The organism is Lipingzhangella rawalii (assembly GCF_031628175.1).
Taxonomy (GTDB): Bacteria; Actinomycetota; Actinomycetes; order Streptosporangiales; family Streptosporangiaceae; genus Lipingzhangella_A; species Lipingzhangella_A rawalii.
Genome location: NZ_JAVLVT010000006.1, coordinates 206333 through 297870, shown reverse-complemented (window position 1 = coordinate 297870; position 91538 = coordinate 206333). Strand labels below are relative to the sequence as shown.

The window sequence follows — 91538 nt, the reverse complement described above, 5'->3', positions numbered from 1 at the left end:
GGGGGGAGCACCCCCACCACGGCCCCGGGTGGGTGCGTTCCCTCGGGCCTCCCACACACGGACCGGCACGCATCGACGCAGCCAGCAGCCCACATGCGGCATCCGGGGAGAGTGCCCGGTTCCCAGCCCGCGCCCACCGGAGCGACCCGACCAGCACCGCAGCCCGCAGACCTCCCGAAAGGCACGGCCTAACCGGATGGCGCGGTCTGGGCCGCTGGAAGGTCCCCGGTCGAGTCGTGCACCGTGAACACCGTGTCCAGCCCGGTCACGGACAGGATCTTCAGCACGGCCGGGGTGGGCCCTGCGAGTTCGAGGTCCCCGTCCTGCTCTCGCGCCTGCCGCATGACCGAGAGCAGCACGTTCATCCCCGTGGAGTCGCAGAACCCCACCCGGGAAAGGTCAATGACGAGCCGCCGCGCCCCGGCATCGAGTGCGGATTTCAGCTCGTTATGCAGGTGCGGCGCTGTATAGAGGTCAATCTCTCCGTGGATAGCGACGATTTCGCAATCCAAGTGAGATTGATTCGATATCTTCAACTCCACAGTCGCGACTGTAGCGGTAACTGGAGACTGGTGCCACCAACGTGACTGGTGTTTCGCGAAACTGTGTGAATCGTGCGGAACGGCGGGAGCGCGGCAAGCTGGTCACGGCGGGGACGCATCCGACTCCGCGTCCCGCTCCGCGATGGGAAGCCGCACCTGGAGGCAGGCCCCGTGCGAGCGGTTCGCCTCCGCCGTTGCGTCTCCCCCTTGGGCCTGGGCGAGCTGGCGGGTGATATACAGCCCCAGGCCGACCCCGCCGAACCGTCGGCGGTCACCCGTCTCCCCCTGCACGAAGCGTTCGAAGATGCGTTCGTGATCCTCGGGAGCGATCCCAATCCCCTCGTCCTGGACCGTGATCAGAATTCCGTCCCAGTCCTGCCCCGCCGCGCCCTTCTCGGGAACGGCACGCACCAGAACCTCTCCTCCCTCGGGGGAGTACTTGAACGCGTTTTCCAGGAGCTGGCCCACCAGCGCCTCGGTGGCGGTGGGATCGCCGTGGGCCGCGGGGAGTGGAGTCGGGATCTCCACGTTGACCCGGTGCAGCTCGGACAGGGGAGCGAAGGCGGTCGTCACCGAGCGCAGGACCCGCTCCAGGTCGAAGGGTTGCAGCACCAGATCGGACTCCGCGGACTCGGCATGCGAACCGAGGAGAAGATTCTCCACGAGCCGGGCCAGGGTGCCCGCACGGCTGGCGATCGCCTGAACCGCCTCCAGACGGTTGGCATCCTCCAGGCGTGCCCACCGCTCGACCAGGGTGTTGGCGTATCCGCGCATGACCGTGATGGGGGTACGGAGCTCGTGGCTGGTGGTGGCCAGAAACAGGTCCTTCTGCTCTTCCAGGGTCTTGGACTGGCTGACATCGCGGAAGTCGACAACGAGTTCCTCCGACTCGGCGATCCGGTCGCTGAGGATCTCCAGCCAGCGGCCGTTGGGCAGCTGGTGGGTGAGGGGACGTCCCCGCTCGCTCGGGAGGGGGAACGGAAGCCGGCGCCCCACCACCCGGTCCGCGGGTTCGCCCGTGAGCGTGGTCGCGGCCCGGTTCCACTTGCGGACGTGGCCGTGCCGGTTCAGCACCGCGATCCCGTCGGCGCTGGCGTCGAGGACCACCCGTTCGTGAGCCTGCTGGCGCTCGATCTCCTGGTAGGTCAGGGCGTTGGTCAGGGCCACACCGGCATGGCCGGCCAGCAACTCCAGCAGCTCCAGCTCGACGTGACCTACCTTCTTCCCGCTATACAGGGCGTACAGGGCCCCGTACGGTTCGCCCTTCACATAGGACACCCCGAGGGCGATCGTGTGCAGGCCCGGAAGGTTCGCCCAGATCAGGTCGTCCAGCGAGCGGGTTTCGTCGGTGGCCAGCATGACGCTCTTGCCGCTGCGCAGCAGCTCGCCGAACAGGCTGGTCTCCAGGGGTGCCGCATAGTCCCGCAGATGCTCGGGCAGGTGGGTCATACTGACCAGCCGCAGTCGCCCGTCCTCGATCATCGCGAACCCGCCGGCGTCCGCCTCCGTGAGCGAGGTCAGGCTCGTGGCGATCCGGTCCAGGATCGACGGCAGGTCGAGGTCGGTGTTGATATCCACCACCACCTCGTTGACCCGCCGGATCATCCGGGCCCGCTTCGCCCAGTGTTCCCGCATCTCCTGTTCGGACGTCGACTCCTGGAGCGGATGGAGCACGTGCACCCACCCGGTCACCGTTCCGTCGGTGGCACACAGGCAGCTGGCGTCCACGCGGACGTCGACGGGCTCCCCGTCCGCCCGGAGGCGGCGACTCAGCACCGAATGTGCGCCTCCCGCTCGTGCCCGCTCCAGCATCGCGTGGTGTTCGGCCTGAAGCTCCTCCGGAACGAACGGGACCTGCTGGCCGAGCACCTCCTCCGCCGTCCAGCCGAACACCTCCTCGGCCGCCCGATTCCAGGACACCACCCGCAGCTCGAGATCGAGCGAGACGATCGGCGTGCTGGCACTGGCGAGCACAGCCGAGGGGTCCGGCGTGGGGGCGTCGAAGCTCACGCCGTCATCGTGCCATCCCGCAGCCGTTCCATGGCAGGCGATCGCTGAGGATGTCCGGGTTTCCGTCACGAATGATTCGCAATTGGGGTGTCCCAAACCACAACAGCGGTCGCGATCGATTGCCGGTCGCCCCGGCGCGGTGTCTCGGATCCGTTGCGGCGGCCGTGTCATCCTGCCAACACGGACGACCGGGAGCCGGTGGCTCTGCCCCGGACCGGCCACGGACGTCACTGAAGGGACGAACGATCGTGACGGGAAGGCAGGACAACGGGACCTCGGACGCCCCCGGCCCGGCATGCTCGACCGACGATTCCGGAGATCTGTTCGCACTGCTGCGGGCGACCACACCCCACCGGGTGCAACTCACCGGGGGCGAAACCGCAGCCCAGGACACCAGCACCGGCCTGAGCGGCGATCTGCGCGACCCGCTGCCCCACGACGCTGTGGTGGGGTCGGTTGAGACACCGGTCGGATTCCTCACCCTGGGGCTGACCGCCCGCGGCGTCGCGGCCTGCTCCTTCGAGGCGGAGGACCAGGTGGCCGCGCGGCTCGGCCGTTCCCTGCCGAACGTGGGGCGGGCGGAGGCCCGACTGGACCCCGTGCGTTCGGAACTGGCTGCCTACTTCGAGGGACGGCTGCGTTCGTTCACCGTGCCGCTGGATCTCCGGCTAGCCAGCGACTTCGGCAAGGTCGTGCTGCGGTCGCTGCTCGACGTTGGCTACGGGGAGACCACCACCGAGCGGGAACTGGCGCAGCGTTCGGGCCAGGCCAATGCCCGACGCGCGGTCGTGAACACGGTGCGGACCAATCCCCTGTGTGTGCTGCTTCCCTGCCACCGTGTCGTTCCCGACGACTATCCGCAGCGCCTGGGCGGCTATGCAGGTGGGGGCGAGGCGAAACAGTACCTGTTGAACCTGGAGGAGACCCGGATTCGACGGCGCAGCGGGGCCGGAGCGGTCCGGTCCGGCCCCGGATGATCCACGGATCCACTGATCCATGGATCCACGCTGCCGCGCACTGGCCGGATCAGGCCACGCGCGGCTCGCCATCCACACTGGTCATGGCGAGTCCGGCGGAGGCCCACTGCTGCATACCGCCCCGGACGTTGCTGGCTTGCCATCCGCCCTCGTTGAGGGCCTGCGTCGCCTGCGCCGAGCGCCCTCCCGAGCGGCAGATGACGTAGACGTGGCGGTCGGTCGGGATCTCACCCGCGTGTGCGGCGAGCTGGCCCAGCGGAACGTGGGTCGCCTGCGGGGCGTGACCGGCCTGCCACTCCTCGGGCTCCCGGACGTCGAGCAGATACGCGTCTGCCGGGACCTGTGTGGGATCGACTTCCGGGATATTCGGCTCGGACATCGAGCTGAACGCCTCCTTTGCGCTACGCTCCAGGCAATAGCTCCGACGATTGGGCAACGCATGGCTGCCAGTCAGAACCAGGGTACGCACATCCTCCCACCAGTACCGGCAGCAACGCGGCTCGCGGCGGCGGTTGCGGCGCCGGCCTTGGCCGTGGGGCTCCTACTGTCCGGATGCCAGGGATCCGATGCCGGAACGGACCCCGAGTCCACCGAGAACGGGGACGATGACGCCGCGGACGCGGACAGCGGCGACACCGGAGATGACGCAGACGATGACGCCGCGGAGAACGGAGCCGCCGACGACACCGGAGAGGCTGCCGAGACCGAACTCTCCATCGAGGTCGCCGTCAACGAGGACGCGGACGACCTGCCGGCCGGCGAGGACGAGCCCGAAACCGGACAGTGGTCGCTGACCTGCGCGCCGGAGGGTGGGGATCACCCGGACCCCGAGGCCGCCTGTGCCGAACTGTCCGACATCGATCCCGGGGTTTTCGAGCCCGTTTCCGAGGATCAGATGTGCACCCACATCTACGGTGGCCCGCACGTCGCGACCGTGACCGGTCACGTGGAGGGTACGGAGGTCGATGCGACCTTCTCTCGTGCCGACGGCTGCGAGATTGACCGCTGGGACTCGATGGGCGCGGTGCTGCAACCGTGAGTCGACGGTCCCGGGTCCGCTCCGGGCCCGGGACCGGGACCGCTCAGGTGGTCAGCCGGCGGAAGCGGTATATGGCGAGCGGGGCACACACGGCCACGAGGGCGAGCGGAGCTGCCACGGCCAGAAACAGCGGATGCTGGGCGGCCCAGGACTCCCCGCCGACCGTTGGGTTCCCGAACAGTTCGCGGACGGCCTCGACGACCGCCGAGATCGGGCTCCACTCCGCGATGGGAACCAGCCAGTCCGGCATGGATTGGGGAGCGAGGAACGTGGTGGACAGCACGCTGAGTGGGAAGGCCAGCGGGTAGACGACCAGCCCCACGGCGTCGGGGCCAGGGGCGAGCAGGCCGAGCAGGATGCCCACCCAGATCATCGCGAATCGGAACAGCAGCAGGAGGCCGATCGCCGCCGCTGGGGCGGCGATTCCCCCCTCCCAACGCCAGCCCAGCATCAGTCCGCCCAGCAGGAGGACGGCGAGTTCCACCGCGCCCCGGACCAGGTCGGTGCAGGCCCGCCCGGAGAGGATCGCTGCGGCCGACATCGGCATGGACCGGAACCGGTCCATCACCTCCCTACTGACGTCCCGTGCGATTCCGGTCGCGGTGCCGGCGACGCCGTACATCATCACCATCACGAGGATTCCCGGGAGCAGGAACTCCATATAGGTGGTGGCCGTGGGGGGCGCCATGACCTCACCGAAGACGGTCCCGAACAGCAACAGCAGCATGACCGGAATGACCAGCGCCAGGATCGGTTCCTCGGGGGCCCGGGGAATGTGGATCAGGCTGCGGCGCGCGATGGTTCGGGTGTCGGCGAGAAAGGTCCGGACGGTGCCCCGCTCGGCGGTTTCCGGTCGTGGTGTGGTGGGTGTGCTCATCGAGTGGCCTCCAGCGGGGATGTGGGAGCGGCGGGGGAGGAGCCGGACGAGATCGCCGGTGGTTGTGTGTCGGCGCCGGTGAGGGCCAGGAACACGTCGTCCAGGGTGGGGCGGCGCACGGAGAGGTCCGCCGCTTCGATGCCGGCCGTGTCCAGTTCTCGCACGAGGGCGGTGAGCTGGGACACCCGATCGGTGCAGGTGACGCTGATCCGCAGGGCATCGGAGTCGACCCGGGGCCGGGTACCGCACACACGTTCGGCGATCTCGGTGGTTGCGGAGAGTTCGGCGGCGTTGTGGATGGCCACGTCGATCCAGTCGTGTCCGATCCTGCCTTTGAGCTCACTGGGTGGACCCTCGGCGATGACCCGGCCAGCCCCGAGTACCGCGATCCGGTCGGCCAGCTGGTCGGCCTCCTCCAGGTACTGGGTGGTGAGGATGACGGTGGTGCCCCGGGACACCAGTTCGCGTACCGAGGACCAGATCCCCGTTCGGCTTCGTGGATCCAGGCCCGTGGTCGGCTCGTCGAGAAACAGCACGTCGGGCTCGGGGATCAGGCTGGTGGCCAGGTCGAGACGGCGCCGCATCCCGCCGGAGTAGCCGCGGGCCGGGCGGTCCGCCGCGGAGGTCAGGTCGAAGTGGTCGATCAGTTCACGGGCCCGGCCGCGGGCCGAGCGGATCCCGAGCCCGTAGAGCCGCCCGAACATCTCCAGATTCTCGCGGGCGGTCAACAGCTCGTCCACGGCCGCGTACTGTCCGGCCAGTCCGATCCGTCGCCGGACCATCCCGGGGGCGCGGGTCACGTCGTGGCCGGCGACCCTGGCCCGACCCGCGTCGGGTCGGGCCAGGGTGGTCAGGAGGCGAATCATGGTGGTCTTCCCCGCACCGTTCGGTCCGAGCAGCCCGACGACGGTTCCCGTCGGCACGTCCAGGTCGACCCCGTCCAGCGCGGTGACCTGGCCATAGCGCTTACACAGACCTTCGGCTGTCACATGTGCTGCGGACATACATCCCCTCATCCTTATCTGTGTTCGCCATAAACTGTTTATGAAGTATACATATTGGTGTATGCGATACACAATTGATGGGATTGCGGAGTTGAGGAGCTGTCCGAGCCGGAGGTTCGGGGCAGATGTGGATCTAGGCTGGGACGCGGTCAAGGGAGGGGATGGCGCGATGGCGACGGAAAACACGAGCAGGCGCCCCGGTGGCGGCACCGGCGACCCCGGCGGCGGTGGTTCCGGCGCAGTCGTGAACCAGATGCGCAGCCTGGAGCTGCTGTGGGGGGAGTCGCCACGTCCCCGACGCGGCCCCAAACCACGTCTGAGTATCGACCGGATCGCCGACACCGCCATCACGATCGCCGACACCGAGGGCCTGGACGCCCTGTCCATGCAGCGCATCGCCGGGGAACTCGGCTACACGACCATGTCGCTGTACCGCTACGTCCCCGGAAAGGCCCAACTGCTGGACGTGATGATCGACCGGGCGGTGGGTCAGCCCCCCACCCCGGAGGCGCCGGACGGCACGTCCCTGCCGTGGCGTGCCCAGGTGGAGGCCATCGCCTGGGCGGTCTGGCGCGTCTTCATGCGCCATCCCTGGTTCCTGTCCATGCAGTTCGCGGGGCCACCCATCGGCCCCAACCATCTCGCCTGGATGGAGGCGGGAACCAGCGCCTTCACGCGAGGCGGACTCTCCGACGTCGAGGCTTTCTGTGCCTTCGCCTTTGTGCAGGGCTCGATCCGGGACTGGGCCCGTGCCGAGACCGAGAGCGCCGCCGGGGCTCCGGCCACGGAGGGTGGTTCCCCCACCGCGCCGCAGGAGCAGCCGGAATCCGCCTACGCGACCGCACTGCGGACCTATGCGGTTCCCGACCGCTACCCCACCCTCAGCCGCATCGTCGCGGCGGGCATGTTCGACCCGCCACAGCGCTCCGGGGCAGCAGACGCACACTCCGAGGAGGATCGGGGCGCATTCGCCGGGGTGGAGAGTGAGTCGTTCCGCTTCGGCATCGTCTTCCCGCTGCGCCGCTTCCTCGACGGGATCGAGAGTTACGTTGCGGGGCAGGGCTGAACCGGCCCTGCGACACGAATCGGCCCGGGCACCCTGTGCCCGGGCCGAATTCTGCTGGTGGGCGAGGAGGGAGTTGAACCCTCACGTCCTTTCGGACACACGGACCTGAACCGTGCGCGTCTACCATTCCGCCACCCGCCCGAGTGACATGTCACATGCTGACGCCCGGGCCTTGCTGGCCCGGCTGCCCGCTCTGCGACATGACCAAGGCTAGCACGAGTTCGTGGGGGGTCGTGCATACGCGGTGCGAGGTCGCCCGCGGCCGGTACCGGCCGTTTTCCCGGAACGAGACCCTCCGGCAGAAACCACAACGAAGCTACGATCGTCCCAGTGAATTAGGGTCGCAACGTCCGGTCCCGTAACCTCCGTCGCGGATCTCCGTGGTTGAGGGGGCTGGAGCTGCTCGTCCCCATGCCGGGGGCGGGCGCGCTTAAGCTTGAGAGAAGGATCTGTCCACCAACTCACTCACACGGGAGTGGCAGTCAAGGGAGGTACCTCGTGGGAGTGCTGCAGAACTTCGAACGCAGGCTGGAGAGCCTGGTCGAAGGAGCCTTTGCGGCGGTCAGCAAGGCCGAGGTGCAGCCGGTCGAGCTGGCCAGCGGGGTGCAGCGCGAGATGGACGAACGCGCTGCCATCGTCGCTCAGGGACGCACGCTGGTACCCAACGACTTCGTCGTGGAGCTTGCCGGGTCTGACCACGAGCGCCTCGCGGTCTACTCCGACAGCCTGGGCGACGAACTGTCGAAGCTGGCTCGGGAGTACGCCAGTGAACAGGGATACTCCTTCGTCGGTCCGGTCAAGGTCCGGATGGATCTCGCGGAGGACCTCAAGACCGGTCGGTTCCGCATCCGTTCGGGCGTGATCCGCGGAACGACCGTCGAAGCCAATGAGATCCGCCAGCCTCCGAGTGACTATCCGCGCGCCTCCGAGTCCCAGTTCCGGGGGCAGCCCCGGCTGCTCGTCACCTCCCAGGGGCGCTCCGGGGATCCGTTCCCGATCGAGAACCAGGTCACGCTGCTGGGCCGGAGCACGGACTGCGACCTGCGGCTGGTCGACAACGGAGTCTCCCGGCACCATGCCGAGATCCGGATGGAGGAGGGGGACGAGTTCTTCCTCGTGGATCTCGGTTCCACCAATGGCTCCTATGTGAATGACCAGAAGGTGCGGCGTGCACACCTGGTGGACGGGTCGCGGCTGGCTCTCGGCGATACCCGGATGACCTTCCGGCGGGACTAGGGCTGTCGCGAACCGACCAGGGCCAACAGAGATCAACCACGATGGCGTCCCCGACAGGGGAGGCCGTCACGACACAGGAAAGACCGTGGGGATGGAGGGAGCGCCGTCCCGAGAGGCTTGACCGATCGGGCAGAATAACCACGTCCAGTGGGTCTGTCCGACGTCACGTGCCATACCGAGGGCCGGTGGCCGTCACAGACATCCAGCCGGAGCACGACAGGGGTGGACGAGCACTTCAATGAACGATCTGACCCTCATGGTGATCAAGCTCGCGTTTCTCGCGGTGCTGTGGCTGTTTGTGATCATGGCCGTTGGTGTGATCCGTACGGACATGTTCGGGCCCGCGAAGAGCAGTAAGAAGTCGAAGCGCCCCGAGCGTCCCCGGCGCGAGTCCAAGCCGAAACCGAAGCCTCGGGGGGGACGCAACGAACCGAGCCACCTCGTCGTGACCAAGGGGCCCCTCACCGGAACAAAGCTGAACCTCGGTCCCCACCCCATTCTCATCGGGAGAGGCCAGGACTCGACGCTCGTCGTCAATGACGACTACGCTTCCGGCAGGCACGCCCGTATCTACTCGGACAACGGTCGTTGGCTCGTCGAAGATCTGGGGTCGCGGAACGGGACCTACCTTGGTCAACAGAAGGTGACGCAGGCGGTCCCCGTATCCGTTGGCCAGCCAATTCGCATCGGCAAGACCGTACTGGAACTGCGCAAATGACAATCGCTCTCCGATACGCGGCGTACTCCGACGTAGGATGCCTCCGCGAAGGTAACGAGGACTCGGCCTACGCCGGCCCCCACCTGCTTGCGGTCGCCGACGGGATGGGCGGCCACGCTGGCGGGGAGATCGCCAGCGCCATCGCGCTCAACGCTCTGGAGCCTCTCGACGGGGATATTCCTGCCTCGCAGATGGCCGAGTCCCTGGAGGAGGCCGTCGACTCGGCCAACACCACGATCGCCCGGCACGTCCAGGATGATCCCAAGCTCGAGAACATGGGCACCACCCTGACGGCGATGCTGTTGTCAGGGTCCCGGCTCGTGCTGATCCACGTCGGTGACTCCCGGGCTTACCTGCTGCGCGGCAGCGAGTTCACCCAGCTCACTCACGACCACACCCTCGTGCAAACCCTCGTTGACGAAGGAAAGATCACGGAGGAGGAGGTCGCCACGCACCCCCAACGCTCGCTGCTGCTGCGGGCGTTGAACGGCCAGGGCGAGGTCGACCCGGACATCCGGGTGTATGAGGTCGAACTGGGCGACCGCTATCTGCTGTGTTCGGACGGTCTGTCCGGAGTGGTCAGCGAGGACACCATTCGCGAGACCCTGGGCAGTGAGACCTCGCCCGAGACCGCGGCCCGGCGTCTGATCGACCTCGCCAACCGGGGCGGGGGTCCGGACAACATCACTGCGGTGATCGCCGACGTTATCGAGACGGACACCGATATCGCCGGTCCCACCACCGAGCGGATGTGGGTGGGGGCCGCGGATCAGCGGCGGGAACCGCTGATGACGCCGGATACTCCGGCAGGGCGCGCCCAGGAGATGATGGGCAAACCCCAGGAACCCCGGGAGGAACCGGCGCGGGACACCGCAGAGATGGACCCGGTGGAGGACGTAACCCCCGCGGAGCCCCCGGAACCCGCCGCCTCCGAACCGGGGACCCGGCGGTGGTGGCCGATGGTGGTGACCTTCCTCGTCGTCGTCACCGTGGTCGCGGTCGCTGGGTTCATCCTGGTCGGCCGCTTCCTCGACAGTCAGTACTTCGTTGGCCCAGACGAGGGAACCGGAGACAACGTCGCCCTCTATCAGGGACTCAACACCGACGTTCTGGGGTTCGATCTCTGGGAGCAGGTCGACGACACGGGCATCGCCCTGGACAGCCTGCCGCAGAACGAACAGGACCAGGTCCGCAACATCCAGGAGTTCGACAGCGAGGACGCCGCCGAGGAGATGATCGACCGGCTGCGTGCGGCAGCGGACGACGCCGAAGCTGACACAGACGCTGACGCGGTTGCGGACGACCCGGACGACCAGGATGCCGAGGCGAACGCCGAGACCGGCGCCGCCACCGCGGAGAACGGGTCCGACCCGGCAGCGGACACCGACACCCCGGACCAGCCCGATGAGTAAGGACAACGCGCCCGCGACGCTTCCCCCGGTCAAGCGTAGGAACGCCGAACTGGTCATGCTCGGGGTCGCGCTGGCGGTGACGGTGTCGGCGTTCGGGGCCTCCGGACTGGCGCTGGACGGCAGCCTTCCCGTGGGCATGTTCGGCTACGGCATCGGCTTCATCGCGATCACTATCGGCACCCACGTGGCGCTACGCTTCATCGCCCCGTACGCCGATCCGTTGATCCTGCCGTTGGCAGTGTTCCTCACCGGTCTGGGACTCGCCATGGTGTGGCGTCTCAACCAGGGCGACGGGGACCACGCCGGTGCCGGGATGCAGCTGATCTGGGCCGCCGTGGGCATGCTGCTGTGCCTGGGCGTTCTGTTCTTCCTCAAGGAGCCGCGGGTCCTGCAACGCTACCCGTACCTGTTCGCCCTGGCCGCGATCGTGCTGATGATGCTGCCGATCCTGCCGGTGATCGGTATCGAGCGGTTCGGAGCCCGACGCTGGATCGGCTTCGGTGGCTTCACTCTGCAACCTTCGGAATTCGCGAAGATCGCCCTGGTGCTGTTCCTGTCGGCGTATCTGGTGTTGAAACGGGACGTCCTGTCCCTGGCCAGCCGCCAGATCAAGGTGTTCGGTTTCCGGGTTTTCGATGTTCCGCGTCTGCGGGACATGGCACCGATGGTCGTCGCCTGGATGCTGGCGATCATGCTGCTGGTGGTCAGTACGGACCTGGGCACCTCGCTGCTGATGTTCGGCACCTTCCTCGCGATGATCTACGTGGCCACGCAACGTTCCTCCTGGGTGATCATCGGGGTGTCCATGTTCCTCGGTGGGGCCACCATCGCCTATTTCCTGTTCAGCCACGTGCAGCTGCGGGTCATGATCTGGCTGAACACCTTCGACCCGGAGATCGCGGACAACGAGGGGTGGCAGCTGGTCCAGGGCCTGTACGCGATGGCCGAGGGGGGACTGCTCGGGACTGGGCTCGGGGCCGGGCGGCCCGACCAGAACTTCGCCGCCGATAGTGACCTGATTCTCGTGTCCTTCGGTGAGGAGCTGGGACTGGCGGGGTTGATGGTGATCGTGATGGCGATCTTCCTGCTGGTGGAACGGGGCCTGCGGGTCGCCCTGGCGTCCCGGGAGATGTTCGTCAAGCTCCTGGCCACGGGGTTGTCTTTCATTTTCGCGTTCCAGGTCTTCGTGGTGCTGGGGGGCGTGACCCGGCTGATTCCGCTGACGGGTATGACGACACCGCTAATGTCGGCGGGAGGAAGCTCGATCATGGCGAGCTGGATCATGATCGGGCTGCTGCTGCGACTCAGTGACAACGCACGTAAACCCGCGCCGCAGGCGATCCAGGACGAGGGAGCCACGCAGGTGATCTCGCGATGAACATACCGATCCGACGCTTGACGGTCTTCCTCATGGTGCTGTTCGCAGCACTGCTGCTCCAGGTGAACTGGCTTCAGGCCATAACGGCGGAGTCCCTGCGCGAGGCGGACGGCAATCCACGGGTGAACGAACGCAAGTTCGACGACCAGCGGGGCCCGATCATCGTTGCTGACGAGCAGATCGCCTACTCCGAGGAGACCGGGGAGGACGCACTCTACGACTACCAGCGGGTCTACGAGGACTCGGAGTACTTCGCCCACGTCACCGGCTTCTTCTCCTTCTACAACGAGACGGGAATCGAACGTGCGGAGAATTCCCTGCTGGACGGTTCGGACAGTCGGCTCGCGGTGCGTAACTTCATGGACATGATCTCGGGGGAGGAGAGCCAGGGCGCCAGCGCGCACCTCACCCTCCACCCCGATGCGCAGCGGGCGGCCGTGGACGGGCTCCGGCAGTTCGGCGACACCGGGGCCGCGGTCGCTCTCGACCCGAGCACCGGCGAGATCCTGACCGCCGCGTCGATTCCCACCTTCGACGCCAACCCGATCTCCAGCCTGGACACCGAGGTGTCGGGGCAGGCCATGGAGGAGTTGGACGCGCGCCTGGAGGAGGACAATCCGCTGCTCAACCGGGCGTTCAACGAGCGCTACCCACCGGGCTCCACCTTCAAGATCGTCACCGCGGCGGCCGCCCTGGAGAACGGCGCCAGCCCGGACAGCGAGATGGCCGCACCCGACTCCATGGAGCTCGGGGGGACCCTGCGCAACGCCGGCGGGATGTCCTGTAACGGGGGGAATCCCGACACCCTGGCGAACTCCATCAAGATCTCCTGTAACACCTCGTTCGCGAACTGGGCGATGGAACTCGGTGCGGAGCAGATGTACGAGCAGGCCAGCGCCTTCGGGTTCAACCAGGGGCCGTTGGAGGTTCCGCTGGATGTCACCGAGAGCCTGGCTCCGAACGAGAGCGACGACGAGTTCGTTCTCGCGCGATCCGGGATCGGCCAGGGTAATCTCGAGGCGACCCCACTCCAGATGGCCATGGTCGCCTCCGGGATCGCCAACAACGGGGACGTCATGCGGCCCTACCTGGTCGACAGTGTGCAGGCACCGGACCTGTCCGAGATCACCTCGACCGACCCTGAGGTGTACATGCCCGGCGCCGTCAGCTCCAGCACCGCCAGCGACCTCACCGAAATGATGAAGCTGGTCACCGAGGAGGGGGGTACCGGTACGAACGCAGCCATCAGTGGGATCGACGTCGCGGGTAAGACGGGCACCGCCCAGGCCGGTGGTGACCGTGCCAACCACAGCTGGTACATCGGCTTCGCCCCGGCCGACGACCCCGAGGTCGCGGTTGCCACTGTGATCGAACACGGTGGCGGCGGTGGTGGTGCCTCGGCCGCCCCGGTCGCTCGGGACATCATGGAGGCGGTGCTCCAGGAGTGAGTGAGCAGTGAGTGAGGACGGCGTGCCGCACCCGGATGACGACACGCAGGAGGGCCCGGACCGCAGCGGGACCCTGCTGAACGGCCGATACCAGCTCGACGAGCGGATCGGTGTCGGCGGCATGGGCGAGGTGTGGCGCGCCACCGATACCCTGCTGAGCCGCCCAGTCGCTGTCAAGGTGCTGCACGCCGCGCAGATGGCGGAACCCATTTCCCGGGAACGGTTCCGCACCGAGGCGCGGATCTCCGCCGGGCTGTCCCATCCCGGTATTGCCCAGGTCTACGACTACGGGGAGCAGAACGACACCGCCTTCCTGGTGATGGAGTTGGTGTGTGGGGAGCCCCTGTCCGCCATCATCCGGCGGGATGGCGGCCTGGAGCCCGGTGCCGCCCTGGGGCTGCTGGCGCAGGCCGCGCACGCCCTCGGGGCGGCACACGCCCGGGGCGTGGTGCACCGCGACATCAAACCCGGCAACCTGTTGGTGACCGAGGACGGCACAGTCAAGCTGACCGACTTCGGGATCGCGCGTGGCGACGAGTCGGTGACACTCACCCAGACGGGGATGGTCATGGGGACCGCCCAGTACATTTCCCCGGAACAGGCCTCAGGGCAGTCGGCCACGCACTCCTCGGACGTGTACTCCCTCGGTGTGGTGGCCTACGAGTGCCTCGCCGGTACTCCGCCGTTCACCGCGGACGCGCCACTCGCGCTCGCACTGGCCCATGTCCGCGACGAGCCGCCGCCGCTCCCGGAGCACATCGCGCAACCGGTGCAGGACCTCGTTCTCGGCATGCTCGCCAAATCCGCGGCGGACCGTCCCTCCTCCGCGGTTGACGTTGCCCAGACCGCCCAACAGCTGCGTGACACCGGGACCGTGCCATCGCGCCCGGACGCGGCCACGAGCGTGTTGACGGCGCCCGCACAGACCGCGGTCATGTCGGGTGCGGCGGTTGGGGCGGGTGCCACTCGGGGTGGTCAGGGCGACGCCGCGACGCAGCCCGGAGAATCACTCGGTCCGGCCTCTTCTGACGGTGCCGGTGACTCGGCTACCCTGGCCCCGGGCTCCCGGAGGATTCCCCGAGCGGCGGTTATCGGCTCGATCGTTGCCGTTCTGGTCCTCGCGGCCGGTGCCCTGTTCCTTGGCCAGTGGCTCAGTGGCGGTGAGGAGCCGAGTCGCCCGGCCGGAAACGAGCAGCAGGCAGAGCGTACCGCGCCCACGGACGAGGAGGAACCGACCGAGGAGCCCGAGCCCGAGGAACCGGTGGTGGAGCAGGCCCCGGACCAGGGTGACCCTGCCCCCGAGCCGGAGGAGGCCCCGAACACCGAGCACGAGGAGCCCACCGAGCCCACACCGGAACAGACGCCGGACGAAACCGGACCCGACGAGCCCGACGAGCCGGACGAGCCTACCGGCGAACCCGACGAGGACACGACGGAACCCGATGACCAGCAGGAGGATGCGGACTCCGGTGAGGAAGCCGGAGAGTGAGGATCTCCGCAGATCCGGGGTTCGCCAGCCGTTGGCACCGTACGTGTGGGCCGAAGCCTGCCAGGGAGTGTTGTGTGCGTGCGATCGGACCAATGAGTGACGTGCAGCCCGGCCGGGCCCGCACCGCACTGAGGCTCCGGCGGGGCCAGAGCACCGTCGCAGCGGTTCGCGGGCTGGAGAGTCCGACTGTCCGCGTGCGTCGCAGCGAGCGTCGTCCCAGGGATGTACGGCCGACCTGCAACACGACATCACGATCCAGCTCCGAGAGACACAGGGGATAGTTCAGGACATGTCTCAGCCACGGCTACTCGGTGGCCGCTACGAACTCGACGGAACGGTCGGGCGTGGAGGTATGGCCGAGGTTCATCGCGCGCGGGATCTGCGGCTGGATCGTATGGTCGCCATCAAGACGCTGCGCTCGGACCTGGCCCAGGACGAGACCTTCCAGGCGCGGTTTCGCCGCGAGGCGCAGTCCGCGGCCTCGCTGAACCACCCCTCGATCATCGCGGTGTACGACACCGGCGAGGACGAGATCGACGGCGCGAACATCCCCTACATCGTGATGGAGTACGTCGACGGACGTACGCTCCAGGAGCTGCTCAACGACGGTCGGCGGCTCCTGCCCGAGCGCACCGCCGAGATCGCCGAGGGCGTTCTGCGTGCCCTGGACTACAGTCACCGCCACAGCATCGTGCACCGGGATATCAAGCCTGCCAATGTCATGCTGACACGCCAGGCCGAGGTCAAGGTGATGGACTTCGGTATCGCGCGGTCCACGGATGACTCTCAGGCGACCATGACCCAGACGTCACAGGTCATCGGTACCGCTCAGTACCTCTCCCCGGAGCAGGCCCGGGGTGAGCGTGTGGACGCGCGTAGCGACCTCTATGCCACGGGCTGTGTCCTCTACGAACTCCTCACCGGGAGGCCGCCGTTCACGGGGGACACACCGGTGTCGATCGCCTACCAGCACGTGCGGGAGGATCCGGTTCCCCCGCGCCAGCTGGACCCGGAGGTGCCGCAGTGGCTGGAGGAGATCACACTGCGGGCCATGGCCAAGGATCCGGAGGATCGCTACCAGAGCGCCGAGCAGATGCGGGCCGACATTCAGCGGGGGATGTCGGGGATGCAGACCGAGGCCAGCACCGCGGTTATGGCGGCGGCCGGGGGAACCACGGCGCTGCCGCCGGTGCAGGACGACGACGGCGATTTCGATGAGCGTGACGAGCGCCGTGGCGGAGGTGCTGGCAAGGCTCTGCTGTGGGTGCTGTTGGCCCTGTCGGTGATCGGTGCCCTGGTCTTCCTGGGCTGGTTGCTGACGCGGGACGGTGTCGAGGAGATCGATGTTCCCGATGTGAGCGGTATGCCCGTCGCCGAGGCGGAAGCGGAGTTGGAGGACGTCGGGTTCACCAATGTCGCGGATGAGCCTCAGGAACAGCCCAGTGCGGAGGTTGCCGAGGGCAACGTCATCGAGACCGACCCCGCGGCCGGTACGGCCCAGACGGCCGAGACCGAGATCCTGCTGGTGGTCTCCACCGGCGAGGAGGAGGACGACCAGGTCGACGTGCCGGACGTTTCCGGTCAGGACCAGGACAGTGCGATGCAGACCCTGCAAGACGCCGGGCTCCAGATCGGGTCGACGAGCACGGAGGAGACCGAGGATCAGGACCCGAACACGGTACTGCGTACGAGTCCCGCCGCCGGCTCCACGGTGCAGGAGGGCACGGCGGTGAATCTGGTTCTGGCCACGGAGCCGGAAGCCGAGGAGGTTGAGGTTCCGGACCTGATCGGGCTGGAGCAGGGCGAGGCCGAACAGGAGCTCTCCGAGCTGGAGCTGGAGGCCCAGGCCCAGCCGCAGCCGGATCCGGATGCGGAACCGGGAACCGTCATCAACCAGAACCCGGGTGCGGGCAGCACGGTCGAGGAGGGCACCACCGTGCAGATTGTCGTGGCCGACGACCCCGGAAACAACGGAGACGGCAACGGCAACGGCAACGGCAACGGGAACAACGGCAATAACGGCAACGGCAATAACGGCAACGGCGAGAACGGAGACGACGGGGAGGGCGAGCACGAGGACGCTTGGCTCGGGGACGACGACTGGTTCGAGGAGTGGGCCCGCAACGGGTAGGGGCCGGTCGCCCGTGTCATCCCCTCCACCGCGAGGGGCACGGGTTGCCACGTCTGACCTAGACTGTGACGTGCCAGCCAGGCGTCGTCCACCGTCTTGGAGTACTGACCGTGCCGAAGTCCCGCAGCGACCGTAAGAAGAAGGCTGTCTACACTCCTCCGGTACAGGAGGAGGCGCCACGGGTGAGCCCTCCCTGGTTCGTGCCCGTGATGCTGGCTCCAGGTGCCCTCGGAATCCTGTGGATCGTGGTCTTCTACATCACCGGCGGGCAGATTCCCGTGCTGGACCAGCTGGGCAACTGGAACCTCCTGGTCGGCTTCGGCGGCATCATCGCTACCGTGTTGATGTCGACGCGCTGGCACTAGTCTCCGCAATGCCCTCGTCCCCGCGTGGCGGCGCGAGGAGCCTCCACACGGGGGTGTGGTGCGTTGGGCGCCGATGCGGCCGCTGGCGTCGTGCCTGGCGGCGCTCCCGTTCCCCCGCAGGGTGGCCAGCGGGTCTGTCGGGGCGTGCTGGGGTGGGCTGCCCGGCGTGGATGGGTGTTCGCCGGGAGGCTGGAAGGAAGTGTCCGCACGACACCAGCGCGGCCGAAACGACCGGCCCCGATCCCTGCATCCGCCAGGCTGGGACCTACCTCAGCCCAACTCCACAACGCGGGGCTTAGCTGACGATGAGCCAGGTTTGTGCCACGGCCAGCGCCACCAGCAGCACAGCCCATCCGGCGGCCACGGCACTGTGGAAGAGGGCCTGCCGGCGCTGGTGTCGGGGTCCGGTGTGCTGTCGGGTGCGCGGGAGGTAGCCGTAGGCCAGCGCGATCACGGCGCCGCTCGCCAGTCCTCCGATGTGGCCGGTCCAGGAGATGTTGGGCACGGTGAAGGTCAGCACGAGGTTCAGCCCCAGTAGAACCAGGACGAACCGGGTGTCCAGCCCGAGGCGGTGCCCCAGGACGAAGATGGCACCGAACAGCCCGAACAGTGCGGTGGAGGCGCCGACGGTGAGCTGCTGGGGTTCCAGCAGGTAGGTCAGTACCGAGCCACCCAGGGCGCTGAGCAGCCACAGGGCGAGAAAGCGGGGATGCCCCAGCCAGCGCTCCAACTGGGGGCCGAGGAAGTACAGGGCGAAACCGTTGACCAGGAGGTGCAGCACGCCGCCGTGCAGCAGCTCCGAGGTGAGCAGGCGGTAGTACTCGCCGTGGGCGACGCCGAATTCACCCACGACACCGAGCATGCCGAACTGTGGGACCAGCCAGCTGCTCGTGGCTCCCCAACCGTTCGAGGCCGTCCCGAGCTGGGCGAGGAAACCCAGGCCGATGAGGGTGAGCAGGGTCCAGGTGACGTACGGGGCCCGTACCTGCTTTCCACCGAATACCGTACGGGCCTGCCGAACGGTACGATTCCCCTCCGCCACACACTCCACACAGTGGAATCCGACCGCGGCTTCCCGCATGCAGTCCGGGCAGATCACCCGGTTGCATCGGGCGCAGCGGACGTAGGCCTCCCGTTGGGGATGCCGGAAGCAGGTCGGAACCTCCGCGGCGGACGGTTCCTCCGGGGTGGGGGGAGGGGAATCGCTCATCGTCGTAACGCCTCAGTCGCGCTCGATAGTGACGGACTGGATGACCACGTCCTCCAGCGGGCGGTCGGCCTGGTTCGTCGGGACCGCCTCGATGGCGTCGACGACGTCGTGTCCCTCGGTCACCTCACCGAAGATGGTGTGCCGGTCGTTGAGGTGGGCCGGCTTCGAGACGGTGATGAAGAACTGGGATCCGTTGGTGCCCGGGCCGGCGTTCGCCATGGCGAGCAGGTAGGGACGGTCGAACCGCAGGCTCGGGTCGAACTCGTCGGCGAACTCGTATCCGGGGCCGCCCCGGCCGTTGCCCAGCGGGTCTCCACCCTGGAGCATGAACCCGGAGATTACCCGGTGGAAGATCGTGCCGTCGTACAGCTTGGCCGTGGTGGTCTCCCCGGTTCGGGGGTCCCGCCACTCCCGGGTTCCCTCCGCGAGTTCGACGAAGTTCGCCACGGTCTGTGGGGCCTGCTGTGGAAAGAGCGCAAGGACGATCTCGCCCTTGGACGTGGCGAGCCGAGCGCGCAGCTGGCCGGTGGACGCGTCAGACAACGTAGGAAGACCTTTCCTGGTCATGGATTCTCAGTATCTGCGGTGTCCACGTTACCGCCGGTGCTGGACCCAGCCGGTGCTGGCCGCCTGCGGCCGCATGTCCGGTGTCGGCCGGATCCGCCTCGCGTGTCACGACATGGGGTGTTCCCGCCGCGGGAATAGTCTGAGGCCAGTTGTTCTGGATGGTGGCCACACCGTCCGGGGTGGCGGCGACGGTCCCGGGGCCCGCCAGCCGCACCATCCCGCCCGCTGGGGCGCGGTTCTTTTCGGTCGGCCCGCGATCGGGTGAGCCCCGAAGGCATAACCGGCGGGTTGATTGGAAAGGTAAAGCAGCACTGCCGTGTCCCGTTGTGATGGAGCAGCCCGAACCAATCGGAGAACCAAGGAGGTCGACGTGTCAGTCACGTTGAAGCGCCGCAGCGCCGAACCCGAGTTCGAGGCGGCGCTTGCTCGGCTGCAAGAACTCGCTCGGGAACAGGCCGAACGTCTGGGGCCCTACGCCGAGGTGGCGCGGGACAACGCGGCCCGCCGGTTCCGGCAGGCGCGGGGATGGACCGCGCCTCGTCTGGAGAACGCCGCGGAGCGTGTGGAGGACACCGTTGCTCCGCGCGTGGCTAACCTGCTCGTCCAGGCTGCGCAGAAAGTGGAGCCGGAGCCCCCGAAACGCCTCTTCCTGCGTGGCCGGCGTGCGGGAGGCCGCCGGGTGCCCAGGACCCTGATCGTTGTCGGGGTGGCCGCGGCCGGCGCCGCGGCGGTGTACGGAGTGGTGCGCATGCGTCAGTCGGCCCAGGAGGCCGAGTGGCAGGAGAGCCTGCGCCAGGCCCGCGAACAGGTCCGAGACACGGTGACCGCCAAGGCCAGGGAGGCACGCGAGACCCTGCGTGGGCAGGACTCCGAGGGCGCCGAACAGTCCACGGACGGCTCCCCGGGTGCGGCGAAGGACCACAACGGGCGGATCCCGAACTAGCCGCCGATCGAGGCGCGGGCACGATGGGTCGGCGCCACGAAGCCGGACCGCCACCGGTTCACCGGGTTTCGTGGCGCCGACCCATCGCCGTGTGCTCCGATGCGGCTGTTCCCGGTGTTACCCGCACCCCTCGAACTGGGGGACGCTGGTGACCAGGTCGAGGTCGGTCGCGCCGAACCACTCCTGCAACAGCTCGGCGGCGGTGCCGTCCTGGTACATCTGGGTGATCGCCTTGTTCACCGCCTCACAACCGGCGATGTCGTCCCGGTCGATGCCGACACCGTAGCGTTCGTCCGTGAACGGAGCGTTCACGAACCGAAACGCCTCGGGGTTTTCCTCCAGAAAACCGGCGAGAATGAGGTCGTCGGTGGACACGGCCTGCACCTGGCCCTCGGCGAGGGCGGTGTTGATGCAGTCTCCGAAGTTGTCCTCCTCCACGAGCTCGGCGTCGATCCCGCGTTCCTCGACGATGCGGGTGCCCGAGTGTGAGCCCTGGGCCTGGCAGATGCGGGTGCCCTCCAGGTCCGTGACGTCCTCCACCTCGGTGTTCTCGGCATTCACCAGGATGTCCTGATGGGCGACGTAGTAGGGGCCGGCGAAGCCGACATCCGCCTTGCGTTCCTGGGTGATGGAGTAGGTGGCGAACACGAGGTCCACGTCACCGTTGCGGATGGCGTCCTCCCGGTCGGCGGAGTCCAGCCCCACCCAGGTGATGTCGTCGGGATCGACGCCGAGCCGGTCGGCGACGTAGGTGGCGACGTCGACTTCGAAGCCCTCGAAGCTGCCACCGGTTTCCAGGCCCAGCTGGGGCTGATCGTACTTCACACCGATGGTGAGACTGTTCGCTCCCGCGACGGAGCCCGTCTCCGCGACAGCGGTGCAACCCGTGGCCGCGAGCAGCGTCATGGCCAGGGGTAGTGCGAGCGTGCGCGTGCGCATCCGGGACTCCTCTCAGCGGTACTCGGCCATACGGGACCGGGCTGCGGCGACAACCAGCCCGGCCAGCAGGAGTGTCACTGCGGGACTGGCCACGGTCCACGCGGTCAGACCGCTCTCCCCGCGGGCGATCGCGTCGTCGAACGCCTGCTGGTGCAGCTCGGTGAGCCCCTCGGCAAGGGCCGTGTCGAACTGGTTGAACGCGTAGGTGCCCTCTCCACCCCCGCTGGAGACCAGGAACTGGATGGCGCCGTGGGTATTGCCCCGCTCGGCCATGGCGCGCATGGTTTCGTCGCTGGACTGGAGCGCGGTGTAGTTCTGGAGCACGGTCAGGATCGCCGTGTCGTGCCCCTCCAGCTCGCTCGCGCCGACCTCGTCGCCCAGGAGCCCGCGCAGCTCCTGATCGACGTCCTCCTCCTCGAGGTTGGCCACACCCTCGGCAAGCGATTCGCGGTACTCCTCGAGGGTGCCCGCCGCCGAGCCGTCCTCACCGCCGATCGGAACGTCCACGATGGCCTGGGAGTTCTCCAGGAACCGCTGTTCGTAGCTGGTGGCCTGGTCGGGATTGAGGAGATACCTGCTCTGGTCGGCATGATTGACCGTGGCCATTGCGCGGGCGCGGGCCAGGGCCAGGACGGAGTCGAAGCCATCCTCCTTCGCACTCTGTAGGTGCCGCGCTTCGGACAGCAGGAATCCGCTGATGCCCACAGTCATGATGGCGGTGCCGACGGTCGCGGCCACCAGGAACGGCGAGAGCCGACGTCGGAACCGTCGACGGAGGAAGATCTGGAGCCGGATGAGGGCGGCGACCGCGACGATCCCCGCCACGGCGGCCACGATCGCGGACACCAGAACCCAGGTGTGCTTCTCCTCATAGGTGGTGCGGACGAGGGAGCCCCGGTCCAGGGCGAGGTTGTAGGCCTTGGGCAGCAGCTCCAGCCGCATCAGGTCCGCGGCCTCGTCGTAGGTTTCTCGAACCTCCTCGGGAAGCTCACCCGGCGGGTGGTCGGCCTGCTCGCTGAGCAGGATCGCCTCGGCACGCAACTGGTCATAGGTCGCGAGCCCGTCCAGAAGCTCCTGGACGGTGCGTTGCTCGGTCGGATCGTCCGCACTCAGCTGCGAGGCTTCGAGGAGCGCTTCGTTAGCCTCCGTGCGTCGCTGGTCGTAGGTCTCCAGAGCCGCTTCCCGGCCGTCACCGAGCTCGTGCTGGTCCCCGATCACCAGGATGTTGGCCACCTGGGCGTCCATGTCACTGAGGGCGTAGTAGAGGTTGGCGGTCTCCACAACCTGGGGGCCGGCGCCGTGTCCGATGGTGTGGACACCGTCCCGCGCCTGGGTCAGCCCAACGATGCTGGTCGCACATAGGCCGAGAAGCGCGAGAATGGCGGTACCGGACAGAATCTGGAGCCGCCGAACCGTGGACCTGGAGCGGAGCGGGTACCGTAGCCGCTCCCGCAGCAGGCGACGGGAGCGCGCACTCACCGCCCCGCTCCCGTCGGGGCTACCCCGGTCACTGCGGGGGCCTGTGTCGTCGGCGCTCGATTCTCGGCTGAGGACGGTGCTCAACGCTTACCCTCTCTGCATGGTGATCACGGTCCAGGCCCCGAGGTAGATCCGGTCCCCATCGGCGAGCGGGACCTCGGTGTCGGGGTCGATGGGCCCGTCCATGCCGTTGACCATGGTTCCGTTGGTGGACCCTTCGTCGCGCAGTGCCCACGAGCCGTCGGGTCGGGGCACCAGGACCGCGTGTCGGGCGGAGACCGCCGGATCTCCGGGGGGCGCCCCCAGATCGATCTCGGGTTCGATGCCGCGTGCCCGGCTGCGGCGCCCGATACGAACTTTGCTGCCGGCCAGGGGGATCCGGCGCTGGGGGAAGTACTCGGGGAAGGTCAGCTCGTTCGCGTCGATCACCTCCTGGTCAACCATCGCCTGGTAGTAGGCCGGGTCGGCCCACACGATGGCGGTCCAGGTGACCGGGGAGGGCGCCGCGTCCTGCGGGGGGGAATCCGCCTGGGTGCCGGCCGACGACGGGGGTGCTGGAGCTGCGGTGTGCGGGTGGGCAGCTGGCTGCGCCGCCGGTGGCGGAGGTCCGGTCGCGGGAGGACCGGACACGTGCGGGTCGGCGCCCGGGGTCGGACCGGCGAACGGCTGTTGCGGTGGACGGTCGGGCGCCTGGATATCGGTACCGCACTCCTCACAGAACCGGTCCAGGACCGGTGCTCCACAGCCCGGGTTGGGACACGGGACCCCAACGGGCGCGCCCTGCGGCGGGGGCAGGGGGACGCTCGGGCCGGAGGGAGCGGGGGTCATCCGGATCCCGCAGGCGTCGCAGTAGCCGTCGGTGACCGAGGAGTGCGGGCAGCTCATAGGTGGGTTCCCTCTCAGGCACTGGTGCCGCGGGCGGGGCCGATCCGTGCGGTGCGGACCGACGCGGTGTCGAGCATCATCTCCTCCTGCTCCGACACCTGCTGTTTGAGGCGCACGGTGCCGCTCGCCGCGTCGACCACGTCGACCACGCCCCCGAGCCGGGTCGTCATGTCCTCGTGTCCGGAGCTGTGCGCCAGCTCCACCGCACGTCCCAGACGATGGGTGGCCGTCTCCAGATCTCCGGCCTTGCGGGCGCGGAGCCCTTCCTGGATCGCGTTACTGAGCTCCTCCTGCCCGGTGTAGTGGGCCACACTGGGGTGGATCCGGGTCGAACGCTCCTCGTCCTCGGTCCATTCCGCAAGAATGTTGCCGCTGGCCAGGACCTGTTCCTCGGCGCCGGCGACGACCAGGCGCACCCAGCCGGCCCGCATCTCCCGGCCGGGCGTTCCCGGCGGGACCGAGATGCAGATGTGGTAGTCGCGGCTTTCATCACCCCAGGAGCCCGTTGGATAGTCGCCGGCCTGGGGCGCCGATGCCGGCTCGCTCCGGCGCTCGGTGAGGTCCTCGACGGTCGGCGCGACCTGCTTGACGTACTGCACGCTGGCGGTCTGCGGTGTCCACAGACGCAGCGCCACGTCGGCGACGGCCTTACCCATGGCCTTGCTCGTCAGTTTCCGGAAGTCCTCTTCCATGTCCTGCGGGTCGGCGATCATCTCGACCTCACCGAGCAGCGCCGAGGAGATCTTGCGCAGCTCCTCCACATTCCAGCCCACGCCCACCCCGCGGCAGTCACACACGAACAGTCCCGAGCACCGCTCCAGGGCCTGGTTCAGGACGCTGGCGGGTTCGTTGTTCTGACCGTCGGTGAGCAGAATCGCGTGTTTGATCGCGTCCGGGACCGGCTGGAACAGGGTGGCCGCCAGGTTCAGCCACTCCCCCATGGCCGTGCCGCCGTAGGCGTCCAGCTGCCCGACGGCGTCCTTGGCCTCCTGGCGGGTGGCCGCGGTGACGGTGGCGAGCTCGGTGGTGCGGGGGTAGACCATGGTGGCCCGGTCGGTGCCGGCGACGATCGCGAACTTGACCCCGTCCCGCAGGGTGTCGATCGCCGACCGTGCGGCGCGCCGCGCAGCCACGATCTCGTTCCCCATCATCGACCCGGAGGTGTCGACAATGATGACCTCAGCGGCCTCGGCTGCCGTGCCCGCCGTCAGGCTCGACCCCTTGCTGGAGGTGACACTGACGATCGCGTGTACTTCGGTCCCGTCGAGGGGGAGGTACTGGTTCTGGTCGACGTTGATGCTGAAACTGGGGGTGTCGGTCATCGTGTGGGATCTCCCTGGAGGGTCGGCCGAAGCGGGATGGGAATGACGACCACACTGATGTTGTCACGCCCACCCGCCTCGTTGGCGATGCGTGTGTAGGCCCGGGCGGCCGAGAGCGGGTCGTCCGCCGCATCCGGAACGGCAGCCGCCAACTGTTCGGCCTCCGGAAGGTAGTTCCACAGCCCGTCGCTGCACAGGACCAGCGCCCCGGGGGCGCGGGCCGTCACCGTGGTGACGTGGCCGTTGATCTCCTCGGCGTCCGCGCCGAGCCACCCCACCAGCGCCCCGGAACTGGGTGCCGCATGGGCCTCTTCCTCGCTGAGCGCGCCCTGGGCGACCATGTACTCGGCCCAGGTGTCGTCACGGGTCAGCACGGTGGACGGGGTGCTGGGATCCGCGGAGACCCAGTAGGCCCTGCTGTCGCCCACCCAGCCCACGGTGATCGCGTGTGCGGTGGGGTCGGTGCCGTTGTCTGCGGCCACGACCGCGGAGACGTAGGTGCATGCGGGGGCCTGGTTGGGGGAGTCGGCGATCTCGGCGGCGGCGCGTGCCGCCGCCGAGAGGGCCGCGCTCGTGGCGCGGTGCCCGTCGGCGTCGCTGGGGAACTCGGCCAGCAGTGTTTCCGTTCCGGCGGTTGCGGCGGCCTGGGCCGCGACCTCGGATTTCGGGGAGGACGAGACTCCGTCGCAGACCACAGCGGCAACGAGGGGCCGGTCCGGAGCCGACCGCACCGACAGCGAGTCCTGGTTGGTGCGGTAGCGGCGGCCGATATCGCAGACACCCGCGGCATAACGGCTGGCGATCTCGATGTGGTCGCCCTCCTTGGGCTGGGCCAGACCGCAGGCGACGCAGTAGCCGTCCACCACGACCTCGGAGCACCAGGCGCACTGCACCTCGGGCGCGACCTCGCCGTCCAGCCGATGCCCACATCCCTCGCAGAACGCGTCCCCGGTATGGGTGGGCTCGCTACAGCCCGGACACAGTTCGGTGGCGTTCGTACTGCTCATGTCACACCCACGTCCGAGGTCGAATGTCGTTGGCCGCGTCGACCAGCAGATGCCGGTCGGACTCCGTGTTGGTGTACCGGGCGAGCTCTCGGTAGGTCCATTCCAGATGGGTGCGTAGCCCGCGTTCGGTGAGCGGAGCGCCGGCCAGCGTTGCAGTACGGTCCGGCTTCCCCGTGGCCTGGACCCAGTCCAGGGCGGCGTGCAGCACCCGCGCGGCGAGTTGCCCCCCGGCCTGACCCCCGAGGTTCAGATAGTCGAGTTTCTCCCCCGCGGCCAGGAGCATCTGCTTGGTGACGCTGGCGTCCCCGCGGGTTCCCACCAGCGCGGAGATCGCGGCCTGCTGTGCCGCGATGTGCAGACTGGACAGCTCGGGGACGGTGTTGAGCACGCCCACGGCGCCGATCCGGTCCCCCTGGGCGAGCAGGCACCGGGCGAGCCCGAAGGCCGCACTGACGTAGGAGCGGTCCGTGTTCCACACCAGCCAGTAGTACCGGCTGGCCCGGCCGAGCTCGCCCGCGCCCTCGCAGGCCGTGGCGAGCGCCAGCTTCGGCGCCACCTCCCCGGGCAGGAAGCTGTACATGGCGTCGAAACGGTTGCGGGCATCGGCGTACTCCCCCATCCGTAGGGGGACCAGAGCGCGGTACCAGCTGACCCGCCAGTCGTGTGGTTCGTGGACCGCGGCCTCGTCCAGGCATTCCACGGCCTCCTGGCCGCGGCCGAGCTGGATCAGCGCCCGCGCCAGCATCAGGCGTGTCTCCGGAGTGTGCTGGTGGGCGGAGCGTAGGGAGACGACCAGCTGTTCGGTTCCCAGGCCGGCGAGGCCGGTGAGCATGCGTGCGGCCGGATCCTCGGCGTCGGCCAGGGGAACCGGCAGGGCCGCCGCGAACGCCTCGGCGCTGGGCGTGTGCAGAATCTCGTCGGGGTTGTCCAGGATGCCACCGGTTCCGGCGGAGAAGTGTTCGGCACTGAACAGGGTGGAGCTGCTCGGCCGGGGTTCGCCGTCGCCGAGGGCGAGGATCTCCCGGAGTACACCGGTAACCTGTTCGGCCATCTCGTCGGCGGCGTGGAATCGCTGCTGGGGATCGCGCGCGGTGGCCCGGCGCAGCAGCCGGTCGTAGGACTCGTAGCGAACCAGGAGGGGCACGGTTTCCCGCGGGGGAATCTCGTGCTGGTAGCGCCGGGTCCAGCTGAAGTTGAAGCTCAGCACGGCCATGGACCGGCCCACCGTGTACAGGTCCGCGCTGATCGTGGGGCCGGTGTTCGTCAGCTCCTCTTCGGGGACCCGGTAGCCGGGGGTCGCATACACCGCGCTCGTCTGGTCGTCGAGGTGGCGTACCCCGCCGAGATCGATCAGCTTGACCTGTTCCTCGCTCTGGATGACGTTGTCGGGTTTGAAGTCACAGAACAACAGGTCCCTGCTGTGCAGATAGCCCAGGGCGCGCAGCACTTCCAGCGAGTAGGCCAGGACCTGTTCCACCGGAAGTGTCTCGTCCCCGGTGCCGCTCTCGCGGCGCTCCACCAGCAACTGCTTGAGGGAGCGGCCGCCCACGTACTCCATGACGATGTAGGCGATCGGGATGCCGCTGGCGGGGTCGGGATGTTCGGCGACACTCCAGATCTTGACGATGTTGGGGTGGTCCACCTCGGCCAGGAACGCCCGCTCCGCCGCAGCCGCCTGGTGTGCCTCCGCGTCGCCCGTGTTCAACAGGCCCTTGAGGACAACCCACCGGTCGCTGACCTTGCGGTCCTTGGCCAGGTAGATCCAGCCCAGACCGCCGTGGGCCAGGCAGCCGAGGACCTCGTACTGGTCGTTGACGAGTTCGCCGGGTTGGAGCTTCGGGGTGAACGAGTAGGGGGTTCCGCACTTGCTACAGAAGCCCTCCGTGCGTCCCGGCCGTCCGTTGCGGGACTGGCCGACCGCGGCACCGCAGCTTCCGCAGCTGCGGTTCTTCTCCGGAACGACCGGGTCCTGCATGATCGCTTCGGAGGGGTCCTTGTAGGGGACCGGCGGCACGTAGACCAGCCCGGCCCCCAGCGCGCCGCGCGCCGAGGACCCGGTGCGGGTGGACACACGTCCGGAGGGACTGGCCCCGGACATGGCGGACCCGGCGGACATGCCCCAGGAGGGGCGGGAGAGGGCCGCGGACCGGGAGGGCCGGGAGAGGGCCGCGGATCGGGAGGGTCGAGAAGGCCGAGAAGGCCGGGAGGGCCGGGAGGGTTGGGAGCGGCCGGAAGCGGAGCCTGGTGTGTGGGGCGCCGAGGGTGACTCTGGCGGGGAGGGGGTGCTTGGCGGCATTCCGCACACGACGCAGAAGCCGTCCTGGACGGCACCGGAGCAGCCGGGTTCGGTGCACGACACCGCGGATCCCCCCGTGGTCGCGGCCCCGGATCCGGCCGCGGGCGGAGCCGCTGCGGGGGCAGGTGTGGGGGTCGGTGTGGGAGGCGGTGTCTGTGGTGCTGCGGCCGGTGCCATACCGCAGGTCATACAGAAGCCGTCCTGGACAGTGCCGGAGCAGCCCGGCTCGGTGCATACGCTCATCCGCTCGTTCCACCGTTCTCGTATCCCTGGATTGCCCGCTGGTAGCGCGCGAGGATCACCGTGGCCGTCCGAAGGTCGCTCGGTGCGGTCCACAGCAGGTTCCGGGCCTGCCGGTACATGTGGGTCAGTTCCGGGTCCTCCGCCTGGCCCAGGCGGCTGGCTTTCATCCGGTAGGCGTCGAGTCGTCCCCGCAATTCGGCGCGGCGTTCCAGGAGCCCCCGGATGGATTCGTCGAGTTGCGTCAGGCGCGCACGTTCGGTTCGGGCCGCGGATTCCAGCTCGCTGATCCGGCGGGCCAGGCGCTGCCATGACCCGGCGGACCGCAGCTCCTCCACCTCCGCCAGGCCCGCCCGCAGGTGTGGGGCCGGGTCGGGAACATCCTGGGGTGGCGGGTCATACACGCGGGCCTGCACGTGGGCGCGGAGTTCCTGTGTGCGGCTCGTTGCCGTGGCTACCTCGTCGATGGCGGCGCGCAGCTCTGCGATGCGGTGCTCGTGGTTGTCGCGGAGGTGTTCCACGTGGGCGAGCTCGTCGCGCAGTGCGGTGATGTCGGCGAGGGCCCGGTCCAGGCGGGAGGTGTCGACCGCCTCGCCGCTGCTTGTCGTTGCCAGGGCCAGCGGGTCGCCGCGAACGAGTTCCTCGACCGCGGCGACTTCGTCCCCGATCCGTTCGTGTTCGGGATGACGGATTTCGAGGGGGATGATGGCCGCGTCCAGTTCCGCCTTGGCCTGGGTGAGCTCGTGCAGTCGGGGTAGCAGGATCTTCCAGGCGGCGTCGGCGGCGGCCACCATGGCGGCTGCGGCGTCGTAGGCGGCGGTCATCGCCGAGACCGCCTCGGCGAGGGTGAACGTGTCGGTTCCGGAGTCCAGCAGGGAACCTTCGGCCAGGTTCTGCTCGCGGGGCAGCACGATCGATGGACCGGACAGCAGCCGGGTCAGCTCCTCCAGATCGGCTGCGCTCGGACGGCTGCGCGCTGCCCGGAGCTGCTCGGCATCGTTGATGACGCCCTCGTAGGCGTAGTACATCCGCCACAACTGGGAGATGTGGTCCTGGGCTGTGGCCCAGCGCTGTTGGGTCACGCCACTCAGCTCAGCACCCTGGAGGAACTGGTGCCCGACATTGTTCTCGAGCTCCACCAGGTTCAGCGAGATCCGTTCTCGCTCCTCCTGCACCCTGGCGAGTGTGCGGTCCACCTCGTCCCGGCTCATTGGTGACCCGCTCGTTTCCCGGGAACTGCTCATCACCGAACGCATCACCCTACGTCTCGTGGTCGTGACCCGACGTGGACCAGCGAAACGCTCAATCTGGCCTCGGCTCGAGTGTTTCCGGTCGCGGCACCTCCCACAAGGGGCGGACTGATCTTCGGCCGGGTCCGGCCATGGGGGAGGGGGCGGGTCCGTGCATCACATCATGGTAATTGGCGTGCGTTTTCGGAGAAACGGGGGATTGGGTGCGCAGAGCCGGCAGGACCGGCAGGGCAGGCTGGGGCCATCCGGCCCGGCGGCACACCCCAGCACACCCCGCTCCCCCGCACCGCCACCCCCACCGCTGGCTGCCGCGCGGGGAACAGTCCCGGCCGCGACGGCGCGCCCCCATAACCAAGCACCGCCACCCAGGACATCCGCGGGCGGGGGCCACGCCCCGCCGTAACCACGCTCCGCTGGCCGTCGTGCGGGGGAGCGCCCCCAGGGCGCGACGCCGCCGGCGGCCGACACGGCGCGTGCGGGTAACCGGCCACCGTCACCACAGTCTCCCCGGGGGTGCTTCTATGGGTTTGTCAAGCCGCGAGAGCGGTGGGCGGTTGGTAGAAGGTGCCGTCGCGCAGCATCGCGAACAGCACGTCGCAGCGTCTGCGTGCCAGGCAGAGTAGGGCCTGGTTATGGCGGGTGGTTGTTGGTGAGGGGGGCGGCGGCGGTCTCGATTGAGAGGCGTCGTTCGCGGCACCGGGAGGGACCGACATGCCGTGCTACGCACACAACCCGGTGCTCCGTATCCACAGAACCAACGAAAAGCTCAGTAGATGCCGCATCCCCGCAGCCCCAGTCGCTGTATTCTGCGAACCGGTGGATTCGGACGGGTCGCCCGCGTAGGAACGGCCCGTGGAGTACACCCAGGGCTGGAACGGCTCGACACACTGGCGAAGGGACTCATCACATGCTGCTGCCCGAGTTGACGGTACAGGCTACCGGAGAACTGAGCCCTGACCAGCTGCAGTGGCTCCGCGACACGCTCCAGCTCACCGAAGGAAGCCGCACCGAGCCCTACGGGCCCAAGAGCAGCATCGCGCACCGCACCTTCCACGATCCCAGTGGGACTCGGCTCGTCCTTGACCTGGCCCGCATCGACGAGTCGAACTGGGTCCTGACCCTGCTGTTTGAGCAGGGCAGCGATCGCCCCTCCAGCGCCCTCGTCGAACAGCACCGCAGCCAGCTCCGGGACCTCGTGGCCCAGCTCGGTCTGGAACTGGTCCAAGTGATCCCGCCGGCCACCGCCGAGGAGGTTGCCGACCCCCCGCCCAGCACCTCCGAGGAGCCCACCCGGGTGACCTCATGGGAGCTGCCCTTCACCGAGCTGGACCAGATGTGGCGGGGTGGGGGGGTGGGGGCCGAGAGTGCCCTGCCGGGCCGGATGGATGATCCTGCGCACGACGGCCAGCGGGATCGGGGGCGGGGCCGACGTCGCCAGACCAGGCCCAACCTCGCTCCCACCCCAAGAAGCAGAGCCCAGTTGTATGAGGCCAGAGCCGCAGGGTGTGTCCCGGGCAGCCCGGCCCGGGACACACGCTGCGGCTCCTCAGGCCCCACCGTCCACGGGACGAGCCAGCACCAGCGCGAAGTCCCCGTCCGGGTCGGTCCACCAGCCGGTGACCGAGAAACCGGAACCGGCCAGCTCCGTGCGAATCCCCTCCGGGCGGAACTTCGCCGAGATTTCCGTGCACAGCTCCTCCCCGGCAGCGAAGTCCACGCTCATGTCCACGGCCGGGATCGTCACATGCTGGGGCCGGTGGGCGCGCAGCCGAATGTCCACCCACTCGGCCACCGGGTTCCACCGCGCCACGTGGGTGAACTCCTCCGGCACGAAGTTCGCCTCCAGCTCACGGTTCACCACCCGCAGAACATTACGGTTGAACTCCGCGGTGACGCCGTCCGGATCGTCGTAGGCCCGCACGAGCCGTTCGGGGGACTTCACCAGGTCCAGTCCCAACAGCACCTGGTCGGTGGGCCCCATGACGCCCCGGAGTCGACTCAGGAAGGCGTGCCGCTGTTGCGGAGTCTGGTTCCCCAGGGTGGAGCCGAGCAGCGCCAATAGTCGCGCTTCGGAGGCAGGGGTGGGATGGGGGGTGTGGTCGAAGTCGGCGACGACAGCGCGGACGTCCAGATCCGGATAGTCCTCGGCGATCCCGGCTGCGGCCCGCTCCAGAAAGGGCCCGCTGACATCCAGCGGTGTGTATCGACGCAGGCTGCCCGAGCCTGAGAGTGCGTCCAGCAGCATGCGGGTCTTCACGGCCGCACCAGCACCGAGTTCCACGAGCTCCACCGCCTGAGCCGCGCGGGCGATCTCGGTGACATGGTGCCGCAGCAGCTCCCGCTCCACGCGAGAGAGGTAGTAGTCGTCGAGTTCGGTAATGCGTTCGAACAGGGCACTGCCCCGGTCGTCGTAGAACCATTTGGGAGGCAGCTGCTTGGGTTCGGACCGCAGCCCAAGCTGGACATCCGAGCGCAGCGCCTTGTCCAGGTCGTCCGGCGTAACGCGATACTCGACACGGAGCATGTGGGGCCTTTCGCAGAGCTGGGCCGTTCAGGCCAAGTCGTGGATGGTGATGTCGTATGCGGGGTGGGGCATGTCGGTGGCCGGACGTGCGGGGGGAGAGCCGACCGGGCCAACGGCCGCATCCGCCGGATCGTCGGGGGCGCGGGAACGGACCGTAACCAGGCTGCCGTCCGGGACTGAGGTCCAGCGGGTGTCGTCGTCCAGGGGCTCGGAGGCGAGCAGGACCCAGGTCGGCGCGTGTTGGAGGAACAGGGAGTCCCCCGCCGCCGTGGCCGCCAGCTGTCGCCCGTCAGTGGCCAGGAGGTTGTACCGGCCCGAGGTGATCGCACGGCACTGGTCGACCACCGCGGCCAGGGCCTCCGGCAGGGATGTTCCGTCCCGCCACAATCGCAGCGCCCGGCCGAACAGGGCCGCAGAGTCCACGGGAGCGCGCGCGTCCATGGCATCGACGGGAATGGGACGGTTCAGCGTGTCGTCGACCGCCGCGTAGTCGGAGACGGCACCGTTGTGGCTGAACAGCAACCGCTGCGCGCGGAACGGCTGCGCGCAGGACTCGTCACTGCCGAATCCTGGGGTGGCATCCCGAACCGCGGCGAGCACGCACCCCGAGCGCAGCGTGGTCGCCACCTCGGCGAAAGACGTGTCCGCCCACATCGGCATGGCGCGCCGGTACCGCAGCGGCTCGGCGCCAGCCTCCGGGTACCAGCCGACCCCGAAACCGTCCGCGTTGACGGTGCCGTGCCGCTGGTACCGGGGCGCGAAGGACTGCTGGTACAAGCTGTGCCCGGACGCGTACAGCAGTTCGTGCAGGGATGCCGGTGGCCCCAGATAGACGAGATGCCGACACATCAGTCCAGCTCCGCGTCCCGAGCGCACCGGAACCCGGCGAAGATCTGCCGGCGCACCGGGTAGTCCCAGTTCCGGAAGGTTGCCCGCGCGGCTGTGGGGTGGGTAGCCCAGGAGCCACCACGCAGCACCTTGTACTCGGAGCCGAAGAACACCTCGGAGTACTCGCGGTACGGGTAGGCGGTGAACCCCGGATATCCGGTAAAGTCGCTCGCGGTCCACTCCCACACGTCCCCCAACAGTTGCAACGCCCCGCAGGGGGCCGCGCCGGCGACGCTGGGTGCGGCCGGCCGCGGCGCCAGGTGTCGCTGCCCGAGGTTGGCTCGGGTCTCGTCGGGAGGGGTCGATCCCCAGGGGTGGTAGCGGCTGGAACCGGTGACCGGGTCGTGGCGCGCCGCCTTCTCCCACTCGGCCTCCGTGGGCAGTCGCTTTCCGGCCCAGGTGGCGTAGGCTTCGGCCTCGTACCAGCTGACGTGCTGCACCGGTTCGTCCGGGGGCACCGGCTCCATCCGGCCGAACCGGCGGCGCCACCAGTGTCCGGCGTCCCTGGTCCAGAACGCGGGCGCATCCACCCCCCGACGCAGGCGCCACTGCCAGCCCGCGCTGCTCCACCACCGCTGGTCCGCGTAGCCGCCGTCGGCGAGGAAGTCCTGGAAGGCGGCGTTGGTCACCGGCACGGTGTCCAGCCAGAACGCCGGCAGGTCCACGGTGTGGGCCGGGCGTTCGTTGTCGTAGGCGGCCGGGTCGCCGCTGGTGCCCATGGTGAACGGGCCCGCGGGCACGAAGACTTCCGCGGGTAGCTCCCGCGGGCGCTCGGGCTCCGCGATGCGGTAGGCCGGCGCGGACTCGGTGAGGACAGGGGCGCCCTCGCGCAGTTGCAGTGTCGCGAGCATGGTCTCGTCGTGCTGGTGCTCGTGTTGAACCACCATGTGGAAAACCAGCCCGCCGGCGAGCAGGGGCGTACCGTCCAACCGCAGGGTGTCCAGGCTGTCCAGGACCCGCCTGCGCACGTGGTCGTTGTAGGTTCGCGCCTCCGTCGGCGACAACAGGGGAAGTTCGGTGCGTTCGGATCGCGGGTTCTCGAAGGCATCGTAGAGGTGGTCGATGTCGGGGCGGAGGGCCTCCTGGCCGGCGGCGGCACGCAGCAGCCACTGCTCCTCGTAATTACCGACGTGCGCCAGGTCCCACACCAGAGGCGACATCAGCGGAGAGTGCTGTGTGGTCAGCTCGCGTTCGTCGAGCAACTCGACGGTGAGGGCGTTGCTGCGCTCGCGGGCCGCGGTGAGCTCGGCTGCAAACCGGTCCTTCAACTGGGCTGCGGGCTGGGACATGGGGTTCCTCGCTGTCCTGACAGTGCTCGCTGTTGGAGATGTTCGTCGGCCGGGCAGCGCCCCGGGTCCACGAACCGTTCGGTGTAGGCATCGACCAGGGACGCGAGGGTTGCCGCGCCCGCCCGGTGCAGGGCCGCCCGCGTGGCCTCGAAACAGGCGCGGGCACAGGCGGCGATGTGCGGGTCGTGCAGCGCGTCTCGGCAGGCGCGCAGCCACAGGTGGTCGCTTCGGCCGGTCCGGGCGAGCCGTTCGGTGGCGGCCCGGGCGGTATCCGCGGCGATCGGGTCGTCCACAAGTGCACTGACCACGGCAAGTGGCACGGGCCACCAGGCTCGCGGTGGCGCGTCGATCACGCGCAGCTCGAACCAGCCGCGCGGCCGGACCGGAGGAAAAAGGGTGCTCAGATGAAAGGAGAGGTCCTCCTGAGTCGGGTGCCGGTGACGGTCGCTGCTGAGCCAGTCCCGAAACCGCAACCCCGGATTGACCTGCCAGGGGCGGTGGGTTTCCCGGATGGCCAGCAACCGCGCGTCCAGCGCGTAGCGCGCCCACGCGGCACGTGGATCCGGCCCGGCGACCGGCCGGGTTCGGGTCGCATCGATGGTGGCCCACACCAGCTGGCGGGCCGAACGCCACCCGGTGGGCTGTCCGCGCCACACCGCGGAATTGGCGAAGGCCGCGATGAGTACCGGGGTGAGCTGGTGCAGGAGCGACCAGCGGCGCCGCAGATCGGCGGGGTTGGCACCGATGTCCACACACACCTGCATGGAGGCGGTGGCGCACATCATGGTTCGCCCCGCGGCGCCGTCCCGGTCGAAGTACCGTTCCATGGCCCGGTAGCGGGGGCGGGACAGCTGACGTGCGGGCAGGCGCGCGGGGTGGAGTCCACCCCCGTGGAGACGCAGGCCGGCCTCGCCAAGGTGGGCCTCGACGGCGGCCAGATCGGCGCTGAGGGCGGCGTGGGTGGCGGAGGCATCCGGGTGGGGCAGCGAGCTGAGCTCCAGCTGTCCTCCGGGTTCGTAGGTGAGGGTACTGCCGGCGGGCGGGGGGTCGACTCCGGTGAGGGCGCGAGCTAATCGATGCAGGGGGACGGGCTCGGCGGGCTGGTGGCGGTCGACAACGTGCCATTCCAGCTCGCAGCCGACCCGACCGGGGGGTCCGGTCTTGAAGCAGATTCCGGTGACGTACTCGTGCACGTCGTCCTCGGTGAGCCGAACCATCGTCCCTCCCCGGCCATACGGCACCACTCCAGTCAGCACCCACAGGCACGGTTCCCGGAGAGATACGTGTCCCAAACCCCACCGTGCACAGGAGGCCGCCGTGTTGCCGGGATGCCTCCACCGGGGACCCGCTCGCCGTCGCGCGGCGCCGCCGACGGCCGAGACGGCGCCTACGGTCAACCGGGCACCAGGGCCACGCGCCCCTCGAGGAGCCCGCCCCGGCCCCGGGCCTGGCCCACCCTCCTGCCACATCCCCCGACCGTGGGCATGGGCACTGGGAGGGCTCGCGCCTCACACCACGGCCGACCCGGCCGGACGTGCGGCGCTCCACGGTCCGGCACGACCTGCCCCGACGCGGGACCACAGCCACAATCGCCGACCTCCAACGACCACCACGGCAACCGATGCCGAGGTGACTCGCCGGGCGGGCGCGTGGGCGGGCGCGCCCGTACGGGCTCACCTGTCCCCTGGTGGCGCCTCCGCCTCGGACGCACCGCCGCCGGTTCCGGCCGCGGCCGCACGTTCGGCCTCCTCGGCCCGCTGTGCCCACGCGTCTGCCTCGTCCGGGTTTCCGGTCTGCTGGTGATACCAGGCCAGTCCACGCATCGCGACCGAGCTTCCGTGCTCGGCGGCCCGCCGCCACCACGCCTCACCTTCGGGGGTAGGACCATCCTGGGTGAGTAGTGTTCCGAGATTCGCCATGGAGCCGACCTCGCCGTGCTCGGCGGCGGCCAGCCACCATCCCGCTGCCTCGTCTGTGCGCCCGTGACGCGCACACAGGGCACCGAGGTAGGCCATAGCGGCCACGTCGCCGACGTCAGCGGCCTTGCGGTAGTACTGTTCCGCCTCACCGAGCCGCCCGGTCTGTTCGTACAGCAGAGCGAGACAGGTCATGCCATAGCCGTACCCGGCGGCGGCAGCCCGCTGGAGGTGGGCCTCCGCCTCGGCGACGTAGCCCTGCATGGCGAACGTGGTACCGAGCTCGGTGAGCGCCGCCGGGTCACCGTTGGCCGCCGACTGGGCCAGCGCGTCTCCGGGATCCTCGGCCGCCGGTTCCTCGTCGTGGTGCAGCTGGGGCTTATTGCCGACCTCCGTGTTGTCCACCTGGAGGGCGAAGTTCCACCAACTTTCGGCCTCGTGTTCCCTACCGGTATCGGCCAGAACCGCTCCCAGGCTGGTCATGGCCTCGACATCGCCGGATTCGGCGGCCTTGCGGAACAGGGCTTCCGCCTCGTCCATGCGGCCCGTGCGGTGGCACAGGGTCCCCAGACGCCGGGTGGCCGAGACGTGTCCCTCGGCCACGGCGCGCACCCAGCACTCCTCGGCCTCCGCCTCCCGGCCCGTGCGCTCACACAGCAGGCCGAGGTTGTAGCGGGCGGGGGTGTGCCCGCTCTCGGCAGCCGCGCGCCACCAGGGCTCGGCCTCCGCCTCCCGACCCGTGCGGGCGTACAGGTAGGCCAGACTGTGCATCGCCAGTACGTGCCCGGCAGTGGCGGCGCGGTACCAGGCCTCGGCGGCGTCGGCGATGCGCTCGTTGTGGAAGTCGCCCATGCCCACCAGGAAGTCCTCATCCAGCCGGCGAGGGTCCTGCTCGGCGAGGGTGGCCGGGTTGCCGGTGAGGCGTTGCGCCCGCTGCCGAACCTCCTCGGGGGTGGCGGAGGTCCGCATCGCGTGACTGAGTTCGTCGAGCAGGGAACGCACGTGCAGATGCTCCGTCCCGTAGAGGCCCCGTAACTCCGCGAGAACCTCCGCCGCCAGAATTCCCAGCTCCAGCTCGGCACCCTGTTCCCGCAGCCGCCGGATCCGGGCCAGTAGCTCGGTCGCGTACCCGGTCTGCGTGGTCGGTGTGGCGTCCGACTCCGCCGCGTGTGTGGACGGTGTGCCGTCCGGCACCTCGGGCTCTGGCATCGAAACGGCCCCTCTCAGAGCGGAACAACGGGAGGCTGGTCTGGTTTCGCGGGGTGGTGGACCGGTCGACCCCCGCTGCCGGGTTCATGGGCGCATGCGCACATTATGACGATCGCCGGATACACCGCGCGCACCCCGTCGTCGGTATTCGACTCCCCCATGTCGCACCTTTCGTATCCCCGTTGGTTGTGCAGGGCATTCCCGCGCGCGAGTGCGGGCGCCGCCCCAGACGCCCGCACCGTGCTCACCCGGACTCCGGACCGGGATGTCGCGGGGTGTGCAGCCGCAGCACCGCGTGCTCGGACCAGTCCGGCGCCCGCCCGACGAGCGAGCCCAGGATCATCGTGGCGAACGCCAGCGGTACGGTCCAGGCCGCCGGCTGCGCCAGCAGCATCGCTGCCCAGCCCGGGCTCGGGTCCAGTACCAGTGCGGTGGACACGGCACCCGTCGCGGTCACCGCGCCCACCACGAGACCGGCACTGGCCCCGACCACGGTGAGACGCCGCCACCAGATCCCCAACACGAGCAGGGGACAGAAGGTGGATGCCGCCACCGCGAACGCCCAACCAACGAGGACGTTGATGTCCAGGCGTGCCGTGGGGAGGGCCAACAGTACCGCCAGCAGGGCGCCCACGACCACGGCCAGCCGCAGCCGCGGCACACTTCCGCTGAACAGGTCATGGGACAGTCCCCCGGCCAGCGCGAGCAGGAGACCGGACGAGGTGGACAGAAAGGCTCCGAATGCTCCGGCAGCCACGAGCGCGGTGAGCACGACGCCAGGGGATCCTGGGACCGCCTGTGCCGGTAGGGCTACAGCGACCGTGTCGGTGGCCTCGGTCAGCACCAGCTGCGGGGTCAGCACCCGGCCCAGCAGCCCGTACACCGCCGGGAACAGGTAGAACACCCCCAGCAGGGCGATCACCCCCACAGCGACCCGGCGCGCCGTGCGGGCCGTGGGGCTGGTGTGGAACCGCATGACGACGTGCGGCAGCCCCATGCATCCCAGGGTCAACGCCATCAGGGTGGACCAGGTGCCGACCAGGGGGTGTCCACCGTCGATATCGAGCAGGGGCGTGCTCCACTGCTCCCCGCCCAGGTCGGGCAGCCCCTGGGGATGCGGCACGGCAGCGCCGGCGGGAAAGACCCGTTGTTCGTCCCCGGCGACCGTGTGGCTGCCCGGCTCCAGACGGTGGGGCTGGCCCTGGCCGTCCCGCACCGTCGTCGGTTCGTGCACCACGAATGTGGTGTCCACGGTGAACTCCACCACCGTGGTCTGTTCGAACACGGTTCCCGGTTCCGGGTGCAGGGCCTCGGTTCGGGTGTCGGTGCCCGCCTGCACGATCAGGTACACGGCGGGCACCGCGATGAACGTGAGTTTCAGGACGTAGTGGAAGGCCTGCACGTAGGTGGCCGACCGCATTCCGCCCGCCGCGATGGAGGCACTGACGACGAGTCCGGCAAGGACGACCCCCACCCAGTACGGTGTGCCGCTGACCAGCTGGAACACCACACCGGCACCTTTGAACTGGGGAACCAGGTACAGCAGCATGATCACGAGGACGATGCAGCCGCACAGCTTGCGGATGCGGGAGGTTCCCAGGCGGTACTCGGCGAAGTCCGGAACCGTGTAGGCACCGGAGCGGCGCATCGGCCCCGCCACGAGCGCCGCGACCGCGACATATCCGGCGGTGAACCCCACGGCGTACCACAGGGTCCCGAGGCCGTTCTTCAGCAGCAGGCCGGCCAGCCCGAGAATGGAGGCGGCCGAGAGGTACTCTCCGGCGATCGCCATCGCGTTGTATCCAGGCCCGACCTGGCGGGAGGCGATCAGGAAGTCCGGGGTGCTGCGGGCGGCGCGCACGCCGTACACCCCGATGGCGAGGCTGGCGAGGACCACCAGCCCGATCGCGAGTACGGCCGTCACGGCCCGGCCCCACCCGGATCCCCGGGCACGGCTCCGCCGGGTCCGGCGGTGCGCTCGATCCGTTCGGCCGCGCGGACGTGCCACATGGCCAGGGTCACCAGCACGGGGTATGCCACCACTCCGACGAGCAGCCAGGACAGGGGGAACTGCGCCACCCGCAGCTCCCCCAACGCCGGGACGAAGGCCACCAGCCCGCTCAGTCCGAAGAGCACCAGCGCGAGCAGTAGCATGCTGCCCACGGCCCGTCGACGTTGCGCGAGGAAGACCAGCCGGGCGCGCTCCGTATCGGCGGGGGCCGGGACCCGCAGGAGGTGTTGACCGCCGCGATGCCGACGGGCCAACGCGATCCGCGTCTGTGGGCTGGTGACCCGTGTGCGTCGCTGTGCCGTCACTCCTCCCCCCGGGGCCTGGACGCTGTGGATCCCCCGGTTCCACGCGTCATGGGGTGGCTCTCGCGGGCGGCGGCCAACAGCCGCTCCTTCAGGGCCCGCGTGTGCCGACGGCTGACCGGAACGTCCCCGGCGGGAGTCACCGCGACCAGGCCGGCCGAGTTCGTCACCCGCAGGTCACGGACCCAGGGCACCGCGACCAGATAACCGCGGTGGGTGCGGGTGAACCCGGCCGACGCCCAGATGTCCTCCAGGTAGGACAGCGACAGCCGGATCAGGTGGGAGTCCTCGGCTGTACACAGTCGCACATAGTCTCCCTGGGCCTCGACGAACTGGATGTCGTCCCGGCGCACGAACACGGTACGCCGGCCGACCTCGATCTGGACCACGTCGAGCTCGTCGTCCGGATCGGGGACGGGGTCGGGCCGCCGCAGGGCAAGAATGCGAGAAACCGCCTCGGCCAGACGTTCCGCACGGATCGGTTTCAACAGGTAGTCCACGGCCCCGACCCCGAAAGCGTCCACGGCGTGGGCCTCGGAGGCGGTGACGAACACGATGGCGGGCGGGCGAGCCAGGTTACTGAGGACACGGGCGACGTCCATCCCGTCCAACCCGGGCATCAGAATGTCCAGGAAAGCCGCGTGGAACTCGTGGGTACCGAGCAGGCGTACCGCATCGGCACCGGTCGCAGCCGTGGTCACGTCAACGATTTCGGGCATGGAACGCAGTAGCCCGGCTAGCTCCTCCCGGGTTCCGGTCTCGTCCTCCACGACGAGACAGCGCAGTGTCGGGCCTGTCGAACTCACGAGGCAACCACCCCCCGCATATACCGCGGAACCCGAATCATAACCTTCGTCCCACTGTCCGGCGCGGTCTCGATGACCAGGCCGTATTCGGGACCGTAGACAGTGCGCAGCCGCTGGTCGACGTTGGCGAGCCCCACCCCGCGGGCCGCGGGGCCGGTACCGGCGAGGATGGCGCGTGCCAGTTCCGGGTCCATGCCGACACCGTCGTCCTCGACCTCGATCACACACAGCGGCCCCTCGCCGTATCCGGACACGGCGATGGTTCCCGGTTCGGTCTTCGGTTCCAGCCCGTGCCGAATCGCGTTCTCGACGATCGGCTGCACCACCAGGAACGGAACCGCGACCGGCAGAACCTCGGGTGCCATCCGCACGGTTACGTTCAGCCGTTCGGGGAACCGGGCGCGCTGGAGCTCCAGATAGGTCTGGATGGCCTGGAGCTCCGTGGCCACAGTGACATAGTCACCTTCGACGGAGAAGCTGTAGCGGAGATAGTCGGCGAAGTCGCTGAGGAGCTGTCGGGCCTGGTCCGGATCGGTATGAATGAGTGCGGCGATCGCGGCGAGCGCGTTGTGCACGAAATGGGGAGAGATCTGGGCCCGCAGGGTGCGCAGGTCCGCGGCCGCGATCCGGTCTCGCGTCCTGCGTAGTGCGGCGTGGTCCAGGGATTCTGCCACAAGGCCGGCCGCGCTCTCCAGCTCCGTTGCGGAGACGTCCCCGCAGGCCACAAGGCATCCGGCGAGTTCGTCCGCGACGAGAAGGGGAACGGCACACAACGGCGGCTGCCGCACGGTGCGGCCGTGCCCGTAGACGCGGGCGAGCAGGGCGGGAACGTCCGCATCGGCCGGAAGGGTGCCGTGCTGGGCCACGGGACCGTCCAGATCGGCGAGTACGAGCGCGTCCAGGGCGAGAATGCGGCACAGTCGGCGCGCCGCCCCTGCGGCCTGTCGGCCGTGGAGGCCGTCCTGGAGGTCGGCGTCGATCGCCTGGGCCTGACGCAGCAGGGTGACGGCGTTGTCGCGTTTCGGGGTGCGCGCGCTGTACCAGTCCGGCCAGGTGAGCCGCATGGGCAGTAGGGCGCGGCGTAGGTGCTGCCACCAGCCGTTCGACACGGCCTCACGGTATCGCAGCCGCTCGCGGGGCCCGGGGTCCGGAACCATCCGCATCCACGGAGCAGCTGGACAGGGGCCGGGCGACGGGAACACCCGGCCCCACAACGTCCCGCCACCACGCCGGCCGGTGGGCGTCACGATGGCCACTGGCGTGGCGGCGGTCCCCGGAGGGCTGCCCGGGAGCCCTGGCCGTCGGGTGCGGCGGCGAGGGTGGCGGGCAGCCCTGCGGAGCTCATCCCCGGTCGGGCCCCGCGGCCCCGGCCCCGGTCAGCGCCCGCACCTGGAGCCGGGCGAAGCCGTCGACGTCCCGTTCCGTCGAGCACACCGTGCCGATAACCGCGCAGACCAGGCTGAGCGGGATGGAGACCAGTCCCGGGTTCTCCAGTGGGAACCAGGCGAAGTCGACTCCGGCCCCGAACAGGGAGTCCTCGGTCCCCGAGACGACAGGCGAGAAGAAGACGAGACCCACGGCGCTGACCAGGCCGCCGTAGATTCCCGCGACGGCACCCGCGGTGTTGAACCGTTTCCAGAACAGGCTCAGCAGCAGGGTGGGCAGGTTCGCCGACGCTGCGATCGCGAACGCGAGCGCAACCAGGAAGGCTACATTGAGATTCTGCGCGAACACCGACAGGAAGATGGCGATCACGCCGATACCGACGGCCGCGATTCGGGCTACGCGCATCTCCTCGGCCTCGGTGGTCTTACCGCGGCGGATCACCTTGCCGTAGAAGTCGTGCGCGAGCGACGAGGAGGAGGCCAGGGTCAGCCCCGCGACGGTGGACAGGATGGCGGCGAACGCGGCCGCGGCGATGAAGGCGAGCAGAATCGCACCGAGGCCGACTCCGCCCAAGGCCTGGCCAACCGCCTCGGCAGTCTGCGGCGCGGCGGTGTTACCCGCGGAGTCCTGGGCGCTGATCGCGTCGTGTCCCACGATCGCCGCGGCTCCGAATCCGAGCACGAGGGTGAGCAGGTAGAAGGTCCCGATCAGCCCGATCGCCCAGTTGACGGAGGTACGCGCTGCCTTGGCGTTGGGCACGGTGTAGAACCGGATCAGGATGTGCGGAAGTCCGGCCGTCCCCAGCACGAGCGCCAGTCCCAGACTGATCAGGTCCAACTTGTTCCACAGGGTCTGGAGGGGATCGCCGGCGACCTCCACGCCGTAGACCTGGCCCGGTTCGAGGAAGGACCGCCCCTCGCCGCTGGCGGTGGCGGCATCGGTCATCAGCGCGTTCAGGTTGAACCCGTACATCGAGAGCACCAGGAGCGACAGCAGGGCCGCACCGCTCATCAGCACACCGGCCTTGATGATCTGGACCCAGGTGGTGCCCTTCATGCCCCCGAGCGAGACATAGGTAATCATGAGGATCCCGACCACGACGATGCCCACGATCTTCGCGGTGTCGGCGTCCATCCCCAGGAAGGTTTCCCCTTCCCGGATCCCCAGCAGCAGTGCGATCAGGGCCCCGGCCCCCACCATCTGTGCCAGCAGGTAAAAGATCGACACGGTAATGGTGGAGAAGGCTGCGGCGGTTCGTACCGGACGTTGCCGCATGCGGTAGGACACCACGTCGGCCATGGTGAAGCGTCCGGAATTGCGCAGCAGCTCGGCGATCAGCAACAGCGCCACGAGCCAGGCCACGAGAAACCCGATGGAGTACAGGAATCCGTCGTAGCCGGACAACGCGATCATCCCGGCAATGCCGAGGAACGAGGCCGCGGACATGTAGTCACTGCCGATGGCCATGCCGTTCTGCCACGCGGAGAACCCGCGTCCACCCGAGTAGAAGTCGGTGGCCGAACGGGTACGCCGGCTGGCCCAGACCGTGACGTACAGCGTGGCCGCGACCATGAGCAGGAACAGGGTGATGGTGACGCCACGTCCCGCGTCGGTTTCGGCTGCCAGGATCATGCGCCTGCCTCCCGCATCGTGGTGGGTTCAGCGTCCCGGTTGTCCGCGGATGCGACACCGGCTCCCGCTGCGTCGCCGTTCTCCAGCTCCACCCGCAGCTCGGTGGACAGCGGATCGAGCCGACGTGCGGCGTATCGGGAATAGACCAGCGCGATGCCGAAGGTGCTGATGAACTGGAGCAGTCCGAACAGCAGGGCGAGGTTGACCGAGCCGAAGAGCACCACGCTCATCAGGTCCCGCGCGTAGCCCGACATGATCACGTAAAGCAGGTACCAGGCCATGAACGCGATGCTCATGGGGAAGATGAATACGGTAAGGCGACGCCGCAGCGCCCGGAACCGGGGGTCCGCGTGCATGGCCACGGCGGCCGTGCCGATGTCGGCACGGTCCGAGCCAGCCGCGGCGCCCTCCGGCGCCTCCGCTCGGGTGCTGGTCACTTCCGCCTCCTTCACGGGGGATATGTGATCTGGATTACGCGGCACTGTAAGCAGCAACACGAGGAGGACTGGAGTAGCTGCACCGCGATGAGCGCCGGACGTGTCCGCCGCGCGCCGAGCGCGCGCCGGGTGGACGACGAGCGGTTGGTGTGTGCGCCGAGCGGAAACACCCGAATCAATATGACTGGAATACGGGTATGTGATGTGGCCGAAACCGGAAAGCTCTCTTGACCTCACTGCGAATCTCGCTCACCCTGAGCGATATCTGCCCTCCGCACCGTTAAGGAGTGCGCCAATGGCCCAGGACAGCCCGAACGTCACCTGGCTGAGTGATCTTCGGGACCCGGCACGGGTACAGGCCCGGCGCGCCGTTGCCGACTGGAGGGAAGCCGTGTCCGTGTCCGGAGAGCTACTGGTACGCGCCGGGGTATGCACCGAGGACTACGTCACCGAGATGTCTACCGTGATCCGCGAACATGGCCCCTACATCGTGGTCGCACCGGGAATCGCCCTGCCGCATGCCCGCCCCGGGGCCGGGGTGCTGCGGCCGGGGCTGGCCCTGGTGACCCTCGAGACTCCGGTGCTGTTCGGACACGACAGCAACGATCCCGTTGACTTGCTCGTCCCGTTCGCCGTCACCGAGCCCGGCGCCCACACCGCAGCCCTACGCGAGCTGGCCCTACTCCTGAGCAATGCCGACACCGTCGACCGCATGCGTGCCGCTGACTGTGACGCGAGCCTACTCACAACGCTCCAGACGGTGATCTGAGGCGACGGACCCGAAACGCGGGGGACGCGCGCACGCGACACCGCTCGCGCCCGGGAGGTCAGTGGACTCCCGGGCGCGAGCGGACGGCCCAGGGTGCCACCGCCTCAACGAGGGTGGGGAGCGTGTCCGGGGTGGCCGAGGTCTGCCCAACCCCGACGGCCAGGGCGCCAGCACTCAGGAAGTCGGGTGCGGTGTCCTGGGTGACACCCCCGGTCGCCACCATCCGCAGCTGCGGAAACGGCCCGGACAGGGCCCGCACCCATCGCGGCCCCAGCACCGAGGCCGGAAAGGCTTTGACTGCGCGAAGTCCCAGCCGAAACGCGTTACCCGCCTCGGTGGGTGTGGCAACGCCCGGGAGGAACGGAAGTCCCTGCTGGTCCGCGGCCTGCACCGTGTCCACATCCAGTCCGGGGGCCACGCCGAAACCCGCCCCCGCCGCGACGGCCCGTTCCAGCAAGGCGGGAGTAGTGACGGTTCCCGCCCCCACGGGAACACCCCGCGGCGCCGCCCGGGCCAGGGTCTCCAGTGTTGCCAGCCCCTGCTGGGTCTCCACGGTGACCTCCACCAGCCGGATCCCGGCCGCCCAGGCGGCGCGGGCCGTGGCAAGCGCCTGGCGTTCCGCCACACCGCGCAGAATCACCACGAGTGGCATCTCGGCGAACTCCCCGGCGAAAAAGTCCGCCCAGGCCGAGCGGGCCCCGGTGTCCGATGCCTGCGTACTTCCGCTGTCCGCGCGGGTCATGGGCTGTCCCATCCAAGTTCCTCGCTGATCCGGGTGGCGGTGGTGGTGAGATCGTCGACGAGGGACAGCAGCCCCGGACGGTCCAGGACAAAGCCGGGCGCCGATATCGACACCGCGGCGGTGACTCCGCCGGAGGCGTCGCGAACCGGAGCCGCGATGCAGTGAATGAACTCCTCATGCTCATAGTCATCCAGGACCCAGCCGAGGGCGGCCGCCTGGACCAGGTCCGACTCCAACGCCGCATGAGTGGTGCGGGTGTTCGATGTGTAACGCCCGAACGGTTCGGCGCCCAGCAGCGAGCTCCGCTCCTGTTTCGACATGGCCGCAAGAATTGCCTTACCGACCCCGGTGGCGTGCAGGGGGGCCAGCGCACCGATGCGGGAGTACATCCGCACCGCATGACGGGACTCGACCTTGTCCAGGTACATCACCTGGCCCCCCTCGAGGCCGGCAAGGTGCACAGTATGGCCGCAGGCCGCACCAAGTTCCCGCAGGTGACTGCCGGCGGCACTCCGCACGTCCAACCCTTCCAGGGCAGCATGGGCCAGCGTCACCATCCGTGGACCGATCCGATAGCGACCGTCCGCGGTACGGCGAACGAAATGCTCGTCCTCCAGGGTGCGTAGCAGCCGCAGGGAGGTGGTGCGGTGCACCTCCAGCCGCCGGGCCACTTCACTGATGGTGATCGGGCCATCGGCCAGCTCCACGAGCACGTGCAACGCCCGCTCCACGCTACTCGACATCCGCTGTTCCTTCCTCGACCCGGTTTCGGGGAACCGGGTCCCCTCCGGGCTGCGGGATCCGGCCACCCGCCGGGGCCGCACGTGGGGGCACGTCGCCATCAACCCCGAGCACCGTACCGGCCAGCCGTGTCCCCACCGCGAGACACTCGCGGATACCGGCGCCGGACAGGAGCCCGTGTAGAACTCCCGCGGCGAAGGCGTCCCCGGCCCCCACCGGTTCAACCACCTCCACCTGCGGAGCCGGCACGGCGTGCACGTCCGTGCGCCCCAGCGCGGTCACCCCGTCGGCTCCCTGCTTGACCACCACCAGATCCGGCCGATCCAGCAGCGCGCGCACCTCCGTCACGGTGGAGGTGTTCCACAGGGCCGCGGCTTCGTCCAGCCCGCAGAAGACAACATCCGCGGACTGCGCCAGATGGTGCAGCAGAGCGGCGTACTCCGGAGCAGTGGCCTCTCCGTCGTAAGGTGCACCCGCCGTCGGCGGGCTGCCCAGAGGGTGCTGAGGGTGCTGGCTATGGCTGCTGTCGCACCGTGGGGAGCCGTGCAGGGCCGGCCGGTAGTTCACGTCGAAGCTGCGCAGTGGCCCGGGGCTCGGCCCCTGCCCCGGCGACGCGCTCTCCCCCACCGGGGCATCGACTGGAACGTCGCGGAGTAGGGTGCGCACCAGGGCGGTGGCGTCCGTGGACAGTGCCGCGGTGATTCCGGTGGTGTGCACCAGTCGAGGAGCCCGGCCCCAGATCCCGGTGGCGTCGTCCGGGGCGAGCGTGGATGCCGCCGAGCCGGCACGGTAGTAGCGCATCTGGGTGCCGCCTGGAGTGATCTCCTTGACGTAGAGACCGGTACAGCGCTGCGGATCGGTTCGCACCACGCAGTGCACCCCCTCCTCGGTGAGGTGCGTGGTGATGTGCTGGGCGAATTCGTCCGCGCCGAGGACGCTGTGCCAGGACACCCTGTGCCCGAGCCGAGCCAGGTGCACCGCCACATTGGACTCCGCCCCGCCGACGTCCAGCCGGTACCGACGGGCCGGGTCAGCACCGCCCGGTTCGGGGACCAGGAGAGCCATCGTCTCCCCGACGCACGCAACATCGACGGAGGGCCCCGCCGTGGCGTCGGGTTCTGGTTCTGGCTCCTGGTGCACCCGCAACTCCTGCCGTTCCCAGCCGGGCATTGACCCCCGCTCCGGGGGGATGCTATTCAACATGGTGACAAATACGCAACAGTGTTGCGTTGTGTGCAGCATGCGGATGGGGGCGGGAGACACCATGTGGGACCTGCTGCTGCGGGGCGGGCGGGTCATCGATCCGGCCACGAGAACGGATGGTCGGCTGGATGTGGCCGTACACGCCGGAACGATCGCCGACGTCGGCCCGCAGCTCCCGGCACAGGACGCGCTCCAGGTCACCGACGTCACCGGCCACCTGATCACCCCGGGGCTGGTGGATATGCACACCCATCTGTGGCACGGCGCCAGCTACTGGGGCGTGGACCCGAACCCGCTCGCATGGCGCACCGGCGTGACAACCTGGATCGATGCGGGATCCGCCGGCGCCTACGGGATCGACGGGCTACGCCGCCACGTTGCCGAGCCGGCGCAGGCGCGGGTCCACGCCCTGATGAACGTCTCCGGTGTCGGGCTGGTTGCCGAGACCGGGGAACACCACCATCTGGCCAATCTGGACGTGGATACCGCCGCCCATGCAGCAGCGCGACAGGGAGACTTCGTCGTCGGGGTCAAGGCCCGTATCGACGCCAACACGGTCGGCCCGAACGGCCTGGAGCCGCTCCGGCGCGCTATCCGCCTCGCACGGCTACTGCGCCGCCCCCTGATGGTGCACGTCGGCTACGGGCCGCCAGCCGTGCCGGAGATCCTGCCTCTGCTCGCGGAGGGGGACATCCTCACGCACTGTGCCACCGGAGTCGCCACCGGCCTCGTCACCGGAGGTCAGCTCAGCGAGGCGACCCGCGCGGCCCGAGACCGGGGCGTGGTCTTCGACCTCGGGCACGGATCGGGCGCCCTGGACTTTGAGGTCCTGGAGGTGGAACTGGCGGCCGGCGTCCAGCCCATCGTCTCCACCGACCTGCACGCCCGCTCGGTGCACGGCCCCGCCTTCGACCTCCCCACCGTCCTCACCAAGCTCCTGGCCGTGGGTTGGGACCTGCCCACGGCCGTGGCTGCCGCCACTCTGCGCCCGGCCCAGGTCGTGGGAATCGACGCCGGCACGCTGTGCCCGGGCGCTCCGGCCGACATCGCGGTGTTCCACGTCGACGCAGGCGACGTCCCCGTCGTCGACGTGCACGGCGGCACACGCACCGCCCCCCTGCGCCTGACCAACACCGCGACCTACCGACACGGCCGGCTGCTCGCGCCCGACACCGCCGCAGGCCCGGACCCCTGGATACCGTTGAGTCCCGCCCAGCAACGCGCCGAGGACACCCGGCTGGAGCGGATCCGCCTGGCCACACCGCGCCTGGACCACCCGGACGACTTCGACGAACCCTTCCCTCGCCCTGGAGCAGCCACGTGACCACACCCTCCGCATCCCCGCTTCCCAACCCGGGCCGCAGCTCGGCCCTGACGGGTCTGGACTCCCAGCCGGTGGAGGCCCGGTCCCTGCCGACGAGCCCCGCCAGCCCCGCGCAGCTCCGTGCGGACGGCGCGCACCTGGAAGAACTGTGGTTGCCGGCGGTGACACTGCACGCCGCAGAGCTGGAACACAACCTGGACCGGTTCGCCCGCTGGTGTGCCGAACGCGGACTGGATCTAGCTCCGCACGGCAAAACCACGATGGCACCGCAACTGTGGCAGGCCCAGCTGGACCGCGGTGCCTGGGCCATCACCGCCGCCACGGCCGCACAGGCCCGGATCATGTATCGCTTCGGTGTTGCCCGCATCCTCATCGCGAACGAGGTTCTCGATCCGGCAGCTGTGGCCTGGCTCGGCGCAGCCAACGCCGATCCCGGGGTCACTGTGCTGTGCCTCGTGGACTCCACAGACGCGGTGGAGCGGATGGAACAGGCACTCGCCGATGCTCCCCAGCCAGTGCCGGTGCTGGTCGAGCTGGGGGTCGCGGGGCGACGGACCGGGGTCCGCAGTCTGGACGATGCCCTGGAACTTGCCGGTCGCGTCGCACGCAGCGCACACCTGACCCTGGCCGGGGTGGAGGGCTACGAAGGGGTTCTGCCCCAACGACGGGACACCGACGCTCCACGACAGGCCCGCGCCTGGCTGGAACGTCTCAGCGAATTCGTGTACCGGGCCGACCACGCCGGACTGTTCTCCGAACACCCGGAGGTGATCGTCACCGCGGGTGGTAGTGCCTACCCCGACCTCGTGGCCGACGCCTTCGCTCAGCTGCCCGCGGGCCCCGGTCCGCGGCAGGACCCGAACGCGGGAACCACCCCCGAAGAACGCCCCCGGGAACAGACACGGCCGGAACCGCCTGCACTGTCGCTCCCACTGCGCCGGGTCCTGCGCTCGGGCTGCTACGTCACCCACGACGACCTGTTCCTGGAACGTGCCTCACCCCTGCGTTCCGGGGCCGACACCGAGCCGCTGCGCCCGGCACTCAGCTGTTTCGCCCGGGTCCTGTCCTACCCCGAGCCGGGACGCGCCCTCGTGGGGGCCGGGAAGCGGGACGTGTCCTTCGACCTCGATCTGCCCATCGTGCGCGCGATCCACCGCGCGGGACAACGCCTGCCCGTCGGCAGGGGAGTGCGCCTGGTCGAACTCAATGACCACCACGGATTCCTCGACATCGACACCGAGCATGCGGATGGGACGACGACCACACCACGGATCGGGGACGTGGTGGAGCTCGGCCTGTCCCATCCATGCACGGTCTTCGACAAGTGGCCGCTGATCCCCGTGCTCGACACGCGCCACCGCGTGATCGACGCCGTGCGCACCCTGTTCTGACTCTGGCTCGAACCGCGTTCAACGCGGCACAGCCCCGGAGATCCAGCCCCGGAGAAACGGAAAGGTTCCACATGAGCAAGCGCGTTGTCCACACCCAGGACGCCGCCCCACCCGGAGGGCCGTACTCGCAGGCGGTGGTGGCGGGAGACTTCGTCTATCTGGCGGGGGCGACCCCACACCGCCTCGACCGTTCGCTAACTCCGGGTGGATTCGAGCCCCAGGCTCGGGCCACCTTCGACAACCTCTCCGCGGTTGCGACAGCGTCCGGGGCCAGCCTCGCCGATGCGGTCCGTGTCGGGGTGTACCTCCTCGACCTGGACAACTTCGCGGCAATGAACGAGATCTTCGCGGAGTACTTCCCCACCGAGCCGCCCGCGCGTACCACCCTGCACGCCAACCTGCCCGGCTTCGAGATCGAGGTCGACGCCGTGCTCTACCGGCCCCGGAGCTGACGCCGGGGCGTGGCTCGCCCCGCGTGGGTGGGCGCCGGCCCTGCGGGAACGGCACCCACCCCCGGGCCAATCGGGCACGGGTCCCGTGTCGGCGGTGCGGGACCGGGCGAGATGTCGGCCGCGGACGGTCAGGCGGTCAGGCGGTCAGGCGGTCAGGTCAGTGAATCCGTAGCAGAGGTCGCCCCGGTAGGAACGCAGAACCCGGCGCAGGTGGGCCGGTCGGAGCGGCCGCGGTAGTCGAGACTGTTCGTGTGCCCGGCGCCACTCGTGCGCGCGCTCCTGTTCGATCCACGGCTCGTAGGGCAGCCGCAGACAGGTGGCGGGGAACGCCACGAGCGCCGACAGTCCGGGGGTATCCGCTGCGGCGCCCCCGCACGTGCGCGGCAGAACGGAGCGCGCGATTGGGGAGCGCACAGCGCTCGTGGTCATCGAGCTACCACATTCGGTCTCTGGCGCCGCCGTATTCCTCGATGCGATCATCCAGCACCTGGTCCCCCGGTTGCCCCGCGGCGCCCGACTGCTGCTGGACCTGGCCTACGCCGACTTTATGGAGGCGCACTCGGAAATCGTGGCCGTCGGCACCCTGTCGAAGGCCCACTGCCTGCTGGGGGCACGCGTTGGCTACGTCCTGACCGCCACGGCCACCGCCGCACGGCTGTGCCAGCAGCGGTTACCGTACGCCCTCGCCGCGCTGGCCACCGCGGCAGCCAGCGTGTCATTGGCTGATCCTCCCCGCGTTGACCAGACGATCCAGGCCAACTGCACCGCCCGTGCGCGCCTGGGTGCCGAACTCGACGAGCGCGGCATCGACTACGTCCCCAGCCAGGCGAACTTCCTGTTGCTGAATCTCGCGGGTTGGTACCAACCGGTTGTCGATAGACTTCGGGCGCGGAACGCCCGGTATCGCGATGGTCACCGTTGGGAGCTACCCGGGTGGATTCAGCTCCACGTGATCGACGTTCCCACGGTCGCCCCGGTTATCGATGCGATCGCGGACACTATTCCGGGCTGCCCGTGACGCGTGCACACCCACGACCGACCTCTGGCGAAGGACTCCGCCGTCATGACAGATCAGCGGATGCTCACCGGAGACCGGCCCACCGGAAAGCTGCACCTGGGCCACTACGTGGGCAGCATCGCCAACCGGGTCAGGCTGCAACACCAGTACGAGTCCTGGTTCATCATCGCTGATCTGCACATGCTCACCACCAAGAACACCCGTGCCGACATCGACCAGGTCTCGGGCAACGCCCGCCAGATGGTGCTCGACGCGCTGGCCGCAGGCATCGAGCCCGAACGCGCGACGTTCTACCTCCAGTCCGCCATTCCGGAGATCGGCGAGCTCAACACCCTGTTCCAGAACCTGGTCACGGTGGCGCGCCTGGAACGCATCCCCAGTCTCAAGGACATGGCGCGTGACGCCGACAAGGAAACCGACATGCCCTACGGGCTGCTGGGCTATCCGGTCCTCCAGGCCGCCGACATCCTCTGCGTCAAGGCCAACGCCGTCCCAGTCGGCAAGGACAACCACGCCCACATCGAGGTCACCCGGGAGATCGCCAGACGGTTCAACCACCTCTACGGCGAGACCTTCCCCATCCCCGAACTCATCACCAGCGAGGTGTCCTCCCTGGTCGGCACGGACGGCCAAGCCAAGGCCAGCAAGTCCCTCGGTAACGTCATCTACCTGTCCGACAGCGCAGAGGAAGTCCGTAAGAAGGTCTCGGCGATGTACACCGACCCCAATCGAGTAAGCGCCGACGTCCCCGGAACGGTCGAGGGCAACCCGGTCTTCGTCTACCACGACACGTTCAACGACAATCCGGCCGAGGTGGCCGAGCTCAAGGAGCGTTACCGGGCGGGCACGGTCGGCGACGTCGAGGTCAAAGACCAGCTCGCTGCGGCCCTGAACCGGTTCCTCGACCCCATCCGACAGCGCCGCGCCTCCTTTGAGACCCAGCCTGGCCTGGTGGACCAGATCATCGTGGAGGGCACCGAGCGCACCCGCCGGGAGGTCCAACAGGTCCTCGCCGAGGTTCGCAAAGCCATGGGCCTGGCCGGCGCCTACAACCAACTGCGCCGCAAAGCCGAACGGGCACAGAAGAAGGGCGCGACCCAGCCGGGTGAGCCCACGCGCTTGAGACCTGCGGACGCTGTTGCGTATCAGGGATCGAGGTAACCCATGTGGTGCATGTGCTCGTGCCACTGCACCAGGATCTCCTCCGGCGGAGGGCAGTCCATCTGCCGCGCTGCCCTGGGGTACGTCCTCAAACCGCAACGGGATGATGGGCCAATCTTCAGCCAGCTCGGTGCGCCAGAGCGGGCCCAGGAGATGTACCTCGGCGCCGGCAGCGCGTGCGCCGAGGGCGGTGGCCCACAGCCATCGTTCGATTCCGCTGTATCCGTGTGGTGGAAAGTGGTAGCTGCCGGGGAAGTCACAGATTCCGACGAGCACGCGCTACTCCTGGGGTGTGCCGTCCGGGCCGATCCGGCGGAACCCAAGATGGGGGACGAGGGCTTCGGGGAGGATCACCGAGCCGTCGGGCTGCTGGTTCTGTTCCAGGATTGCCGCCATTGTGCGGCCGATCGGCATGCCCGAGCCGTTGAGTGTGGCCACCGGGGTGGTCTTTCCCTCGACGGTGCGCGTGCGGATCCCCGCGCGGCGTGCCTGGAAGGTGCCACAATCGGAGACCGAGGAGATCTCCCGGTAGGTGTTCTGGCTGGGCAGCCACACCTCAAGATCGTGGGTCAGCTGCGCGGAGAAGCCCATGTCTCCGGCCGCCAGCGCCACCACCCGATAGGCCAGGTCCAGCTCTTTCAGGCAGGTCTCGGCGTGGGAGACCATCTTGTCCATCTCGGACTGGGAGTCCTCCGCGGCACAGACACGAACCATCTCCACCTTCGCGAACTGGTGCTGACGCAAGATTCCGCGGGTGTCCCGGCCGTAGGAGCCGGCTTCGGAACGGAAGCAGGGAGTGTGCGCCGTCAGACCCAGCGGCAGGTCCGCCGGGGCGAGGATCTCGTCGGCGAACAGGTTGGTCAGGGGCACCTCAGCGGTGGGAATCAGGTAGAGGTCCCGGTCGGCCACCCCCGTCTTGAACAGGTCCTCCTCGAACTTGGGAAGCTGCCCGGTTCCGGTCATCGTCGTCGGGGTGACCAGGAAGGGCACGCCGTACTCGACGTAGTCGTGCCGCTGGGTATGCAGGGTCAGGAAGAACCAGGCCAGAGCCCGTTCGAGCGCAGCGCCGACACCGCGGGTGATACTGAAGCGGGGGCCAGACAGCTTGGTGGCCCGGGTGAAGTCGAAGATCCCCATGGCCTCGCCGAGATCGACGTGATCCTTCGGATCGAAGTCGAACGCGGGCGGAGTCCCCACTTTGCGCAACTCAACAGCGAAGTCCTCCGAATCACCCTCGGGTGCGGAGTCCAGCGGGAGGTTTGGAATCCCGAGCACGAACTCCCGCAGCTCCTGCTGGATCCGCTCCTGCTCCTGCTCACGTTCGCGGATCTGTTCCTTGAGCTGGCGGGCATGCTCCTTCAGCTCGGTGACATCCTCGCCGGCACGCGCCGCCTCGGTGACCTGCTTGGCCACCCGCTTGGATTCGGCCCGCAGCTCATCCGCGGAATAGATGCTCTGGTTGCGGCGATCCTGGAGGTCGGACAACACCGAGAGGTCCAGCGCATAGCCACGACGGGCCAACTTTCGGACGGCCTCGTCCCCCAGGTCGAGCAGCGCGCGAACATCATGCATCGGTGATTCCTTCCAGCGGCGCGATCGTCCCACAGTAGCGCCGGGTGACCAGGCTTACGGCATTACCGGCTTTGGCATGCATGGATGGTCATCCGAGCGCCCGGATACGTTCAGTCAGGCCGCGCGCCGCAGGCTGGCCCGACAGGTCATCCGCGAGGTGCTGTAGTCGTGTCACCGTGTTGGCGCGCAGCGCGTCGGCCGGGACCGCGTCAAGTAGGTTCTCCGCCAGCCCGACCGCGTCCTGGGTCTGGTGGTGGGCTGCCTCGGCGCGTGCGTGTACCGCGATGGCTGCGGCCCAGCCGGGTGAGCCCACGCGCTTGAGACCTGCGGAGGCTGTTGCGTGCTCGCGTGCTGCGGCGGGATGGTGCGCGAGTTGGGCTTCGGCCACGTGCAGCTCGAATTCGGGCTGGTCGAACCCGAACCGACCTGGTGCGTCCGCGCTGGCGTCCATGTCCCGGCGGGCCTGGCGGATGGCTTCGGCCATCCCGGCCGTGTCGCCCAGGGCAGCGAGGGGACGCAGTCGGCACCACGCAGTGACTTGGGCGCGGCGCAGCGGGGTGGTGGCGTACTGGGCAGCGTGGTCGGCCAAGTCCAGTGCATCAGTGGGCCGATCTTGGGACATGGTCACCATGGACTGGGCGCCCACCGCCCATCCCGTCAGTCTGGCGTCGCCGACCTGTTCCCCGATGCGAGCAGCGGTGCCCAGGTGGATGAGTGCGCCTGCCGGGTCGGCGGTGTGGTGGGCGAGGTTGCCCAGTAACGCTGAGAGCCAACCCAGGACGCGTCGGGTGTCCGTGTCCTGGTGGTGCATGAGCAGGCTGCGGCAACGGGCTACCTCCCTGGCCAGGATGTGGGGTGGGAAGTCGCTGTAGCGGGCCGCGTAGAAGTCCAGGGCGTTCTCGGCCAGGTATGCCCCGGTATCGGCTCCGTGTAGCCCGATGCTGTCAGCAACGGCCACCAGCTCGGGGTACTCGGAGGGCATCTGGGGCTCCTGTCGCGGCTGCGGTATCCGCTGACCGTACCAATCAAGCCCGCCTGCGGGCAGGGCAAGACCGAGTCGTGTCGGCATGGTCCCGTACACCTGTGCCAGGGCGTGGATGTATTCGGGACCCGGGCGGGCCTGGCCGTGCTCCCACCGGCACAGCATCGCCGTGGTCAGGCCGGGCGTGGCGAGACCTTCGACGCGATAGACCTCGCCGACAGCTTCGACGACATGCCGGCGCGACCATCCGTAGGCGAGCCGCCACGCCTCCAGCGCAGACAGAGGAAGCTCGCGGGTGATCTGTGCAGTGATGGCGGGCACGGGGGCACCGGCGCGCTGGTGCTCGGCGCGGATACGAGCGGCTTCGCGTGCGAGCTGGGCGCGGGTCGCGCGGCTGACCGGCACAGCGATCTCCTGAGGGTGGGAGGGTAGACCTTACCCCGTAGCGCGCGTGCTCAATATTGCCGTCGAGGGCAATGTGTGCTCACCACGCGCGCATTGATGCGCTCCACGGCCGCGGCGTTGTCTGGAATCACCAGACGGCGGCATTCCCGCCGCCGGGCAACCGGAAGAGGTGAATGATGACCACGACCGTGGACACCCCCGCCATCCCCACTGTGTCCCGTGATCCGCGTGACTTCGTGCCCACCGAGGTGTGGGACCGCCAGATCCTCCTACTCACCCGCGACCACCCGTGGGACAGCGTGATGGCCACGCGCTGCTTTGGCCAGGCCGTGGCCTACCTGATCACCGCCATGGAGAAGTGGGGTCAGGGCCTGGAGATTGGCTGTGGCCCCCTGGTGGATATCGCGGTACACAACTTCATCCTGGACACCCGCCACTATGCCGAGTTCTGCGACCGCTGGTTCACCGGGTTCATGCACCACGTGCCCGAGATCGCTTTCAAGTACGACGGGACCGTTGAGCGCACGGCACACGTGATCGAGGCCAACGGGTTCGTCATCGACTGGCCGTTGTGGGCCCGGGATGCGGCCAAGTGCTCGCCGTGCCACCCAGGAAGCAACTGTCACTAGCATCCGAGAGTGAGGGGCCACCGCACCGTGGTGTGGTGGCCCCGTGCTGGGTTTGCCCGCGCCCCACAGAGAGACCGCGCTACCGTGAGCCGCGTCCTGTCACTGCGCGCTCAAGGGGCACTCATGGCGAACCCAACCTCCACCGTCACCGAGTACTGGGACCGCTACGCCAGCGGGGTCACCGCCGAATCCGACCTGGATGCCGCGTTCGGCTGGACCCAGTGGGAGCACCACGGCCCCGGCCGTGAACTCCTCGGTGAACCGGAGACAGCCCTGGAGTTGGGGTGTGGGCGCGGGATTGCGGTCGCTGCCCTGTCCCGCGCTGGGGTCAAGGCCGAAGGCATCGATGTTTCCCCCATTCAGGTGGAGCAGGCGCGCAACCAGTGGGAGCCATTGGGTGCACAGTTCCACCAGGGCGAGGCTATGGAGTTCCTGCGCGGTACTGGCCAGGTGTGGGATGCGATCTACTCGGTGTGGGCAGCGGTCTGGTTCTGCGATCCCCACGAGCTGCTGCCGCTGGTGCATGATCGGATCCGGCCGGGCGGACGCCTGGTGTTCTCCCACGCGGAACCGGTCCCGGGCACGTCCGGCCCGCAGGGGATGTACGGAGCCGGCTTCCGTGGCCGGCGGGTATGGCTGCACCAGTGGGCCGCAACCCCGGACGAGTGGGAGCAGCTCCTCCACAGCGCGGGGTTCGCACACGCACACGTGTGGGTGGAACCAGCACCGCAAACCGACCATGTCGGCACCCTGATCGGCACAGCCACCCGCCGACACACCTAGAGTCCCGCACGGCGGCCCTGTGCAGGTCGGCGGCGACCTCCACCCATTGCCCACTCACGGGCTGGCTGTAGCTGGACGAGTGCCTGGTGTCTCCAGGAGTGTTCCCGTCAGCGCGGGGCCGGGCGGTGTTCGAAGTTTCTGGTGCCCGGCCCACTCGTGGTTACACCTCGCCGGTGCGGACGGCGTGGAGCAGTGCGGTCCATTCGTGGGAGGGGAGGTCGAGGTGGCCCAGCTCTGGGTGCTGGGAGTCGCGGAGCAGCATGCGGTCGGGGCCGGGCGCGCGGCATTCGACGCAGTTGGGGTCGGTGTTCGGACTGTAGCTGGACTTGTGCCAGATGACCTTGTTCATGAGAGGGCCTTTCTAATCTCGTTCATCCGGTCGAGCGAGGCTCCCAACGACAGCGCCTCTGTCTGCTGGAGACCGAACAGCGTGACCAGCCGATTCACATCCGCCGAGTTGCTGAGCACGGCCAACCCGCCAGGATGTTCAATGTGTACAACAATACGTCCGTTCGGTAGGTTCATGATCCTGTAAGCACCCGAAAGTGCAGGTCGTAGAGGTGCGACGAAGGGAACCAGAGCTACGCGGATCCGGCGGTTGTCGATCAGTCCCATCACATGATCAATCTGGGACCGCATGATCTCAGGCGATCCCAAGACCCTGCTAAAGACCATCTCCTCAAGGACGAAGGTCAGGGGGGTATGACGAAGATCCGCGAGACGTGCGGTCCGCGCCTTCACCAGCGAGGCCACTTGCTCGTCTGTTTCAGAGGGCCGCCCCTGCCGAAGGATGTAGCGAGCGTAGTCCGGGTGTTGAAGCAGACCAGGTACCAACGCCATCTGATACTCCCGGATTTCGATGGCCTGCTGCTCAAGCTGCGCAAAGTCGCGCCATGACTCGGGAATCTGCCGCGTATCGCTCAGCTCATCCCAAAGCTGCTCCAGCCGTCCCCCCGTAGACAGAACCGCGTCCGCTTTAGTCGAATGCTCCCGTCTTGGGGTTCGTGTCCCACGCTCGAAAGCGCTGATAGTGGGAGACGCTACATGCATCGCCTTGGCGAGTTGCAGCTGCGTCATGCTGGATACTTCTCGCTGATGTCGCAGCTCTACGCCCCAGCGTGACCATGAATTTCGCGATTCGTTTCCAGCCATGTGCTCCGTTATACATACTCGCGCTACAGCGCACTACCAAAACTTCAGATCTGTGCATAGGTGTATGGATACTGGCGCGGCTCTAGTTATCCGGCGATCGTAGATCTTGCAAAGAAAGAGTCCCCGCGACGGAGTCGACCCGTCCGGGGGTTGGCCGCCAGTTGGATTGGAGCTGATGACATGGCAAGGGTATCGGTGGGGCAGTCCCGGTCTGCGGACAGGGTACGTCCGTATGTGCGGATGGTGGCCCAGCAGGAGGCCCGTTTGGTGTGTGGGCGCTTGGAGACGACGCAGAGCTCCCCTACGGGGCCGCACTCGGCGATGTTCTGGCAGTGCCCGGTTGAGGGGTGTAAGTGGTCGTCGGTGACTCCGGTGGAGCATCCGTGTCCGTTTCCGCCGGAGGAGGCGCGGTCCTGTTTCGTGGGTCCGTGTGCCTGTGGCGGGGCCGAATCGGAGCCTGCTCCAGATCCGAACTCTGAGCCGGCGCAGCCGAAGTTGCCGAAGCGGGTGCCGGGGGCACAGGGTCCCTCGGCTCCGGCTCCGGCTTCGGCTCTGGAGCCGCAGCCGGCGGACGCGTGGCGCCCGCCCGCGTCGCGGAACCCAGCGGTGCTGAAGCGGGTGGTGGCGGGGCTGGAGAACCTGGAGGCCCCACCCCGGAGCGGCGCACGGCCGGTGGCCCCGATCCCGGGGGTGGTGCCGGAGGCCGAGGCGGACCGGGAACCCATCGCAGTACCGGCAGGGGCACCCGGGGCTAGGCGTGGGCCAGCGTCCCGCCCGGCGATACGTCCCGGCCCCGGGGCCAGCCCGGTTCCGCCGGTGAAGTCCGGGCAATGGCCGGGCTCGGTGGCGATTGTGCCGACGAAGGTCATCCCGGACGCGCCCACGATCCCGTTGGGGGTGGTGACCCCATGACCGGGAACCAGGAATCCGCGCAGGCCCGGGGTTTGGGGTTGGGCGAGACGCACCGGTTGCACCGGGCGGTTCAGGCTCTGGACCAGGCGGCGGGCGATCTCGCGCGGGTGCACGCCAGTGGGGCCGCCCGGGAGCTGTGGACCACCGTGAGCCTCGCCCGCCTGGGGGTACTGCTGGAACCCGGTGCCGCTCAGGCCGACCAGCTCGCCGAACAGCTCCGTGCCGCCGCCTCAGGCACCGCCATCGTGCTCCCTACACGGGCGCGGCCGATCGGGGGTGGGAACCATGTGTGAACGCTTCCACCACACCATCCCCGGCATCCCCGCCAGCGTGGCCCACGCCCGGGCCTGGGTCACCGAGATCCTGTCTCCGCGGATTCCCGACACCGAGGCCATCACTGATGCCCAACTCGTGGTCAGCGAACTCGTCACCAACGCGATCCACCACACCACCAGCGGAGACCACGGCACGGTCGGACCCGCCGAAGCGCGGCTGCGGGCGATCCTGGGGCGGGTTCACCTCCGCCTGCTCCTCACACCGTGCCGCATCCGCGTGGAAGTCACGGATTCCGGCACCATCCCGCGACCGGACGGCGCGACACCGCACGAGGCCAGCCGGGACGGCGGGGGGTCCCCAGGCCCCATCGTGCGGTGCCCCGACCCCGACGCCGAACACGGCCGCGGACTCGCCCTGGTGGACCACCTGGCACAGCGCTGGTTCTCCCGCGGCGACAATTCAGGCCGCACCGTCACCGCCGACCTCGCCCACCAACCCGCCAGCACGGCCGGGGTTTCCGCCACGGCCCGCGCCGGGGGTGTACCGGCCCAGCGCCAACCCTGACCCCTAACGCAGCACCCCGTTCGGGTAGTGAAGCGCACCCCACACGACCCCCAGCCGCGCAGGGGCAGGCCACACTACCCCGAACCACCGACCACCCCCGGCTCCCTCGCCCGACCTGGGTGGCCCCGAGACGGCTATGGCGCCTCGGGGCCGACCCCCAGACGACCAGAGCCCTCAAAAGCCGATGGGGGTGAGGAAAAGCCGATGGGGGTGGCGCAGGGCGCCGGACTACCGTGAACGTCTCCACGTGGGCACCGATCCTGCCATCCTCGACGTGCCCCGGGACGTGGTTCGGTTCCGCTCCCGTCTCCGGGCCGCCGAGCAGCGACACCGGGACCGGGCGAGATGTCGGCCGCGGCCGGTCAGGCGGTCAGGTCAGTGAATCCGTAGCAGAGGTCGCCCCGGTAGGAACGCAGAACCCGGCGCAGGTGGGCCGGTCGGAGCGGCCGCGGTAGTCGAGACTGTTCGTGTGCCCGGCGCCACTCGTGCGCGCGCTCCTGTTCGATCCACGGCTCGTAGGGCAGCCGCAGACAGGTGGCGGGGAACGCCACGAGCGCCGCCAGACCGGGGGTGTCCGCTGCGGCGCATACTCGGCTGGACAGCTCCAGTCCCACGCCGTCCCGCAGCTGCTCGGCGGCGGGACGGTCATCCCCGGCCTCCGCGGGCTGGGGATGCAGGTAGATGTCGAGGACATGCACGGTGTCCCCGAGCCGCCGCTGCCCGACGTCGGGAGCGATCCGGGCCACCACCGCCTGTACCTCGGACCAGAGCACCGTAGTTCGTTGTCGACGCGCCGGCAGTCGCCACCGGCGCTTCTGCACAAACCCCAGTCCATGTTCGTCCACCCGCACCTCGATTCGGGCGAGCCAGCGGGGCGCGGACCACAGTCCCCAGCCCAGCATCCCACCGAACACCAGCAGAGCAGTCGACCACAGCACCGCGGACCAGACCCTGCCATTGTCCACAGTCCCGCCCGGTCCCCACAGGGCCAGGGAGGCGATCCCGGTACCCGCGGCCCACACCGGAAGCAGCACGATCCCGATCCAACGGTGGTAGCGGACCCGCGCAACGCCGGCTGGTGTCTCGTCCGCCGTCGGGGCACGCCGGGCCGCGGGCTCCGCGTACGGGACGGGACCCGCATGCTCCGGGCAGAACCACTGCTCCGCGCGGATGCCCGTGTAGAACAGCTCGGGGCGTGCCTCCCCCAGAGCCGTCGCCAGCCCTCGGACGAATGCCTCCAGCTGTGCGCCTTCGCCCCCGATGCGCAGCCGGTGGGCGGGTGCCGACACCCCGTCCAGCTCGGGATCCGGACGGTGGGTGGAGTCCACCCAGTCGATCAGTACCGGCTCTGGTTCGCGGTGCAGGTATAGATCCAGCACTGGCCGTGTCCTGTACACGAAGGAGTCTCCGCACCGTTCCCGGTACACCCGTTGCCAGGTACTGACCACCTGAATGTCCTCCCAGTGCACCCGCAGGTGTGCGGCGGAACGGACCGCGCTGGCCGCACGCACCAGCTCCAGGCCCGACTCGGTCAGCACGGCCGCGTCCCGCCCTGATCCACGGTGTGCCTCCAGGGGCACCCGCACCGTGGATTCCGACGACATCGGCTCGTCCCCGGCTGTGTACGCCACGTCCCGCCTCCTCCCGCCGTCCCCGCCGTTGTGCTGATGCACCGGGAGTCGAGTATGAACGACCGGATCCGAACCGGAGTGTTCGGGTCCGCGGACCCGTCGTGTGCATTCTCCATAAAATCCGACAATCGTTATTTTATTGACCAAACACCAAGTCCACTCCCACGGGGAGCGCTGTCTCCCCCTGGCCGCCACCCGCCCAGCCGGACGGCGGGAAACGCCGTGCGTCTGGATAACGAACCGGATTACCCGGGTCACACAGACCAGCTGTGTTGCTAAGGTCAGATTTGTTTTCCGTAACCTGGTAGGTTGAGATGGAGTTTCGGGAGAGAGTGGCCACGGTAGCAGCTAAGGTCCACAATCACCTTGACGCGACCGAGACTGAGGAGGCGACAAAGACCGCTTTTGTCATGCCCTTTATCTCCACGGTGCTGGGGTACGATGTCTTCAACCCCACCGAGGTGGTCCCCGAGTTCACCGCGGATGTTGGATCAAAAAAGGGAGAGAAGATCGACTACGCCATCATGCGCGATGACGAGGTGCAGATTCTCATCGAATGCAAGAAGGCGCAGGAGACACTCTCCACCGACCACGCCTCCCAGCTATTCCGATATTTCACCGCAACGAACGCTCGAATCGGAGTTCTCACCAACGGGATCACCTACGAGTTCTACACCGATCTCGACTCCCCGAACCGTATGGACGAAAAACCCTTCCTCGTTCTCGATCTCACCGATGTCGACGAGACGCTCCTCCCAGAGCTGCGCAAACTCAGCAGGGACTGGTTCGACCTGGACTCGGTGATCAGCGCCGCCGAGAAACTCAGGTATCTGGGCGAAATCAAACGGATCCTGGCTACACAGTTCCATGATCCGGAAGACGACTGGATTCGCTTCTTCGCAACGAGAGTGTACAGCGGATCATTCACGAAGCGGGTACGCGAACAGTTCTCCACACTCGTTCTCGAAGCCAGCTCCCAATTTCTGAACGACCAGGTGAACAGCAGAATAAAAAATGCTCTCAGCTCGAGCTTTCCACACCAGTCGACGGAAACGGACGACACGGCCTCCCACGACGGTGACGAAGAGGAGAGCGAGGAAACCGAGAGCAGCGGAATCGTCACCACCCTGGAGGAGCTGGACGGATTCCGCATCGTCAAGGCGATTGCCTGTAGCGAGGTCTCTCCGGATCGGATATCCTACCGCGACTCGAAGTCCTATTTCGCAATATTTCTCGACGACAACAACAGGAAACCGATAGCACGCCTCCACTTCAACGCAAAGAAAAGAAAATATCTTGGAACCTTTGACGAGAACAAGAAGGAAACCCGGAACCTTCTCGGGTCGCTCGACGACATCTACCTCCACCGGGACACGATTCGAAACACGGTGCGCAACTACCTGGACTGATCCGGGGCCCACCCCCGCCAGCTGAGGACCACACCGGCTGTGTGGCAGGATGGACAGCCCACACAGCAGCCGGAGGCGACAGTCATGTCCTGGCAGAACATCCATTCGGAACAGCTACGGCCCCGTCGGGTGTGGTACTGGATCGGGGGTGCGGTGATCGCCGTCGGCGTCGTTGTTGCCCTTGGCGGCTGCGGCATCGGACTCGTGCGGGTACTGGCACTTCCCGATTTCGAGGCCGAATTCGCCGACGGCGAGGAAATCGAGTTCCACGTGGACGAAACGACGGACCCCGACCGGGACATGGTCCTGTACGTCAACGAGGACATCCACCACGCCTACGAGGTCAACTGCGAGCTGACGGGCCCGGGGAGCCCGTCCGGGGTGTATCAGAGTTTCGTCGATCACAGCGGGCACAGCGGCGGGAACCACTGGCACCGGCTCGCGACGATCGATGTGGCAGAGCCGGGGACCCACACGATCACCTGCACCAACACGGAGGGGCTGGAGTACGCGATCGCACACACCCACAGCGACTCCGCCGCGAACCGGAACCTGGTGCTGACCCTCCTCCTTCCCGCCGGGGGGCTCGGTGCGGGCGTGGTCCTGGGCGGCACCATCCTCACCATCACCGGGCTCCTGCGACGGCAGAACCGCCGACAGCTGAACCAGCACCGGCACATTCGGGGCACCGGCCACGGCCCAGCCTCGCCATCCCCGAGACACTGGTAATAGGTCATCCGGCATCCGCAGGATCCCTGCGCCGCCGGAACCCGAGTCCTGGTGAACTGCGGGCGATTCTGCGGCCGGTCCTGGCGGTCCTGACCGGGGCCGTGGCGATGCCCCGGGCCAGGCGGGACCAACTCTTCCGGATCGTCACCCGGGGCGTTCGCCCGGATCCGCACATGCGGACGTACCCGCAAGTCCGAGCACAGTGCGTGCGGCTTCCAGACGTGCGGACACCCCTGCCGCGTCAGCAGCTTCGAACGCGAGATGCAACCGGCGCTGGTGTGACGTTTCGGCCACCTCCCCCGGAGCGCCCTTCTCCGCTGTGGCCGAGATCCCGGAATGCAGGTGGCCGGGAAGGTCCCGCAGCGCGCGCACCATGTCCGCATCAATGTCCGCAGACCGGGCACTGTCCGGGTACTCGATGGCCGCGGAACCACTCGTGCCGGGAGGGGGATCACCGACACCCATGCCCAGTAGGTCGGTGAACCAGGTATCGAACAGGCTCGCGCCCCCGGTGACGCTGGTCAATAGTAGGTGCAGGAAGTCACCGCCCGGGCGCGCATGCGCCTCGCCCAGAACCACCTCGTCACCGTCGATCCAGAACTCGGAGTGAAAGGGACCGAACCGCACCCCCGCACGGGACAGCGACTCGGACACGGCCGTACGCGCCAGCCGGCTTGTTGTGGGGGACACCGCCGCCGGCATCCGATGCCCGGTTTCCACGAATTTGGAATTGACTGTCTTTTCTGTCAACGCCCATACTTGGGGCACGCCGTCGACGACCACACCTTCAGCAGAGTATTCGGAACCGCCAACGAAGTCTTCGATGACGAATTCCTCGCCCAGCGCATCGGCGGCCGCCCTGGCCTCGTGCGGGGAGCACGCCAGATGGATACCGCTACTCCCCGACGCCGCACGTGGTTTGAGAATCCAGCATTGGCGGTCCGTTGCGTCGAGGAAGCGGGTGAGGTCCGAGTGACTCCGCACAAGGTGTGATGCCGGCTGACGGAACCCCGCGCCGCGCAGAAGGTCTCGGAACTCATCTTTCCGGTTCAAAAGTGTGACGCTTTCCGGAGAATTCCCCGGAGTCCCCAGCGTTTCGCTGACGCTGCTTGCCAACCGGACGTAGTCTTCACGGTAGGCCACAACCGCGCCAGGGCGCAGTTCTGCGATCGCGGATGCGCATCCGGAGATGGAATCCACCGGCGCAGGCACTGTTCTCAGGGGCAGTGGCCGCGTAGCGCTTCGCAGTGCCGGTGCTGAATCCACCCCGACGGGAGTCACCCCCAGACGGGCGGCGGCCGCAACGATCTCATCCAGCTGGTGACGACCGTGTTCGGCCTCGGAGACACATCCGAGGACCACAAGCGGCCGGTCATCCCCGGTGAACGGTCTACTACGCACAGACCACCCGCACGTTTCGCTCGGTTTCCTCGACCCAGTCCCGCGCGGTCTGCGCATCACCCAGGGGTGCCTTGACGATGAAGGCGGCAACGACCGAGCTCATGAAGTCGGCCGGCGGCAGTGTGATCTCGGCCCCCACCTTTCGCTCGATGACGGCGTCGGCAACCCACTTTCCGTCGAGCATGCTCTCCCAGCCCTCAATATGGCTGAAGCGCCCCTCCTGCCGCGAGAGGATTTTGCGGACCTCAGCGTAGGCTTCCGGCGCTCCGAAAGGTGCCACCTGCTGTCCGGTAGCTACTCGGATCACATCCGCGTAGAAGGGGCGATTCAGCGACAGGGGGACGAGATGGGACGAGATGAAGTCTCCACCGATTCGTCCCGCCACCTCGATCAGTTTGGGGCCCTGATCCGTGAGTTTGAATTCCAAATGGAATGCGCAGTCATGGAGTCCCAGCTCGGCCAGGACCTCGCGGACCATCTGCTGCGCAGATTCCGTATCCGCCTCCGTGAGCTGTGCGGGAAAGGCGTGGCCGTACTCCAGATAGTAGTCTGGCGTCGAGGACTTGCTGGTGAATCCGGCCACGTGGACGTCTGTGCCCGAGACAACGCCTTCAGCACTGAACTCCGGCCCCTCCACGAACTCCTCGTAGATCAACTCCCCAGGTGCATCCCGGAAGGATGCGTCGCCCGAACTCGTCATCGTGGTCAGGGCTGTCCAGGCCGCCCACGCCTCCTCGGGCCCGGTGACCCTGAAGATCCCCTTGCTTCCGGAGCCCGACGTGGGCTTGAGGATTCCCGGGTATCCAACCGACTCGAGTGCACGATCCATCCCGTCCCGGTCGTGCACCACCCGGAAAGCTGGAAGGTACTGGGGTAGCTGCGTCAAGGCCCGTCGCATCGCCCACTTGTTCCGGACGTTCCAGGCCTCATCAGGGCCGAGCCCCGGGAGCCCGAGTTCTCGCACCAGGTTGGCCGCGCTGAGCATATCGCGGTCAGCCCACGGAACGACTCCGTGAATGGTGAAGTCGCCAGCATGTGTGTCCAGCTGGTCGAGTACCTCGCTGGTGTTCGTCGTGTCGACGACCACCACACGCGTCGCGAGTTCCCGCTTCTCGTCCTCGGGCACGGAGTCCGTCACAAGGATCACGTCATACCCCAACGACCGTGCTGCCTGGAAGGCGGGGGCGTATTCGGTGACGGTGCGTCGAGTGTTGACAAACACCACGGCGGGGTGTCCTGGTGCGTCCAGGCTCACGCTGACTCCTTCGTCGAGATTGTGATTCCATGCGCAGCTCGAGCTGCTGTCTCCGAGGCGGAGGTTGTGTCCGTGCCAACGCCGATGACGTGTCCGGCACGCTCCCACGAACTGCGGAGCGCCGCGACCTCGTCCCCAGGGGATTTCGTCATCTCCACAGACACCACGCCCGGGATCGCCGCGACCTCGTCCACACCATCGATCAGCTCGATCTGTCCGGGATCGGACGATATGTAGCTGATGGCCGCAGAGCGGTTCGGTGCGGCGGGAAGCTCGACGGTATCACCGGCCAGGATGCGCATCCAGGCCTCCGTGGGATCAAAGCCCCAGGCGAGGCCGATGAGATCCATAATCTTGTCCCCGGGAGGGCGACCGGCGCACTCGACCAGGACCGCCCGCTCCACATCGCCGATCCACTCGGCGTGCATGATCCCCGATTGGAAGGACACCGCGTCGGCGAGCTGCTGCACGCGATCCCGCCACACCGCGCTCGGCGGGAGGGATGAGATTGCGTGGCCCATTTCGACGGGGTACCGGCCACCTGCGATGGTCTTGTAGGTCACGTTGACGAAGACGACTCGTCCGTCCTGCACGAGTGCTTCGGTGGAGAACTCCTCCCCGGGAAGCTCCCGTTCGACCATATACGACCAGTCGAATTCGCGATTGGCGAGCTGTACGCCTTCGTCGGCGTGCACCGATTCCGTCCACGCGGTCTGCGGGTCGTCGCCCGGGGTCAATTTCACGACGCCAAGGCTGGCCTGGCGCTCGGCGGGCTTCAGGACGCAGGGGCCATTGGCGAGGAACTCCTGCAACTCCTGCGCGGAGTTGATCCGCCGATACTCCGGTGCGAGCATGCCCTGGCGCTCTGTGGCCTCGCGCAGCCGGAGCTTATTGCACAGCGTGCGTGCCGCCGTGACTCCAGCCCCGGGAAGCCCCAGCTGGTCCGCGATCCCGGCTGCCGTGGGCACCGCGTATTCCAGCCCGGGCAGCACCGCATCGACGCCCCGCACGGAGTTCGGGTCAATCGTGACGTCCGCACGTTTCTGATACTCGGCAATGACCACGTCATCAATGTTGCCGAACTTTTTTCGTTTGGCGTCAAGATTCTTGTTGTTCCAGAGGTCTTTCTCCTCGACCACGGTGACTCGAGGTGGCTGCTCAATGTCATGCAGCGCCTGAAGAACGCCACTGTTGAATCCCACAAGCAGGATGTGCATCATGCAACTCGCTTCTCACTGGTCGTACGGATCCCCGTTACTAGAACGAGCGGAAATATGGCCGCAACCACAGCCGCCACCATGAGCAGATGCGGCGACTGGGCTATGAATGCCGCAGCGGCCGAAGCTCCGATGAACGAGCCCAGGGATTCGCCCACTCCGTTCGATATCTGCCGTAGGTTGATCAACTCGAGGGGACTGACCTCGGTACTGAGGTCCAGAAACGCGGTGTCTACTGACGGTATGTATATGGCCTCGCCGAGCGAGAATACGAAGACCACCAGGTAGAGGACCAGGACCGCGGTGGGGCTGATCCCCAGGACGAGCAGAGACGACGCGAGGACGAGCACACCCAGGGCCATTACCCTCATCGGGGACCACCCACGGGTGATCAGTGCCAGGGATCCCTTGGTCACGGGAATCTGCAACACCACGACGATCGCGGCGTTCAGAAAGAACAGTCCCCCCCGCAGCAGCGGGTCCTCGGTCGCCATGGCCGCGATGACCGGAAAACTCGAGAAGAGTTGTGCGTAAAGAGCCGCCCCCAGGGTTGCCAGAAGCACTGCCCGCTTGGCGTACGGACGGGAGAGCCCCTCCCGGATGACGTGCCACCGTAGGGGGGAACGGGCTGGCTCCGCCGATTCTCCACGGGCGGGAAGAATGAGAATGGAGCTCAGGGCTGCAACGAAGTATGCGAGACCGGTCACCAGAAAAACTGCCTCAGCCCCCCGGTCGAGAAGCAGGTTTCCGACAAAGGGGCCGATCGCTGCGGCGCAGTTGACCGCGATTTGAATTCCAGAGAACATTTTCTGGCGACGTTCGTTCTCCGGGATGTGTGTAGCGACAAACAGCTTGATGGCGGAGCCGTTGATACTCACCCCAAGACCTGCCGCCGTCAGCGTGGCGACGAGGGCCCAACCGGCGAGGTGTGGGGCAAGAACGAACGCACATCCGGCGAGCACGAGCCCGAAACCCGTGCTGACCCGAAAGGGCAGCCGGCTGATCACTGGCGTCAGGAACAGGCTTCCGGAGCGCATCGCCAGGTTGAACAGCATCAGGGTGCAGCCCACCATGAGTGGGGTGAGGATGTCCGTCAGGACGATGGCCAGGACGGGAGCAACAGTGAAGAAGCCCAGGTGCGACAGGAGGTAGTTGCCCAGTGTCGGCCCTGGGACACCTCGCCTAACGTCCAGCATGGAGTGCGGTCATTTCCGTGGGCTGTGGGAGGTAGGTACGCCGGTACCAGTCGATATCGAATCCTCGTATCTGGGTCCCGGTCCCTGATTCGCGCGCCGCTGCCACAAGTCTTTCGTAGGCGAGCTTGATCAGACTCGCCACAAAGACGGAATCCGCCAGGTCCTGTTCGTGGTATCTGCGGTCGACCGCACGGGACAGCCGCACATCGATGATCCCCACGAACCTCTCCGAACCGACGTGTATCTCTTCTGGAGCACGAATGGAGTGCTTCACCGAGTAGTTGATGTGACCGGGATGATGGAAGTCTGCATGCGTGGTGATATCCGGAGTTCCCGGTGGAGCGTAGACCTCGGCCACACCGTCGACGTCCTCGGCATTGTCGCTCCAGGGGCGGAAATGCCATGTGTTGTAGCGCATTCGTGAGGATATCGCCCACAACCGGTCAGCCTGACCGGCTTCGTGCTTCTCGGCGACGACACAGCAGTATTGGTCATCCAACCCCGAATTCACCAGTCGGGAACGATCGGAGTCCTGCACACTCCTGATGAGGTCCTGCGGTGTACGATACCCGCGGCTCATCGCCATCTCGGAGTCCGTGGCATGCCGCAACACCGTCAGGAGCTCTTCGAGGACGTCCGCGTAGGTGTCGCTCGCTGCGCCGTTGCTCGCTGCACGGTCCATCCGCGACTCGATAACGCCCGTCAGGGTTTCCGGATCCGCGGGATAACCGAGGTACTCCGACGACCGGACATGCTCGAGCAGGGATCTCGACGGCCCCCAGGCCTGCAAAGTCTGATGGCGCTTGTTCCGCAACACGCCATCAACCATGCGGAATCGCGGAGCGTGCACCGTGGCCGAACCGGGCGGTGCATCCACGGCCCCACCGCCGACACCGAGTTGGAGGCCGTTCAGGTACTCGAGGCCGTTGATCCCGAACGTGTCGATGAGCCACGCTCCACGTGTCACGAACAGCTGGGCGGCCTCGGGCCACTCCTCAAGCGGTACCTCTTCCAGTCCGTGCAGGAGGCAGTTGTGGTTGATCGGTTTGTGTGACTGGCCGGTGAGTGTCCGCGGGGACCGAAGGTTCGTGTAGTTCACCTGACCATGAAAGGTCGAGATGGGGGCACCGCGCCACAGAGCGTCCCGGAGGTCCGCCAGGGCCTGCGCGCGGGTTTCCGGAGCCCACTGTGCCAGTTCCCGATACGCAACAGCTGCCTCCTCCGTGTCTGCGGTCTGTGCCTCGGCGGCGCGTGCCAAGTACTCCTGAACGAGCTCCGCATCCCAGGAGAGGGTTCCGACCGGGTCGTGGACCGCGACGATGCGTTCCGTTGGCGGGGCGCCTGGAACGTCGATGTAGGGCTTGCCCCCGTGGGTATAGCCATAGCGCCCCCGAAACACGACACGTCCGGTGTTGTGTTCCCGGGACTGGAGTTCGAAGGCGATTCGCTCCGTGCGGGTGAGTTGGTCGTGGGCCAGGTTTGCATGGACGCGTCCGTCCACCGTCAACAGCGCCCACAGCCCGGTTGCGGAGTCCTCCTCGTGAAGCCGAGCTCGAAGTAGGTCAGCCACCTCTTCCAGCGGCCACGGAGTCTCATGCTCCGGGGGTGTGGACGTACCCGCCTCGAGAGACTCCCGGCTGGGGCGACTGCTGAGCTTCTTTTGTCTCGGTATGCGCTGGCGCGGATTCTCCCTAGCCACGCCGTACCTCATCCCAGATGGAGACGTCGGTGGTGGGCTCCCAGTCAGGGTCGGGGTAGATGCAGTCGACCGGGCATGCGGCAACACACTTGGGGCAGCCGGAACACAACTCGGGCACGATAATGACATCGTGCGAGACGTTCACAATTGCGTCGAACACACTCGGACACGCCCGTACACACGAGTTGCAATGAATACATTCATTAGCGGCGATTTTCATTGGCGGAGATTTCCAACGTGGGTCGCGCGTTTGCAGTTCGACTCGAACTTTGCGCGAGCCAAGGTCGTCGGGTCCGACCATCAAGTGATCCTAGCTCCATTAAACGACATTTTTGATGACTGTATCGAAGACCCGCTCGAAGTGGACAAGCGGGGCCGGTACAGATAAAGGTAGAATAATAGGATGAATTTTCGCTGGCTCGTGGCGATCCGGCCTCCCCCTGGCTTGTGCAGGTCAGATGGGAACCAGCCATGACCAAACTCGGGTGCCCGGGGGTGGCGCTCCGCTCCCGGCTGGGCTCTGGCACGAGGTGCGCAGCGGGACCAGCCTGTGTGCGGACCACCGGCGGCCGGGCCACTACACGGATCCGCCGACGCTGCGTGGCCCCTGCCCCGGCCACAGCTTCCGAAGCGGGGATGCCTGGCCCCAGGGGTGCGCTGACGTACCGGGGCCTCTCCCCAGCCATGAGGGCCACACCAGGCCGATGGGAGCCGGTGGGGCGGGACTGGAGCGGAGTCACGACCTACAGAGCAGGGCCTAAGCTAGACAATCGCGCAACGGCACTGGAGGTGTAACCGACATGCCCCCCTACGGCATCGATCCCCGATATCTGCGGCCCGGGCGCCGTTGGTACTGGGCCGGGAGTGGGATCATCGTGTTCGCGTTCGTGCTCGCGGTCGGGGGGTGTGGAGCGGGGCTCCTCCAGGCGATGTCGTCTCCCGAGTTCAACTCCCAGTTCACCGCCGGGGACGAGGTCGAGTTCGAGGCCCCGGCTCCAACCGATCCGGATCAGGCCTGGGTCCTCTACGTGGACACCCCAGCCGCGAATCCCTACGAGGCCGGTGACTGTACGGTTACCGGCCCTGGCGACCCGCCGGGCCTCACCGAAAGCTCCTACACACACGAGGTCGACGTTCACGGGACGTACTGGGAGCGCGCGGCGATCGTCCAGCTGGATCAGGCCGGAACCCACACCATCTCGTGCAGCAGTGACGACGCGGTCACCTACGCCATCGCCTACGCAGACAGTGACTCGGCGGCAACACGATCCGTCGGCATGGTGCTGGGGGTTTCCCTGATTCTGTTCACCGCACTTATCGCCGTTGGCGGCACCACGGTCATCGTCACCGCAGCACGGCGCCGCAAGCATCACCGCCAGCTACTCCAGCAGTACTACGGATCGGCAGCCGGGCCATCGCCGGGCCAGGGAGGCTACCCACCCCCGAGTGCAGGGCCACCCGCCGCCTGACCGGTGCCACCCCACGCCGCACCGTGATGCGGACGACGATCGCGGCGTGCAGCCACCACGTGCCGGGCACCGTCCCGGCGCCACGCAAGGGGGAAACCATGGCGCCGGGACGGGCAGGCCCCAGGACTCGCCGTCCTCGGCCGCAGGGGCCCAGTCCCGGGGTTCGGTGACAGTGTTCCCCGTAGCGGTGGATTTTCCCTTCCCGTTCGGGGAATCGAGGTGGGCGCCAAGGCGAGGTTCGACCCACCCCCACCGTCACCGCCGTGAACCACGGAACCGGACAGCCACCCCGGGGCCCTGGGAAGGGGCGGCGGGGCGTCGGGGCGCACGCGCTGCGGACACCGCGCTCCTCCTGCTGAACCCACGTCCCGGCGGGTTCTGTCGTCGGATCGAACGACATGGAGGTCCCGGTCCCTACCCGCCGCTGACCTCTGGGCAGAGACCGCCGGCCCGACGCCCCGGTGCCGCCGCCCCTACCGTTGTTCCGCGCGTACCTGCCGCGCGGCGGACACGAGGTTGCGCAGGGCCGGTTCGACCTCGGCGTAGCCGCGTGTCTTCAGGCCACAGTCCGGGTTCACCCACACACGCTCGGCGGGAACCGCGGCCACCGCGGTGCGCAGGAGGTTGCTGATCTCGTCAACGTCGGGAACCCGTGGTGAGTGGATGTCGTAGACACCTGGGCCCACCCCGCGGGCGAATCCCGCCGCGTTGAGGTCGGAAAGCACCTCCATCCGGGATCGTGCCGCCTCGATACTGGTCACGTCGGCGTCCAGCGCCGCGATGCCGGGCAGGATCTCCCCGAACTCGGAGTAGCAGAGATGGGTGTGGATTTGTGTGGAATCGGAGATGCCCGACGTCGCGAGCCGGAACGACTCCACGGACCAGGAGAGGTACTCCTTGTGCGCGGACTGGCGCAGGGGTAGCAGCTCCCGCAGAGCCGGCTCGTCCACCTGGATCGCACGGATCCCGGCCGACTCCAGGTCATGCACCTCGTCTCGAATTGCCAGGGCCACCTGCCGCGCGGTGTCGGCCAGCGGCTGGTCATCGCGGACGAAGGACCAGGCCAGAATCGTGACCGGCCCGGTCAGCATGCCCTTGACGGGGCGGTCGGTCAGGGACTGGGCGAACGTGGCCCACTCCACCGTCATCGGTTCCGGGCGGGACACGTCTCCGAAGAGCACCGGCGGCCGCACACACCGGGATCCGTAGGACTGGACCCAGCCGTGTTCGGTCGCGGCGAATCCGCGCAGCTGCTCGGCGAAGTACTGCACCATGTCGTTGCGCTCGGGCTCCCCGTGCACCAGCACATCCAACCCGATGTCTTCCTGCAACCGGATCACGCGTTCGATCTCGCTGCGCATCGCGGCGTGGTACTGCTCGGTGTCGAGCTGGCCGGCCCGGTGCTGGGCTCGTGCCCGGCGCAGTTCGTCGGTCTGGGGGAAAGACCCGATCGTTGTGGTGGGCAGCGCGGGCAGGCCCAACGAGGACTGCTGCTCCCCGGCGCGTTTGGCGTAGTCGCCCCGCTGGGCGTGCTCGGGCCGCAGGGAGTCCAGTCGCGCCCGAACCCGGGGCTCACGCAGGTCACTGGCGCTGCCCCGATCCGCCACGGCCGCGCGGGCCCGCGCCAACTCGTCCACCACGGACGCAGCGTCCTGCCCGTGGCGCAGGGCCCGACCGAGCAGCACCACCTCGGCGACCTTCTGCCGCGCGAAGGCCAGCCAGCTGCGCAGCCGTTCGGGCATTGCGGTCTCTCGGTCCACGTCGTAGGGAACGTGGAGCAGGGAACAGGAAGTGGACACCCCCAAACGCCCGACGCTGCCCAGCAGGGTGGCGGCCTTGGTCATCGCCGTGTCGACGTCGGTTCGCCAGATGTTGCGCCCGTCCACAACCCCGGCCACGACCTCCTTGTCCCGCAGGGCCGTCTGTGCGGCGGCCGCATCTCCGGCGGTGGGGTCGGTGACCAGGTCGAGAGCCAAACCCTCCACCGGTACGCGGGCGAGGGTCCCCAGCGCCTCCCCGAGGGAACCGAAGTAACTGGCCACCAGGATGCTCGGACGGTCTGGACGCCCACCCAGCCGGGTGTAGGCCTGGTCCAGCGCGGCCAGCTCCGCGGCGGAACGGTCGGCCACGAACGCCGGTTCGTCCAACTGGACCCACTCCGCCCCGGCGGAGTGCAGGGCGGCCAACAGCTCCTCGTACACCGGAAGCAGTCGTTCCAGGAGGGACAACGGCTGGAAGTCCTCCGGCGCGTCGGCGTGTGCCTTGGCCAGCAGCAGGAAGGTGACCGGCCCCAGCAGTACCGGCCGGGTCTCCAGGCCCAGTTTGCGGGCCTCAACGTACTCGTCGATGGGCTTGCTGCCCGCCAGTGCGAACCCGGTATCCGGGCCCAGCTCCGGAACCAGGTAGTGGTAGTTCGTGTCGAACCACTTGGTCATTTCCAGGGCGGGGGCCTGTTGGGTGCCGCGAGCCGCGGCGAAGTAGGTGTCCAGGGGGGAGAGCCCCAGCTCGGTGTGGCGCGGAGGTAGGGCACCGACCAGGGCTGCGGTGTCCAGAACCTGGTCGTAATAGGAGAAGGTGTTGGAGGGAATCGAGTCCAGCCCGGCCGCCTTGAGCTCGTCCCAGGTGTTCACCCGCAGTGTCCGGGCGGTTTCCTCCAGGTCGGCGGCGGTGCTGGTTCCGGCCCAGTAGCTTTCCACCGCACGCTTGAGCTCCCGATCGGGTCCGATCCGGGGATAGCCAAGAATGGTGGCGCCAACGGGGTTACGATCAGTCACTTGCTCTCTCCTCGCGAGCTCGTCTGCGGCGTCCGAGGCACGCGCGCAGCATCGGCGAGGAGGACCGGGGCACCCGGGTCGCTCTGTCTCTCGCTCCCTGCCCACCCGCGAGGCTCGGACGCAAGCGCCCACCGGGCGGTGGGCGCTACCACAGGCAGGTCTTCGGACTCGTGGGCGCGTGAGCTCTCGACACTCGGCCTACTGGCCGTCGCTTCCCGGACGTGGCGTCCAGTGCTTTACCGCGATCACCGCGGTGACGGCGTTCGTTCCCACTAACCGCTGCGGGGCAGTCCCGGATTCTCACCGGATTCCCTGTTGCCTCCCCCGGTCGCCACCGTGTGCTGACTCCCGGGAGAACCTGTCGCACTGTTGAGAGTAGCAACTCCGCGCCAACGCGGGGAGTCCTGGGGAGCAGCACCCACCCGGTAGGAGACCGCACTCCGCGCCCCGGTACTGGTCGCCGCCGGGCCAGCAGCAGTGCCAGCACCACCGGGCACGGCCGATGCTCCGCTGGCTGGTCGGCTCGGGGCCGCCGGTCCATTGCGGCGGCGCGCCGGGTGCGGCTGTCCCGGGCCGGCACGGCGGGTATCGACACGGCACAGCCCCCGTCAGTGACTGAGATACATGTCACGCTGCTCCGTGTTCGGGGATACCCGTCGCGCTGCCATGCCGCACTCCTGGACCACCAGGCCGCCACACCGCCGTGTGCAGCGGATTCGTGATGCGTTCGCGTGAACAGCGAACGTGTGCCCCTCCAGTAACCCTTCCCCAACGAGAGGGTAGAGTCGCTCCCGACAAGGTCAGCCGTAATCGCCGTGTGCTTCTGGCCTTCCGCTTGTCACGGTGGGGGCGGGCCAGGCTCTGGGCTGCGCCCGACCCCACCGTCACATCCACACCGTGGTATCCCCGCCGCGGCCGACACCATGCGTCGACCAGCAGGGATTGCGGACACCGCGCCATCTGGACGGCCCGGTCGGACCCAGTCGGGTCCGACCGGTCGCCGCCACAACCGAGACCTGAGGTAACACATGAGCGTGACCCGGCGGGAGATCGCCGACACTTTGGAGGGCGCGTTCAGCTCGGGGCCTCTGCGCCCCGGGCAGATGGTCAGCGCGGCCGAGTTGCAGGGCGCGTCGCCCGCCGTACTGGCCACTCTCGGCCAGCTCCCGGACGCTCCATACTCGAACCTGCGTAGCCTTTGGCAGCACCTTCCGGAGGTACCTCGTGATCGCTAACACCCAGCAGGAGGTCCCGGACGGCATCGTCGCACTCGCCGACGCCGCCGCACCGTGGGTCAACTCGGGCACCATCGGGGTGCTCCGTGGATTCGACCAGGCAAGCCGGGAACGCAGCGTTCAGCTGCGAGCACGGCTGTTGACCGACGAGCGAAGCCCGATCGATATCGCACCGCTGTCCACTCCCCGGCTGCGGGAGCAGCTCAGCCAGCCCGACTACCAGGATCTGTGCCTGTTGGTGGACTCGGGTGGCTGGCCCACGGTCAAGGCGCAGCGTCTGGCGGCCCTGCTGGGGCTTCCGCTGCTCCAGCGCCCCACCGAGACCACCCCACCGGCAACCGTGCTCGGACTGCGCGAGAATGAGGAGATCATTGACGTCGCGCTCAGTGACTTCGAGATCTACCCCAGCACACCCGAGGCGGGACAGCTCCACGTGAGCCTGGACGGCCAGGAGCTCCCGGTGAGCGACACCCGACACCTGCGTGTCCGGCTGGGCGACGGCCCGACGTCGGGTCAGCTGGTCTGTGCGGTGGCCGATGACGAGAACTCGGCGTTCTCGGGCTCCGTGCTGACGGTGGATCCCGCGCAGCACAGCTTCACCGTGTTGCGCGACGGACGGCCGGTTGCCGATATCACCCGAAGCACACGGTGTGTCGCACTCCCGGACCGGCTGCACGTCATCCATCCCTGAGGCCGTCGTCCGTCGGCACGGCCCAGCCCGGACTCAGCCTGCCGCAGTACCGCGCCCACGAGCGGGTGACTGTTCCGAGCGGCCTGCCCGGTCCTACGGCGCCGACAGCAGCCGTGGGGCCGGGCCTGGACGATAGGGTGGCAGGCTCCGAGGAGGTGCGGTGATGGCCACGGAGCACATGCAAATCGGCACTGTCGCAGAACGAACCGGTCTGTCGCTGCGCACCATCCGGTACTACGACGAGATGGGGCTGGTCACGCCGTCGGCCCGTTCTCCAGGCGGATTCCGGTTGTACTGCGAATCCGATGTGCAGCGGCTGCTGTTGATCACACGGATGCGTCCCCTGGAGTTCAGTCTGGAGGACACCCGCCGGCTACTGAATATCCTGGATCAACTGGATCGGCTGCCCGTGGGGGACGGGGAACACGACCACCGCACGCGGCTGTTGCAGCAGCTCTCCGAGTTCGAGGAGGCTATCGCCAGCCGCTGCGCCTCGCTCCGCGAGCAGCTCACGCAGGCCGAAGCCTTTGCCGAGCAGTTGCGTGCGCAGAGTGGACGCCCCTCCGCGCCCCTCATGTGAGGGTCGTTCCCGGCCCCTGGGGCGCGGGTTCGGGGTTCGGGGTGCCCTCCGGGGCCAGTGGGGGGAGTGGGGCCAGGAATCCCTGAGCCAGGCTTGCCTGGACCAGGGCAGCTCCACGAACCACGATCGGCAGGGTTGCCGCGAACAGGATCCCTATTCCCGTGTGCGCGAGTACGGCGAGTCCCAGGCTGTCACCGTAGCCGAGCAGCTCCACCAGCCCGTGGTTTCCGGGAATACCGTGCACGATCCACGCATAGGCGGGGTAGGTGACCCCAGCGAGGGCAACCGCCCACCACACCACGACCAGCACGAAGGTGACGACCGCGAGGGGAAACCGCAGGATGCCGTGCGCGACGTCCATCCAGCTTTGTGGGCAGGTTAGTGGTGTGATCACACTCCGAAACCCACGGTCCGACGCCGCCGCGCTTCGGTGCCGAGGCGTTCCCAGGGTGTGTCCCAGGACGATGGGTGCGAGAGCCCGTTCGGTGGCCGCGAATCCGCGGGCCACCCGTAGTGTCGCCGCGAGGATCGGCAACCCCACCCCGAGCAGGGCCGTGCCCAGCCCCAGTGCACCTCCCGCAACGAGGAGAACGAACGCCAGGACGGACGTGGGAAAACCGACCAGCACATAGCGGGAGTCGGCGCTGAGTTGTCGCAGGATAGATCGCATGGCGGCAAGCTATGCGCCGATGCGTGTGGCGGGCACTACCCGCAGCCCCCGAACTCGTGGGGGTGCGGCCACCACCGCCGCTGCGGGACCGGGGGCGTCTGTGCCTGCGGGGCCATCAGGTTCCGGATTCGCTCTCGCCGCCACTCCCCGGGGCGAGCCAGGCGCGCACGTTGCTCTTGCCGAGGTTTATCCCAGCCAGAACCACGAACAGCACCCCGAAAAATCCCAGGTAGATGAATGTGGGCGCGGGAAACCCGATGAGACTGGAATGTTTGAAACCGGTCGCCACTGAATATCCGGAACAGAGGATTCCGGGAATGGACAGCACGGCGACCAGCACCTGTGTCCGGGCGGGTCGCAGTACGACCAGTAGCGCCGAGAGCAGGTGGAGGCCAGCCGACCCGTACCACAGCGCCGGTATGTAGTTGGTGATCCCCGGGGGTTCACTCCCGTACCGGGTGAGTCCGTCGAGGCTGGACGACAGGGGGGAGGCGAGCCCCGCCACCACGAGTGCGGCAAACACCAGGGAGGCAGCGGCCAGCCACACACCGGCCGGTGGCCGTTGGGGATTGTGCGTCTGCGCGGAATTCTGGGGGATACTCATCGCAGTAGAGTAATCCGATACGTCCTCCCGGAAAAGAGGGGACGCCGCATTCTGGCCGAGGAGTGTACTGCGGCCCTCGAAAAGGTGGAGGATCCGCCCCAGGAGGGCGGTGGCCAGGTCCGCTGTGGGCAGGGGACTGTGGCGTGCAGCCGGGGCCGCCACGCGACGCCGCCGTTCTTCAGTCCTGAGCCCGGCGGCGTTCCAGTAGCACAGTGTCGCGCCAGGTGCCGTGGTGCCGGGCGATGCGCTCCCGGATCCCGACCGTACGGAATCCGGCCGAGTGGTGGAGTGCGAGGCTGGCCTTGTTCTCCGGGAAGATCGTGGTTTGTAGTGTCCACAGGCCGCCGTTGTCGGCTTCGGTGACCTGGGTGTAGATCAGGGAACGGCCCACTCCCCGCCCTCGCGCGGACTCGGCCACGTAGACGGAGGTCTCGGCCACGCCCGCGTACACCGCACGCGTGGACGTGGGGCTGGCGGCGGCCCAGCCGACGACCGCACCATCCAGCTCGGCCACCCAGCGATGCTCCGGCAGCCACTTGGACTGAAGTGCCTCGGTGTCCGGAACCTCGGTCTCGAAGGTGGCGTTTCCGGAATCGATGCCCTGGGCGTAGATATCGCGGACCGCCACCAGGTCGGCGTCGGACATCGCCCGCACACGCACGTCGGGCGGTAGGTCGGTGGGGCAGCACGGGCGGGCGTCCAGCAGCCCCATGACCGCGTCCGCGGCGTGCGGCAGGCCGCTACAGCAGGCCGGATTCATGGTCACCCGGGTGGCCGTTCCGTCCTTGGCCACAACGAGGAACCCCACATCGGCGAGCTTACGGACGTGGTGCGACACGGTGGGCTGGCCGACCCCGAGGGTCTCCGCGAGCTCCCCCACGGTGCACCCGCCGGGACGGGCGGCGACCGCGTGGAGCAGCCGGACCCGGGTGGGCTCGGCCAGGCAGGAGAACCAGCCGGCGTAGGTCGTTGCGTCGGCGGTGGACAGGGCCGGGGGGTCAACGGTCGCGGTGGAGAGGACACTCATCCCTCCATTATCGACGACAGTCGATGTTGCGTCCATCGATGTTCATCGATACTGTCCCATTTAATCGACGAACATCGATGGAAGGATGCGCATGCAGCAGGATCTTCCTGTCGTGGTGATCGGCGCCGGACCGACCGGACTGGCCGCAGCCTCGGAGCTCGACCGCCGAGGACTGCCCGTCCTGGTCCTGGAGCGCGGAGACGAAGCCGCGACATCCGTACGCGAGTGGGCTCATGTCCGGCTGTTCTCACCGTGGCGGGACCTCACGGCCCCCGCTGCCACCGCGCTACTCGAGGCGCGGGGCTGGCAGCCGCCATCCGAGGACATCCATCCGACGGGGGCGGAATGGGTGCGGGACTATCTCGCACCGCTCGCCGCCGAACTGGCGCCGGTGATCCGCTACCGCGCCCGGGTCGTCGGGGTAAGCCGGGAGGGGCTGGACCGCGTCGTGGACGCGGACCGCGCCGAACGCCCGTTCACCCTGCGCCTACGCACGGCCGCCAGCCTCGAGGAACGGATCCACGCCCGAGCGGTGATCGACGCCTCCGGGACCTGGACCACACCCAACCCCCTGGGGGCGGACGGGCTGCCGGCGTCCGGGGAACAGTCCGCACCGGAGCGGATCGGCAACCGCATCCCGGATCTGGCACAGCCGGACGTGCGCCGTCGATTCTCCGGTGGCACCACCGCGGTGGTGGGCCGGGGACACTCGGCACTCACCGCCCTCGTGACGCTGTCCGAACTGGCCACCGAAACTCCCGGAACCCGGATTCTGTGGGTACTGCGGCGATCCAGCATCGGCGACGCCTTCGGAGGTGGGGACGACGACCAGCTTGCGGCCCGCGGGGCCCTGGGGATGCGGGCCCGCGCGGCGGTGGATGCCGGACACGTGCGGGTGGTGACCGGATTCCGCACCGCGGAGGTACGCACCACGCCCCGAGGGCTGGTCCTGGTCGGTACCGACGCTCAGGAGCTGGAGCCCGTGCACCAAATCCTGAACCTGACCGGCTTCCGACCGGACCTGTCCTGGTTGAACGAGCTTCGCCTGGGCCTCGATCCCGCACTTCAGGCGCCGGTGCAGCTGGCCCCACTGATCGACCCGAACGTGCACTCCTGCGGGACCGTCTACCCCCATGGGGCCGCAGAGCTTGCCCATCCCGAGCCCGGGTTCTACCTGGCGGGCATGAAGTCCTACGGTCGCGCCCCCACATTCCTCGCGCTGACCGGCTACGAGCAGGTCCGTAGCATCGCCGCCGAGCTGGCTGGGGACCGGGCGTCCGCGGCCCGGGTGGAACTGACGCTTCCCGAGACGGGCGTGTGCTCCGGATCCGGGATCGCCGACCAGCCGCAGGCCGACACCGCATCCCCAGCCGCGGGGGGATCCTGCGGCACCGGCTGCGACCCGAGTCCCGAGACACAGCCCCTGGCGGGCAGCACCCCGCCGCGAAACCGCTAGACCGGGATTCGGGAAGGGTGCGGCGGTGGCCTCGGAGGCGGAGGGGGCGCGTTGGACAGTTCCGGCGTCGCACGTGGCATGCGTGTCCTCGCGGATCGCGACCACGCGCCCCCGGCCATGGCCGCCGCACCCGACCACGCTGGCCGCGATGCGCGGACCCGAGTCCTGCCCGGGAGGCCGCACCGCGGCCGACACACGCCAGGGACGGGACGGCTGGCGGGACTGGGGCATTCGGCAGGCGTGGTACCGGCACCTGCGCATCCACACGCGCCGTTTCGGCCGTCCATTGCGGGGTCGCCAACCGCTGCCTCCGTAACGGCTGACCCGAATAGCACTTTGTCGACATGACGATATGAAGCTCTGGCCATGTTCCACGAGCACACCGTGGTCGCCCGCCCGGGACCGCCCGGAGCCGGGGCACGGGGCCGAGATAGGGTTGCGCGGTCCCGTGCCCACCACGCAGCGCATCCCGCCGGTGGGACCGCGGAGGCGACCAGCCCTCAATACCCAACTCAGGAAGTGCAGTGCGCAGGATGCCCACCACCGCGGCACCGGCTCCGTCCGCGACACCGGAACCGGAACCCGAGATCGCCCCCGGGGCGTGGCTGGCCCTGCTCGCCCTGTGCGTGACCGTGACCACCAGTTACGGAGTGCTGTTCTACGCCTTTCCGGTGCTCGCCCCCATCATCAGCGCCGTCGAGGGCTGGTCCCTGGTCCACGTCACCGCGGCCTTCTCCGCGTCCCAGGTTGTCGCTGGACTCGGTGGCGCCCTGGTCGGGCGGTGGCTGGAGCGGTCGGGACCGCGCTGGGTGATGACCCTGGGTGCGGTTGGCGCGGTGCCCGCACTCCTCGGGGTTGCCCTCGCCCCGGATCTGCTGTGGTTCACCGCGGCCTGGCTGGCGGCGGGCGCGGCCATGTCCGGACTGTTCTACCCGCCCGCCTTCGCCGCGGTCACCCGATGGTTCGGTGCGCGACGCGTCCGTGGACTGACTGTGCTGACGCTCGTTGCGGGCCTGGCAAGCACGATCTTCGCCCCGCTGGCCGCGGCGCTGGTCGACGCGCTGGGCTGGCGCGGCACCTATCTCGTCCTCGCGGGAGTCCTCGCCGTCGTCGTCATTCCGCTCCACGCGCTGGCGCTCACCCCCAGCTGGCACCGCCCAACGGCCGGGACTACCCCACATGGCCAATCCGGTGCAGCGGACGCGACCGGCCCAGAAAACGCGATCGGTCCCATCCTGCGGAGCCGGGCCTTCATCGCCCTGACCACGGCGTTGACCCTGGCCGCGTTCGGTGCCTACGCGGTGGTGATCAACCTCGTCCCGCTGTTGGAGGAACGCGGCTTCGACGCGAGTACCGCGGCGTGGGCCCTGGGCGTCGGCGGCATCGGACAGGTGCTGGGCCGGCTGGGCTACGGGCCGCTCGTGCGACACACCGGGCCCCTGTCCCGGATCGTGGTGATCCTGATGGTGTGTGCGGTCAGCACGGCCCTGTTGGCACTCCCGGCTCCGGTGACCGTGGTGATGCTGCTGGCACTCCTGGCCGGTATGGCGCGCGGCGTGTTCACTCTGCTTCAGGCGACCGCCATCAGCGACCGGTGGGGAGAGGCTCGTTACCCAACCCTGAACGGGGTGATGCACACACCACTGATGCTTGCCATCGCCCTGGCCCCGTGGGCGGGAGCGGCCCTGGCAGGGCTCCTCGGGGGATACCCCGCCATGTTCGCCGCACTCGCCGCGATCGGCGTCGTCAGTGTGCTGGCGGCCCTGTTCAGCCGTGTGCCCCACCCCAGGGGAGACGACACCTGACGACGGTGGTGCCGGTGTCGCTGGCCGGTTCACTGTGGGTTCACTGTGGCCGTCCCCAACGGTGGCCACCGGATCGACGGTGCGCGCCCCGCGCGGACCTCCTACTCTCCGGAGAGCAGGGCGAACAGGCGCTCGACCTGGGCAGTTCGCTCGGCCGCCGCGGCTTCCTCGAGGCCGGACGCATCGGCGGCACGCTGCAACACCCGCTTGGTGGCGCTGGCGGCACCGGCCGGGACCGTCAGCAGGGCTCCGGTGAGGTCGGCGACGGTATCGCTCAGTTCGGCCGCGGGCACGACCAATTCCGCGAGCCGCAGCTCGCGGGCCTCGCCTGCGTCCACGGTACGGGCGGTGAGGCACAGCTCCATCGCCCGGTGCACACCGACGAGATCCACCAGCGGCTTGGTCCCGGTCAGGTCGGGGACCAGCCCCAGCGCGGGCTCCTTCATGCACAGCTGCGCATCCTCGGCGAGGATCCGAATGTCACACGACAGGGCCAGCTGGAATCCGGCCCCGATCGCGTGCCCCCGGACCGCGGCGATGGTGACCACCTCGGGGCGACGCAGCCATGTGAAGCCCCGTTGGACTCCAGCGATGATCTCCTCCAACTCGGCCCGCCCACTGTCGGACTGGGCAGCCTGTTGGGCCTGGGCCAGCAGCGAGGGCTCCCCGTCCGGGCCCTCGGGGTCGAACATGGCGAGATCGATACCCGCGGAGAAGGTATCGCCCTCCCCCCGGAACACCACGACCCGCACGTCGTCCGGCAGCGCGTCCCCGATCCGGGCCAGGGTGTGCCAGGTGCGTGCGGTCATCGCGTTACGACGGTCGAGCCGGTCCAGCACGACCGTCGCCACCGCGCCGTCAATCTCCAGACGGAGCCGCGCCTGAGTCAACTCCTGCTCCGTGGGCAACTTCGTGCTCATCCCGCCTCCAGGTTCTCGGTTCGGGTGCCTGGGCTGCGCACCAACCACCGTTCTACCAGCCGGTAACCGGCATGGGGGATCGGGAACGGTTCTCGGCGCTGTCCACCCGCTGGTCCGGTCGCCGGGACGCTGCGGCGTCCGCTCCGTCGCGGCGGGGCTGGCTGGGAACCGCTCGGCCGGCATGCACCCGACCGGGGGTGCCGGGGCGCCGGGCACGCCATGGAAACGGGGCAGATTCAGTACACGATGGCGTACTCGGCGAGCTGGTTTTCCAGGTGTGGTGGAATCTCGGCGCGAATCATCGCGTCCTCCAGGGAGAGGAAGGCCCCCTCACTCGCCCTGCTCTGCAAGAGTGCCTCCACGTGGTGGGATGCCAGCCCGGGCAGCTGGGCGAGCCCCGCGGCCGGGGCCCGGTTGAGATCGATGAGTCCGCCATCGTCGTAGCCGGTCTGTCGATCGGGCCGGCCGATTCCCAGCTCAACCGCGCGGGACGGCTCCTCGTGCGCCAGGGCCCGGGCTGCGGCCCGGGCGTGGGCGGGCCCATTGGGTGGGCCGGGCCGCTGCTGGTGTGGTGCGCTCAGCATCCGGGTGGGCTCCGCCTCGCCCGGCTGGGGGCCGGGTCCTCCCGGACGTGCGGCCGGGACCTGGTCCACGGGGACCTCGGTCACCCGGAACACGTGCGGACGCAGGGCGATCGCCGCGCAGATGGATCCGACAAGGTTGAGCCCCAATGCAATGTCGAACACCCACTCCGTGTCCACGGACGCGAACATGGTCACGGTCAGCATGACGAACACCACGGCGGCGATCACAGTGACAGGGGAACGGCGCCGCACCGCGGCGTAGGTGAAGGTGAACGGGGCCAGCAGGCCCAGGCTCAGGATCGGGAGCAGAACCCACACCGTGCCGCGCGGCAGGTAGCGCCCACGGCCGGGGGTACGAGGGGACGCGGGCGTGGTCGCGTTCCACGGATCATTCCGGGGGTGGGACTCCCCGCTGTTCATCTGCGCCACGGCGTGCCCTCAACGACGACAGTCAACCAGGTCCGACCGGTCCAGGCTTCGGGCTAATTGTCCCACGCGGCACGTGAGCCGTGTCCAGACCAGGGAGGACCCGGACCGGCCCCCGTACCGGTGGGACGTACGGCGGGCGCGCTTCGATGGGGCTCATTCTGCGCCCGCTGGACGCGTCCGCGGCCGGAGCATGTGGCGCAGCCGGAAGAAGATGACCTCGGCGGAGTTCCAGACCGGCCCGGCCGAGGTCACGTCCAGCGGTTCCGGTGCGTCCGGGCGGTTCAGTAACCGGCGCGTCTCCGCCTCGCTCTCCTGCATCAGGCGTGCCGCGTCCCGCAGGGTTGCGAGGCGCCCCCGGTATCCGCGTATTGCGCGGTGGGCCTCCACGGACTTGCGGACAACACGCGCCTCGGCGAGGGTCCCGGATGTTCCCACCCGATCCTCGAGCTCGCCGAGGGCGTATCCCAGGGCCGCCGCCGCACCGGACGCGGTGGCATCGATGCGCGCGTGCAGTTCCCTGCGCTGCTCGACGTACCACGCCCGGAATCGGCCCAGCGTCAGTTCGGCGGTGTCGGCACCATCGGCGAGTGGAACCCCGGTGAAACTGAGCTCCACGGTCCACTCCCGGTCCCAGGCCGCCGCAAGGTCAGCGGTACCTGGTTCGAGGTCATCCACTACTCCTCCAGCTCCCAGTCGCAGCCGCCGGAAAGCTCCAGGGCCACGTCGGACTCTTCGACGGTGACCACACCGGAGCCCTCGAGGTTGTCGTTGGCGATGATGTCGTCCAGCTCGCCACTGGTGCCGGAAAGGCGAGCCCAGTAGCAGTGCGGCATGACGCTGTCCTCGTCCGGACCGTCGGTGTGGTAGGTCCCGGCCGGGATGTCGTCCCCGATGAGATGGGTGCCGTTGCCGACGATGGTGCCGTCGTCCTCCTCGTCGCCGTTGTCCTCGCCGTTGTCGTCGCCGTCCCCTCCGTTGTCGCTGCCGTTGCCGCCGGCAGCCTCGTCGATGGCCTCCTCGGCATCGTCCAGGGCGTCGTCCGCGGTGGTGGCTACCACCGCCATGCACCCGGCCATACCGAGACCGCCAAGCATGAGGACGCCGAGGCAACCGATGCCGACCTTGGCTCCGGTGGACATTCCGGACTGTTGGGGCGGGTGGTTTCCGTGAGACATCACGATCTCCTTCGCATGGAACGTGGCGGCGGGCCATCCCTCGCCGTCATGTGAACTACATTAACACTATTCCTTTGTGAATCAAATACACAAGAGGCGACGATGGCTCCGGCCACCTGCCCGTTGCGCGCGTTAGGCTGGCGGTCTCCGGATCGGGACACAGGCACGAAGCGGCCCACCACAGTCCGCACCGCCAGGGACCAAAAGAGGTGAGATGACCGCCGAACCAGACAGCGACCTCCTGCTCAGCGCCGGAGACATCGCCCGCATCACCGGCGTGCGACGTCCCGCTGTCAGTAACTGGCGACGGCGCTATCCGGACTTCCCCGGGCCCGTGGGCGGCACGGCCACCCACCCGCTGTTCGCCTGGGACCAGGTGGAGGCCTGGTGTGGCCGCCATCGGAAACCCTTCCGCCCCGACGCAGCCGACCGTCTGTGGCGCCGCGCCGAGGCAGTCGTCGGCGGCAGCGCTATAGCCCTGTTCCTCGCCCACGTTGGTCTGCACCTCACCGGGGATGACCCGCCAGCACAGCTGGAGCTGCCCGCTCCCGAATGGGAGCCGCTCCTGGCCGAGGCAGCCCAGCATCCCGACCCCGTCGCGCTCTACACCGGGCTCGTCGAGCGCTACACCGAAACCTGGGCCCGCCCGGACCACGAGCCGTCCCCGGAACTCGCGGAACTGATGGTCCAGCTGGCCGAAGTCACCCCCGCAGACACGGTGCTCGACCCCACCTGCGGCACGGGCGCCCTCGCCGCGGCCGCCGCCACAGCCGGGGCAGCCCGCGTGCTACTCCAGGACCGCGATCCGGTCCGCGGCATCATCGCCCGGACCCGCATCCAACTCACCGGCACCGACACCCGTCTGGTCCTCGGTGACGCCCTGACCGAGGACGGCCACACCGACACCCCCGCAGATCTCGTCCTGTGTACCCCCCAGGAGCGGGACCGGGAATGGAACCGAGACGAACTCGAGATCGATCCCCGGTGGCGCTACGGACTTCCCCCCAGCAACGAGAGCGAGCTCGCGTGGATCCAGCACTGCCTGGCCCGGGTCCGACCGGAGGGGCAGGTAATCGTACGGGTTCCCGCCGCCACGGCAACCCGCCGTTCCGGACGTCGCATCCGCGCCAACCTGCTGCGCGCGGGAGTGCTGCGCGCCGTGCTGGAGGTTCCGCACCACCTGGACAGCGACGCCCACCTCTGGCTCCTGTGCCCTCCCGAATCCCCGACCGAGCGCCCCACCCACCTGCTCAGCGTGACCGGAGCCGAGGACCCGACCGAGCTGCGCACCGCCTGGGCCCGCTTCCGCGTGGCCACAGAGACGGACCGGGTCGATCTGGGAGAACACGCCACGGCGATTGCCCGCAGTGAGCTACTGGACCAGGACGTGTCCCTGACCCGCCCGCAGACTGTTGCACCGACCGTCGAGACACCCCAACGCCTCGTCGAACTGCACACCGAGCTGGAGCGGCTGCTGGCCGAACTCCCCCACCCACCCAGGCTGGCGACCCCCGCCCAACCGATCCCCCCACCCACGACTTCGGTGGCAGCCCTGGTCGCCTCGGGCCAGCTCACCCTACTGCGCGCTCCACAGGAGCAGACAACCGACGGCGGCGATATCCCCGTCCTCACCCCAACCGACCTGCGCCGGGGGCATCCCCCCAGCGGCCACGGCACCGCGGGCCCCGACAGCGTCCGCCTGTGCCGGGGGGACGTGATCGTCCCCCCGCGCGGCGAGGGATGCCCACGTGTGGCTGGCCCCGCCGAGGACGCCGCACTCCTGAGCCCCCCGCTGGCCGTGCTGCGTGCGACCTCCCCCGAACTGGACCCCCAGTTCCTCGCCGGTTTCCTCAACGAACAACCCGCCGGCCGTCGGGGAAGCACCGGCCAGTCACGGGCCCGCGGTGCGGAGCTGCCCGCACTGTCCAGCGCGCAACAACGCGTCTACGGCGAGGCACTCCAGGAGATAACGGACCTGGAGGAGCAGCTCCAGTACCTGTCCCGCCTGGCCGGCCGGTGGGCTGAGGAAGCCCGTCGCGCTCTCCGAACCGGCACCGCCACTCCGCAGGAGGCCCCCGATGCTCGATGACCCGCCGGCATCCCCGGTCGACGGCTTCGACGACCGGTACCAGCTGGAAGAACTGCCGTTGGGACGCGGCGGCATGGGCGAGGTCCACGAGGGCTACGACCGTCGGCTCGGCCGCATGGTGGCCGTGAAGTTCGTGCGCGTACCGGACGGTGACCCGGATCCGGACCTGATTCGACGCTTCAAACGCGAGTCCCGGATCACGGCACGGCTCCGCCATCCGGGCGTTCCGGCCGTCTACGACTCGGGGGTGCACGAGGGCCAGCCCTACCTCGTCATGGAGCGGGTGGAGGGCATCAGTATCGCCGACCTCATCGCGGAGTCCGGCCGCCTTCCCCTGGGCTGGGCCGCCGCCATCGGCGCCCAGACCTGCGCGGTTCTCGCCGCGGCCCACGCCGCCTCCCTCGTGCACCGCGACCTCAAACCCGACAACCTCGTGCTGGAACCCGCCGGCACCGTCAAGGTGTTGGACTTCGGGCTGGCAACGGGCGAAGGGGTCCCGGAGCTCTCGCGGATCACCCAGAGTGGTCAGGCGCTGGGCACCCCCGCCTATATGGCTCCCGAACAGATCCAGGACGGGCAGAGCTCGGCCCGCACCGACCTGTACGCACTCGGATGCACCCTGTTCGAGATGCTCACCGGCCAGCGCCCCTTCGCCGGTGCCACCTCCTACGCCCTGATGATCAAACAGGTCTCGGACCCGCCCACCCCGGTGCGCCAGATCCGCCCGGAGATTCCCACCGAGCTGGCGAACACCGTGGCCCAACTCCTGGAAAAGTCGCCCACGGACCGGCCCACCGATGCCAACATCGCCTATTCCAGTCTGCTGCGCTTCGCCACCGAACTACCGCCGATGCCCGGCGTGCTGGCACCCCCAGAGCAGCCCAGTCCGCTGCGGATGTATGCGGCCGCGGTGAACCGCATTCCGGGCCCCGTCGGCACCACACCCGCCTCACCCCCGGTGACCCAGCCACCCCACCACCCCTCGGAACAGCCGCCCCCGCCTACACCATCCCCCGCAACACCACCTGCCCCCAGCGCACCCCCCGCACCCACAGTGGCGACACCATCTCATCCCGCCCCCGAACGTTCCGGCACCGAGCACAGCGAGATCACCGACGTTCGCAACCGGGCCAGCGCTCTGGTCCGAGAGTCCCGGTACAGCCAGGCGGGCGCGCTCCTGGGTAACGCTGTTGCCCAGGCCCGGCGCAGCGGCACCCCGCTGGATCCCGAGCTGGTGAACCTGTGGTGGGACTGGGCAAACGTGCTGTTCGAGGGTGGGGACTACCACAGCGCGGCTCCGGCTTTCGAGTCCCTGGCCTCCGTCCTGAGTGAGCACGGTAGCGCGAACATGGATCTCGTGTTCCGCTGCCGACGCCAGCACGCGACCTGTCTGGCCCTGGCAGGGGAAACCCAGCGGGCGCTCGACCTGCTCCGCCGACTCCTGGCCGACGAGCAGCGGATCCTCGGGGCGGGCGACGAGCGTCCCCTGGAGCTACGCCGTCAGATCGGCATGCTGTTACTGCGCCTGGGCGCGCCGGAAACGCGGCAGGTTCTCCGGGAGCTCCTGGACGACCTGGTGCGGCTGCGGGGGGCCGACCACCCCTCGGTGCGCAGGGTTCGGGCGCTGCTGGAGCGGGCCCCCACCGGCTGAAGCGCCGGGCCCGCCCCGGTGAACAGCCTCCAGTACAGCTCCCGCCCAATGCTCCCACCGTCGACGACCGCACACCGTAGTGCCAAGGACGGCCACGGTTTTGGGACGCAGCGCCGCGGTATGCCCCGAAGGCGACATCACCGCGCCGCGGCGGTCGAGGGATTGCGTCGACGCCACAGACTTGCCAGAATTGCGTAATAAGCAACTCAGTGTGTAATGCGAAACACTGCTAGGCTCGAGTACAGGTGCTTCGGCGTAGCGTCCGGACAGTGCCGGCGCTCACGTCCTGACGGAGGGAGCGGCCGATGAGAATCCTGCTCGCTGACGCGTTCCCGGACGCGTCCCGCGCGGAGCTCGCCCAGCGTGGGCACGACTGCCGCTACGAACCGACCGTGACCACCGAAGACCTGCCCCAGATGGTTCCCGGGTGCGAAGCCCTGGTCGTACGCAGTACCCGAGTCCCCGCCGCGGTCCTCGCCGCGGCCGACTCCCTACGGCTGATCGTCCGCGCCGGCTCTGGGACCAACACCATCGACTGTGCCGAGGCTGCCCGACGCGGCGTGTACGTGTGCAACGTCCCTGGACGCAATGCGGCCGCGGTCGCCGAACTCGCCCTCGGGCTCCTGCTGGCCATCGACCGCCGGATTCCGGACAATGTGACCGACCTGCGCCAAGGGCGCTGGAACAAGAAGCTCTACAGCCAGGCCCGCGGCATCCAGGGACGCGCGATCGGCATCCTCGGGTTGGGATCGATCGGTCTGGCATTCGCCCATCGCGCGGCCGCCTTCGGAGCCGACATCTACGCCGTCGCCAAAGCCAACCGGGACCCCGCGACCCTGGATGCGGCACAGGCGGCGGGCATCACCTTCCTCGACAGTGCTGCCACCCTGGCGGCCACCTGCGACGTACTCTCCGTGCACGTCCCCGGGGGCGAGAGCACCCGAGGGCTGGTCAGCCAGGACCTCCTGGCCCAGATGCAGCCGGGAGCCATCCTGCTCAACACCTCCCGGGGGGATGTCGTCGATGAAGCCGCACTCATCGAGGCCATGGACAGCAAAGGGGTGCGTGCCGGCCTGGACGTGTTCCAGGAGGAACCGGCAGCGGGCACCGGGGCCATCGACTCCACCCTGGCCCGGCACCCCAATGTCTACGGCACCCACCACATCGGGGCCTCCACAGCGCAGGCCCAACAGGCGGTGGCCGACGGCGTCGTGGAGATTGTGGAACAGTTCGGCGCAGGCACCCTGCTGCACTGTGTGAACCGTCCGCTGGAATCCGCTACCGCGCCCGTGGACAGCGTGACATGAGTACCGCACCCGCTCCCACACGTTCCGGCGGGGTCACACTGCGCGCCCCGCGGGTCCTGCTGACCGTACACGGACTGATCGCCGAGTCGGCCGGAGCCGCAGACGTACGCGGGCTGGTTCGCCGGGGCGACCTGCTCCGGCCCCCGGAACACACCGTCGTCGTCTACGAGATGACCGCGGGCGAACACAGACAGACCGGGGTCCTGGCGGAGGTCGCGGTCGCTGACTA

General features: G+C 68.5%; 83 protein-coding genes, 1 tRNA gene and 1 riboswitch (1 of these 85 cut by a window edge). Of the genes, 34 read left to right on the top strand and 50 right to left on the bottom strand.

Annotated features, from left to right (window positions below):
* Positions 1 to 188: 188 nt before the first annotated feature.
* Positions 189 to 542 (bottom strand): STAS domain-containing protein, encoded by a 354-nt coding sequence (locus RIF23_RS15300; protein WP_310913209.1) that lies wholly within the window; start codon positions 540 to 542, stop codon positions 189 to 191.
* A gap of 102 nt (positions 543 to 644) precedes the next feature.
* Positions 645 to 2552, bottom strand: coding sequence for a PAS domain S-box protein (locus tag RIF23_RS15295; protein ID WP_310913208.1), 1908 nt, complete (start codon positions 2550 to 2552; stop codon positions 645 to 647).
* A 248-nt stretch (positions 2553 to 2800) separates the two neighbouring features.
* On the opposite strand from RIF23_RS15295, the gene RIF23_RS15290 reads away from it, so the two are divergent.
* Positions 2801 to 3529 carry a methylated-DNA--[protein]-cysteine S-methyltransferase gene (locus tag RIF23_RS15290; protein WP_310913207.1) on the top strand — a complete coding sequence of 243 codons (729 nt, stop codon included), beginning with the start codon at positions 2801 to 2803 and terminating at the stop codon, positions 3527 to 3529.
* A gap of 49 nt (positions 3530 to 3578) precedes the next feature.
* Here the strand turns inward: RIF23_RS15290 and RIF23_RS15285 are convergent, their stop codons facing one another.
* On the bottom strand, positions 3579 to 3908 hold the full coding sequence (locus RIF23_RS15285) for a rhodanese-like domain-containing protein (protein WP_310913206.1): 330 nt from the start codon (positions 3906 to 3908) through the stop codon (positions 3579 to 3581).
* A gap of 60 nt (positions 3909 to 3968) precedes the next feature.
* Here RIF23_RS15285 and RIF23_RS15280 point away from each other — a divergent pair, with 60 nt between their 5' ends.
* Positions 3969 to 4568, top strand: a complete 600-nt coding sequence (locus tag RIF23_RS15280) for an SSI family serine proteinase inhibitor (protein ID WP_310913205.1) — start codon at positions 3969 to 3971, stop codon at positions 4566 to 4568.
* Between the two features lie 43 nt (positions 4569 to 4611).
* Here RIF23_RS15280 and RIF23_RS15275 read toward each other — a convergent pair whose 3' ends face one another.
* Both RIF23_RS15275 and RIF23_RS15270 read right to left on the bottom strand, forming a co-directional pair.
* Positions 4612 to 5445, bottom strand: coding sequence for an ABC transporter permease (locus RIF23_RS15275; protein WP_310913204.1), 834 nt, complete (start codon positions 5443 to 5445; stop codon positions 4612 to 4614).
* Complete coding sequence (locus RIF23_RS15270; protein WP_310913203.1) at positions 5442 to 6449, bottom strand: ATP-binding cassette domain-containing protein; 1008 nt, start codon at positions 6447 to 6449, stop codon at positions 5442 to 5444. The genes RIF23_RS15275 and RIF23_RS15270 overlap by 4 nt, the downstream gene beginning before the upstream one ends.
* A gap of 169 nt (positions 6450 to 6618) precedes the next feature.
* On the opposite strand from RIF23_RS15270, the gene RIF23_RS15265 reads away from it, so the two are divergent.
* On the top strand, positions 6619 to 7515 hold the full coding sequence (locus RIF23_RS15265) for a TetR/AcrR family transcriptional regulator (RefSeq protein WP_310913202.1): 897 nt from the start codon (positions 6619 to 6621) through the stop codon (positions 7513 to 7515).
* Positions 7516 to 7570: 55 nt separating this feature from the next.
* Here RIF23_RS15265 and RIF23_RS15260 read toward each other — a convergent pair.
* Positions 7571 to 7656 (bottom strand) — tRNA-Leu (locus RIF23_RS15260).
* Positions 7657 to 8013: 357 nt separating this feature from the next.
* Between RIF23_RS15260 and RIF23_RS15255 the strand changes: the two genes are divergently transcribed.
* From RIF23_RS15255 to RIF23_RS15220, 8 genes are all read left to right on the top strand, one after another.
* Positions 8014 to 8751: a DUF3662 and FHA domain-containing protein gene (locus RIF23_RS15255; protein WP_310913201.1), complete on the top strand. Its 738-nt coding sequence runs from the start codon at positions 8014 to 8016 to the stop codon at positions 8749 to 8751.
* A 238-nt stretch (positions 8752 to 8989) separates the two neighbouring features.
* Entirely contained in the window at positions 8990 to 9469 is a 480-nt protein-coding gene (locus RIF23_RS15250) for an FHA domain-containing protein FhaB/FipA (RefSeq protein WP_310913200.1), read from the top strand.
* Complete coding sequence (locus RIF23_RS15245) at positions 9466 to 10881, top strand: Stp1/IreP family PP2C-type Ser/Thr phosphatase (RefSeq protein WP_310913199.1); 1416 nt, start codon at positions 9466 to 9468, stop codon at positions 10879 to 10881. Before RIF23_RS15250 ends, RIF23_RS15245 begins: the two co-directional genes overlap by 4 nt.
* Complete coding sequence (locus RIF23_RS15240) at positions 10874 to 12259, top strand: FtsW/RodA/SpoVE family cell cycle protein (protein ID WP_310913198.1); 1386 nt, start codon at positions 10874 to 10876, stop codon at positions 12257 to 12259. Before RIF23_RS15245 ends, RIF23_RS15240 begins: the two co-directional genes overlap by 8 nt.
* Positions 12256 to 13707 (top strand): peptidoglycan D,D-transpeptidase FtsI family protein, encoded by a 1452-nt coding sequence (locus RIF23_RS15235; RefSeq protein ID WP_310913197.1) that lies wholly within the window; start codon positions 12256 to 12258, stop codon positions 13705 to 13707. Before RIF23_RS15240 ends, RIF23_RS15235 begins: the two co-directional genes overlap by 4 nt.
* Before the next feature lie 7 nt (positions 13708 to 13714).
* The gene (locus RIF23_RS15230; RefSeq protein ID WP_310913196.1) at positions 13715 to 15196 is read left to right on the top strand and encodes a serine/threonine-protein kinase; all 1482 of its coding nucleotides are present in this window, start codon (positions 13715 to 13717) and stop codon (positions 15194 to 15196) included.
* A gap of 289 nt (positions 15197 to 15485) precedes the next feature.
* Positions 15486 to 17327 (top strand): Stk1 family PASTA domain-containing Ser/Thr kinase, encoded by a 1842-nt coding sequence (gene pknB, locus RIF23_RS15225; RefSeq protein ID WP_310913195.1) that lies wholly within the window; start codon positions 15486 to 15488, stop codon positions 17325 to 17327.
* A gap of 110 nt (positions 17328 to 17437) precedes the next feature.
* Positions 17438 to 17692 (top strand): cell division protein CrgA, encoded by a 255-nt coding sequence (locus RIF23_RS15220; protein ID WP_310913194.1) that lies wholly within the window; start codon positions 17438 to 17440, stop codon positions 17690 to 17692.
* A gap of 295 nt (positions 17693 to 17987) precedes the next feature.
* On the opposite strand, the gene RIF23_RS15215 is transcribed toward RIF23_RS15220, so the two are convergent.
* Positions 17988 to 18902, bottom strand: a complete 915-nt coding sequence (locus RIF23_RS15215) for a rhomboid family intramembrane serine protease (RefSeq protein WP_310913193.1) — start codon at positions 18900 to 18902, stop codon at positions 17988 to 17990.
* A gap of 12 nt (positions 18903 to 18914) precedes the next feature.
* The gene (locus RIF23_RS15210; protein WP_310913192.1) at positions 18915 to 19445 is read right to left on the bottom strand and encodes a peptidylprolyl isomerase; all 531 of its coding nucleotides are present in this window, start codon (positions 19443 to 19445) and stop codon (positions 18915 to 18917) included.
* Positions 19446 to 19839: 394 nt separating this feature from the next.
* On the opposite strand from RIF23_RS15210, the gene RIF23_RS15205 reads away from it, so the two are divergent.
* Positions 19840 to 20412 carry a hypothetical protein gene (locus RIF23_RS15205; RefSeq protein ID WP_310913191.1) on the top strand — a complete coding sequence of 191 codons (573 nt, stop codon included), beginning with the start codon at positions 19840 to 19842 and terminating at the stop codon, positions 20410 to 20412.
* Positions 20413 to 20529: 117 nt separating this feature from the next.
* Here the strand turns inward: RIF23_RS15205 and RIF23_RS15200 are convergent, their stop codons facing one another.
* The 19 genes from RIF23_RS15200 to RIF23_RS15110 form a co-directional block, all read right to left on the bottom strand.
* Entirely contained in the window at positions 20530 to 21351 is an 822-nt protein-coding gene (locus RIF23_RS15200) for a glutamate ABC transporter substrate-binding protein (protein ID WP_310913190.1), read from the bottom strand.
* 12 nt (positions 21352 to 21363) lie between these two features.
* Positions 21364 to 22830, bottom strand: a complete 1467-nt coding sequence (locus RIF23_RS15195; protein ID WP_310913189.1) for a hypothetical protein — start codon at positions 22828 to 22830, stop codon at positions 21364 to 21366.
* 87 nt (positions 22831 to 22917) lie between these two features.
* Positions 22918 to 23715, bottom strand: a complete 798-nt coding sequence (locus RIF23_RS15190; protein ID WP_310913188.1) for an FHA domain-containing protein — start codon at positions 23713 to 23715, stop codon at positions 22918 to 22920.
* 14 nt (positions 23716 to 23729) lie between these two features.
* Positions 23730 to 25037, bottom strand: coding sequence for a VWA domain-containing protein (locus RIF23_RS15185; RefSeq protein ID WP_310913187.1), 1308 nt, complete (start codon positions 25035 to 25037; stop codon positions 23730 to 23732).
* Positions 25034 to 26044, bottom strand: a complete 1011-nt coding sequence (locus tag RIF23_RS15180) for a protein phosphatase 2C domain-containing protein (protein ID WP_310913186.1) — start codon at positions 26042 to 26044, stop codon at positions 25034 to 25036. The genes RIF23_RS15185 and RIF23_RS15180 overlap by 4 nt, the downstream gene beginning before the upstream one ends.
* A 1-nt stretch (position 26045) precedes the next feature.
* Positions 26046 to 28160: a tetratricopeptide repeat protein gene (locus tag RIF23_RS15175; protein WP_456085742.1), complete on the bottom strand. Its 2115-nt coding sequence runs from the start codon at positions 28158 to 28160 to the stop codon at positions 26046 to 26048.
* Positions 28161 to 28579: 419 nt separating this feature from the next.
* Positions 28580 to 29791: a coiled-coil domain-containing protein gene (locus RIF23_RS15170; protein ID WP_310913185.1), complete on the bottom strand. Its 1212-nt coding sequence runs from the start codon at positions 29789 to 29791 to the stop codon at positions 28580 to 28582.
* A gap of 805 nt (positions 29792 to 30596) precedes the next feature.
* The gene (locus RIF23_RS15165; RefSeq protein WP_310913184.1) at positions 30597 to 31055 is read right to left on the bottom strand and encodes a hypothetical protein; all 459 of its coding nucleotides are present in this window, start codon (positions 31053 to 31055) and stop codon (positions 30597 to 30599) included.
* Positions 31056 to 31376: 321 nt separating this feature from the next.
* Positions 31377 to 32354, bottom strand: coding sequence for an L-histidine N(alpha)-methyltransferase (gene egtD / locus RIF23_RS15160; RefSeq protein ID WP_310913183.1), 978 nt, complete (start codon positions 32352 to 32354; stop codon positions 31377 to 31379).
* Between the two features lie 27 nt (positions 32355 to 32381).
* The gene (gene egtC / locus RIF23_RS15155; RefSeq protein ID WP_310913182.1) at positions 32382 to 33203 is read right to left on the bottom strand and encodes an ergothioneine biosynthesis protein EgtC; all 822 of its coding nucleotides are present in this window, start codon (positions 33201 to 33203) and stop codon (positions 32382 to 32384) included.
* A complete protein-coding gene (gene egtB / locus RIF23_RS15150; protein WP_310913181.1) occupies positions 33203 to 34531 on the bottom strand; it encodes an ergothioneine biosynthesis protein EgtB in 1329 nt (442 codons plus the stop codon). Before egtB ends, egtC begins: the two co-directional genes overlap by 1 nt.
* Positions 34507 to 35748 carry an ergothioneine biosynthesis glutamate--cysteine ligase EgtA gene (gene egtA, locus RIF23_RS15145; protein ID WP_310913180.1) on the bottom strand — a complete coding sequence of 414 codons (1242 nt, stop codon included), beginning with the start codon at positions 35746 to 35748 and terminating at the stop codon, positions 34507 to 34509. The genes egtB and egtA overlap by 25 nt, the downstream gene beginning before the upstream one ends.
* Before the next feature lie 456 nt (positions 35749 to 36204).
* Entirely contained in the window at positions 36205 to 37656 is a 1452-nt protein-coding gene (locus RIF23_RS15140; RefSeq protein ID WP_310913179.1) for an SEL1-like repeat protein, read from the bottom strand.
* A gap of 244 nt (positions 37657 to 37900) precedes the next feature.
* Complete coding sequence (locus tag RIF23_RS15135; RefSeq protein WP_310913178.1) at positions 37901 to 39580, bottom strand: sodium/solute symporter; 1680 nt, start codon at positions 39578 to 39580, stop codon at positions 37901 to 37903.
* Entirely contained in the window at positions 39577 to 39972 is a 396-nt protein-coding gene (locus tag RIF23_RS15130; protein ID WP_310913177.1) for a hypothetical protein, read from the bottom strand. The genes RIF23_RS15135 and RIF23_RS15130 overlap by 4 nt, the downstream gene beginning before the upstream one ends.
* Positions 39969 to 40775, bottom strand: a complete 807-nt coding sequence (locus RIF23_RS15125) for a LytR/AlgR family response regulator transcription factor (RefSeq protein ID WP_310913176.1) — start codon at positions 40773 to 40775, stop codon at positions 39969 to 39971. Before RIF23_RS15125 ends, RIF23_RS15130 begins: the two co-directional genes overlap by 4 nt.
* Entirely contained in the window at positions 40772 to 41773 is a 1002-nt protein-coding gene (locus RIF23_RS15120; RefSeq protein ID WP_310913230.1) for a sensor histidine kinase, read from the bottom strand. The genes RIF23_RS15125 and RIF23_RS15120 overlap by 4 nt, the downstream gene beginning before the upstream one ends.
* Before the next feature lie 343 nt (positions 41774 to 42116).
* Positions 42117 to 43793, bottom strand: coding sequence for a solute symporter family protein (locus RIF23_RS15115; RefSeq protein WP_310913175.1), 1677 nt, complete (start codon positions 43791 to 43793; stop codon positions 42117 to 42119).
* Positions 43790 to 44170, bottom strand: a complete 381-nt coding sequence (locus tag RIF23_RS15110) for a DUF485 domain-containing protein (RefSeq protein ID WP_310913229.1) — start codon at positions 44168 to 44170, stop codon at positions 43790 to 43792. The genes RIF23_RS15115 and RIF23_RS15110 overlap by 4 nt, the downstream gene beginning before the upstream one ends.
* A gap of 355 nt (positions 44171 to 44525) precedes the next feature.
* Here RIF23_RS15110 and RIF23_RS15105 point away from each other — a divergent pair, with 355 nt between their 5' ends.
* Positions 44526 to 44999 (top strand): PTS sugar transporter subunit IIA, encoded by a 474-nt coding sequence (locus RIF23_RS15105; protein ID WP_310913174.1) that lies wholly within the window; start codon positions 44526 to 44528, stop codon positions 44997 to 44999.
* Between the two features lie 58 nt (positions 45000 to 45057).
* Here the strand turns inward: RIF23_RS15105 and RIF23_RS15100 are convergent, their stop codons facing one another.
* The 3 genes from RIF23_RS15100 to RIF23_RS15090 are packed head-to-tail and all read right to left on the bottom strand — an operon-like array spanning position 45058 to position 47622.
* Positions 45058 to 45753: a bifunctional 4-hydroxy-2-oxoglutarate aldolase/2-dehydro-3-deoxy-phosphogluconate aldolase gene (locus tag RIF23_RS15100; RefSeq protein ID WP_310913173.1), complete on the bottom strand. Its 696-nt coding sequence runs from the start codon at positions 45751 to 45753 to the stop codon at positions 45058 to 45060.
* Entirely contained in the window at positions 45738 to 46484 is a 747-nt protein-coding gene (locus tag RIF23_RS15095; protein WP_310913172.1) for an IclR family transcriptional regulator, read from the bottom strand. The genes RIF23_RS15100 and RIF23_RS15095 overlap by 16 nt, the downstream gene beginning before the upstream one ends.
* Positions 46474 to 47622, bottom strand: coding sequence for a sugar kinase (locus tag RIF23_RS15090; protein WP_310913171.1), 1149 nt, complete (start codon positions 47620 to 47622; stop codon positions 46474 to 46476). The genes RIF23_RS15095 and RIF23_RS15090 overlap by 11 nt, the downstream gene beginning before the upstream one ends.
* Positions 47623 to 47746: 124 nt before the next feature.
* Here RIF23_RS15090 and RIF23_RS15085 point away from each other — a divergent pair, with 124 nt between their 5' ends.
* The 3 genes from RIF23_RS15085 (at position 47747) to RIF23_RS15075 (ending at position 50852) form a co-directional block, all read left to right on the top strand.
* Complete coding sequence (locus tag RIF23_RS15085) at positions 47747 to 49009, top strand: amidohydrolase/deacetylase family metallohydrolase (RefSeq protein ID WP_310913170.1); 1263 nt, start codon at positions 47747 to 47749, stop codon at positions 49007 to 49009.
* Entirely contained in the window at positions 49006 to 50400 is a 1395-nt protein-coding gene (locus RIF23_RS15080) for an alanine racemase (protein WP_310913169.1), read from the top strand. Before RIF23_RS15085 ends, RIF23_RS15080 begins: the two co-directional genes overlap by 4 nt.
* Before the next feature lie 71 nt (positions 50401 to 50471).
* Positions 50472 to 50852: a RidA family protein gene (locus RIF23_RS15075; RefSeq protein ID WP_310913168.1), complete on the top strand. Its 381-nt coding sequence runs from the start codon at positions 50472 to 50474 to the stop codon at positions 50850 to 50852.
* Between the two features lie 144 nt (positions 50853 to 50996).
* On the opposite strand, the gene RIF23_RS15070 is transcribed toward RIF23_RS15075, so the two are convergent.
* A complete protein-coding gene (locus tag RIF23_RS15070; protein WP_310913167.1) occupies positions 50997 to 51281 on the bottom strand; it encodes a hypothetical protein in 285 nt (94 codons plus the stop codon).
* Between RIF23_RS15070 and RIF23_RS15065 the strand changes: the two genes are divergently transcribed.
* On the top strand, positions 51274 to 51870 hold the full coding sequence (locus RIF23_RS15065; protein WP_310913166.1) for an aminotransferase class I/II-fold pyridoxal phosphate-dependent enzyme: 597 nt from the start codon (positions 51274 to 51276) through the stop codon (positions 51868 to 51870). The two genes, RIF23_RS15070 and RIF23_RS15065, sit on opposite strands and share 8 nt — an antisense overlap.
* 45 nt (positions 51871 to 51915) lie before the next feature.
* Positions 51916 to 53031: a tryptophan--tRNA ligase gene (trpS, locus tag RIF23_RS15060; RefSeq protein ID WP_310913165.1), complete on the top strand. Its 1116-nt coding sequence runs from the start codon at positions 51916 to 51918 to the stop codon at positions 53029 to 53031.
* A gap of 279 nt (positions 53032 to 53310) precedes the next feature.
* On the opposite strand, the gene serS is transcribed toward trpS, so the two are convergent.
* Both serS and RIF23_RS15050 read right to left on the bottom strand, forming a co-directional pair.
* Positions 53311 to 54603 (bottom strand): serine--tRNA ligase, encoded by a 1293-nt coding sequence (gene serS, locus RIF23_RS15055; protein ID WP_310913164.1) that lies wholly within the window; start codon positions 54601 to 54603, stop codon positions 53311 to 53313.
* Between the two features lie 88 nt (positions 54604 to 54691).
* Entirely contained in the window at positions 54692 to 55990 is a 1299-nt protein-coding gene (locus RIF23_RS15050; protein WP_310913163.1) for a helix-turn-helix transcriptional regulator, read from the bottom strand.
* Between the two features lie 173 nt (positions 55991 to 56163).
* Here RIF23_RS15050 and RIF23_RS15045 point away from each other — a divergent pair, with 173 nt between their 5' ends.
* Together RIF23_RS15045 and RIF23_RS15040 are read left to right on the top strand one after the other, a co-directional pair.
* On the top strand, positions 56164 to 56619 hold the full coding sequence (locus tag RIF23_RS15045; protein ID WP_310913162.1) for a glycine-rich domain-containing protein: 456 nt from the start codon (positions 56164 to 56166) through the stop codon (positions 56617 to 56619).
* Between the two features lie 123 nt (positions 56620 to 56742).
* Positions 56743 to 57402, top strand: coding sequence for a class I SAM-dependent DNA methyltransferase (locus RIF23_RS15040; protein ID WP_310913161.1), 660 nt, complete (start codon positions 56743 to 56745; stop codon positions 57400 to 57402).
* A 160-nt stretch (positions 57403 to 57562) separates the two neighbouring features.
* Here RIF23_RS15040 and RIF23_RS15035 read toward each other — a convergent pair whose 3' ends face one another.
* A complete protein-coding gene (locus RIF23_RS15035; protein WP_310913160.1) occupies positions 57563 to 57751 on the bottom strand; it encodes a DUF397 domain-containing protein in 189 nt (62 codons plus the stop codon).
* Complete coding sequence (locus RIF23_RS15030) at positions 57748 to 58479, bottom strand: helix-turn-helix domain-containing protein (protein ID WP_310913159.1); 732 nt, start codon at positions 58477 to 58479, stop codon at positions 57748 to 57750. The genes RIF23_RS15035 and RIF23_RS15030 overlap by 4 nt, the downstream gene beginning before the upstream one ends.
* 983 nt (positions 58480 to 59462) lie before the next feature.
* On the opposite strand from RIF23_RS15030, the gene RIF23_RS15025 reads away from it, so the two are divergent.
* A complete protein-coding gene (locus RIF23_RS15025; protein ID WP_310913158.1) occupies positions 59463 to 59759 on the top strand; it encodes a hypothetical protein in 297 nt (98 codons plus the stop codon).
* Positions 59752 to 60306 carry an ATP-binding protein gene (locus RIF23_RS15020; protein ID WP_310913157.1) on the top strand — a complete coding sequence of 185 codons (555 nt, stop codon included), beginning with the start codon at positions 59752 to 59754 and terminating at the stop codon, positions 60304 to 60306. Before RIF23_RS15025 ends, RIF23_RS15020 begins: the two co-directional genes overlap by 8 nt.
* A gap of 362 nt (positions 60307 to 60668) precedes the next feature.
* Here RIF23_RS15020 and RIF23_RS15015 read toward each other — a convergent pair whose 3' ends face one another.
* Positions 60669 to 61937 (bottom strand): hypothetical protein, encoded by a 1269-nt coding sequence (locus RIF23_RS15015; protein WP_310913156.1) that lies wholly within the window; start codon positions 61935 to 61937, stop codon positions 60669 to 60671.
* A 314-nt stretch (positions 61938 to 62251) separates the two neighbouring features.
* Between RIF23_RS15015 and RIF23_RS15010 the strand changes: the two genes are divergently transcribed.
* Both RIF23_RS15010 and RIF23_RS15005 read left to right on the top strand, forming a co-directional pair.
* On the top strand, positions 62252 to 63346 hold the full coding sequence (locus RIF23_RS15010; protein ID WP_310913155.1) for a type I restriction endonuclease: 1095 nt from the start codon (positions 62252 to 62254) through the stop codon (positions 63344 to 63346).
* An 84-nt stretch (positions 63347 to 63430) separates the two neighbouring features.
* Complete coding sequence (locus tag RIF23_RS15005) at positions 63431 to 64075, top strand: hypothetical protein (protein ID WP_310913154.1); 645 nt, start codon at positions 63431 to 63433, stop codon at positions 64073 to 64075.
* 144 nt (positions 64076 to 64219) lie between these two features.
* On the opposite strand, the gene RIF23_RS15000 is transcribed toward RIF23_RS15005, so the two are convergent.
* The 6 genes from RIF23_RS15000 to RIF23_RS20845 all read right to left on the bottom strand — a co-directional run bounded on the left by RIF23_RS15000 (position 64220) and on the right by RIF23_RS20845 (position 71063).
* A complete protein-coding gene (locus RIF23_RS15000; protein ID WP_310913153.1) occupies positions 64220 to 65059 on the bottom strand; it encodes an ATP-grasp domain-containing protein in 840 nt (279 codons plus the stop codon).
* A 409-nt stretch (positions 65060 to 65468) separates the two neighbouring features.
* Positions 65469 to 66731 carry an ATP-grasp domain-containing protein gene (locus tag RIF23_RS14995; protein ID WP_310913152.1) on the bottom strand — a complete coding sequence of 421 codons (1263 nt, stop codon included), beginning with the start codon at positions 66729 to 66731 and terminating at the stop codon, positions 65469 to 65471.
* Positions 66728 to 67951, bottom strand: a complete 1224-nt coding sequence (locus tag RIF23_RS14990; RefSeq protein WP_310913151.1) for an ATP-grasp domain-containing protein — start codon at positions 67949 to 67951, stop codon at positions 66728 to 66730. The genes RIF23_RS14995 and RIF23_RS14990 overlap by 4 nt, the downstream gene beginning before the upstream one ends.
* Entirely contained in the window at positions 67948 to 69144 is a 1197-nt protein-coding gene (locus RIF23_RS14985) for an MFS transporter (RefSeq protein WP_310913150.1), read from the bottom strand. The genes RIF23_RS14990 and RIF23_RS14985 overlap by 4 nt, the downstream gene beginning before the upstream one ends.
* Complete coding sequence (locus RIF23_RS14980) at positions 69131 to 70714, bottom strand: hypothetical protein (protein WP_310913149.1); 1584 nt, start codon at positions 70712 to 70714, stop codon at positions 69131 to 69133. The genes RIF23_RS14985 and RIF23_RS14980 overlap by 14 nt, the downstream gene beginning before the upstream one ends.
* A gap of 121 nt (positions 70715 to 70835) precedes the next feature.
* Complete coding sequence (locus RIF23_RS20845) at positions 70836 to 71063, bottom strand: 4Fe-4S dicluster-binding protein (RefSeq protein ID WP_407659479.1); 228 nt, start codon at positions 71061 to 71063, stop codon at positions 70836 to 70838.
* 580 nt (positions 71064 to 71643) lie between these two features.
* On the opposite strand from RIF23_RS20845, the gene RIF23_RS14975 reads away from it, so the two are divergent.
* Positions 71644 to 72312, top strand: coding sequence for a hypothetical protein (locus tag RIF23_RS14975; protein ID WP_310913148.1), 669 nt, complete (start codon positions 71644 to 71646; stop codon positions 72310 to 72312).
* A gap of 473 nt (positions 72313 to 72785) precedes the next feature.
* Here RIF23_RS14975 and metE read toward each other — a convergent pair whose 3' ends face one another.
* On the bottom strand, positions 72786 to 75086 hold the full coding sequence (gene metE, locus RIF23_RS14970; RefSeq protein ID WP_310913147.1) for a 5-methyltetrahydropteroyltriglutamate--homocysteine S-methyltransferase: 2301 nt from the start codon (positions 75084 to 75086) through the stop codon (positions 72786 to 72788).
* Between the two features lie 136 nt (positions 75087 to 75222).
* Positions 75223 to 75463, bottom strand: a riboswitch (cobalamin riboswitch).
* A 651-nt stretch (positions 75464 to 76114) separates the two neighbouring features.
* Here metE and RIF23_RS14965 point away from each other — a divergent pair.
* From RIF23_RS14965 to RIF23_RS14955, 3 genes are all read left to right on the top strand, one after another.
* Complete coding sequence (locus tag RIF23_RS14965) at positions 76115 to 76321, top strand: hypothetical protein (protein WP_310913146.1); 207 nt, start codon at positions 76115 to 76117, stop codon at positions 76319 to 76321.
* Entirely contained in the window at positions 76311 to 77012 is a 702-nt protein-coding gene (locus tag RIF23_RS14960) for a hypothetical protein (RefSeq protein WP_310913145.1), read from the top strand. Before RIF23_RS14965 ends, RIF23_RS14960 begins: the two co-directional genes overlap by 11 nt.
* A 163-nt stretch (positions 77013 to 77175) precedes the next feature.
* Positions 77176 to 77592, top strand: a complete 417-nt coding sequence (locus RIF23_RS14955; protein ID WP_310913144.1) for a MerR family transcriptional regulator — start codon at positions 77176 to 77178, stop codon at positions 77590 to 77592.
* Here RIF23_RS14955 and RIF23_RS14950 read toward each other — a convergent pair.
* The 3 genes from RIF23_RS14950 to RIF23_RS14940 form a co-directional block, all read right to left on the bottom strand.
* Positions 77585 to 78262 carry a sensor domain-containing protein gene (locus RIF23_RS14950; protein WP_310913143.1) on the bottom strand — a complete coding sequence of 226 codons (678 nt, stop codon included), beginning with the start codon at positions 78260 to 78262 and terminating at the stop codon, positions 77585 to 77587. The two genes, RIF23_RS14955 and RIF23_RS14950, sit on opposite strands and share 8 nt — an antisense overlap.
* A gap of 115 nt (positions 78263 to 78377) precedes the next feature.
* Positions 78378 to 78866 carry a hypothetical protein gene (locus tag RIF23_RS14945; RefSeq protein ID WP_310913142.1) on the bottom strand — a complete coding sequence of 163 codons (489 nt, stop codon included), beginning with the start codon at positions 78864 to 78866 and terminating at the stop codon, positions 78378 to 78380.
* Between the two features lie 178 nt (positions 78867 to 79044).
* On the bottom strand, positions 79045 to 79893 hold the full coding sequence (locus RIF23_RS14940; RefSeq protein ID WP_310913141.1) for a helix-turn-helix domain-containing GNAT family N-acetyltransferase: 849 nt from the start codon (positions 79891 to 79893) through the stop codon (positions 79045 to 79047).
* A gap of 91 nt (positions 79894 to 79984) precedes the next feature.
* Between RIF23_RS14940 and RIF23_RS14935 the strand changes: the two genes are divergently transcribed.
* Positions 79985 to 81349: an FAD-dependent oxidoreductase gene (locus RIF23_RS14935; protein WP_310913140.1), complete on the top strand. Its 1365-nt coding sequence runs from the start codon at positions 79985 to 79987 to the stop codon at positions 81347 to 81349.
* A 533-nt stretch (positions 81350 to 81882) separates the two neighbouring features.
* Positions 81883 to 83154: an MFS transporter gene (locus tag RIF23_RS14930; RefSeq protein WP_310913228.1), complete on the top strand. Its 1272-nt coding sequence runs from the start codon at positions 81883 to 81885 to the stop codon at positions 83152 to 83154.
* Between the two features lie 101 nt (positions 83155 to 83255).
* Here the strand turns inward: RIF23_RS14930 and RIF23_RS14925 are convergent, their stop codons facing one another.
* From RIF23_RS14925 to RIF23_RS14910, 4 genes are all read right to left on the bottom strand, one after another.
* On the bottom strand, positions 83256 to 84074 hold the full coding sequence (locus tag RIF23_RS14925; RefSeq protein ID WP_310913139.1) for an enoyl-CoA hydratase/isomerase family protein: 819 nt from the start codon (positions 84072 to 84074) through the stop codon (positions 83256 to 83258).
* 236 nt (positions 84075 to 84310) lie between these two features.
* Positions 84311 to 85087, bottom strand: coding sequence for a hypothetical protein (locus RIF23_RS14920; protein WP_310913138.1), 777 nt, complete (start codon positions 85085 to 85087; stop codon positions 84311 to 84313).
* Positions 85088 to 85240: 153 nt separating this feature from the next.
* Positions 85241 to 85762 carry a hypothetical protein gene (locus RIF23_RS14915; protein ID WP_310913136.1) on the bottom strand — a complete coding sequence of 174 codons (522 nt, stop codon included), beginning with the start codon at positions 85760 to 85762 and terminating at the stop codon, positions 85241 to 85243.
* Positions 85762 to 86262, bottom strand: coding sequence for a hypothetical protein (locus RIF23_RS14910; RefSeq protein ID WP_310913135.1), 501 nt, complete (start codon positions 86260 to 86262; stop codon positions 85762 to 85764). Before RIF23_RS14910 ends, RIF23_RS14915 begins: the two co-directional genes overlap by 1 nt.
* A 214-nt stretch (positions 86263 to 86476) precedes the next feature.
* Here RIF23_RS14910 and RIF23_RS14905 point away from each other — a divergent pair, with 214 nt between their 5' ends.
* From RIF23_RS14905 to RIF23_RS14890, 4 genes are all read left to right on the top strand, one after another.
* Complete coding sequence (locus tag RIF23_RS14905) at positions 86477 to 88351, top strand: HsdM family class I SAM-dependent methyltransferase (protein WP_310913134.1); 1875 nt, start codon at positions 86477 to 86479, stop codon at positions 88349 to 88351.
* Positions 88341 to 90002 (top strand): serine/threonine-protein kinase, encoded by a 1662-nt coding sequence (locus RIF23_RS14900; protein ID WP_310913133.1) that lies wholly within the window; start codon positions 88341 to 88343, stop codon positions 90000 to 90002. The genes RIF23_RS14905 and RIF23_RS14900 overlap by 11 nt, the downstream gene beginning before the upstream one ends.
* Positions 90003 to 90307: 305 nt before the next feature.
* Positions 90308 to 91309: an NAD(P)-dependent oxidoreductase gene (locus RIF23_RS14895; RefSeq protein WP_310913132.1), complete on the top strand. Its 1002-nt coding sequence runs from the start codon at positions 90308 to 90310 to the stop codon at positions 91307 to 91309.
* Positions 91306 to 91538: the beginning of a DUF1015 family protein gene (locus RIF23_RS14890; RefSeq protein ID WP_310913131.1), read on the top strand. It continues 892 nt past the right edge of the window; the window shows 233 of its 1125 coding nt (coding positions 1–233); the start codon lies at positions 91306 to 91308; its stop codon lies beyond the right edge, outside the window. Before RIF23_RS14895 ends, RIF23_RS14890 begins: the two co-directional genes overlap by 4 nt.

Bases quoted from the DNA above. Each gene is read 5' to 3' on its own strand.
- RIF23_RS15180 (WP_310913186.1), bottom strand. From the start codon at position 26,044: ATGAGCAGTACGAACGCCACCGAACTGTGTCCGGGCTGTAGCGAGCCC.
- RIF23_RS14950 (WP_310913143.1), bottom strand. From the start codon at position 78,262: ATGCGATCTATCCTGCGACAACTCAGCGCCGACTCCCGCTATGTGCTG.
- RIF23_RS14900 (WP_310913133.1), top strand. From the start codon at position 88,341: ATGCTCGATGACCCGCCGGCATCCCCGGTCGACGGCTTCGACGACCGG.
- RIF23_RS15030 (WP_310913159.1), bottom strand. From the start codon at position 58,479: ATGACGCAGCTGCAACTCGCCAAGGCGATGCATGTAGCGTCTCCCACT.
- RIF23_RS15200 (WP_310913190.1), bottom strand. From the start codon at position 21,351: ATGCGCACGCGCACGCTCGCACTACCCCTGGCCATGACGCTGCTCGCG.
- RIF23_RS15095 (WP_310913172.1), bottom strand. From the start codon at position 46,484: ATGTCGAGTAGCGTGGAGCGGGCGTTGCACGTGCTCGTGGAGCTGGCC.
- RIF23_RS14935 (WP_310913140.1), top strand. From the start codon at position 79,985: ATGCAGCAGGATCTTCCTGTCGTGGTGATCGGCGCCGGACCGACCGGA.
- RIF23_RS15105 (WP_310913174.1), top strand. From the start codon at position 44,526: ATGGCCCAGGACAGCCCGAACGTCACCTGGCTGAGTGATCTTCGGGAC.
- RIF23_RS14945 (WP_310913142.1), bottom strand. From the start codon at position 78,866: ATGAGTATCCCCCAGAATTCCGCGCAGACGCACAATCCCCAACGGCCA.
- pknB (WP_310913195.1), top strand. From the start codon at position 15,486: ATGTCTCAGCCACGGCTACTCGGTGGCCGCTACGAACTCGACGGAACG.
- RIF23_RS15275 (WP_310913204.1), bottom strand. From the start codon at position 5,445: ATGAGCACACCCACCACACCACGACCGGAAACCGCCGAGCGGGGCACC.
- serS (WP_310913164.1), bottom strand. From the start codon at position 54,603: ATGCATGATGTTCGCGCGCTGCTCGACCTGGGGGACGAGGCCGTCCGA.
- RIF23_RS15025 (WP_310913158.1), top strand. From the start codon at position 59,463: ATGACCGGGAACCAGGAATCCGCGCAGGCCCGGGGTTTGGGGTTGGGC.
- RIF23_RS14930 (WP_310913228.1), top strand. From the start codon at position 81,883: ATGCCCACCACCGCGGCACCGGCTCCGTCCGCGACACCGGAACCGGAA.
- RIF23_RS15185 (WP_310913187.1), bottom strand. From the start codon at position 25,037: ATGACCGACACCCCCAGTTTCAGCATCAACGTCGACCAGAACCAGTAC.
- RIF23_RS15005 (WP_310913154.1), top strand. From the start codon at position 63,431: ATGTCCTGGCAGAACATCCATTCGGAACAGCTACGGCCCCGTCGGGTG.
- RIF23_RS15140 (WP_310913179.1), bottom strand. From the start codon at position 37,656: ATGCCAGAGCCCGAGGTGCCGGACGGCACACCGTCCACACACGCGGCG.
- RIF23_RS14925 (WP_310913139.1), bottom strand. From the start codon at position 84,074: ATGAGCACGAAGTTGCCCACGGAGCAGGAGTTGACTCAGGCGCGGCTC.
- RIF23_RS15070 (WP_310913167.1), bottom strand. From the start codon at position 51,281: ATGACCACGAGCGCTGTGCGCTCCCCAATCGCGCGCTCCGTTCTGCCG.
- RIF23_RS15010 (WP_310913155.1), top strand. From the start codon at position 62,252: ATGGAGTTTCGGGAGAGAGTGGCCACGGTAGCAGCTAAGGTCCACAAT.
- egtC (WP_310913182.1), bottom strand. From the start codon at position 33,203: ATGTGTCGGCATCTCGTCTATCTGGGGCCACCGGCATCCCTGCACGAA.
- RIF23_RS15045 (WP_310913162.1), top strand. From the start codon at position 56,164: ATGATGACCACGACCGTGGACACCCCCGCCATCCCCACTGTGTCCCGT.
- RIF23_RS15020 (WP_310913157.1), top strand. From the start codon at position 59,752: ATGTGTGAACGCTTCCACCACACCATCCCCGGCATCCCCGCCAGCGTG.
- RIF23_RS15075 (WP_310913168.1), top strand. From the start codon at position 50,472: ATGAGCAAGCGCGTTGTCCACACCCAGGACGCCGCCCCACCCGGAGGG.
- egtD (WP_310913183.1), bottom strand. From the start codon at position 32,354: ATGCTCCGTGTCGAGTATCGCGTTACGCCGGACGACCTGGACAAGGCG.
- RIF23_RS15250 (WP_310913200.1), top strand. From the start codon at position 8,990: ATGAACGATCTGACCCTCATGGTGATCAAGCTCGCGTTTCTCGCGGTG.
- trpS (WP_310913165.1), top strand. From the start codon at position 51,916: ATGACAGATCAGCGGATGCTCACCGGAGACCGGCCCACCGGAAAGCTG.
- RIF23_RS15170 (WP_310913185.1), bottom strand. From the start codon at position 29,791: ATGAGCCGGGACGAGGTGGACCGCACACTCGCCAGGGTGCAGGAGGAG.
- RIF23_RS15240 (WP_310913198.1), top strand. From the start codon at position 10,874: ATGAGTAAGGACAACGCGCCCGCGACGCTTCCCCCGGTCAAGCGTAGG.
- RIF23_RS15270 (WP_310913203.1), bottom strand. From the start codon at position 6,449: ATGTCCGCAGCACATGTGACAGCCGAAGGTCTGTGTAAGCGCTATGGC.
- RIF23_RS15265 (WP_310913202.1), top strand. From the start codon at position 6,619: ATGGCGACGGAAAACACGAGCAGGCGCCCCGGTGGCGGCACCGGCGAC.
- RIF23_RS15245 (WP_310913199.1), top strand. From the start codon at position 9,466: ATGACAATCGCTCTCCGATACGCGGCGTACTCCGACGTAGGATGCCTC.
- RIF23_RS15215 (WP_310913193.1), bottom strand. From the start codon at position 18,902: ATGAGCGATTCCCCTCCCCCCACCCCGGAGGAACCGTCCGCCGCGGAG.
- RIF23_RS15115 (WP_310913175.1), bottom strand. From the start codon at position 43,793: ATGATCCTGGCAGCCGAAACCGACGCGGGACGTGGCGTCACCATCACC.
- egtA (WP_310913180.1), bottom strand. From the start codon at position 35,748: ATGGTTCGGCTCACCGAGGACGACGTGCACGAGTACGTCACCGGAATC.
- RIF23_RS15100 (WP_310913173.1), bottom strand. From the start codon at position 45,753: ATGGGACAGCCCATGACCCGCGCGGACAGCGGAAGTACGCAGGCATCG.
- RIF23_RS14910 (WP_310913135.1), bottom strand. From the start codon at position 86,262: ATGTCTCACGGAAACCACCCGCCCCAACAGTCCGGAATGTCCACCGGA.
- RIF23_RS14905 (WP_310913134.1), top strand. From the start codon at position 86,477: ATGACCGCCGAACCAGACAGCGACCTCCTGCTCAGCGCCGGAGACATC.
- RIF23_RS15235 (WP_310913197.1), top strand. From the start codon at position 12,256: ATGAACATACCGATCCGACGCTTGACGGTCTTCCTCATGGTGCTGTTC.
- RIF23_RS14985 (WP_310913150.1), bottom strand. From the start codon at position 69,144: ATGCTGGACGTTAGGCGAGGTGTCCCAGGGCCGACACTGGGCAACTAC.
- RIF23_RS15035 (WP_310913160.1), bottom strand. From the start codon at position 57,751: ATGAACAAGGTCATCTGGCACAAGTCCAGCTACAGTCCGAACACCGAC.
- RIF23_RS15175 (WP_456085742.1), bottom strand. From the start codon at position 28,160: ATGTCCGCCGGGTCCGCCATGTCCGGGGCCAGTCCCTCCGGACGTGTG.
- RIF23_RS14895 (WP_310913132.1), top strand. From the start codon at position 90,308: ATGAGAATCCTGCTCGCTGACGCGTTCCCGGACGCGTCCCGCGCGGAG.
- RIF23_RS14955 (WP_310913144.1), top strand. From the start codon at position 77,176: ATGGCCACGGAGCACATGCAAATCGGCACTGTCGCAGAACGAACCGGT.
- RIF23_RS14965 (WP_310913146.1), top strand. From the start codon at position 76,115: ATGAGCGTGACCCGGCGGGAGATCGCCGACACTTTGGAGGGCGCGTTC.
- RIF23_RS15190 (WP_310913188.1), bottom strand. From the start codon at position 23,715: ATGAGCTGCCCGCACTCCTCGGTCACCGACGGCTACTGCGACGCCTGC.
- RIF23_RS14975 (WP_310913148.1), top strand. From the start codon at position 71,644: ATGCCCCCCTACGGCATCGATCCCCGATATCTGCGGCCCGGGCGCCGT.
- RIF23_RS20845 (WP_407659479.1), bottom strand. From the start codon at position 71,063: ATGAAAATCGCCGCTAATGAATGTATTCATTGCAACTCGTGTGTACGG.
- RIF23_RS15040 (WP_310913161.1), top strand. From the start codon at position 56,743: ATGGCGAACCCAACCTCCACCGTCACCGAGTACTGGGACCGCTACGCC.
- RIF23_RS15285 (WP_310913206.1), bottom strand. From the start codon at position 3,908: ATGTCCGAGCCGAATATCCCGGAAGTCGATCCCACACAGGTCCCGGCA.
- RIF23_RS14940 (WP_310913141.1), bottom strand. From the start codon at position 79,893: ATGAGTGTCCTCTCCACCGCGACCGTTGACCCCCCGGCCCTGTCCACC.
- egtB (WP_310913181.1), bottom strand. From the start codon at position 34,531: ATGTCCCAGCCCGCAGCCCAGTTGAAGGACCGGTTTGCAGCCGAGCTC.
- RIF23_RS14990 (WP_310913151.1), bottom strand. From the start codon at position 67,951: ATGATGCACATCCTGCTTGTGGGATTCAACAGTGGCGTTCTTCAGGCG.
- RIF23_RS15085 (WP_310913170.1), top strand. From the start codon at position 47,747: ATGTGGGACCTGCTGCTGCGGGGCGGGCGGGTCATCGATCCGGCCACG.
- RIF23_RS15280 (WP_310913205.1), top strand. From the start codon at position 3,969: ATGGCTGCCAGTCAGAACCAGGGTACGCACATCCTCCCACCAGTACCG.